Annotated in this window: 106 protein-coding genes and 5 tRNA genes (1 of these 111 cut by a window edge); 47 read left to right on the forward strand and 64 right to left on the reverse strand. The window is 54.9% G+C overall.

Going from position 1 to position 115343, the window contains the following annotated elements; translation table 11 throughout:
* On the forward strand, nt 1-903 hold the 3' portion of the coding sequence (locus CSC3H3_RS13690; RefSeq protein WP_101285186.1) for a DUF2254 domain-containing protein. It extends 486 nt beyond the left edge of the window; 903 of the gene's 1389 nt are visible here — the last part of the coding sequence; its start codon lies off the left edge, out of view; its stop codon occupies nt 901-903.
* Here the strand turns inward: CSC3H3_RS13690 and CSC3H3_RS13695 are convergent.
* Nucleotides 891-1331: an Lrp/AsnC family transcriptional regulator gene (locus CSC3H3_RS13695; protein WP_101268353.1), complete on the reverse strand. Its 441-nt coding sequence runs from the start codon at nt 1329-1331 to the stop codon at nt 891-893. The two genes, CSC3H3_RS13690 and CSC3H3_RS13695, sit on opposite strands and share 13 nt — an antisense overlap.
* A 145-nt stretch (nt 1332-1476) precedes the next feature.
* On the opposite strand from CSC3H3_RS13695, the gene CSC3H3_RS13700 reads away from it, so the two are divergent.
* Nucleotides 1477-2391: a DMT family transporter gene (locus tag CSC3H3_RS13700; RefSeq protein ID WP_101285187.1), complete on the forward strand. Its 915-nt coding sequence runs from the start codon at nt 1477-1479 to the stop codon at nt 2389-2391.
* Nucleotides 2392-2490: 99 nt separating this feature from the next.
* On the opposite strand, the gene alaS is transcribed toward CSC3H3_RS13700, so the two are convergent.
* The 4 genes from alaS to CSC3H3_RS13720 all read right to left on the reverse strand — a co-directional run bounded on the left by alaS (nt 2491) and on the right by CSC3H3_RS13720 (nt 7308).
* Nucleotides 2491-5145, reverse strand: coding sequence for an alanine--tRNA ligase (gene alaS / locus CSC3H3_RS13705; protein WP_101268356.1), 2655 nt, complete (start codon nt 5143-5145; stop codon nt 2491-2493).
* A gap of 147 nt (nt 5146-5292) precedes the next feature.
* The gene (locus tag CSC3H3_RS13710; protein ID WP_101285188.1) at nt 5293-5598 is read right to left on the reverse strand and encodes an NIPSNAP family protein; all 306 of its coding nucleotides are present in this window, start codon (nt 5596-5598) and stop codon (nt 5293-5295) included.
* A gap of 126 nt (nt 5599-5724) precedes the next feature.
* Nucleotides 5725-5865 (reverse strand): entericidin, encoded by a 141-nt coding sequence (locus CSC3H3_RS13715; protein WP_101268360.1) that lies wholly within the window; start codon nt 5863-5865, stop codon nt 5725-5727.
* 366 nt (nt 5866-6231) lie between these two features.
* A complete protein-coding gene (locus tag CSC3H3_RS13720; protein WP_215907506.1) occupies nt 6232-7308 on the reverse strand; it encodes an alpha/beta hydrolase family protein in 1077 nt (358 codons plus the stop codon).
* 155 nt (nt 7309-7463) lie between these two features.
* On the opposite strand from CSC3H3_RS13720, the gene CSC3H3_RS13725 reads away from it, so the two are divergent.
* Nucleotides 7464-8567 (forward strand): helix-turn-helix domain-containing protein, encoded by a 1104-nt coding sequence (locus CSC3H3_RS13725; RefSeq protein WP_101285189.1) that lies wholly within the window; start codon nt 7464-7466, stop codon nt 8565-8567.
* A 119-nt stretch (nt 8568-8686) separates the two neighbouring features.
* Here CSC3H3_RS13725 and CSC3H3_RS13730 read toward each other — a convergent pair whose 3' ends face one another.
* From CSC3H3_RS13730 to CSC3H3_RS13760, 7 genes are all read right to left on the reverse strand, one after another.
* Complete coding sequence (locus CSC3H3_RS13730) at nt 8687-8863, reverse strand: DUF1328 domain-containing protein (protein ID WP_101268364.1); 177 nt, start codon at nt 8861-8863, stop codon at nt 8687-8689.
* Nucleotides 8864-8985: 122 nt separating this feature from the next.
* Complete coding sequence (locus CSC3H3_RS13735) at nt 8986-9126, reverse strand: entericidin (protein WP_101268366.1); 141 nt, start codon at nt 9124-9126, stop codon at nt 8986-8988.
* Between the two features lie 226 nt (nt 9127-9352).
* The gene (locus CSC3H3_RS13740; RefSeq protein ID WP_157831899.1) at nt 9353-9874 is read right to left on the reverse strand and encodes a GNAT family N-acetyltransferase; all 522 of its coding nucleotides are present in this window, start codon (nt 9872-9874) and stop codon (nt 9353-9355) included.
* Nucleotides 9875-10097: 223 nt separating this feature from the next.
* Nucleotides 10098-10925, reverse strand: a complete 828-nt coding sequence (queE, locus tag CSC3H3_RS13745; protein WP_101285190.1) for a 7-carboxy-7-deazaguanine synthase QueE — start codon at nt 10923-10925, stop codon at nt 10098-10100.
* Nucleotides 10922-11278, reverse strand: a complete 357-nt coding sequence (queD, locus tag CSC3H3_RS13750) for a 6-carboxytetrahydropterin synthase QueD (RefSeq protein WP_101268372.1) — start codon at nt 11276-11278, stop codon at nt 10922-10924. Before queD ends, queE begins: the two co-directional genes overlap by 4 nt.
* A 299-nt stretch (nt 11279-11577) precedes the next feature.
* Entirely contained in the window at nt 11578-12309 is a 732-nt protein-coding gene (gene queC, locus CSC3H3_RS13755; RefSeq protein ID WP_101268374.1) for a 7-cyano-7-deazaguanine synthase QueC, read from the reverse strand.
* Between the two features lie 137 nt (nt 12310-12446).
* The gene (locus CSC3H3_RS13760) at nt 12447-13358 is read right to left on the reverse strand and encodes a class I SAM-dependent methyltransferase (RefSeq protein ID WP_101285191.1); all 912 of its coding nucleotides are present in this window, start codon (nt 13356-13358) and stop codon (nt 12447-12449) included.
* Between the two features lie 774 nt (nt 13359-14132).
* On the opposite strand from CSC3H3_RS13760, the gene CSC3H3_RS13770 reads away from it, so the two are divergent.
* The 5 genes from CSC3H3_RS13770 to CSC3H3_RS13790 all read left to right on the forward strand — a co-directional run bounded on the left by CSC3H3_RS13770 (nt 14133) and on the right by CSC3H3_RS13790 (nt 19705).
* Nucleotides 14133-15791 carry a peptide ABC transporter substrate-binding protein gene (locus CSC3H3_RS13770; RefSeq protein WP_101268377.1) on the forward strand — a complete coding sequence of 553 codons (1659 nt, stop codon included), beginning with the start codon at nt 14133-14135 and terminating at the stop codon, nt 15789-15791.
* 74 nt (nt 15792-15865) lie between these two features.
* Nucleotides 15866-16786 carry an oligopeptide ABC transporter permease OppB gene (gene oppB, locus CSC3H3_RS13775; RefSeq protein WP_101268379.1) on the forward strand — a complete coding sequence of 307 codons (921 nt, stop codon included), beginning with the start codon at nt 15866-15868 and terminating at the stop codon, nt 16784-16786.
* Nucleotides 16786-17703: an ABC transporter permease subunit gene (locus CSC3H3_RS13780; protein ID WP_101268381.1), complete on the forward strand. Its 918-nt coding sequence runs from the start codon at nt 16786-16788 to the stop codon at nt 17701-17703. The genes oppB and CSC3H3_RS13780 overlap by 1 nt, the downstream gene beginning before the upstream one ends.
* 14 nt (nt 17704-17717) lie before the next feature.
* Entirely contained in the window at nt 17718-18716 is a 999-nt protein-coding gene (locus CSC3H3_RS13785) for an ABC transporter ATP-binding protein (RefSeq protein ID WP_101268382.1), read from the forward strand.
* The gene (locus CSC3H3_RS13790; RefSeq protein ID WP_101285193.1) at nt 18713-19705 is read left to right on the forward strand and encodes an ABC transporter ATP-binding protein; all 993 of its coding nucleotides are present in this window, start codon (nt 18713-18715) and stop codon (nt 19703-19705) included. Before CSC3H3_RS13785 ends, CSC3H3_RS13790 begins: the two co-directional genes overlap by 4 nt.
* Before the next feature lie 124 nt (nt 19706-19829).
* Here the strand turns inward: CSC3H3_RS13790 and CSC3H3_RS13795 are convergent, their stop codons facing one another.
* The 3 genes from CSC3H3_RS13795 to CSC3H3_RS13805 form a co-directional block, all read right to left on the reverse strand.
* Nucleotides 19830-21584 carry an HD family phosphohydrolase gene (locus tag CSC3H3_RS13795; protein WP_101285194.1) on the reverse strand — a complete coding sequence of 585 codons (1755 nt, stop codon included), beginning with the start codon at nt 21582-21584 and terminating at the stop codon, nt 19830-19832.
* A 248-nt stretch (nt 21585-21832) separates the two neighbouring features.
* Entirely contained in the window at nt 21833-22795 is a 963-nt protein-coding gene (locus tag CSC3H3_RS13800; RefSeq protein WP_101285195.1) for a MipA/OmpV family protein, read from the reverse strand.
* A 125-nt stretch (nt 22796-22920) separates the two neighbouring features.
* Nucleotides 22921-24171: an AraC family transcriptional regulator gene (locus tag CSC3H3_RS13805; RefSeq protein ID WP_101285196.1), complete on the reverse strand. Its 1251-nt coding sequence runs from the start codon at nt 24169-24171 to the stop codon at nt 22921-22923.
* 344 nt (nt 24172-24515) lie between these two features.
* Between CSC3H3_RS13805 and purB the strand changes: the two genes are divergently transcribed.
* Nucleotides 24516-25826: an adenylosuccinate lyase gene (gene purB / locus CSC3H3_RS13810; RefSeq protein WP_101268393.1), complete on the forward strand. Its 1311-nt coding sequence runs from the start codon at nt 24516-24518 to the stop codon at nt 25824-25826.
* Nucleotides 25827-25913: 87 nt separating this feature from the next.
* Here purB and CSC3H3_RS13815 read toward each other — a convergent pair whose 3' ends face one another.
* A complete protein-coding gene (locus CSC3H3_RS13815; protein WP_101285197.1) occupies nt 25914-26810 on the reverse strand; it encodes a LysR substrate-binding domain-containing protein in 897 nt (298 codons plus the stop codon).
* A gap of 104 nt (nt 26811-26914) precedes the next feature.
* Between CSC3H3_RS13815 and CSC3H3_RS13820 the strand changes: the two genes are divergently transcribed.
* Nucleotides 26915-27889, forward strand: a complete 975-nt coding sequence (locus CSC3H3_RS13820; protein ID WP_101285198.1) for a DMT family transporter — start codon at nt 26915-26917, stop codon at nt 27887-27889.
* 178 nt (nt 27890-28067) lie between these two features.
* Here the strand turns inward: CSC3H3_RS13820 and CSC3H3_RS13825 are convergent, their stop codons facing one another.
* From CSC3H3_RS13825 to CSC3H3_RS13835, 3 genes are all read right to left on the reverse strand, one after another.
* Complete coding sequence (locus CSC3H3_RS13825; RefSeq protein ID WP_101285199.1) at nt 28068-28799, reverse strand: CTP synthase C-terminal region-related (seleno)protein; 732 nt, start codon at nt 28797-28799, stop codon at nt 28068-28070.
* A gap of 130 nt (nt 28800-28929) precedes the next feature.
* On the reverse strand, nt 28930-29610 hold the full coding sequence (locus CSC3H3_RS13830; protein ID WP_101285200.1) for a response regulator: 681 nt from the start codon (nt 29608-29610) through the stop codon (nt 28930-28932).
* 217 nt (nt 29611-29827) lie between these two features.
* Nucleotides 29828-30142 carry a DUF1476 domain-containing protein gene (locus CSC3H3_RS13835; protein ID WP_101268402.1) on the reverse strand — a complete coding sequence of 105 codons (315 nt, stop codon included), beginning with the start codon at nt 30140-30142 and terminating at the stop codon, nt 29828-29830.
* Nucleotides 30143-30285: 143 nt separating this feature from the next.
* On the opposite strand from CSC3H3_RS13835, the gene CSC3H3_RS13840 reads away from it, so the two are divergent.
* The 5 genes from CSC3H3_RS13840 to purL all read left to right on the forward strand — a co-directional run bounded on the left by CSC3H3_RS13840 (nt 30286) and on the right by purL (nt 35495).
* The gene (locus CSC3H3_RS13840) at nt 30286-31065 is read left to right on the forward strand and encodes an NRDE family protein (protein ID WP_101268404.1); all 780 of its coding nucleotides are present in this window, start codon (nt 30286-30288) and stop codon (nt 31063-31065) included.
* A 358-nt stretch (nt 31066-31423) separates the two neighbouring features.
* Nucleotides 31424-32188, forward strand: a complete 765-nt coding sequence (purC, locus tag CSC3H3_RS13845) for a phosphoribosylaminoimidazolesuccinocarboxamide synthase (protein ID WP_101268406.1) — start codon at nt 31424-31426, stop codon at nt 32186-32188.
* A 123-nt stretch (nt 32189-32311) separates the two neighbouring features.
* The gene (gene purS, locus CSC3H3_RS13850) at nt 32312-32554 is read left to right on the forward strand and encodes a phosphoribosylformylglycinamidine synthase subunit PurS (protein ID WP_101285201.1); all 243 of its coding nucleotides are present in this window, start codon (nt 32312-32314) and stop codon (nt 32552-32554) included.
* Between the two features lie 62 nt (nt 32555-32616).
* Nucleotides 32617-33306 carry a phosphoribosylformylglycinamidine synthase subunit PurQ gene (purQ, locus tag CSC3H3_RS13855; RefSeq protein WP_101268409.1) on the forward strand — a complete coding sequence of 230 codons (690 nt, stop codon included), beginning with the start codon at nt 32617-32619 and terminating at the stop codon, nt 33304-33306.
* A complete protein-coding gene (gene purL / locus CSC3H3_RS13860; protein WP_101285202.1) occupies nt 33303-35495 on the forward strand; it encodes a phosphoribosylformylglycinamidine synthase subunit PurL in 2193 nt (730 codons plus the stop codon). Before purQ ends, purL begins: the two co-directional genes overlap by 4 nt.
* Nucleotides 35496-35586: 91 nt before the next feature.
* Here the strand turns inward: purL and CSC3H3_RS13865 are convergent, their stop codons facing one another.
* Nucleotides 35587-36501, reverse strand: a complete 915-nt coding sequence (locus tag CSC3H3_RS13865) for a LysR family transcriptional regulator (protein ID WP_101285203.1) — start codon at nt 36499-36501, stop codon at nt 35587-35589.
* A gap of 192 nt (nt 36502-36693) precedes the next feature.
* Between CSC3H3_RS13865 and CSC3H3_RS13870 the strand changes: the two genes are divergently transcribed.
* The gene (locus tag CSC3H3_RS13870) at nt 36694-37443 is read left to right on the forward strand and encodes an SDR family NAD(P)-dependent oxidoreductase (protein WP_101286244.1); all 750 of its coding nucleotides are present in this window, start codon (nt 36694-36696) and stop codon (nt 37441-37443) included.
* Nucleotides 37444-37622: 179 nt separating this feature from the next.
* On the opposite strand, the gene CSC3H3_RS13875 is transcribed toward CSC3H3_RS13870, so the two are convergent.
* A complete protein-coding gene (locus tag CSC3H3_RS13875; protein ID WP_101285204.1) occupies nt 37623-38897 on the reverse strand; it encodes an Mrp/NBP35 family ATP-binding protein in 1275 nt (424 codons plus the stop codon).
* A 148-nt stretch (nt 38898-39045) separates the two neighbouring features.
* On the opposite strand from CSC3H3_RS13875, the gene hflK reads away from it, so the two are divergent.
* The 4 genes from hflK to CSC3H3_RS13895 all read left to right on the forward strand — a co-directional run bounded on the left by hflK (nt 39046) and on the right by CSC3H3_RS13895 (nt 43040).
* Nucleotides 39046-40179, forward strand: coding sequence for an FtsH protease activity modulator HflK (gene hflK, locus CSC3H3_RS13880; RefSeq protein ID WP_101285205.1), 1134 nt, complete (start codon nt 39046-39048; stop codon nt 40177-40179).
* Entirely contained in the window at nt 40179-41051 is an 873-nt protein-coding gene (hflC, locus tag CSC3H3_RS13885) for a protease modulator HflC (protein ID WP_101285206.1), read from the forward strand. The genes hflK and hflC overlap by 1 nt, the downstream gene beginning before the upstream one ends.
* Before the next feature lie 77 nt (nt 41052-41128).
* On the forward strand, nt 41129-41323 hold the full coding sequence (locus CSC3H3_RS13890; RefSeq protein ID WP_101268420.1) for a DUF2065 domain-containing protein: 195 nt from the start codon (nt 41129-41131) through the stop codon (nt 41321-41323).
* Between the two features lie 214 nt (nt 41324-41537).
* Entirely contained in the window at nt 41538-43040 is a 1503-nt protein-coding gene (locus CSC3H3_RS13895; RefSeq protein ID WP_101268422.1) for a DegQ family serine endoprotease, read from the forward strand.
* A gap of 86 nt (nt 43041-43126) precedes the next feature.
* Here CSC3H3_RS13895 and serB read toward each other — a convergent pair whose 3' ends face one another.
* Nucleotides 43127-44023 carry a phosphoserine phosphatase SerB gene (gene serB / locus CSC3H3_RS13900; protein ID WP_101285207.1) on the reverse strand — a complete coding sequence of 299 codons (897 nt, stop codon included), beginning with the start codon at nt 44021-44023 and terminating at the stop codon, nt 43127-43129.
* Between the two features lie 188 nt (nt 44024-44211).
* On the opposite strand from serB, the gene CSC3H3_RS13905 reads away from it, so the two are divergent.
* The 6 genes from CSC3H3_RS13905 to ilvC all read left to right on the forward strand — a co-directional run bounded on the left by CSC3H3_RS13905 (nt 44212) and on the right by ilvC (nt 49951).
* On the forward strand, nt 44212-44466 hold the full coding sequence (locus CSC3H3_RS13905) for a type II toxin-antitoxin system Phd/YefM family antitoxin (RefSeq protein WP_101268425.1): 255 nt from the start codon (nt 44212-44214) through the stop codon (nt 44464-44466).
* Nucleotides 44466-44915: a type II toxin-antitoxin system VapC family toxin gene (locus CSC3H3_RS13910; RefSeq protein ID WP_101268427.1), complete on the forward strand. Its 450-nt coding sequence runs from the start codon at nt 44466-44468 to the stop codon at nt 44913-44915. Before CSC3H3_RS13905 ends, CSC3H3_RS13910 begins: the two co-directional genes overlap by 1 nt.
* Nucleotides 44916-45251: 336 nt before the next feature.
* Entirely contained in the window at nt 45252-46277 is a 1026-nt protein-coding gene (gene miaA, locus CSC3H3_RS13915) for a tRNA (adenosine(37)-N6)-dimethylallyltransferase MiaA (protein WP_101285208.1), read from the forward strand.
* Nucleotides 46278-46429: 152 nt separating this feature from the next.
* Nucleotides 46430-48193, forward strand: coding sequence for an acetolactate synthase 3 large subunit (locus CSC3H3_RS13920; RefSeq protein ID WP_101268431.1), 1764 nt, complete (start codon nt 46430-46432; stop codon nt 48191-48193).
* A 113-nt stretch (nt 48194-48306) separates the two neighbouring features.
* Nucleotides 48307-48816 carry an acetolactate synthase small subunit gene (gene ilvN / locus CSC3H3_RS13925; protein ID WP_101268434.1) on the forward strand — a complete coding sequence of 170 codons (510 nt, stop codon included), beginning with the start codon at nt 48307-48309 and terminating at the stop codon, nt 48814-48816.
* A 73-nt stretch (nt 48817-48889) separates the two neighbouring features.
* On the forward strand, nt 48890-49951 hold the full coding sequence (gene ilvC, locus CSC3H3_RS13930) for a ketol-acid reductoisomerase (protein ID WP_281262544.1): 1062 nt from the start codon (nt 48890-48892) through the stop codon (nt 49949-49951).
* Nucleotides 49952-50136: 185 nt separating this feature from the next.
* Here ilvC and CSC3H3_RS13935 read toward each other — a convergent pair whose 3' ends face one another.
* Entirely contained in the window at nt 50137-51339 is a 1203-nt protein-coding gene (locus CSC3H3_RS13935) for an MFS transporter (RefSeq protein WP_101268438.1), read from the reverse strand.
* A 126-nt stretch (nt 51340-51465) separates the two neighbouring features.
* Between CSC3H3_RS13935 and CSC3H3_RS13940 the strand changes: the two genes are divergently transcribed.
* Entirely contained in the window at nt 51466-52368 is a 903-nt protein-coding gene (locus tag CSC3H3_RS13940) for a LysR family transcriptional regulator (RefSeq protein ID WP_101285210.1), read from the forward strand.
* A gap of 296 nt (nt 52369-52664) precedes the next feature.
* The gene (locus tag CSC3H3_RS13945) at nt 52665-53573 is read left to right on the forward strand and encodes a pseudouridine-5'-phosphate glycosidase (protein WP_101268442.1); all 909 of its coding nucleotides are present in this window, start codon (nt 52665-52667) and stop codon (nt 53571-53573) included.
* Nucleotides 53574-53712: 139 nt separating this feature from the next.
* Here the strand turns inward: CSC3H3_RS13945 and CSC3H3_RS13950 are convergent, their stop codons facing one another.
* Nucleotides 53713-54357, reverse strand: coding sequence for a pyridoxamine 5'-phosphate oxidase family protein (locus tag CSC3H3_RS13950; protein ID WP_101285211.1), 645 nt, complete (start codon nt 54355-54357; stop codon nt 53713-53715).
* A 120-nt stretch (nt 54358-54477) separates the two neighbouring features.
* Here CSC3H3_RS13950 and CSC3H3_RS13955 point away from each other — a divergent pair, with 120 nt between their 5' ends.
* Complete coding sequence (locus CSC3H3_RS13955) at nt 54478-56169, forward strand: aminotransferase-like domain-containing protein (RefSeq protein ID WP_101285212.1); 1692 nt, start codon at nt 54478-54480, stop codon at nt 56167-56169.
* Nucleotides 56170-56274: 105 nt separating this feature from the next.
* Nucleotides 56275-57777 (forward strand): cryptochrome/photolyase family protein, encoded by a 1503-nt coding sequence (locus CSC3H3_RS13960; RefSeq protein ID WP_101285213.1) that lies wholly within the window; start codon nt 56275-56277, stop codon nt 57775-57777.
* An 88-nt stretch (nt 57778-57865) separates the two neighbouring features.
* Here CSC3H3_RS13960 and CSC3H3_RS13965 read toward each other — a convergent pair whose 3' ends face one another.
* The 6 genes from CSC3H3_RS13965 to infA form a co-directional block, all read right to left on the reverse strand.
* Nucleotides 57866-59422 carry a CYTH and CHAD domain-containing protein gene (locus CSC3H3_RS13965; protein WP_101285214.1) on the reverse strand — a complete coding sequence of 519 codons (1557 nt, stop codon included), beginning with the start codon at nt 59420-59422 and terminating at the stop codon, nt 57866-57868.
* A 458-nt stretch (nt 59423-59880) separates the two neighbouring features.
* A tRNA-Phe gene (locus tag CSC3H3_RS13970) sits at nt 59881-59956 on the reverse strand.
* A 104-nt stretch (nt 59957-60060) separates the two neighbouring features.
* Nucleotides 60061-60279, reverse strand: coding sequence for a DNA gyrase inhibitor YacG (locus CSC3H3_RS13975; RefSeq protein WP_101285215.1), 219 nt, complete (start codon nt 60277-60279; stop codon nt 60061-60063).
* Nucleotides 60280-60282: 3 nt separating this feature from the next.
* A complete protein-coding gene (locus CSC3H3_RS13980) occupies nt 60283-61704 on the reverse strand; it encodes a ribonuclease E/G (RefSeq protein WP_101285216.1) in 1422 nt (473 codons plus the stop codon).
* Nucleotides 61705-61706: 2 nt separating this feature from the next.
* Nucleotides 61707-62303 (reverse strand): Maf family protein, encoded by a 597-nt coding sequence (locus CSC3H3_RS13985; protein ID WP_245881124.1) that lies wholly within the window; start codon nt 62301-62303, stop codon nt 61707-61709.
* A 258-nt stretch (nt 62304-62561) separates the two neighbouring features.
* Complete coding sequence (gene infA, locus CSC3H3_RS13995) at nt 62562-62780, reverse strand: translation initiation factor IF-1 (protein ID WP_073955974.1); 219 nt, start codon at nt 62778-62780, stop codon at nt 62562-62564.
* A 200-nt stretch (nt 62781-62980) separates the two neighbouring features.
* Between infA and CSC3H3_RS14000 the strand changes: the two genes are divergently transcribed.
* The gene (locus tag CSC3H3_RS14000; protein WP_101285219.1) at nt 62981-63511 is read left to right on the forward strand and encodes a GNAT family N-acetyltransferase; all 531 of its coding nucleotides are present in this window, start codon (nt 62981-62983) and stop codon (nt 63509-63511) included.
* 81 nt (nt 63512-63592) lie between these two features.
* Here CSC3H3_RS14000 and CSC3H3_RS14005 read toward each other — a convergent pair whose 3' ends face one another.
* The 7 genes from CSC3H3_RS14005 to CSC3H3_RS24780 form a co-directional block, all read right to left on the reverse strand.
* Nucleotides 63593-64039: an arsenate reductase/protein-tyrosine-phosphatase family protein gene (locus tag CSC3H3_RS14005; RefSeq protein ID WP_101268457.1), complete on the reverse strand. Its 447-nt coding sequence runs from the start codon at nt 64037-64039 to the stop codon at nt 63593-63595.
* Nucleotides 64040-64045: 6 nt separating this feature from the next.
* Nucleotides 64046-64531: a UPF0262 family protein gene (locus CSC3H3_RS14010; RefSeq protein ID WP_101268497.1), complete on the reverse strand. Its 486-nt coding sequence runs from the start codon at nt 64529-64531 to the stop codon at nt 64046-64048.
* 52 nt (nt 64532-64583) lie between these two features.
* Entirely contained in the window at nt 64584-65879 is a 1296-nt protein-coding gene (hisD, locus tag CSC3H3_RS14015) for a histidinol dehydrogenase (RefSeq protein ID WP_101285220.1), read from the reverse strand.
* Complete coding sequence (hisG, locus tag CSC3H3_RS14020; protein ID WP_101268461.1) at nt 65869-66531, reverse strand: ATP phosphoribosyltransferase; 663 nt, start codon at nt 66529-66531, stop codon at nt 65869-65871. The genes hisD and hisG overlap by 11 nt, the downstream gene beginning before the upstream one ends.
* Nucleotides 66532-66664: 133 nt before the next feature.
* The gene (gene murA / locus CSC3H3_RS14025; RefSeq protein WP_101268462.1) at nt 66665-67951 is read right to left on the reverse strand and encodes a UDP-N-acetylglucosamine 1-carboxyvinyltransferase; all 1287 of its coding nucleotides are present in this window, start codon (nt 67949-67951) and stop codon (nt 66665-66667) included.
* Between the two features lie 59 nt (nt 67952-68010).
* On the reverse strand, nt 68011-68565 hold the full coding sequence (gene dcd, locus CSC3H3_RS14030; protein WP_101268464.1) for a dCTP deaminase: 555 nt from the start codon (nt 68563-68565) through the stop codon (nt 68011-68013).
* 177 nt (nt 68566-68742) lie between these two features.
* Nucleotides 68743-68913, reverse strand: coding sequence for a hypothetical protein (locus CSC3H3_RS24780; RefSeq protein ID WP_172963427.1), 171 nt, complete (start codon nt 68911-68913; stop codon nt 68743-68745).
* A 173-nt stretch (nt 68914-69086) separates the two neighbouring features.
* Here CSC3H3_RS24780 and CSC3H3_RS14035 point away from each other — a divergent pair.
* The 3 genes from CSC3H3_RS14035 to CSC3H3_RS14045 all read left to right on the forward strand — a co-directional run bounded on the left by CSC3H3_RS14035 (nt 69087) and on the right by CSC3H3_RS14045 (nt 70553).
* A tRNA-Thr gene (locus CSC3H3_RS14035) sits at nt 69087-69161 on the forward strand.
* 25 nt (nt 69162-69186) lie between these two features.
* A tRNA-Thr gene (locus tag CSC3H3_RS14040) sits at nt 69187-69261 on the forward strand.
* A 449-nt stretch (nt 69262-69710) separates the two neighbouring features.
* Nucleotides 69711-70553: a hypothetical protein gene (locus CSC3H3_RS14045; protein ID WP_101285221.1), complete on the forward strand. Its 843-nt coding sequence runs from the start codon at nt 69711-69713 to the stop codon at nt 70551-70553.
* Between the two features lie 91 nt (nt 70554-70644).
* Here CSC3H3_RS14045 and CSC3H3_RS14050 read toward each other — a convergent pair whose 3' ends face one another.
* A complete protein-coding gene (locus CSC3H3_RS14050) occupies nt 70645-71676 on the reverse strand; it encodes an NAD-dependent epimerase (protein ID WP_101285222.1) in 1032 nt (343 codons plus the stop codon).
* Nucleotides 71677-71911: 235 nt separating this feature from the next.
* On the opposite strand from CSC3H3_RS14050, the gene CSC3H3_RS14055 reads away from it, so the two are divergent.
* A complete protein-coding gene (locus tag CSC3H3_RS14055; RefSeq protein WP_157831900.1) occupies nt 71912-72925 on the forward strand; it encodes a putative metalloprotease CJM1_0395 family protein in 1014 nt (337 codons plus the stop codon).
* 309 nt (nt 72926-73234) lie between these two features.
* Nucleotides 73235-73888 carry a response regulator gene (locus tag CSC3H3_RS14065; RefSeq protein ID WP_101264700.1) on the forward strand — a complete coding sequence of 218 codons (654 nt, stop codon included), beginning with the start codon at nt 73235-73237 and terminating at the stop codon, nt 73886-73888.
* 122 nt (nt 73889-74010) lie between these two features.
* On the opposite strand, the gene CSC3H3_RS14070 is transcribed toward CSC3H3_RS14065, so the two are convergent.
* From CSC3H3_RS14070 to CSC3H3_RS14100, 7 genes are all read right to left on the reverse strand, one after another.
* Nucleotides 74011-75981: a response regulator gene (locus CSC3H3_RS14070; protein ID WP_101285224.1), complete on the reverse strand. Its 1971-nt coding sequence runs from the start codon at nt 75979-75981 to the stop codon at nt 74011-74013.
* Nucleotides 75982-76287: 306 nt separating this feature from the next.
* Nucleotides 76288-77295, reverse strand: coding sequence for an acrylyl-CoA reductase (NADPH) (gene acuI / locus CSC3H3_RS14075; protein WP_101285225.1), 1008 nt, complete (start codon nt 77293-77295; stop codon nt 76288-76290).
* A gap of 205 nt (nt 77296-77500) precedes the next feature.
* Nucleotides 77501-77746 (reverse strand): YkvA family protein, encoded by a 246-nt coding sequence (locus CSC3H3_RS14080; RefSeq protein ID WP_101285226.1) that lies wholly within the window; start codon nt 77744-77746, stop codon nt 77501-77503.
* Between the two features lie 34 nt (nt 77747-77780).
* The gene (locus CSC3H3_RS14085) at nt 77781-78056 is read right to left on the reverse strand and encodes a hypothetical protein (RefSeq protein WP_101264704.1); all 276 of its coding nucleotides are present in this window, start codon (nt 78054-78056) and stop codon (nt 77781-77783) included.
* A 232-nt stretch (nt 78057-78288) separates the two neighbouring features.
* Complete coding sequence (locus CSC3H3_RS14090; RefSeq protein ID WP_245881125.1) at nt 78289-79050, reverse strand: glycosyltransferase family 2 protein; 762 nt, start codon at nt 79048-79050, stop codon at nt 78289-78291.
* A 6-nt stretch (nt 79051-79056) separates the two neighbouring features.
* Nucleotides 79057-80010, reverse strand: coding sequence for a glycosyltransferase family 9 protein (locus CSC3H3_RS14095; protein WP_101285227.1), 954 nt, complete (start codon nt 80008-80010; stop codon nt 79057-79059).
* A gap of 2 nt (nt 80011-80012) precedes the next feature.
* Complete coding sequence (locus tag CSC3H3_RS14100; protein ID WP_245881126.1) at nt 80013-81047, reverse strand: glycosyltransferase; 1035 nt, start codon at nt 81045-81047, stop codon at nt 80013-80015.
* A 260-nt stretch (nt 81048-81307) separates the two neighbouring features.
* Here CSC3H3_RS14100 and ygfZ point away from each other — a divergent pair, with 260 nt between their 5' ends.
* A complete protein-coding gene (gene ygfZ / locus CSC3H3_RS14110) occupies nt 81308-82210 on the forward strand; it encodes a CAF17-like 4Fe-4S cluster assembly/insertion protein YgfZ (protein ID WP_101285230.1) in 903 nt (300 codons plus the stop codon).
* A 70-nt stretch (nt 82211-82280) separates the two neighbouring features.
* On the opposite strand, the gene ppdK is transcribed toward ygfZ, so the two are convergent.
* From ppdK to CSC3H3_RS14145, 7 genes are all read right to left on the reverse strand, one after another.
* Nucleotides 82281-84968 (reverse strand): pyruvate, phosphate dikinase, encoded by a 2688-nt coding sequence (ppdK, locus tag CSC3H3_RS14115; RefSeq protein WP_101285231.1) that lies wholly within the window; start codon nt 84966-84968, stop codon nt 82281-82283.
* 47 nt (nt 84969-85015) lie between these two features.
* Complete coding sequence (gene glyS / locus CSC3H3_RS14120; protein ID WP_101285232.1) at nt 85016-87079, reverse strand: glycine--tRNA ligase subunit beta; 2064 nt, start codon at nt 87077-87079, stop codon at nt 85016-85018.
* A 3-nt stretch (nt 87080-87082) separates the two neighbouring features.
* The gene (locus tag CSC3H3_RS14125; protein ID WP_101264713.1) at nt 87083-87973 is read right to left on the reverse strand and encodes a glycine--tRNA ligase subunit alpha; all 891 of its coding nucleotides are present in this window, start codon (nt 87971-87973) and stop codon (nt 87083-87085) included.
* 356 nt (nt 87974-88329) lie between these two features.
* Nucleotides 88330-90018 carry a methyl-accepting chemotaxis protein gene (locus tag CSC3H3_RS14130; RefSeq protein WP_101285233.1) on the reverse strand — a complete coding sequence of 563 codons (1689 nt, stop codon included), beginning with the start codon at nt 90016-90018 and terminating at the stop codon, nt 88330-88332.
* Between the two features lie 434 nt (nt 90019-90452).
* Entirely contained in the window at nt 90453-90692 is a 240-nt protein-coding gene (locus CSC3H3_RS14135; RefSeq protein ID WP_101264716.1) for a hypothetical protein, read from the reverse strand.
* 81 nt (nt 90693-90773) lie between these two features.
* Nucleotides 90774-91586 (reverse strand): tRNA1(Val) (adenine(37)-N6)-methyltransferase, encoded by an 813-nt coding sequence (locus CSC3H3_RS14140; RefSeq protein ID WP_101285234.1) that lies wholly within the window; start codon nt 91584-91586, stop codon nt 90774-90776.
* A 108-nt stretch (nt 91587-91694) separates the two neighbouring features.
* Nucleotides 91695-91970: a putative signal transducing protein gene (locus CSC3H3_RS14145; protein ID WP_101264718.1), complete on the reverse strand. Its 276-nt coding sequence runs from the start codon at nt 91968-91970 to the stop codon at nt 91695-91697.
* Nucleotides 91971-92208: 238 nt separating this feature from the next.
* Here CSC3H3_RS14145 and CSC3H3_RS14150 point away from each other — a divergent pair, with 238 nt between their 5' ends.
* The 3 genes from CSC3H3_RS14150 (at nt 92209) to CSC3H3_RS14165 (ending at nt 93720) form a co-directional block, all read left to right on the forward strand.
* Entirely contained in the window at nt 92209-93219 is a 1011-nt protein-coding gene (locus CSC3H3_RS14150; RefSeq protein WP_245881127.1) for a polyprenyl synthetase family protein, read from the forward strand.
* Nucleotides 93220-93308: 89 nt separating this feature from the next.
* Nucleotides 93309-93385, forward strand: a tRNA-Pro gene (locus CSC3H3_RS14155).
* Nucleotides 93386-93643: 258 nt separating this feature from the next.
* A tRNA-Pro gene (locus CSC3H3_RS14165) sits at nt 93644-93720 on the forward strand.
* Nucleotides 93721-93984: 264 nt separating this feature from the next.
* Here CSC3H3_RS14165 and spbR read toward each other — a convergent pair.
* Complete coding sequence (spbR, locus tag CSC3H3_RS14170) at nt 93985-95118, reverse strand: SpbR family protein (RefSeq protein ID WP_101264720.1); 1134 nt, start codon at nt 95116-95118, stop codon at nt 93985-93987.
* Nucleotides 95119-95377: 259 nt separating this feature from the next.
* Here spbR and CSC3H3_RS14175 point away from each other — a divergent pair, with 259 nt between their 5' ends.
* Complete coding sequence (locus tag CSC3H3_RS14175; protein ID WP_101264721.1) at nt 95378-95776, forward strand: c-type cytochrome; 399 nt, start codon at nt 95378-95380, stop codon at nt 95774-95776.
* Nucleotides 95777-95889: 113 nt separating this feature from the next.
* Here the strand turns inward: CSC3H3_RS14175 and CSC3H3_RS14180 are convergent, their stop codons facing one another.
* The 3 genes from CSC3H3_RS14180 to CSC3H3_RS14190 form a co-directional block, all read right to left on the reverse strand.
* Nucleotides 95890-96621: a DUF6969 family protein gene (locus CSC3H3_RS14180; RefSeq protein ID WP_101285236.1), complete on the reverse strand. Its 732-nt coding sequence runs from the start codon at nt 96619-96621 to the stop codon at nt 95890-95892.
* Nucleotides 96622-96745: 124 nt separating this feature from the next.
* The gene (locus tag CSC3H3_RS14185; RefSeq protein ID WP_245881128.1) at nt 96746-97633 is read right to left on the reverse strand and encodes a formylglycine-generating enzyme family protein; all 888 of its coding nucleotides are present in this window, start codon (nt 97631-97633) and stop codon (nt 96746-96748) included.
* 472 nt (nt 97634-98105) lie between these two features.
* Nucleotides 98106-99107 (reverse strand): TAXI family TRAP transporter solute-binding subunit, encoded by a 1002-nt coding sequence (locus CSC3H3_RS14190; RefSeq protein ID WP_245881129.1) that lies wholly within the window; start codon nt 99105-99107, stop codon nt 98106-98108.
* 440 nt (nt 99108-99547) lie between these two features.
* Between CSC3H3_RS14190 and CSC3H3_RS14195 the strand changes: the two genes are divergently transcribed.
* Nucleotides 99548-100633: an Hpt domain-containing response regulator gene (locus tag CSC3H3_RS14195; protein ID WP_101264724.1), complete on the forward strand. Its 1086-nt coding sequence runs from the start codon at nt 99548-99550 to the stop codon at nt 100631-100633.
* Nucleotides 100634-100695: 62 nt separating this feature from the next.
* Here CSC3H3_RS14195 and CSC3H3_RS14200 read toward each other — a convergent pair whose 3' ends face one another.
* Genes CSC3H3_RS14200 through CSC3H3_RS14210 form a run of 3 tightly spaced genes read right to left on the reverse strand, consistent with a single transcriptional unit; the run spans nt 100696 to nt 104176 of the window.
* A complete protein-coding gene (locus CSC3H3_RS14200; RefSeq protein ID WP_101285239.1) occupies nt 100696-102906 on the reverse strand; it encodes an asparagine synthetase B family protein in 2211 nt (736 codons plus the stop codon).
* 13 nt (nt 102907-102919) lie between these two features.
* The gene (locus CSC3H3_RS14205; protein ID WP_101285240.1) at nt 102920-103903 is read right to left on the reverse strand and encodes a UDP-glucose 4-epimerase family protein; all 984 of its coding nucleotides are present in this window, start codon (nt 103901-103903) and stop codon (nt 102920-102922) included.
* The gene (locus CSC3H3_RS14210) at nt 103904-104176 is read right to left on the reverse strand and encodes a ribbon-helix-helix domain-containing protein (RefSeq protein WP_101264999.1); all 273 of its coding nucleotides are present in this window, start codon (nt 104174-104176) and stop codon (nt 103904-103906) included.
* Nucleotides 104177-104277: 101 nt separating this feature from the next.
* On the opposite strand from CSC3H3_RS14210, the gene CSC3H3_RS14215 reads away from it, so the two are divergent.
* Nucleotides 104278-105069: a phosphodiesterase gene (locus tag CSC3H3_RS14215; protein WP_101285241.1), complete on the forward strand. Its 792-nt coding sequence runs from the start codon at nt 104278-104280 to the stop codon at nt 105067-105069.
* 33 nt (nt 105070-105102) lie between these two features.
* Here CSC3H3_RS14215 and queG read toward each other — a convergent pair whose 3' ends face one another.
* Entirely contained in the window at nt 105103-106254 is a 1152-nt protein-coding gene (queG, locus tag CSC3H3_RS14220) for a tRNA epoxyqueuosine(34) reductase QueG (RefSeq protein WP_101286246.1), read from the reverse strand.
* 169 nt (nt 106255-106423) lie between these two features.
* The gene (budC, locus tag CSC3H3_RS14225) at nt 106424-107194 is read right to left on the reverse strand and encodes a meso-2,3-butanediol dehydrogenase (protein WP_101285242.1); all 771 of its coding nucleotides are present in this window, start codon (nt 107192-107194) and stop codon (nt 106424-106426) included.
* Between the two features lie 291 nt (nt 107195-107485).
* On the opposite strand from budC, the gene CSC3H3_RS25100 reads away from it, so the two are divergent.
* The 4 genes from CSC3H3_RS25100 (at nt 107486) to CSC3H3_RS14240 (ending at nt 110435) form a co-directional block, all read left to right on the forward strand.
* Nucleotides 107486-107611 (forward strand): hypothetical protein, encoded by a 126-nt coding sequence (locus CSC3H3_RS25100; protein ID WP_281262530.1) that lies wholly within the window; start codon nt 107486-107488, stop codon nt 107609-107611.
* The gene (locus CSC3H3_RS14230; protein WP_215907507.1) at nt 107608-108507 is read left to right on the forward strand and encodes a metal ABC transporter ATP-binding protein; all 900 of its coding nucleotides are present in this window, start codon (nt 107608-107610) and stop codon (nt 108505-108507) included. The genes CSC3H3_RS25100 and CSC3H3_RS14230 overlap by 4 nt, the downstream gene beginning before the upstream one ends.
* Nucleotides 108504-109385 (forward strand): metal ABC transporter permease, encoded by an 882-nt coding sequence (locus tag CSC3H3_RS14235; RefSeq protein ID WP_101285243.1) that lies wholly within the window; start codon nt 108504-108506, stop codon nt 109383-109385. The genes CSC3H3_RS14230 and CSC3H3_RS14235 overlap by 4 nt, the downstream gene beginning before the upstream one ends.
* A gap of 147 nt (nt 109386-109532) precedes the next feature.
* A complete protein-coding gene (locus CSC3H3_RS14240; RefSeq protein ID WP_101285244.1) occupies nt 109533-110435 on the forward strand; it encodes a metal ABC transporter solute-binding protein, Zn/Mn family in 903 nt (300 codons plus the stop codon).
* A gap of 85 nt (nt 110436-110520) precedes the next feature.
* On the opposite strand, the gene CSC3H3_RS14245 is transcribed toward CSC3H3_RS14240, so the two are convergent.
* The 3 genes from CSC3H3_RS14245 to CSC3H3_RS14255 form a co-directional block, all read right to left on the reverse strand.
* Nucleotides 110521-113058: a TonB-dependent siderophore receptor gene (locus CSC3H3_RS14245; protein WP_245881130.1), complete on the reverse strand. Its 2538-nt coding sequence runs from the start codon at nt 113056-113058 to the stop codon at nt 110521-110523.
* A gap of 159 nt (nt 113059-113217) precedes the next feature.
* Entirely contained in the window at nt 113218-114576 is a 1359-nt protein-coding gene (locus CSC3H3_RS14250) for a FecR family protein (protein ID WP_157831901.1), read from the reverse strand.
* A gap of 96 nt (nt 114577-114672) precedes the next feature.
* Nucleotides 114673-115206, reverse strand: coding sequence for an RNA polymerase sigma factor (locus tag CSC3H3_RS14255; RefSeq protein WP_101285246.1), 534 nt, complete (start codon nt 115204-115206; stop codon nt 114673-114675).
* Nucleotides 115207-115343: the final 137 nt, after the last annotated feature.

Here is a 115343-nt window from a genome sequence, read left to right on the forward strand (position 1 = left end):
GGGCGATCCATTGTATCCGACCAGGTGATTATCGAGGTGGGCGACCGGCTGGAAAAAATCATCTCCGAAACCCATGACCGGGTTGGGCATGCCGTGATCGAAGCACGCAATGCCGGCACCATCCTGCCCGAAGCGCTGGCAATTGACCCTAAAACCGCCATCCAGGCAACGCAGTCCGGTTACATTCAGGGGATCGATTATGATGGCCTGTGCAAACGCATTACCGAACACCACGCCTATGTCGAACTGATCCGCCAGCCCGGCGAACATGTGATCAAGGGCGAGGTGATTGGCCGTATCCTGTGTGATGAAAGCCAGCTTGAAACGTTGCGCGTCCAAATTAACCGCGACGTTGCCAAAACCGTTATGATTGGCAATTACCGCACCGCGGCCCTCGATGTGGAATTTTCCCTGCGCCAGATTGTCGAAATCGCCGTGCGTGCCCTTTCCCCCGGGATTAATGACCCGTTCACAGCCATTGCATCGGTTTACCGGCTGGGCCGTGCGCTGCGCCATACGCTAGCCTTTGTTTACCCTGTCGGGCTTTGGATGGATGACAACAGCATTGCACGCCTAAGCGGCCCGGTATCGGATTTCAGTGGTATGCTGGGGGCCGCGATTGACCAGATCCGGCAGGCAGCTGCCCAAAAACCCGACGTTTTGATCCCCATTGCTCAAACGCTTGAGGGATTGATCCCCTTTATCAGCACCGATCGCCAGCGGGATGAAATTCGCCGGCAGGCAAAAATCATCATCAATACTGCCCGCCGCGAAATTGGCGAGCCGGACGATTGCCGTGATGTTGAAAAGGCCGCAAGGCGCGTTTTGCGATATAGTGCTGAGTGGCACGAAACCATGCTTGGGGAAAATCCGTTAAAGGAAAACCAGCCTCAGGATAGTTGAAAAGGCGGCATACGCCGTTCAACCGACTTTGCCTTGACGATGGATGTGTTGGTTTCGGCCTTATCAACGATGCGTTCAAGCAGATTATCCAGGTCCGAAACGCTGCGCACATAAAGGCGTGCGACAAAGCAGTCATCCCCGGTGACCTTATCGCATTCGCCAAATTCGGGAATTTCCTGAATGATCTGCTCGACGATATGCAATTTGCCCGGCAGCGGGCGAATGCGCACAATCGCCTGAAGCGGATACCCCAGGGCTTCGGGGTTGATATCGATGGTAAAGCCGCGAATGATTCCGCGTTCTTCAAGGCGGCGTACCCGTTCGGCCACTGCCGGGGCCGACAGACCCACACGCGCAGCAAGTTCTTTTTGCGAAATGCGGGAATCTGCAATCAACGCATTCAGAATTTTCTGGTCCGTTACATCCATGACTTTACTTTCATCGATTTTTTCCTGCTCCTGCCTTTATTAAAAAGGTGAAACGGGAAAAACATCAACTTCAAACCATATTCCACAGCTGCTTTTTTCGCGAAAATGGTGCCATACAATCTATTCAGACAAACGGAGCATTCCGATGAATGAAAAAACACGTGGCACCCTGGAAATGGCAGCGGCCATGTCCATTCTGGGCACCATTGGCTGGTTCGTGATCGTATCCGAACAGCCCGCAATCAATGTTGTTTTCTGGCGATGCGTTTTCGGGGCAGCCGCCCTGTTTGCCATATGCGCGGGTCTTGGCCTGTTACGCGGGCTTTTAAACCTGCGCACAGTGTTATGGTCGGCCCTGGGCGGTGCCGCCATTGTCATTAACTGGTTCCTGTTATTTGCATCCTTCAAGGAAGCATCCATTTCCATCTCGACAGCACTTTACAATACGCAGCCTTTCATGCTGCTGGGCTTTGGCGCGATTTTCGCGGGCGAGAAAATAACGCTAAACAAGCTGTTCTGGCTGACACTGGCGTTTATTGGCCTGTTATTCATTGTAACGGGCAATGATGGCGGACATGGCGCACAAGGTGGCGTTGGCACCAGCCTGCTGGGTATTGTAATGGCGCTGGGTGCGGCCTTTTTCTGGGCAATTGCGGTTATCATCACCAAAAAGCTGAAAGGCACACCGCCGCATCTGATCGCCCTTGTGCAGGTAACAGTCGGGATTCTGATGCTGGCCCCCTTTGCCGATTTCACGAACCTGCCCGCCACCGGTTTTTCGTGGCTGTCGCTGGTAATTATCGGGGCGGTGCATACCGGGCTGATTTACGTGCTGATGTATGGTGCGGTCCAAAAACTGCCGACCCATTTGCAAGGATCGCTGACATTTCTGTACCCGGTTGTTGCCATTGTGATTGACGTCATCGCCTTTCACCATCGCCTGGGCACAGGGCAAATTCTGGGCGCGGCGGCGATCCTGGTTGGTGCGGCAGGCATGAATTTGGGCTGGCGCGTATTTGGCCGGAAAACCCAACAGGCCCGCAACATCAAAACAGCCTGACAACAAACCAAAACAAAACCCCGTTGCCAGGCGGGCAACGGGGTTTGTGATGTTTCGCGGATGGCTAAAAATTCAGTCATCCTGAATGATTTTGGCTTATCAGCCTGCCAGTGCGGCCTCGATCGCGGCCAGGGCCTGTGCGGCCTTGTCGCCATCGGGTCCGCCACCCTGGGCCATATCCGGGCGGCCACCGCCCCCCTTGCCGCCCAGTTCGGCAACGCCAATACGCAGCAGATCAACCGCATTATGGCTGGCAACCAGATCTTCGGTCATGCCCACAACGATGGAAGCCTTGCCACCATCAATGGCGATCAGGGCAGCAATGCCCGAGCCCATCTGGCTGCGCAATTCATCAACCATGCCCTTCAGTTCCTTGGCCGGGATGCCTTCGAGAACCTTGAACGCCGTTTTAACGCCGTTAATTTCCTTAAAGCCTGCATCACCACCAGCGCCACCGGCACCGCCAGTTGCCAGCTTTTTGCGAAGGTCGGAAACTTCGCGTTCAAGACGGCGGCGTTCTTCCTGCAGGGCCTGCACACGAGCAGGTACATCTTCGGGAACAGCCTTCAGATCACCGGCAACAGACTGCAACAGGCGATCGCGGTTTGCCATATAGCTTGCAGCGTCCGCACCGCTTAGTGCTTCGATACGGCGCACACCGCTGGAAACGGCACCTTCGGAAACGATTTTGAACAGGCCGATATCACCGGTGCGTTTGACATGGGTGCCACCGCACAGTTCCAGCGAATAGGCGAATTCTTTTTCTTCCGGCAGGCCCATGGAAACAACACGGACTTCATCACCGTATTTTTCACCAAACAGCGCCATCGCGCCCAGTTCGATAGCCTCATCAGGCGTCATCAAACGGGTGACGACTTCGGTGTTTTCACGAACCAGACGGTTCACATCGGCTTCGATGATGGCAATTTCTTCGGCCGTTACCGGTTTCGGATGCGATACGTCAAAACGCAGGCGTTCGGGTGCGACAAGCGAGCCCTTCTGCGTGACGTGACCGCCCAGATGTTTGCGCATCACGGCATGCAACAGGTGCGTTGCCGAATGGTTGGCACGCAGTTTTGAACGGCGGGTGTTATCGACGCGGAATTCGGCAGCATTGCCGGTTTTAATCTCGCCCGAAACAACCTTGCCCAGATGCACATGCAGCGCACCCAGTTTTTTCTGGGTATCGGCAATTTCAATGACGGCACCATTTTCGGTGCGGATCACGCCGGCATCGCCCTGCTGACCACCGGATTCACCAAAAAACGGCGTCTGGTTTGCAAGAATGGCAACCTGGTCACCTGCCTTGGCCGTTTCAACTTCTTTGCCATCAACGATGATGGCGGTCAAAACGCCTTCGGCATTTTCGGTTTCATAACCCAGGAATTCGGTAGCACCGAAACGGTCATTCAGATCGAACCAGACTTCTTCGGTTGCGGCTTCGCCTGAACCGGACCAGGCCGCACGAGCCTTGGCTTTCTGTTCGGCCATGGCCGAGGAAAAGCCTTCTTCGTCGATCTCGATTTTGCGGGTTTTAAGCGCATCAGCCGTCAGATCAAGCGGGAAGCCATAGGTATCATAGAGCTTGAACGCGACATCGCCCGGCAGAACCGCACCTTCGCCCATGTCAATGGTTGCATCGTCAAGCATCTTGAGGCCGCGATCGAGCATGGTTTTAAAGCCATGTTCTTCCAGCTTCAGGGTTTCTTCGATCAATGCCTGGGCACGGACCAGTTCCGGGTAGGCAGCGCCCATTTTGCGCACCAGTGCCGGGACCAGTTTATACATCAGCGGGTCTTTGGTACCGACCATGTGCAGATGGCGCATCGCGCGGCGCATGATACGGCGCAGAACGTTACCGCGACCGGCATTGGACGGCAAAACACCATCGGCAATCAGGAAGCTGGTGGAACGCAAATGGTCCGCCACCACACGGTGGGACACGTTATGCGGCCCATCCGGGTCGGTATTGGTAACATCAGCCGATGCCTCGATCAGGGCGCGCATCAGGTCGATATCATAGTTGTCGTGTTTGCCCTGTAAAACAGCAGCAACACGTTCCAGGCCCATACCGGTATCGATAGAGGGTTTGGGCAGGTCAACGCGCTCGCCATTGGCCATCTGCTCGTACTGCATGAAGACGAGGTTCCAGATTTCAATGAAACGGTCGCCGTCTTCTTCTGCGCTGCCCGGAGGGCCACCCCAGATATGATCGCCATGATCAAAGAAGATTTCCGAGCACGGACCACACGGGCCGGTATCGCCCATCGACCAGAAGTTATCAGAGGTCGGAATGCGAATGATGCGGTCATCGGTCAGACCGGCAATCTTTTTCCACAGGCCATGGGCTTCGTCATCGGTGTGGTAAACCGTCACCAGAAGCTTGTCTTTGGGAAGACCATATTCCTTGGTGATCAGGTTCCAGGCGAATTCGATCGCGTTTTCCTTGAAATAGTCGCCAAACGAAAAGTTGCCGAGCATTTCAAAAAAGGTGTGATGGCGCGCGGTATGACCGACATTTTCCAGGTCATTATGCTTGCCACCGGCACGCACGCATTTCTGCGAGGTGGTCGCGCGTGAATAGTCACGCTGTTCCTGGCCGGTGAAAACGTTTTTAAACTGAACCATCCCGGCATTGGTAAACATCAGGGTGGGGTCATTGCGCGGCACCAGCGGGCTGGATGAAACGACCTCATGGCCGTTCTTGCGGAAAAATTCCAAAAACGTGGTGCGGATATCGTTAACGGTCTGCATCTCTCTCCAACCCGGAAAACGCGGAACAAAACACCCACCTTGACTGCGGGTTGACTGCACTGTTTAGCGGCTCGTCTTTGCCCTGTCCAGTCGGGGAAAAGGGCTAAACGCTTAAAAGGTACGTTTCAAGTATTATCGCGAACGGGCTTATTCCAAAACCGGGCGCATGAAACTGCGTTCATAGCTGATAATGGAACGGTTTTTCTGTTCAAGTTCCAGGGTTGCCATGCATTCGGCATCGCCTGCCATCTGGCTGCGATAGGTTTCATAAGCCGCCAGACTTGGAAAACTGAACAGGGCATAGGCAATGTTACTTGCGCCTTCATGGGGCAGGAAATAGCCATGATGTGTGCCGCCCATACGGTTGACGATGGGAATCCAGCGCCGGGCGTAATCCTCGAATTCGGGGATTTTGTGCATATCGACGACATATTTCAGATAACAGGTAATCATAAATATTCCCCGGAAAAGCAAATGCCAGAAGGTGTTTATCCTGCCAGTGACGGCTAATGTGCAAAGGGTACCGGGGCAATTGCCAGACAGCCCCAAATCCACGAACCGCGCAGGATTACACCGGCATCAATTGGCTTTTTTCTGAATATTCTGGCCAAGCTTTTCCAGATCCTTGCCAAAACCATCGGCGGTTTCACACCCCGCCAGCGCCGCACCAAAAGCAACCATCAACAGAACAGCCAAAACATTGCGGATCCGCTTTTCCATCTTCCATATTCTCCAACATGGGCCAAATGCCCGTCAGTCTTCACCATTGCACGTGCCCGCCCGGCCCCGGTATGGGGCCAATTAGGGTACGGCTGCAAAATAATGCGCAAAATATAACGAAATCATGGCTCACCCTACTAAAATCGTTGGCATATGCCTGTGGCAAATATCACGGACAACAACAGATTTTTATCAATGCCAGGCCATGCCACTAGCCATAACACAGGGCAGGTCAGCACCCGATAGTATAATAACCCTGCCAAATGTTACCTAACCTGGCATTCCCGGCCTGATTTTCGAGATAGAAGCAACAGCCAGCAGGGTTAACCCGGCTGGCTGCTTTCGCGTCAAGGCAGCAAAGACCGATCAAAGTTTCAGAAATGTCCCGATCGCATTAACCATGCCATCATGAACGGCCTTGCGATCCGTTCCAGCCGGGTCGGAACACAGGGGATCATCTTCCATCTTTTTAAGCGTTTCGGCCGCACCGGGTTTGCATTCCGGCAGGAAGGTCAGATGATAGGCCGGGGCAAAAACAGCAAGGCTGGCATGACTGAGTTTTGACAGCAGGTTGCTGCCCGTCGGGCCAAAATCAGTTGCCCGCCAGCCATTTTCGCGGCCAAGACGAATGAACAGCACATCGTCTTTCACATCTGTCAGGCTGGCATCATTCACCGCGTCGGTCAGGCCCGGTTCAATGGCGACAAAACGTTTAATCCGATGATCGCGGCTTTTGGCGACAAAATCATCGGGGAGATGGTCAAAATCCACGCCGCCTTTGCGAAAGAAAGCGCAATCCTGTGTTTTATCCCCGAACCGCCCGCAATAATCGCGCATTTTTTGCCGGTCAAACTGCATGCCAGCCAAATTCAAAACCGTTGTCCCTCCCAGCGAAAAGCCAACCACGGAAATATTGTCAGGATCAATAAACGGGGCAAATTCGGGATTGGCCAAAACCTGATCAAGCGTTGCCGAAATATCGGCAGCCCGCTGCCCCAGATAAACTGTGCGGCGCGGCGATGAATCCCCCGATGTTGTGCCGGGATGATTAACGCCCAGCACAATCGCCCCCTTCAGGGCCAGTTGCGATGCCAGCCAGCTCATGGTGACCATATTGCCGCCCGACCCGTGCGAGATCAGAACCAGCGGATGCTTGCCCGGTTTGACAGCCGCACCGATATAGGCAGTGACCGGTTCCCACAGCATGCTTCTGCCCGCCGGGGCAAAATAGATATGCGTGCCCGCCGGATACCAGATGGATGCTTCCATCGGTCGGGACCGATGCGCGGCATAAACATCAAACCGGTCAAACCCGGCATAGTCATGTTTTTCTGGCGTTGTATCGGCGGCAGGTTTTGGTGCCGGTGTTTGTGCTTGTGCGGGTAAAACACCCGCAGCCCACAGCGACATGGCAATCAGAAAGGCAGACGTTACATGTTTCATGATTTCAATCCGTGCTTTAAATTTCAACGGTCTGAAATTGCCTGTGCCTGATGATAACCGCGTCCTCGAACCGGTTTTAGGACGTGCAAAACCGGATTTAGAACCTGCCACCGCCCCTTAAAGACCCTTGCGGCACCAGATTGAGAACATTTTCGATGCTTGTTTTACCTGTTCCAATGATCGTCGCCCTGCTGCTGGGTTTTCTGTTTTTCCGCAGCCTGCTTGTCGATCAGCGCCAGCCGTTTTTATCGGTGCTGCTTTTGGCCTGTGCCGGGCAAAGCGTGCTGACATCGCTGGTGCTGTATTACGGGATTGGCACCCTACAGCCATTGCAGCCAGTTACTGCATCAATCATTCCCGCGATTGTCTGGGTGGCCTTTGTTGAAAGCTGCCTGCGGCAAAAGCCGCTCCCACGCGATTACATGCATTTATGCGTGCCAATCCTGGTGATCCCCTGCGTCCTTTTTGTGCCTGCCGTGATCGACACATTGCTGGTTGTGCTGTTTGTCGGCTATGGCGGGGCCATTCTTTTTATGCTGCATGTGATGAAGGATGACCTGGCGCATATGCGCTTAAGTGCCGGGCACCTGCCTGCTTTGATCTGGCGTATTATTGCCATTGCCCTGATCATTTCCGCTATCAGCGACACATTGATCAGCCTGTCTCTGGCCTATGGCTTTGCGGCCCTGCCCGGCTGGATTTTAAGCATTTCATCGTCGCTGGGCTTGCTGGTGATCGGCTATCTGTGTGTTTCACGCGATATCGAGGCGAAATTTGATACCGCCGAAAACGATATCGCCCCTCGCCAGCCCATTGATGCGGGCAACGACCCCGCCCGCAACACGCAAAAAAACAGCAACGCCAGTAATACCAGCAGCAGCCACATCAGCACACAGCCCGAACCGGACGCGCAAAACAGCCGTATCCTCCAGGACCTTTCGACGTTGCTGGAGGGGGAAAAGCTGTATCTGGACCCTGACCTGACACTGGCGCGTTTGTCGCGCAAAATGGGGGTTCCGTTAAAGCAACTTTCAACCGCGATCAATGCAGTGACGGGCGAAAATGTTTCGCGCTTGATCAATGGTTATCGCATTGGCCATGCCTGCACATTGCTGGCACAGGGGCAAAGTGTGACCACTGCGATGCTTGATAGTGGCTTTAATACCAAATCAAATTTCAATCGCGAATTTTCACGCATTACCGGGCAAACACCCAGCGCCTGGATCACGGCACGGCCAGCACAAACCACCAAAGCGTGATCACGCGCCGCCGCAATCGACGGGCAGCTTTGTTGCAAACACAAAAAAACGGACCCGATGGCAGGTCCGTTTTTTTCATTGTCGGCAATCAGGTAATTGCCATGTCTTCGTTCACCATTTTAAATCGGCGGGCGGCGCCCACGCAGGGCATTGACCAGCAACGACACCAGAAACAGAACGATAAATACGAAGAACAGAATCTTTGCGATCCCGACAAAAGTTCCGGCAAGCCCGCCAAAACCAAGAACGGCTGCCAGCAATGCCAAGACAAGACAGAATATCGCCCAACCAAGCATTTTTATTCTCCTGTTGTTTTTGTATTTTCAGGCGACCGGTACCGTTTGCCCGTGTTTTCTGTTTAAATTGATACCAGTCGTCAGCCAGACCTGATCGAATGCGGGCTTTCGCCCGGAATTAATCAGTTAGCGCCTTCCTGAATGTTGTCGCCGAGTTTTTCGACGTCCTTGCCAAACCCGTCAGCGGTTTCACAAGCGGCCAGCCCCATGCCAAAACCGGCAATGATGGCCAAAGCAAAAAAGCGTTTCATGAAAGTAGACATCTTCTTCTCCTGAGCCTTGATCCAGAGATTACTTTGAATTCTTTTCACACCATCTTGAACGCCACTTGCTGTTTCTTGTTCCGGTCAAAAAACCATTCAAGCAAAACGGCGCGTTTTTTAACGGCAAAACACCGTTAAAAGCCGCAGATTTCCGCGATTAAGACAAATCGTGATCTTTTTGGGGCAAATGCCATTTGCCGCGCGATGGGGCAAAAAGAACGCCCGCCTACCGTAAAAAGGCAGGAATTTTAACCATGAAAACGCTGTTCACATCCCCCTGATAAGGACCAAACGGCGCAGCGCGCACATAACCCAGTGACGCATAAAGCCCGATGGCGGCATCGGACTGAATACCGGTTTCAAGGCAAATACCACCAAAACCCTGTGCAAGTGCATGCTGTTCCATATGGCGCATCAACAGGCGCGCCAGCCCCTGTCGGCGCAGGGTGCCATCCACAAACAGGCGTTTGATTTCACCCCAAGCAGCAGGTGTACCCTGCCCGGCAGCCAAATCGGGCAAAGCAGGCGCAGCACCCGCCGCCAGCGGCACATAACCGCCGCAGGCAACGGCCAGATTGTCATCCTGTCGCCGGATAACAAAAAAGCGCGCATCCTGCGCCATAAGCTGTGCCGCACTTAACCCTGCCCGGTCCTGCCCCGGATAAAGGGCTGCCGTTCGAGCATCGGCCTGCGCAAACAAGGTTGCGACGGCCGGTTGATTGGGCGTTTCAGGCTGAATGACAAACATGGAATATCCCGGATAAAGGAAATTGGGGGCGCAGAGCCACCTGCCTTGCCCGACACAAGGCTGGCATTGGCATTCAGGAATGGATATCGGACACGCACGTTCCAGCCCGTACGGCAAGCCCCGTGCAGATGCGCAATGTTAAGGGATTAAACCCGGCAGTAATCGCATGTGCATGGCAGTCAGCATTGAAGACGCCGGGCTTAGCCCAACGCAGAATGAACGATCAAACGCCGCGCAGATTGCCCCAGACATGCACATGCCATTGCGGCATCACGCGCACATCAAACCAGCCATTTTGCGCCACGCGGTCCACCAACCAGCGATAGCGTTCGGTCAGGGCATCAATATCAACCCCGTCGGCCCCATCAGGATGGGGGGCGGCCGGGGTGGCATTTACCGGCTGCAGATAGCAGGGAATATCAGGGTGCATCGCACGTACCTGATTGGCAAAATTCAAATCGGCCTCGTCCGCCACCGGGAATTTCAGGGTAATAACAGGACCCATGCCCGAGCCACTGCGTGCCGCGGTGATGCAGGCTGCCAGATCATCAGCGTTAAAAACCGTCCCGCTTGAAGGTGGCTTGGGGCTTAGGGTCAGATGGTCCAGCCTGGCAAACCAGCGCCGGGCAATGCTGCCCTGCGTTTCAATGGCAAAGGTAAAACCCTGCCGCTGGCCCTTATCAATAAGGGATTCAAGCGGCTGAATGGCGGGATTCCCGCCCGAAAGCGTAACCAGAACCGGGCGCCCGCCTGAGAGTTTTTTGACCTGGTCAAGAATAGCTTCCGCATCCATCGGCAGCCAGTCACCGCGAAAGGCCGGGTCAACGGCATAAAGGGTATCGCACCAGGAACAGCGAAAATCACAACCACCTGTCCGCACAAAAACCGTCGGCATGCCCAGAAGAGCACCTTCGCCCTGCACGGTTGGTCCGAAAATTTCCGAAATGCGGATTTTACCCTGCCGGCGCACAAGCTGGCTGTCATCCCCCGACAGATCGGTTGATTGCAGGCCTTGTTCGGCGCAGGTGGGGGTGGTGATGTCCTGGGTCATGGGCGATATTCGGCCCAGGTTTTTGGCGTTTCGGAAACGCGCACAGCCGAAACTTCCGGCCAGCGGTCTTTGGCCCAGTCATAAAAAAACTTCGCCAGATTTTCTGCCGTGGCGTGATCATGGCCGAACACATCGTTCAAATGACGATGGTCAAATTCATCATCGATCAGGTGCTTTAGCGGTGAAAGTTCGCGGTAATCGCGCACGAAGCCCCGGCTATCAAGCGTTTCGGCCTGCAATTCCACCTCGACCACATAATTATGGCCATGCAGGCGGCTGCACGGATGGTCCGGGGATAACCCGCCAAGAACATGCGAAGCTGAAAAGGCAAACTGTTTGGTAATTCTGAACATCTGTTAACTCTGTTTACTCGGCGCGGTCCTGTTAACCCGAACAGGTGGCACCTGGCCGGGGCGAAGGTCGCGCGAAAATGCGTTTATCCCTATTGCCAGCAACTGGTGGGCCAGATTTGACCCGGCACCGACAGCAAATGGATGATCAGGCCGAATGATCAGGGAAGGGCATTCTGCCCGATCCCCAAAACCGGCAATATCCACATATGCGGACTGGCAAAAATTACGGGCCGGGCACGAAAAGCACCATTTTGCGGCAGGCTGGCTGCGCGTTAAACGCGCCACTGCTGCAAATACAGTCAGTCCTGTGCTGTTTTTTCGGCCATTTTGCGCATCGCATGTTCTGCGCGCGCCTGTTTCCAATATTCGCGATCGATATAGACCGTCGGGTCGGGCACACGGGCCAGCTCCAGCGCCTCGCGCCGTTCCACACAGGTTCCGCAACGCCCGCAATGCACGTCTTCGCCCTTGTAACAGGACCATGTCCGTTCAATCGGCACGCCAAGCCGGCCGGCTTCAGCCGCGATATCCGCCTTGGTCGAATTGATGAACGGCGTATAAAGCCGAATATTGGCAACACCTTCCAGGGCGTGGTTTTGCATTTTCTGGAAGGCATTTACAAAATCGGGCCGGCAATCGGGATAGATGAAATGATCTCCGCCATGCATGGCAGCTGCCACCGCATCGGCCCCGGCACTGGCCGCCGCCCCGAATGCCACCGACATCATGATGGCATTGCGATTGGGAACCACGGTAATGCGCATGGTTTCTTCAGCATAATGCCCGTCGGGCACATCAACATCATCACTGGTCAGCGATGATCCCGTCAGCAATTTGCCAACCGGTGTCAGATCGACGATATGGTGCCGCACGCCCAAATCACGGGCGGCGTCGGCAGCAAAATCCAGTTCCTTCTTATGGCGCTGGCCATAATCAAAGGAAATCAGCCCATGCAAGCTGTATTCGCGCGCAACCTTGTGCGCCAGCGTTACAGAATCCAGCCCGCCCGAACAGACGACGATGGTTTTCATTGTCCCCAACCTTTGCGTGTTTTTTACCTGGTGCTACGACAGGGGGACCCGCAAGGCCGGTTTTTGGCCGAAACTGGCGGATCACCAAACTTTTCGTCTCGCATGGGCGAATAAAAAAGGCAAGGGTTTTTGACCTATTAAAGTTTAATTCCCCTACTACCGGATAGGATATGAAAGCACATCGGCACCCGAAAATGCGCATCTTCAATATGTTGCGACAGATTGGCGTGCATGCGTTCATCAATGGCTTTTTGCGCTGCGGCATCCGCCTTGCGCATATGGGGGCCGAAAAGCATTTCCATTTGCGGCCGCCAGAACCGCGCTGCCTGGGGAATCCGGCCGCGTGGCACATGGGTCACCAGTGAAACATCCTCAAACCCGGCATTGATCAGCCGTGCGACCGAGGTTTCAGGCGATGCAAACCCGAACGGATCAAGCCCGGCAGCGGTAAACCCGATACCCAGCACATCGCGCAGGGCCTGGTCCATTGCCATAAAAAGCGGATTTTCGGCCATTGGCCCCCATAACATAAAGGCCGCCCGCCCCCCTAGCGCCAATACCCGCAAACATTCCCGCAATGCCAGGTCCGCATCATCGCAAAACATAATGCCAAACCGGCAGGAAACCGCATCAAATGCGCCATTGGCAAAAGGCAGCTTTTGCATATCCGCCGCCACAACATCAAGATTGGCAAGGCTGGCCTGGGCTGCACGCACAGCAAGGCCATGACACATGCCCGGCGCAATGTCGGTAGCCGTAACCCGCCCTTTCAGGACTGGCCTGCTTTCGCCATCCGGGCTGGAAGGGGGCATTTCCCCATTTAACAGCCGGGCAATGCCAAAGGCAGGCTCCCCCACCCCGGATGCCAAATCCAGCACTCGCAGCCCGGCATCATCATGATGGATGGGCTGGCGCACCAGCTTGGGCAATTCAAGGGCATCGATAAGGTGCCGGTTGATTTTATCGGCTTGCGGTGCCAGCCGATCCGCCCAGTTCAGCCAGTCCGACGACAGGTCCTGCCAGACCGGATTACCCGTAACTTGATTCATTTTCCACCTGCCCTGATATGCCCGCCTGCCCGGCCGGATTTATCCCGGCCTGTTACAGTCGCCCTGTTTGTTATTGGCGAACCACAATGAAGGGTGTTCGCACTTTCATTTCTACCAGCAGTAAAGCCTGTGTGCAGGATGGCGGCAAATTTTATTTCGCACGCTGCCAACAAATTCAACAGCATGCCCAATTTTCAGGCACGTTTTCGGGGTGATGTGAACAAAATCACTGCATTGAAAAAGCTGTTTAGAATCACCGAGTCGCATCATGCCACGCACACCGCGCGACGCGGGAATTGCGAATTTTGAACCATTGAACCAATAGTTTAAATTCACTATCAAAATCAAAAAGTTAGACTTTAATGCAGCGCCAGTTTCGCGCGAATTTTCCAACGGCACACCAGAAGGGTGAATTACGCCGCCCCTATGCGCGCAACCCAGCCAACCGGAAAATACATAGCTTGATCAAGCATCTGCGCGGTTTAGGGCAGCCTCGCTGCCATAGCCAGCGAAGCCTTGCGGGGCAACAGATTGCGCAGGTTTGGGATGCATCGCCGGTCACGCCTTTTGCGCAATAATCTTAATTATAAATCACATATTTGGAAACAAACACGAAACACAGGTCATTTCAGGGCAAAAATTTTTCAATTGTTTCCGTTTTATGGATTTGTCGCTTGCAGGGAACAATCTTTGTTATCAGTATTTCCGCGTACGCATTAGTGGGGATGCTTCCCGCTCCAGGGCGAACAAACAAAAACAAGGGAGACATATTGAATGTCATTTATCACGAAGACCAAAGAAGGTCTCGTGCACGGCTTCTTTAATTCGTCACGAGCACTTCTTATTGGCACTGGCCTTCTTGCAAGCAGCGTGGCTGCACTGGCGCCGGTTGCAGCACAGGCCGAAATGGTGCTGAACCGTGGCAATGGCTCCGAGCCGGGCAGTCTTGATCCGCAAATTTCCGAAGACGTTCCTTCCTCGCACGTTCTGCGCGACCTTTATGAAGGTCTTGTCGGCGAAGAGCCGAGCGGCAAAATCGTTCCGGGTGAAGCTGAAAGCTGGAAAATCAGCGAAGATGGCCTGACCTACACCTTCAAAATTCGCGATGACGCAAAGTGGACCAACGGCGAACCCGTTACCGCTGGCGATTTCGTGTTTGCCTGGCAGCGCGCTGTCGATCCGAAAACCGGGTCGGAATATTCGTTCCTGCTGGCACCGATCAAAAATGCCGACGACATTACGTCGGGCAAAATGGCCCCGTCCGAACTGGGCGTGAAAGCCATTGACGACAAAACCCTGGAAGTCGACCTTGCCGGTCCGACCCCCTATTTCCTTGGCCTGCTGACCCATTCGATCAGCTATCCGGTTTACAAGCCGGCAGTCGACGAGTTTGGCGACCAGTGGACCCGCCCGGAACATGCCGTTACCAACGGTGCCTTCAAACTTGACGAATGGAACCCGCAGTCCCGTATCGTTCTGTCGAAAAACGACAGCTACTGGAATGCTGGCAATGTCAAACTTGACAAGGTCATCTATTACCCGACCGAAAGCACCACGGCCGAACTGAAGCGTTACCGCGCTGGCGAACTGGACTGGACCTATGAAGTCCCGAACGACCAGATCAAGTGGATCCGTGACAATATGAACGACGAGTTCGTGGTTTCGAACTATCTCGGCGTTTATTACTACGGCTTCAACATGACCAAAGCGCCGTTTGACAATGCCAAGCTGCGTGAAGCTTTCTCGCTGGCGATCAACCGCGACATCCTGATGGACAAGATCGTTACCGCTGGTGAAGTTCCGGCCTATGCCTATGTCGTGCCGGGCATGACCGGCTATGACCCGGTCTATGTCAACTTCAAGGACATGACCCAGAAGGAACGTAACGAAAAAGCCTACAAGCTTTATCAGGAAGCCGGTTATTCCAAGGATAACCCCGTTACCGTCGAAATCCGTTACAACACCAACGACAACCACAAGAAAATCGCCATCGCGATTGCCTCGATGTGGAAAAGCGTCTTTGGTGCCAAGGTCAATCTGGTCAACGAAGAATTCAAGGTCTTCCTTGAAACCCGTAAAGCCAAAGAAAAGACCCAGGTTTTCCGCGCTGGCTGGATCGGCGACTATAACGACCCGAACACCTTCCTTGAACTTTGGAAATCTGATTCCGGCCTGAACGACACCGGCTTTGCCGATCCGGAATTTGACAAGCTGATGAAGGAAGCCTCCACCGAGCAGGATTCCGAAAAGCGTATGAAACTGCTGCAGAGCGCCGAGCGCATCTTCCTCGACGCAAACGCTGTTGCCCCGATCTATCACTATGTGACCAAGCACATGATCAAACCGTATGTCAAAGGCTGGGATGCCGATGGCAAGGGTCATGTCAACGTGATGGACCACGTTCGTTCGCAGTATCTGTATATCGAAAAATAATCCTTCGATTGACAGTCTGAACATGCTGTCCGCCGCGCGAATTTGCGCGGCGGACAGGCTTTGGGGATAACCATATGCTTGGCTTTACGCTGAAACGATTGCTCGGGGCGATCCCGACGCTTTTTATCATTGTCACCCTGTCATTCTTCCTGATCCGGACCGCACCGGGCGGGCCGTTTGACAAGGAACGTTCCGTCCCGCCAGAAGTCGCAGCCAACCTGAACGCCGTTTATCACCTTGATGAACCGCTTTGGATGCAATATGGCCGCTATCTGGGCGATGTCGTGCAGGGCGATTTCGGCCCGTCTTTCCAGTATCGCGATTTCACCGTGACCGAGCTTATTTTCCGCGGATTTCCGGTTTCGCTGACATTGGGTGGATCGGCCATTTTCCTGGCCCTGATCATCGGGACCACTCTTGGCACCCTTGCCGCCTTAAAGCAAAATTCAAAACTTGATTACGCTGTCATGGCAACGGCCATGACCGGCATTACCATTCCAAACTTCGTGATGGCACCGTTGCTGACCCTTATTTTCGGGGTATATCTGCGCTGGCTGCCTGTCGGGGGCTGGGAACAGGGGCTGGACCAGGTTGTTCTGCCCATCATCGCCCTTGCCCTGCCCCAGATCGCCTATATCGCACGCCTAACCCGTGGCTCCATGATCGAGGTTCTGCGCTCCAACTTTGTGCGTACTGCACGGGCAAAGGGCATTCCCGAACGGGTCATGATCACCCGCCACGCCCTTAAGGCGGCCATCCTGCCGGTTGTTTCCTATCTTGGCCCGGCAAGTGCTGCCGTCATCACCGGTTCGGTGGTGATTGAACAGATTTTTTCCATTCCCGGCATCGGGCGCTATTTCGTCCAAGGTGCGCTTAACCGCGACTATACGCTGGTGATGGGTGTCGTCATTTTCTACGGCACGCTGATCATTCTGTTCAATCTGTTGGTCGACCTTGTGTATGGCCTCCTCGATCCGAAGGTGAGGATGCAGTAATGTTTGCAAAAACCAATCCGGGTTCCGCGACCGAGGCCGTTGATCTGGCCATGACCGGCGAGGCCGTAAAAGGCCGTTCTCTGTGGCAGGATGCCTTCCGCCGCCTGCGTGCCAACAAGGCCGCCGTTATCAGTGCGACCCTTCTTGTTTTAATGACCCTGGCCGCCATTATCGTGCCCATGGTTCACCCCCACCCGTTTGATGAAATCTACTGGGATTACATCCAGGCGCCACCCGATGTGGAAGCGGGCTTCCTGTTTGGTACGGACACCAATGGCCGCGACCTTTTTGTACGTTCCATGTATGGTGTGCGCGTATCCCTGATGGTGGGCATTGTCGCCACATCGGTTTCGCTTTTGATTGGCGTCACCTATGGCGCGATTTCGGGCTATATGGGCGGGCGCACCGACAGCGTCATGATGCGCATTGTCGACATCATGTATTCCATGCCCTTCATGTTCTTCGTGATCATGCTGATGGTGGTGTTTGGCCGCCATATTTACCTGATTTTTGCCGCCCTTGGCGCGGTTGAATGGCTGACGATGGCACGTATCGTGCGGGGCCAGGCACTGTCGATCAAGAACCGGGAATTTGTCGAAGCAGCACGGGCATCGGGTGTATCGAACTTCAACATCATCCGCCGCCATATTGTGCCCAATGCACTTGGCCCGGTGATTGTTTATGTCACGCTGACCATCCCGCAGGTGATCCTGATTGAAAGCTTCCTGTCCTTCCTCGGGCTGGGTGTGCAGGAACCGATGACCAGCCTTGGTGTGCTGATTTCCGAAGGTGCCCAGCAAATGGAAAGTGCCCCCTGGACGCTGCTGTTCCCGGCAACGATCCTCGCGGCTATTCTGTTCTGCTTTAACTTCATCGGCGACGGGCTGCGTGACGCCCTTGACCCGCGTGACCGCTAAAGGAGCATGACGCCATGAGCAATATTCTTGACGTCCAGGGCCTGACCACGGTCTTTAAAACCCCCGATGGCGATGTCAAAGCCGTCAATGATGTCAGCTTTGCGATCAAAGCTGGCGAAGCCCTTGGGGTTGTGGGTGAATCCGGGTCGGGTAAAAGCCAGACATTTCTGTCCATCATGGGGCTTCTGGCATCGAACGGTCGTACGACCGGATCGGCCAAGCTTAAAGGGCAGGAACTGGTTGGCCTTTCCACCCGCGAGCTTAACAAGGTGCGCGGTTTGAAAATGTCGATGATCTTTCAGGATCCGATGACATCGCTAAACCCCTATATGCGCATTTCAAAACAGCTTTCCGAAGTGCTGGTCCAGCACAAGGACATGAGCGAAAAGGAAGCCCGCGCCAAGGCCCTTGATATGCTCGATCTGGTGCGCATTCCCGAAGCGCGCAAACGGTTTGATATGTATCCGCATGAATTTTCCGGCGGGATGCGCCAGCGCGTGATGATCGCAATGGCGCTCCTGTGTGAACCGGAACTGCTGATTGCCGATGAACCGACCACCGCCCTTGACGTGACCGTGCAGGCACAGATCCTTGATCTTCTGGGGGATCTGAAGCGTGAAATGAATACCGCCATTGTCATGATTACCCATGATCTGGGTGTGGTGGCCGGTATTTGTGACCATGTGCAGGTGATGTATGCCGGGCGCATTATTGAAAGCGCCCCGGTCAATAACCTGTTTGCCAACCCGCAGCACCCCTATACCGCGGGGCTTCTGGCATCGTCACCGCGCCTTGATGTCGTTAACAGCGACGAAAAACTGACCACCATTGCCGGCCAGCCGCCCAACCTGCAGCGTCTGCCTGCCGGGTGCAGCTTTGCCCCGCGCTGCCCGCATGCCTTTGATCGCTGCCGTGCCGAACTGCCGCTGCTTCGCCCGACCGAAGATGGCACCCCGGCTGACAGCCATATCAAGGCCTGCCATTTGGAAGACAATAAGGGACTTGCCGCATGACCGTTGAACCCGTTCTTCTTGATGTCAAAAACCTGAAGGTGCATTTTGATGTGCCTGCTGGCGGCTTCCTGTTTAAAAAGACCGTGCCGCTTAAGGCTGTTGATGATGTCAGCTTTCAGATCAAGGCTGGTGAAACACTGGGTGTTGTGGGTGAATCAGGCTGTGGCAAATCCACACTTGGCCGCGCCATTTTGCGCCTGATCGAACCGACAGCAGGTGAAGCCGTATGGCTTGGCCGTGATCTGGCATCAATCAACCATAAGCAGATGCAAGCCCTGCGATCTGATTTGCAGATCATTTTTCAGGACCCGCTGGCATCGCTTGACCCGCGAATGACCATCGGCCAGATCATTGCCGAACCGTTGATCACGCACCGTCCTGAACTTTCCCGCGCACAGGTGCGTGATGAAGTGCGCGACATCATGTCGCGCGTTGGCCTGCTGCCGGAAATGATCAACCGTTATGCCCATGAATTTTCGGGGGGCCAGTGCCAGCGTATCGGCATTGCCCGTGCCATGGTTTTGCGCCCGAAACTGATTGTCTGTGACGAGGCGGTATCGGCACTCGACGTTTCCATTCAGGCGCAAATTGTTAATCTGTTGCAGGAATTGCAGCGCGAATTTGGCCTGGCTTTGCTGTTTATCAGCCATGACCTATCAGTTGTCCGCCATATCAGCCACCGCATTCTGGTGCTGTATCTTGGCAATGTGATGGAGGTTGCAGATCGCGACACCATTTATAACGCGCCCAAGCATCCCTATACCAAGGCCCTGATTTCGGCCGTACCCATCCCGGACCCGGTGCTGGAACGCAACAAGGAACGTATTGTTCTGACCGGCGAACTTCCCAGCCCGATCAACCCGCCCAGTGGTTGCGTGTTTCGCACGCGCTGCCCCTTTGCGCAGGAAAAATGCGCACAGGACGTACCGGAAATTCAAAGCCTGGGTGCCAAACACCAGGTTGCCTGCCATTTCCACAATGAAATGTAAGGCCAACCAGGCACGTTAACTTAAAACAAAAGGGCAGCCCCGCATGTCATGGGCTGCCCTTTTGTGTTTATCGGTTTGTTCTGCAAGGCAACCCGCACCAATCAGTAGCGGATTGACCCAGCCATTATGCGTTGCGCAGATAATGGCGGATATCAACATCATCGCGCTGATCGGGGCGAAGATAGGTATCGCCATACTCCCGGTAGGCCCCGCTGGTTAAGAACAGCTCGAACAGGTCACTGTCGATTTTGTTGTCATCGCGCATTCTGCCCAGAATATCGATGCATTCCGACAGCATCTTGGGCTTTTTATAGGGGCGATCAACCGCGGTCAGGGCTTCAAAGATATCGGCGATGACCATGATTTTCTCAAGCGCGCCCATGTCTTCGCCACGCAAGCCACGTGGATAACCCGACCCGTCCATTTTTTCATGATGGTTCCCGGCAATCCCCGGCACATTGCGCAGGCCCGGCGGGAACGGCAATTGTTCCAGCATATCCTGGGTCAGCACCACATGGTCATTGATGATGGTGCGTTCTTCCGGCGTCAGAGTGCCACGTGGGATCGACAGGTTATAAATCTCGCCGTTATTGACGTGGTTGTAAACCTGGTCCTGGCGGTCCGATAACAGGGGTTCGGCACCGGGCTGCGACAGAATGGCGGCTTCTTCGCTGGTCATGCGGCTGCTTTCGGCCCAGGACAGGCCCGCCGTGCGGTCAAAATTGCGCTGCCAAGTCTGGGTGGCAATGTCGCGAATGGCCACAATCGTTGAAAGATCAAGGTTTTCGCTGCCAATATTGCTTTGTGCCACCAGTTCAAACTGGGCACGCAATTCATCGCGGCGGGCGGCGAAATCGGCCTCGCAGATTGCCTGGTCTTCGCCTGCAAGCTGGCGGCGCAGCATGTCTATTTCGGCATCACGCAGCAAAACCTCAAACCGGGTGCGCACCTCGTGAATGCGGTTATGGATGGTTTCAAGCTTGGTTGCCTTTTCCACCACATGTTCGGGGGTAACGATTTTGCCAATGTCATGCAGCCACGCTGCCAGGTCCAGTTCATACCATTCCTGTTCCGACAGGCTGAAATCGGCAAAGGGACCATTTTTCTGGTCAACAGCGGCCTGCGCCAGCATTTTTGCCAGTACCGGCACCCGTTCGCAATGCGCCCCGGTATGGGGGGATTTGGCATCGATGCCCTGGGCCAGAATGCGCACGAAACTGTCAATCAGGTCACGCTGGGATTGCAGCAAACGGCGATTTTCAAGGGCAACGGCGGACTGGCTGGTAAGTGCCGTAATCAACGGCTCGATCATGGGATCAAAGGGGATGACGGTGCCATCCTCGCGCCGGGCATTGATAAGCTGCAAAACACCCAGGACACGCCCGCGCGCGCTTTTTAACGGTACGGTTAAAAATGACTGCGACCGATAGCCCGTTGCTGCATCAAACCGGCGCGTGCCGGAAAAATCAAACCCGTCGGCGGCATAGGCATCCACGATATTGATGGTTTCACCCGTCAGGGCGACATGGCTGGCAATGTTTTCGTGGTTCGGGCTGCCATCAGCCAGATAAAGCGGCACCGGGGGAAACGGGTATTCCTGCTGGTTTCCATCAACGACGTAACGCTGCAGGGTGTCATTTTCCATGATGCGGAAATGAAGTTCGCTTTCATCCCCGTTTAACAGGTAAAGCGACCCGCCATCGGCATTGGTAAATTCACGCGCCGCCTTCAGGATTCGCTGATGCAGTGCGCTTCTGTCATGTTCGGCGGACAGGGCAATCCCCAGATCGACAAGCTTTGCCAACTGGCTTGCTGCGATGCTTTTTGGGGGCCGGGCGGTTCCGGCCTGAGGGGGGATCGTAGTTTCCGCAAATTTCATATCAAATTTGTTCCTGTGCCGATGGGGCATGCAGTGCATGACCTTACCGGTTTTACGTAGTTCTGCCTAAAAGGTTTACCTCCCATTCTTAAGTATATGCAACCACATCCGTCACAGTGACGCTACGAGAATTCAAAATATTCCATCACATTTGCGTAAGCCCCGCGTGCGCACACACAGGAAATGGGCCGGACGACAAAGTCGCCCGGCCCATTGACCGGCGGGGACATTGGGGGAGGGAGCGCCGGTCAGAAGGTATAAACAACACCCAGCGAAAAGTTGACGAGGTAGTCCTTATCAACAATCGGGCTGTCGGTATAAACATCGGGCAGGAACTGCACACCGGTTTGACCAATCAGCGCCAGGCCATCATAAACGGGGTAACTTACCGTCAGATCCAGATGCGGGATGAAGGCATCATCGGGGTTATAATAGGCACGGTTGGCGCGTGCTTCGCGGCGATTAACGCCAACCATATACTGGGTCAGCTTTTCGCTTTGCCAGGTTACACCACCGCCCCATACCAGGGTCACCGCCGAAAGCTGGGTTGGCTGGCTGTAGCTGATGTCAATTTCCTGGCCGTTATGGGCATCGCTAACATCAAACAGGTGCGATGCCGTAATTTCACCGGGACCAACCTGTGCCGAAAAGGATGCACCGGCTTCAAAGGCAAGATCGCGGTCTTCCATACCGGCAAGATAGGGGCCATCACCCGAATCAAACGGTGAAAACCGCACCGATCCGATGGCCGAAACGCTGAAACGGTCATTTTGCCAGACGGTGGCGCGCAGGCCATCGACGCCAACATGCAGGCGTTCGGCGTCATAGGCGACCATGGGCAGACCACCCAATTCCCAGTCATCGCCATCGCGATATATGCTGGTTGAAACGGTGCCTAGCGCGCCGATCTGCCATTTACCACCCAGCCATGGATCGGCGGTGTCATCATCATCATTATCGTCACCGGCTTCACCACCGGCATTTGTGTTTGCTTCGGCCGTTTCCGGCACAAGGCTTACGGGCTGGTTACTTCCCGATTGTACCGGTGCAGGGCTGCCTTCCCCTGCCATTGCTGTGCCTGATACCAGTGTCTGTGCTGTCTGTGCGTGTGCGCTTTCCGAAAAGGTCAGCACAACAGCCATCGCACACACACCCGCCCCAAAGGCAATTGCCAGATAGGCCATGCCCTGTATTTTGTTATTTAACTGCATTTATCGTCACACCCGAAATTGGTTGATGTGCCGATAGTGCGGTGTCTTGCGGATGCTGGCGTCCGTTTCTACAAGTTCGCACCGGCCGGTTGGCCAACCGGCGTACGAATGATTATCCGGACAGATCAAGCCTTTGAAATGGCAGGTTTCATTTGCCGATAGGACGATGGCGTATGACCGGTAATTTTTTTGAAAGCCAGGTTGAATGTCGACTTTGAATTAAAGCCAACCTCGACTGCGATATCAAGAATGGTGCGATCGGGTTCTTTCATCAAAAGACGGGTAGCTTCCTCGATGCGGTATTCATTGACGTAATCAAAAAAGCTTTTGCCGATATGGCGGTTTAACACCATCGAAAGCTGGTTGGGTTTTGTGCCAACAGCAGCAGCCATTTTCGGCATGGTCAATAACGGATCAAACAGCATGTCGGTTTGCGCGACCAGTTTCTCAAGCGCGCGGCAAATGCGTTCGACCTCGTCAGGGTCAATCGTAGCACGCGGCGGATCCTTGGCATCATCGCCCTGTTGGGCAGGGGACGGGGTGCCAGTGCGGTTTGCCGCAATTACCGCCTGCATGGTCCCGGTATCTGCCCCCTGCCCGTCTTCCAGGTAATCATCGGCCACAAACAGCGACGGGTTCACCGCGATCAGGTGGCTTAACCGGAAAAACACCAGCACAAAGCAGCAATCCATCGCGGCATATAGCCAGTCGCTTTCAATTTGCAGCAGGGCAAGAATGGTGATGATGGTGTAAAGAACAAAGATCGCCGAAATCGCCAGCACGAATTCCGTCAGCCAGCGCCGCAAACCGGGCTGTTCGCCATCCAACTGTTCGCTGATTTTGCGCATATAACGCAGCGTGATGCGCCATATCCAGATCAGATAGGTCACAAGCTGGATATGCAAACCAGCAATGATCGACAATGTCAGAACGCCCTGTAACGGGCTTTCAAACACATCGGCATCAATATCGGGGCGCACGTCATCCAGTAGCGGGCCGAAATCGCGCAACTGCACGGCCACAACCAGGCCCAGCACAAACACCGCCACCACCGGCAGCAGGTAATGCAAAACCGGCCGGCGCACGGGGCGGCCGCTTAATTCCCGGAAATACATGTAAATCGAGGGCAGATAGGTAAATGGCAGCGCGCCAAAAAACGGCACCAGATACAAATTCCAGCGCAGATCAAGCAGGATATAGGCCATGCTGTTAAAAAAGCTGAAGCCAACCGCCAGAACAAACGCGCCCAGCCACCGGTTGGCACGAAAGGCCCGTTTGCCCTCGCCGCGAAACAGCAGCAAGACAAAAACGGCCTGCGCCAACCCGATGGCACAAATCATCAGCCAGCCGACATCGGCGATATCAAACGGTTCCACGTCTGACCTCACGCTGCATGGTCGCGCCCATCCATTTTCTCGAAAAACCCGTTATCAATACAACAGGCGGTTTTACACCACCCCGTGCATTGTCCTAGCCAGTTCGACAATAATTGAAAAGCCCCAAAAGCAGCCGAAACGCGTAAGGCCCCTTTCCACCCCCACAGACGACCATATCGCTGTTAAAAAGATCGTCTACATTGAAGGCCGTTACGGCTTTATCATACGAAAACGGCATCGTCAGGCTTGATAAAAGTCGCGAAATCCTCTATCCGACGCACAAAGCGTGCGGATCACGTGCCGCGAGGGCCCCGCACCAGAACCCCCTTGCCCGGAGACCCTGCATGATCCCCCGTTATTCCCGCAAACAGATGACTGCCATCTGGGAACCGGCGAACAAGTTTCGCATCTGGTTTGAAATCGAGGCCCACGCTGCCGACAAACTGGCCGAACTCGGTGTGATCCCGGCAGAATCCGCCAAGCTGGTTTGGGAAAAAGGCAACAAGCCCTACACCCAGGACCGTATCGACCGCATTGACGGCATCGAAGCCGAAGTCAAACATGACGTTATCGCCTTTTTGACCGAACTTGCCGAACAGGTTGGCGAAGAAGCCCGCTTTGTCCATCAGGGCATGACCAGCTCGGACGTTCTCGACACCTGCTTTAACGTGCAGTTGGTTCAGGCAACCGACATCCTGCTTGAAGACATGGACAAGCTTCTGGCTGCCCTTAAGAAGCGCGCCTATGAAACCAAAGACGTGCCCTGCATGGGCCGTTCGCACGGCATCCATGCCGAGCCGGTGACCTTTGGTCTGAAACTGGCAACCTTCTATGCCGAATTTGACCGCAACAAAAAGCGCCTGCTGGCCGCACGTGAAGAAATTGCCACCTGCGCCATTTCGGGTGCTGTTGGCACCTTTGCCAATATCGACCCCAGCGTTGAAGAACATGTTGCTGCCAAACTTGGCCTTGCACCGGAACCGGTTTCAACCCAGGTGATCCCGCGTGACCGCCATGCGGCCTATTTCGCAGCCCTTGGCGTGATTGCATCTTCGATCGAACATCTGGCAACCGAAATCCGCCATTTGCAGCGCACCGAAGTTCGCGAAGTTGAAGAATTCTTCTCGAAGGGTCAGAAGGGTTCGTCGGCCATGCCGCACAAACGTAACCCGGTCCTGACCGAAAACCTGACCGGCCTTGCCCGTCTGGTTCGTTCGATGGCGATCCCGGCAATGGAAAACGTTGCCCTGTGGCATGAACGTGATATTTCGCATTCGTCGGTTGAACGCAATATCGGCCCCGATGCGACCGTGACCCTTGATTTCGCCCTGATGCGCCTGACCAACGTTGTTGAAAACCTGGTGATCTATCCCGAACGGATGGACGAAATCCTTAATCAGATGGGTGGCCTGGTCTTCTCGCAGCGCGTGCTGCTGACCCTGACCCAGTATGGCGTTTCGCGCGAAGATTCTTACCGGATCGTTCAGCGCAACGCGATGAAGGTCTGGAACCGCGAAGGCGACCTGCTGTCGCTGCTCAAAACCGACGAAGACGTTACCGCACGCATCCCCAATGACAAGCTCGAAGCCCTGTTTGATCTGGGCTACCACACCAAGCATGTCGACACGATTTTTGCCCGCGTCTTTGCAAACTAAGCAATAGACCAGCCGCAATCAAAACACCCCTGCAGGAAAATCCTGCAGGGGTGTTTTTTTGCCTGAAACCGCGTCTTAAACAGCCGCCTAAATCGCGATATCGCGGGCCTCGTTCATCAGCCAGTCGCGGAACATTTTAACATGGCCTCGCAGCTCCACATTTTTCGGATGCACCAGAAAATAACCCGACGATAACATCAGGACCGATTCCGGGAAAAGCGGCACCAGTTTGCCTTCCAGCACGTCTTCCTCGGCCAGCATCGGCACAGCCAGAACAACGCCCTGCCCGTGAATGGCCGATTCAATTGCCACCGATGTCAGATCAACATCGATCTTGCGCATGGCACTGATGGCGGCCTTGTCCATATTGGCAAATTTTGCCAGCCATTGCGGCCACCAGGCATGCAACGTGTCATTCAAAAGGGTTGCCCGTGTCAGATCGGCCGGGCTTTGAAGGCCAATTTCATCGCGATATTGTGGTGAACAGAAAAGTGCAGCCTGCCCACGGTGCAAAAGGGTGCATTCAAGACTGTCATCATCACCGAAAAAATAGCGCACGGCGATATCCACCGGGTCACGGCCAAAATCCGCCACCTCGGAGGATGACCCCACCTGAAGTTCCGTCCCCGGATGGGCAATTAAAAAGCGCGACATGCGCCGCGAAAACCATTTGGCCGCAAAACTTGGCGGCATCACCACCCGTACAGAATGGGCATGCTGATGACGAAGTGCGCGGCTGGCATCGGTAATTTGCGCCAATGCCGGGGCGATACGCGCCGCATAGGCCAGGCCATCGGCGGTTGGTTCAATCTTGCGGACATGGCGGGTAAACAGGGTAATGCCCAGCCAGTCTTCCAGTTTGCGTATTTGCTGCCCAACGGCACCTGGGGTGACGTTCAATTCCTCTGCTGCAAGAGAAAAACTATTCAATCGCATAGCAGCATCGAAGGAATGCAGTGCTTTGAGTGGGGGAATATCCGACATGATACAGTTTTTCTATTCCATTGGACAGATAACATGATTTGTACCCGATCCCCAGCGAACCTACAATCCCCGGCAAATCCTGTTTCTGGCGCATTGGAAATGCCATGAAGAATTCAGCCTATATTCCCTTTGCCATTCTGGGCCTGATCTGGGGCACCCCCTTTATCTTTACCCATTGGGCAGCGGCCTATATCACCCCGGCGCAAATCGTTTTGATCCGGGTTGTTTCCGGCTTTTTGCCGGTCCTGTTATTTGCGCTGGCAACCCGCGCCCTGAAAAGGTGGCACCTGCGACATGCCCATCATTTTCTGGCGATGGCCGCCCTTGCCACCGCACTTTATTATCTTGCCTTTGCCAAAGGCACGATCCTGCTGCTTTCCAGTGTGGCAGGCATGCTAAGCGGGGCTATCCCCCTGTTTTCCTGCCTGTGCGCCCTGCTATTTTTGCGCGATGAACCGCTGAACCGCCGTTCTCTTGGTGGCATGTTGCTGGGGTTTGCCGGCATTCTGGTTATTGCCCGCCCCTGGCAAACCGGCCTTGGCATGGTCGACCCGATGGGTGTGCTTTATATCGTTCTGGGGTCGCTTAGCATCGGCTGTTCCTTTGTCTATGCCCGCAAATTCATCAGCCCGCTTGGCATCGCCCCGGCTGCATTATGCACCTATCAAATGGGGCTGGGTGCCGTTGCCCTGATTGTTAGTGTTGATATGACCGGTGTCGGTGCGATCCTGCAGGATACAAAGGCAACTCTTGGTCTGGTTTTAGGCCTTGGCACGGTCGGCACCGGCATTGCCTATATTCTGTATTATCTGCTGGTCCAGAAACTGGGCGCCATTCGCACCGCAAGCGTCACCTATGTGCCGCCGGTCGTCGCCCTGTTCATTGGTTGCGTCTTAAATGGCGAACCACTTGAAATGCTTGATCTGGCAGCAACCGGGGCCATTTTGATCGGTGTTTTCACCATGCAGACCGGGCGGCAATTGCCAGCCCCCACCGCGACACCCCGCAATGGATCAAACGTGACGGATCAGCCAACAGCAGGATCAGCCCCCGCAACAACACCTTCGACCTGCAATTAAAGCCCTTTGCCTTGAATATCCCCGATATTCCGCCCGTCTCTCAACCAGTCGGGCGGGTTCTGGCTTGCCCCTGGCTGGCACCAGAACATCAAAGCCCCCTGCATCACATACAGGGGGCTTCTTTTTTTGGCATTGTGGAAACAGCCGGTTATAGCTGAAATCCCGTTACGTGGCGGGTTTACTTTGCAGCCTTTACCTGATGGTCCCGGGCTGCGCGCACAAAGGCCGAAATCAGGTTATGTTTTTCACCCTTCAGGGCTGAACGCTCTGGCTGAAAGGCCGTACCAATGAAAAACGGATGGCTTTGCAATTCAATGGCGCGTGGGTCGCCTTCGTCATCCCATGCACTTACGCGAAGGTCACTGCCGTCAAACAACGGCACATACTGGCGCGAAAAACCATAACTGCAGCGATAGGTTTCATTGGCACGGTCCGCACCGTAATGCCTTGCAATCAGGCTGTCGGGGGCAAGTGTAATATCCCCGGCCTGATCGATCAGCGCACAGGTCAAAGGGGCGACCAGCGGCAGGGTGGCATCGGGGTTTACCTCGGCATTATCGGCGTCGTGCAGGCCCAAAACATTGCGGGCGAATTCCAGCACCGCATGCTGATAGCCCCCACAGGTGCCCAAAAATGGAATTTCTGCCTGGCGCGCATAGCAAATGGCATCAATCGCGCCATCCATGCTGGCATACGGGCTGGCTGGCACACACCAGATGCCATCAAACCCGGCAAGGATGCCTTTTGCCGCACCATTGGCTAGATCGGATGTATGAACCCATTCGATGCGGGCTTCAAAACTGCCGTCATCCAGGGCATCGGTTGCAATTTTCAGTGCCGGGGGAATGGCCTGATGGGCGGTAACGGCTTCGTTATAATCACCAACCAGGGCAAATCGGATTTCTGTCATTTTTAACCTCGTTATGCGGGAAATAATCCCGTGATGAATCGAGGAGAGCAACAGCAACCAACAAAAAACCGGCCCGCATCAACGGACCGGTTCGCAACGTGTTTGTGCACCGCTGCCTTTTTCAGGAATACTACAAAGACCCCGATCGCGCCATATCTTCCAGCGCAATTTTCACCGCCTGCGCACGATTTGATACATGCAACTTCCGGTAAACGTTTTTCAGGTGATATTTCACCGTGATTTCGCGCAGGTCGAGATGACGGGCAATATCCTTGTTCGGGCGCCCTTCCGACAACAAAGCCAGCACTTCGCGTTCGCGCGGGGTCAGACGGGCAAAATCACCATCGCTGCCAAACTGGCCAGCATGGCGGCCGCTGCCTGAATCGGAGTTATTGCCAAAACCTTCGGCAAAATTGCTAAGGATGCTTGATGGCAGGTATTTTTCACCGGCCAGCACCAGACGAATGGCATTTGCCAGTGCTTCGCCACGCAAGGTTTTGGGAATAAAGCCCTGGGCACCGTTTTCAATGGCGTGGCGAACATCTTCGCCGTTATATGCGCCAGAAAGCAGCACAACCGGAACACCCGGCCCGACCTTTTCAATCGTGACTTTAAGACCTTCAAGGCCATTCATGCCCGGCATCCGCAAATCAAGCAGGATCAGATCAAACGGGTTATCCGGATCGATATGCTCAAGCGCGGGTTCAAGTGCCCCGGCCTCAATGACTTCGCAATTTTCAAAATACTGCTGAAATAAAAGAGATAACGCCTCACGGACCAGATCGTGATCATCTGCAAGAAGGATACGCAAAACTCTCGCCTTTCTCTAGCGGATGCAAGGCATTTTGCCCCAAACCGTATACTGTTTAAATATTGTCAGTTATTCGAAGACAATTCCAATCAAAACTGACCGGATAGACAGAATAGGCGAGGCCCAAAAAGTTTGCAAATAGCAACTGGTTAGTTTGATCCGTTTTATTCAATTTTATGAATAAAACGGATCGGGCTACACAATCTGGCCTGTCTTTTTACAGAACTTCTGCACGTGCCTGCGGACGCAGTTCCTCAAGCTTGGCACTGACCTGTGAAATCGTCATATCGATGTTATGCCGGGCAAAATCGGCCAGGATGGTTACCGCAACGCCGTTTTCACGGGGATTTGCCACCACGGCCCCGACAATTTCATTGGCATATTGCGCTGAGCGGGCATCATCCATCCCCATTTCAGCCGCAGCCCATTTTGCCAGAAGTTTATATAAATGGGCTTCCACCCGAAAGTTCTGCTCCAGATCAAAGCTGTATTTGGCTTCAAATCCGCGTTCGCGATCCGTCATTCCGCTCATGGTCGCTTCCCTTTCTTTTGTGCCTGGCGATACATAGCGCACCGGCTATATATCTGTGTGCGGTTACAGTCATTTTCATGCACTGCACGGCTTTTTTCTTTTCAATTTGACAAATACCACCTTCAACGGCTTTGATCTGGAACATGTGCACAGTCATTATTTTACGCCGCCCCGACCATGAATGGCCTGTCCTGATTGGCGCCAATCGCGACGAAATGAAAACCCGCCCCTGGCAGCCCCCTGCCCGCCACTGGGAAGACCGGCCCGACGTTATTGCCGGGATCGATGAACTTGGTGGTGGCACCTGGCTTGGCATGAACGAAGACGGGGTTGTTGCAGCCGTGCTAAACCGCTATGGCACGCTTGGCCCGGCCGATGACAAACGGTCCCGCGGGGAACTTCCGCTTGAAGCCCTTGATCATGCCGATGCCATTGATGCCGCCCAGGCCCTGGCCGCCCTTGATGGTGATGCCTACCGCCCGTTTAACATGGTTATTGCCGATAACCGCGATGCCTACTGGCTGGCAAACCGGGGCGATGGCAAAATTGAAATTCATGAAATTCCCGATGGCTTTTCCATCCTGACGGCGCATGACATCAATGACACCAAAAAAAGCGAACGGACCGCGCGCAACCTGCCGCGTTTTATCAGCGCGCCCATTCCCAACCCCGAAGCCGACGACTGGTTTGCCTGGCAGGCCCTGATGGCCGATACCGGCATTCTGCCGCCCGACCTTGAACATCATGATATTCGCGCCGATGCCATGCTGGTTCGCAGCAATATCGGCTTTGAAACGGTCTGTTCATCGCTGATCGGTCTGCCTGGCATTCCCACCAGCGAAAACGAACTGCCCCGTCGCCCGATCTGGCTGTTTGCCAATGGCCAGCCCGACAGGGTGCCCTTCCAGCCAGTAGAACTGTAATAACCAGCAAGCCAGGCTATTATGGCCCTGTAACAATCGCGTAATTGACTGTTTCAAAACCGGCTTTCCCGCCAAGGGGAATTTGACGGGTTTTACATCCGAAAAGCATTTATCAGCCTATAGGCTTTTGGTGGCAATTCGCTATTATGGGGAACATCGCCAGACGACTATTTGGTGATGTCGCCCACAGGATTTCCGGGATGGTTGCAAAAGGGCAATCATTGCAGAATTTGATTATCAAACCTGCGTAAATAGTCTTTACGCGACAATTGAGTTTCCGCGCCAGCACTGCTATAGGAAGGGCGTTTCCGGGTGCCAGGTGCTGGCCTAACTGCCAAAATGTGAAAGATCCCGCCAGATGTCGAGAAAACGGCCGATTTACGAGGGCAAAGCCAAGGTTCTGTACGAAGGTACCGAGCCGGGCACGATCATCCAGTATTTCAAGGATGACGCCACCGCGTTCAACGCCCAGAAGCGCGGCACGATCGCCGGCAAGGGTGTTCTCAACAACATGATCACGGAATTCGTGATGTCTCGCCTGGCCGAGATCGGTATTCCCACCCACTTCATTCGCCGTCTCAACATGCGCGAACAGCTTGTTCGCAAAGTTGAAATCGTGCCGATCGAAGTTGTGGTCCGCAATATTTGCGCCGGTTCCATGGCAAAGCGCCTTGGCCTTGAAGAAGGCATGAAGCTGCCGCGCCCGATCGTTGAATTCTATTACAAGGATGACGATCTTGGGGACCCGCTGGTTTCTGACGAACATGTTCTCGCTCTTGGCTGGGCTTCGCCCGAAGAGCTTGAGGAAATCGTCGGTTATTCGCTGCGAATCAACGATTACCTGTGCGGCCTGATGCGTGGCATCGGCCTGAAACTGGTTGATTTCAAGCTGGAATTTGGCCGCCTGTTCGACAACGAATTTTCGCAGCTTGTTCTGGCTGACGAATTCAGCCCCGATAACTGCCGCCTGTGGGACGCCATCACCAACGAAAAAATGGACAAGGATCGCTTCCGCCGCGATCTTGGTGGTGTCGAAGAGGCATATCAGGAAGTGGCACGCCGTCTTGGTGTCCTGCCTGAATCCGCCGACATAGAGTCGCTCAACAAAGACGCGACGACGTGATTACCCAGGGCCGCGCTTGCGCGGCCCTGATCTTATTTGCGCCGGCTCGGTGGTACGACCGGCAGAGTCTAATATCAATTGACGATCGCCTCTGGCGAAAGCGAACCAAGCAAGGAGCTTCTCGTGAAAGCACGTGTTCATGTCACCCTGAAGAACGGTGTCCTCGATCCGCAGGGCAAGGCAGTTCATCACGCCCTTCAGGGCCTCGGATTTGCCGGCGTCGGAGATGTCCGCCAGGGCAAGTTCATCGAACTTGAACTTGAAGGAACCGACGTGGAAAAAGCCCGCAGCGACGTTAAAGAAATGTGCGAAAAGCTGCTCGCCAACACGGTGATCGAAAACTACGACATCGACATCGTCGCTTGAACCGGATGCGGGCCTGAGGCTGACCCCAGCCCTACCCGCCCGAATAAAAGGGAGATTGGCCAGTGAAAGCTGCCGTAATCGTATTCCCCGGTTCGAATTGCGACCGGGACGTCCAGGTGGCCCTGCAGAAACGCATGGGTACTGCGCCGCACATGGTGTGGCACCGGGAAACCGCCCTGCCGAAAACCGACCTGATCGTGCTTCCGGGTGGTTTTTCCTATGGTGACTATCTGCGTTGTGGTGCCATGGCCGCCAACAGCCCGATCATGCGCGCCGTTGTGGCCGCCGCACGGGCTGGCACGCCGGTTCTTGGCATTTGCAATGGCTTCCAGATCCTGATCGAGGCAGGCCTTCTGCCCGGCGCGCTGATGCGTAACCGCGATCTGAAATTCATCTGCAAAGATGTCACGATGCGGGTCGAAACCACCGACACCATCTTTACCAGCCATTACAACAATGGCGAAATCGTCAAGATCCCGGTCGCCCATCATGATGGCAATTATTTTGCCGATGCGGAAACCGTGAAGCGCCTTGAAGGTGAAGGCCAGGTTGTTCTGCGTTACACCGACGCCGAAGGCAATGCCACCGATGCCGCCAATATCAATGGTTCGGTCAATAACATTGCCGGGATCGTTGATGAAGAACGCCGTATTTTCGGCCTGATGCCGCACCCCGAACGCGTTATTGAACCGCTGCATCGCGGCACCCAGGGCGCATTGATATTTGATTCGCTTTTGGAGGCGCTGGCATGAGCGAGATCACCCCGGACGTTATCAAAAGCCACGGCCTGACCGCGGACGAATACAAACTGGTTCTGGAAATCATGGGTCGCGAGCCGAACCTGACCGAACTGGGTATTTTCTCTGTCATGTGGTCCGAGCATTGCTCGTACAAGTCATCGAAAAAATGGCTGAAAACCCTGCCGACCAAAGCCCCCTGGGTTATCCAGGGCCCGGGCGAAAATGCCGGTGTCATTGACATTGGCGATGGTCAGGCTGCCGTTTTCAAAATGGAAAGCCACAACCACCCGTCCTTTATCGAACCCTATCAGGGTGCGGCGACCGGTGTTGGCGGTATCATGCGTGACGTGTTCACCATGGGCGCACGCCCGATTGCCAATATGAACGCCCTGCGTTTTGGTGCGCCGGAACATCCCAAAACCCGTCACCTGCTTTCGGGCGTGGTCGAAGGTATTGGCGGTTATGGCAACTGCATGGGTGTGCCGACAATCGGTGGTGAAACCAACTTCCACCCGTCTTACAATGGCAACATCCTTGTCAATGCGATGACGGTTGGTCTGGCCGATACCGACAATATTTTCTATTCGGCAGCAGCAGGTGTCGGCAACCCGGTTGTCTATGTCGGTTCCAAAACCGGCCGTGACGGCATCCACGGTGCCACCATGGCATCGGCTGAATTTGACGATGCATCCGAAGAAAAGCGGCCGACCGTCCAGGTTGGTGACCCGTTCACCGAAAAGCTTCTGCTTGAAGCCTGCCTGGAGCTGATGGCAACTGACATGATCGTCGCCATCCAGGATATGGGCGCTGCGGGCCTGACCTCGTCGTCATTTGAAATGGCATCGAAGGGTGGTGTTGGCGTCGAGCTGTGGCTTGATAAAGTCCCGATGCGCGAAGAAGGCATGACCCCTTACGAGCTGATGCTTTCAGAATCGCAGGAACGCATGCTGATGGTTCTGCGTCCCGGTAGCGAAGAAGCCGCCAAGGCGATCTTCGATAAATGGGAACTGGACTTTGCCGTTATCGGTAAACTGACCGATAGCAAACGCATGACCCTGATGTGGCATGGCGACGTCGCTGGCGACCTGCCGATTGACCCGCTGGCTGAAGCATCACCGGAATATGACCGTCCGTGGGAAGAAACCCCGAAGCAGGACCGCATTGATCCGAACAGCATCGAACCGAAAATGCCGCACAGCGAAGCCCTGAAAACCCTGATGGGTTCGGCTGACCTGGCATCGCGCCGCTGGATCTGGGAACAGTATGACCACATGGTCATGGCTGATACCATTGTCCGCCCGGGTGGTGATGCGGGTGTGGTGCGTGTTCACAACACCAACAAGGGCCTTGCCGTTACCACCGACTGTACCCCGCGTTACGTTAAGGCGGACCCGGTTGAAGGTGGCAAACAGGCCGTTGCCGAAGCTTACCGCAACCTGACGGCCGTTGGCGCAAAACCGCTGGCAATTACCGACAATATGAATTTCGGTAACCCGGAACGTCCGCGCATCATGGGGCAGTTTGTCGGTGCCTGTAAGGGTATTGGCGAAGCCTGCATCGCGCTGGATTTCCCGGTCGTTTCAGGCAACGTATCGCTTTACAACGAAACCAATGGCGAAGGCATCCTGCCGACGCCGGCAATTGGTGGCGTTGGTTTGCTGGCCGATGTCGGCCGTATGGCGACCGTCAATGTCAAAGCCAAAGACGCCGTTCTGATCATGCTGGGTACTGCAACCGGTGAACTTGGCCAGTCGGTTTATCTGAAAAACATCGAAAATCGCGAAGCAGGCAGCCCGCCGCCGGTCGATCTTGATGCAGAAAAACGCGTTGGCAACCTGGTTCGCGGCCTGATCGAAAGCAACCTGGTTCGTACCTGCCATGACGTTTCCGATGGTGGCCTGCTGGTCGCCATTGCTGAAATGTGCCTGGCTGGCAATATCGGTGCCGATGTGTACCTGCCGGAAAAAGGCAGCGAAATCGCATGGCTGTTTGGTGAAGACCAGGCCCGTTACGTGGTTGCCACCCGCGACCCCGATAGCGTGCTGAACGCTGCGGCCAGCGCCAATGTCAATGCCGTTATCGTTGGGAATGCCGGTGGCACTGCCATCACCATCGAAGGTGACGACGCCGTTGAACTTGCCGATCTGCGCGACGTTCACGAAGGCTGGATGCCCAACTACATGGCTGCAACCATCAACTGATCAATCGGTCAGACGGTTCTGCTGTCCTATCAAACCCCGCCGCGCTATCGCCCGGCGGGGTTTTTATTTGCCCTGCCCGACAGCCTTGCCGTTAAATCATTGGACCAGCGACCTTTTCGGGAAAAGCATCCGCCAGCCAGTCGATAAACACGCGCAGGCGCGGTGTGACATATCGGTTCTGCGGATAAACCACATGGAACGGATAGGATGAAGGCCGCCAGTCCTGCAAAATCTCCACCAGATTGCCGTTTTGCAAATCTGCACCGGCGGCATAGGAAAATGTCTGGATAATGCCCAACCCTGCCACCACGGCGGCAAGATGGGCGTTGCTTTCATTCACACTGAAACGGCTTTCAACCTTGATCTCGATCTTTTCGCCATTCTGCAAAAAGCGAAAGGGAAACGGCCGGCCATCGCGCGTTGAATTATAACTGATCAGCCTGTGCCCGTTTTTCAGTTCATTCGGATAGGCTGGAACGCCGTATTTTTTCAAATATGCCGGTGCGGCACAGGTGATCATGGATGCCTTGCCGATATGGCGTGCAATCAGCGACGAATTTTCCAGCGGCCCACCGCGAATTACGCAGTCAACATTATCGCTGATCATATCAACCGCCCGGTCGGAAACGCCCAGTTCAATTTTGATATCGGGGTAAAGGTCAAAAAACGCAGGCAACAGCGGTATTAAAACATCGCTTGCCGTTGATCCGCCCACATCAATACGCAACTTGCCGCCGGGATTACGGTGCGCGGTGTTAAAGGACGAATCAATCGCCTCCAGATCCCGCAAAATGCACAGGGCCTTGGCATAATATTCCTCACCCTCGGGTGTTACGGTTACGCGGCGCGTGGTTCGTTGCAACAGCCGTACACCCAAATGCGCCTCCAGTTCCTGAACCAGCTTGCTCATGGTGGCGTTGGGCATATTCAGCGAATCTGCCGCGCGGGTGAAGCTGCCTGCCTCGACCACGCGCGAAAAGGCCCGCATCGCCAGTAACTGGTCCATTCCCGCATTCCTGTTTGTTATGATGCTTTATTATACACTCACATGAATAGTCATTTCAATTTTAGTGGATTTATCAACAAACAGGTAGCGTCTACCTTTTGGTCATTCACCAAATAACGGGCTGCGGGCCATGGGAAAATCATCCGACTGATGCGGTTTTCCGCCCCGCCCAAACCTGAAAAGGATATGACCATGACCAAACAGCTAGACGGAAAAGTCGCACTTGTAACGGGTGGCAGCACCGGCATCGGCCTTGCTGCGGCACAGGAACTGGCCCAACAGGGCGCACGGGTTTTCATCACCGGGCGTCGCGAAGAAGAACTTAATGCCGCCGTCCAGGCCATTGGGGGCAATGCCACCGGCATCCGTGCCGATGCCGCCAACAACCAGGACCTTGATGCCCTATATGCCCAAATCGCCAAATCGGCCGGTAAACTTGATATCCTGTTTGCCAATGCCGGGGGCGGCGACATGCTGCCATTGGGTGCCATTACCGAAGAACAGTTTGACCGCATTTTTGGCACCAATGTTCGCGGCGTTCTGTTTACCGTGCAAAAGGCACTGCCTTTGCTGACAAAGGGCGCATCGGTGATTTTGACATCCTCGACAACCTCGATCAAAGGCACTGAAAATTTCAGCGTCTATAGCGCCAGCAAAGCCGCCGTTCGCAACTTTGCCCGTTCCTGGGCGCTGGACCTGAAAGATCGCCAAATTCGCGTCAATGCCATCAGCCCCGGCCCGGTCCGCACACCCGGCCTTGGTGGTTTGGTCCCCGATGATGCCCGCCAGGGTCTTTATGACTTCCTGGCTGCCCAGGTGCCGCTGGGCCGTTTGGGCGAACCCGAAGAAATCGGCAAGGCTGTCGCCTTTCTGGCGTCCGATGCGGCCAGTTTTGTGAACGGGATCGAACTGTTTGTCGATGGCGGCATGGCGCAGGTCTAACGCCTCACCTTTTGCCTATCTATCACTTCACGTTAAACCCCGCCGCGCCATCGCCCGGCGGGGTTTTCTTTGGTTGGCAATCACGCTTAAAGCCATAAAAAAGGCCGGTCAGCGAAACTGACCGGCCTTATTCTGATTTCGGGGCAGTAAGGCGCATGCCTTACGCATTGCAGGTGCGATTAACGAAAGCTGATTTTCGGAAACAGGCTTTTCTTTGGTTTGGTTTTCGGGCCAACCTGTTCGTCAATCGAAGCTGCGATTTGACGGGCAATATTGGCATAGGCCTGTGAATGGGCGCCATCCGGGTCGGTTTCAATGATCGGCTTGCCTTCATCGGCTCCCAGGCGGATTTTAAGGTCCAGCGGGATCTCGCCCAGGAACGGCACACCCAGTTCATCGGCCGCCTTATGTGCGCCACCATGGTCAAACACATGGTCAACATGCCCGCAATTGGGGCACTGATAATAGCTCATATTTTCGATCAGGCCGAAAATCGGCACATTGACCTTGCGGAACATGTTCAGGCCCTTGCGGGCATCAAGCAACGCCACATCCTGCGGGGTTGAAACAATAACCGCACCGGTTACCGGCACACGCTGCGCCATTGAAAGCTGAATGTCGCCCGTGCCCGGGGGCATATCCACCACCAGCACGTCCAACTCGCCCCAGTCGGTATCACGCAGCAACTGTTCAAGCGCGCCCATTGCCATCGGCCCACGCCAGATAACCGGCTGTTCCTCGTCGATCATGAAGCCAATCGACATGATCTTGATGCCAAAGGCACTGGGCGGGGTGATTTTGCCTTCCTTGGATGAATGGGTCGGCTTTGCAGTCCGCAGGCCCATCATGCGCGGCAGGGACGGCCCGTAAATATCGGCATCCAGCAGACCAACCTTGAGCCCCTGACGGGCCAGCGACAGGGCAAGATTGACCGATGTGGTCGATTTGCCAACACCACCCTTGCCCGATGCTACCGTTACGACGGATCGAATGGCACCAAGATCAAGCGGGCGTTGCCCACCACCTGCACCAGGTCCGCCAGCGGCACCGGCACCACCAGCCGGGCGTGCGCCCTGCCCACCCGCAGCGGAATGACCATGAGAATGGCCATGCGAATGACTGTGTGAATGGCCATGATCGTGCGCGTGCGAATGCCCCGCCGGCGCACTGCCCCCCTGCGAGGCCCCCGCGCCAGCATTGCTGCGGCGTTCGGCGGTCAGGGCGACGCGGGCTGTTGTGACCCCGTTCACACCATTTACCGCGCGCTCCGCCGATTGGCGCAAATCCTCAAGTGCCGGTCCCCGTTCGGGATCAACACCAATCATGACAGTTACATTTTCACCATTAATATCAACACCTTGTACCATTCCCTTTTCAACGATGCTTTTACCATCGGCGGGATCGGTAACACCTTTAAGGGCATCAAGGATTGTTTCGCGTGTGAGCGAGTTCATGTTGCGGTCTCCGATTTTCGGCTTATGTCCTTGATCAGTTGGGACATATGGGTGCCTATCGTTGTTTTGCGCGGCTAGCTGTCATATAAGGCGGAAGAGCCGGGTAATCAAAGAGAAACACCGAACGGCAAGGAGGGGAAGACACTCGATGCCATGGAATTCGCAAGGGGGCGGTGGCCCCTGGGGTAATGGTGGCGGCAATAATGGCGGCCAGAACCCGTGGGGAAAACGTCCTTCAGGCGGGAACGGAGGTGGCAGCACGCCGCCCGATCTGGATGAAATGATTCGCAAAGGCCAGGACCGTCTGAAAAAGATGTTTCCGGGTGGTGGTGGCGGTGCCAAGGGCATCGTCCTGATTGGCCTTGCCATAATTGGCATCTGGCTTCTGACCGGGTTTTACCGGGTGCAGCCGGGTGAACAGGGCGTGACGCTTCTGTTTGGCAAATGGGTTGGCACCACCGGACCGGGTCTGAATTACTTTCTGCCCGCCCCGATTGGTGAAGTCATCACGCCGAACGTCGAACGCACCAACCAGATCGAAGTTGGCTATCGCGGTTCAGGAATGGGCAATAGCGGCACGCGTGACGTGCCCGAAGAAAGCCTGATGCTGACCGGCGACCAGAACATCATCGATATTGATTACGTGGTTCAGTGGCGTATCCGCGATGCAGGTGCCTACCTGTTTAACATTCGCGACCCTGAAACCACCATCAAGCTGGCATCGGAAAGTGCTATTCGCGAAGTAGTGGGTAAAACCGACCTTGAAGAAGCCCTGACCGTTGGTCGTGTGCAGGTCGAAGAACAGACCCGCACCCTTCTGCAGAGCATTCTGGATGGTTACCAGTCGGGTATCTTTGTTTCTGAAGTCAAAATGCAGAAAGTGGACCCGCCGCGTGAAGTTATTGATGCCTTCAACGACGTGCAGCGTGCCCGCCAGGACCGCGATCGTTCGCGCAACGAAGCCCTTGCCTATCGTAACGACATCATCCCGCGCGCCAAGGGTGACGCGGAACGTATGATCCTTGAGGCACGCGCCTATAAGGACCAGGTCGTTAAGGACGCACAGGGTGAAGCATCACGCTTTGACTCGGTTTACAATTCGTATCTGACTGCCAAAGACGTGACCAAGCGCCGCCTGTATCTTGAGACCCTGCAACAGGTTCTTAAAGATTCGAACAAAATCATTCTGGACCAGAAAGACGGCAATGGCGTCGTGCCCTATCTGCCGCTGCCTGAAATCCAGAAACAGTCTGCCACCCAGAATTCAGGAGGCAATAACTGATGGGTAGCCCGAAACTTATTGCCGCTGCCGTTGTTCTGGTGATTGCCGCGATTGTCGGCTCCATGTGCATCTTCACGGTCCGTCAGGACCAGCAGGCACTGGTGCTGCAGTTTGGTAATCCGGTCCATGCGATTTCCGAACCGGGTTTGCATTTCAAACTGCCGATCCAGAATGTGGAATATTATGAACGCCGCATCCTGGACCTGGACCCGCCGGTACAGCAGGTTCTTCTTTCCGACCAGAAGCGCGTCAATATTGACAGCTTCGCGCGCTGGAAAATTGTTGATCCCCTGCAGTTCCGCAAACGCGCGCTCAATTCGGCACAGTTCGTGCAGATTTTTGGCCAGCGTCTGAACTCGGTCATCCGTGGCGAACTGGCACAGTCCCCGCTGATTGCCCTTCTGTCTGACAACCGCGCCCGCATCATGGAGAAAATCCAGGCGGCCCTGGTTGAACCGGCGAAGGATTTTGGCGTTCAGCTGATCGATGTTCGTATCGGCCGGACCGACCTGCCGCAAGAAACCTCGCAGGCGGTGTATAACCGTATGCGTTCGGCCCGTATTGCCGAAGCATCGCAACTGCGCGCCGAAGGTGAGGAAATCAAGGCAAAAACCCAGGCTGATGCCGACCGTGAAAAAGTCGTGATCCTTGCTGAAGCCCGCCGACAGGCCGAAACCCTGCGCGGTGAAGGTGATGCGGAACGCAACAAGATCCTTGGGTCGGCCTATGGCAAAGACGCGGAATTCTTTGAATTCTACCGTTCACTGCAGGCCTATCGCGAGGCGCTTGATAACGGCACTACCATGGTCCTGTCGCCGGATTCTGAATTCTTCAAGTACTTTAATCAGTCAGCCCCCCGCGCAAGCCGCTAGACAAATTGACAGGGCGACCGGCATACTCTGCCGGTCGCCTTTTTGATTCATAAATAAAAAACGGAACGTCCGCCCCCATGAAAGAACTCGCCACAGCCATTCTTCTGGCAATCGCGCTGGAGGGAATGTTTTATTCGCTGTTTCCGCGCGGGGCGAAACGGGTCATGGAACTTATGCAGGAAATTTCCGAAACCCAATTGCGGATCGGCGGACTGGCCGCTGCCATTTTATGTGTCGGTGCCATCTGGGCAATGCGCCAGTTCTGGCAATAATGGCCCCTTAAACTGTGACGATTACCCATTGATACGTCACAGAAAGCACCCCTGACACAAATTCCCCTACAGAAAACAGACTTCTACCTTAGACTTGCCCTTTTTTCGCCAAACTCGCCCCTAATTTGGGAAAGGTGCGGTGCAGTCCCTTGCATCGCCTGCTGCACAAATCATAAAAATCTCCGTGAACGCGGCAACAAACAGGATCAATACCATGCGAAAAGCGTTTTACAATCCGGCCCGCAAGCTGTCTGCGGCGCTCGTGATTGTGTTATTCGGTGTGACGAGCATCGCGCAAAGCGCGTATGCCCGCAGCGCACCTGACAGTTTTGCCGACATGGCTGAACGGCTGCTTCCCGCCGTTGTCAATATCTCGACCAGCCAGCTTGTCGCCGACCGCCAGGGTCCTGACTTCCAGTTCCCTCCCGGTTCCCCGTTTGAAGACCTGTTCCGTGACTTTATGGAACGCAATGGCCAGGGCAAAGGCGGCGACCAGAACGCGCCTAAAAAGCACCGTGCAACGGCCCTGGGTTCGGGCTTCATCATTTCGGCTGACGGCTATATCGTTACCAACAACCACGTCATTGATGGCGCCGACGAAATTTCGGTTACCCTGCATGATAACGAAACCCTGCCAGCCAAGCTGATCGGCCGTGATGCAAAAACCGACGTCGCGCTTCTGAAGGTTGAACCGAAAAAAGACCTGCCCTTCGTTAAATGGGGCGATTCGGACAAAGCCCGCGTTGGCGAATGGGCCATGGCGATTGGCAACCCGTTTGGTCTGGGCGGCACCGTGACCGCCGGTATCATTTCGGCACGTAACCGCGATATCAACCAGGGTCCGTATGATGACTTCATACAGACCGATGCCTCGATCAACCGTGGCAACTCTGGTGGTCCGCTGTTCAATATGGATGGCGACGTGATCGGCATTAACAGCGCCATCTATTCGCCTTCTGGCGGGTCGGTCGGCATTGGTTTTGCCATTCCTTCGGCAATTGCGGAATCCGTTGTCGAACAGATCAAGGAATATGGCCGTCCGCGTCGTGGCTGGCTGGGTGTCCACATCCAGACCGTGACCGATGACATCGCCGATTCTGTTGGCCTGGACGAAGCCTATGGCGCAATGGTTGCTGGTGTCACCAAAGACGGCCCGGCTGAAAAAGCCGGCATCCAGCAGGGCGACGTTATCCTGCGCTTTGATGGCAAAAAGGTTGAAAGCATGCGTCGCCTGCCGCGCATCGTTGCAGAAACCAAGATCGGCAAATCCGTCGATGTTGAACTGTGGCGCGACGGCAAGAAAAAAGACGTCACTGTTGACCTTGGCGAGCTGAAAGAAGACCAGGTTGCAGAAAATGATTCTGGCGACCAGCAGGAACAGGCAACCCCGGAAGCTTCCAGCGAAGCCACCATTGATGCCCTTGGCCTCAAGGTTGCCAACATTGATGACGAACTGCGCCAGCGCTTCAACCTGACCGCCGATACCGAAGGTGTCGTGGTGACCGATGTTGATACCGCCAGCTTCTCGGCTGAAAAGGGTGTTCGCCCGGGCGATATCATCCTTGAAGCCTCGCACCAGTCAGTCACCAATATCGATGAAGTGCAGAAAGCCGTTAAATCGGCACAGGATGACGGCAAACGCACCATTCTGATGCTGATCGAAACGTCTGCCGGTCCGCGTTATTTCGGCCTGACGCTCGATAAAAAAGACAAATAAGACCTGAAGGCATTCAGTCTTGAAAAGAAAGGGGCGGTCCTGCAAATGGACCGCCCCTTTTGTATTTCAAACGCCCAACCGGTTAATCAGGCTTCAACAAACTGATCGCGGGCATAGCCCTGCAAATACAGAAGTGCGGTTAAATCACCATGATTGATGCGAATGCGCGCCTGCGCCTGGACAGACGGCTTGGCATGAAAGGCAACGCCCGTTCCCGCGAGCGAGATCATCTGCAAATCATTGGCTCCATCGCCCACGGCAATGGCATCGGCAACGGTGATGCCGTTCTGTGCTGCCAGCGTTTCCAGGGCATCAACCTTTGCCTGGCGGTCAAGCACGGGTTTCTGCACCTTGCCAGTCAGGGTTTTGCCATCATCGGTCAACAGGACATTGGCCTGGTCAAAATCAAAGCCCAGTTCGCGACGTACCGCCGATGTAAAGAAATCAAACCCGCCTGAAACCAGGGCCGCAAAGGCCCCATTGGTGCGCATGGTCGCAACAAGGGTGCGCGCACCACCGGTATATTCCACCCGCTTCCAGGCTTCATCAAGCATCGCAACCGACATGCCCGCCAGCAAACCGACCCGTTCATCAAGGGCGGCTTCAAAATCCAGCTCGCCATTCATGGCGCGCGCGGTAATGGCAGCGACACGGTCCTTGACGCCGGCGAAATCGGCAAGTTCATCAAGGGTTTCGCCTGTCACCATGGTGCTGTCCATATCGGCAATCAGCAGCTTTTTGGCGCGCCCTTCTGTGATCTGGACCACTTTATCAGCGGCAATATCGCAGTTTTCCAATGCCTTTTCGGCGGCTTCGCACGTTACACCTGTAAAGAAAAGGTCACAGGCCTCGCCTGTTGCCAGCCAGCGCATCTCGCCTGTTTCCGCGCCATTGGCACGAAGGGCGGCTGTTGCCGTTTCAATCATGCCCTCGCTTAGGGCACCGGAATTGGGCGCTGTGATCAGGGTCAGGACCAGATCCATTTATTGCAGGCTCCTTGCTGGCTGTAAGGATGAAAAACGTGCTGTCTTTATCCTGATTGCACAGGTCAAAGACAAGAAAAGTTTCGGAAAAAGCGGAACATCAACGGCGTAGAAACATTGATACAATAAGAAGCCCTGTTACTTTGAACATTCATGGATGAAATTTCCGTCCGTTATGAAAGCCAGTTATGGACATCAGCACATTCACCGCCCGCGAGTTTAACCAGGACACCAGCAAGGCCAAAAAAGCCAGCCTGCGGGGTCCGGTTTTCATCACCGACCGGGGCAAACCGGCCCATGTCCTGCTGTCGATAGAGCAGTATCAGAAGATTTTGGGCCTTGCGCCTTCCATCGTGGATCTGCTGGCAAAGCCCGAAACGGCCGATATCGACCTGAAACCCCAGCGCATCGAGAACATGTCCGACATTGCGGATTTTGAATAATGTATTTGCTAGACAGTGACGTCATCGTCGAACTCAGAAAAGCTGGCACCGGAAAAGCCAACGAAAATGTCGTGAACTGGGCGAACTCCGTCCCCACGGCAGGGACTTTTCTGTCAGCAATCACCATCCTTGAACTGGAAATCGCCATTCTGGAATTTGAATGGCAGGACGAAGAACGTGGCCCGATGATGCGCCAATGGCTTGATGACCAGGTCGTTCCCGCCTTTGATGGCCGGGTATTGCCGATCAACGAAAAAGTGGCGCGCAAATTTGCACAGTTCCACAGCCATACCCCGCATTCCGAGGGGGCAACCCTGCTTGCCGCGACCGCCCTTGTGCATGGCTTGACGGTTGTGACCCGCAATACCGATGAATTCAAACAAACCGGTGTCACCATCTGTAACCCGTGGGATGCCCCCGAAGACGCGCCGTGTAACCCTGACGGCTAGTCAAACAGGACCATATCATCTGTGCCCACCGCATTTTAGGGGCCACCGGCGATGGTGCCGATTTCATGCGGTGGTAATCCCCCCATCCCTTCCTGCCCTGAAACATCCCAAGAATTTGGCCTGCCGGGAAACCATTCCCACCCTTTGCCGGGTTTCGCCATAAATGCCCGGCCCCTTTGCGGCCTTTCTTACATTTCCAATGCAAACAGTTTATGGATAAGGGTGCCTTGCACCTGTTATATCCGCCGCCAGACGGCGATGGCTTTGGGCATTTCGGCAATATGCCGGAAAACAGGCCCCCATCGTCCATCCGACCGGCAAAACGGAACTGCATTGATGAGTGATACCAACATCCCCGCTGCCCCTGCATCGCCAAACGCTGCACCAGCCGATGCCGCCGCCCCTGGCGAAGGCGGCCGGTTTTTGCCCGTCATTATTGTGGCCGGGCCAACGGCCAGTGGTAAATCAGCGCTGGCACTGGATCTGGCCAAGGAATTTAACGGCGTCATCATCAATGCCGATAGCATGCAGGTCTATCGCGAATTGCGCGTCCTGAGCGCGCGGCCCGATGACAGCGAAACAGCACGGGCCCCGCATCGCCTTTATGGTGTGCTGTCCGGCGCCGAGGCGTGCTCGGCCGGGAAATGGCGGGAAATGGCCCTGACCGAAATCGCCGCCTGCCATCAAAACGGGCAACTGCCCATCGTAACAGGCGGCACAGGCATGTATTTAAATGCCCTGACCAATGGCATCGCCCCGATTCCCGATATCGACAAATCCGTGCGTGACCAGGTCACCGCCGAGCTTGAGGCCATGGGCCATGCGGCCTTTTTTGCCAGATTGCAGCAACAGGACGCAGCAACGGCCGCAACACTTGACCCCGCCAACAGCCAGCGGCTGATTCGCGCCGCCGAGGTTTTACGGGCGACCGGGCATGGTTTGGCGTATTGGCACGGCGCTGCAATGCTGCCTCCCCCTCCGGGCATGGCTTTTCTGAAATTCTGTTACATGCCGCCGCGCGACATTCTTTATGACCGCTGCAATCGCCGGTTTGATCTGATGATCGAACAGGGCGCGATCGAAGAAGTGCGCCTGCTGCTTGAACAGAACCTTCCACCCGAATCCCCGGTAATGAAGGCGGTAGGTGTGCGCGAACTGGGTGCCTACCTATCTGGCGCCCTGTCACTGGCCGATGCAAAAACCCTCGCACAGCGTGAAACGCGCCGATATGCCAAGCGCCAATTGACCTGGTTTCGCCACCAGATGACGGACCGCGAAACCATCGACGCGCAATATTCGGAAAGTCTGGCAAGCAAATTGCGTAATCTTGTTCACCAATTTCTGTTGACCGCGCCAAAGTGAGGCGATAGTTTGGCCTCTCCGCCGGTGAAATGGCGGAAAACCGCCGTTTCGGCGGCTTTTTCAACCCCAATTACAGGGTAGATCGATCATGTTGCAATCTCGCGGTTATCACGCGACACGTTGTTGTCGCTAAGTAAGAGGCTCGAAGAATCATGGCAGAACGTATTATGAATGGTGCAGAAGTAGTGTTGCAGGCCCTGGCAGATCAGGGTGTGGAAGTCGTATTCGGCTATCCCGGCGGCGCTGTGCTTCCGCTATATGACGAGATATTCAAACAGAATCACATTCGTCACGTTCTAGTGCGCCATGAACAGGCTGCCGTGCATGCCGCCGAAGGCTATGCGCGTTCCACCGGCAAGGTTGGCTGCGTTCTGGTTACCAGCGGCCCCGGTGCGACAAATGCCGTTACGGGCCTGACCGATGCATTGCTCGATTCTATTCCCATTGTCTGCCTGACCGGCCAGGTGCCGACACACCTGATTGGCAATGATGCCTTTCAGGAAGCAGACACCACCGGCATTACCCGCCCCTGCACCAAACACAATTATCTGGTGAAGGAAAGTGACCGTCTGGCGCGCACGATGCACGAGGCCTTCCATGTTGCGACCACTGGTCGCCCTGGCCCTGTCGTGATCGACCTGCCGAAAGACATTCTGGTTAGCCCGGCACCCTATATTGAACCCTCACAGGTTCAGCACCGCACCTATAATCCGCAGGTTAAGGGCGATCGTTCGCAGATCGAAAAGGCGGTTGAAATTCTGGCTTCGGCCAAAAAGCCGATCCTGTATTGCGGGGGTGGTGTTATCAATTCCGGGCCGCAGGCCTGTAAACTGCTGACCGAATTTACCCGCCTGACCGGCGCACCGATCACCCTGACCCTGATGGGCCTGGGTGCTTACCCGGCATCGGATAAACAGTATCTTGGCATGCTGGGCATGCACGGCACCTACGAAGCAAACCTGTCCATGCATGATTGCGACGTCATGATTGCCATTGGTGCCCGTTTTGATGACCGCGTCACCGGCAATATCGATTTCTTCTCGCCCGGTTCGACCAAAATCCAGATCGATATCGACCCCAGCTCGATCAACAAAAACGTTGCTGTTGATATTGGCATTGTTGGCGATGTTGGCCATGTCCTTGAAGACATGATGAAAATCTGGAAGGCCAAGCAATACAGCATCAATCAGGCTGCCCTTGATTCCTGGTGGGGCGAGATTGAAGGCTGGCGTGAAAAACGCTGCCTGTCCTATATCCAGCCCAATGACGTGATCAAGCCGCAGCATGTTATTCGCCGCATGCATGCCCTGACCCGTGATCGTAAAACCTTCATCACCACCGATGTTGGCCAGCACCAGATGTGGGCGGCACAGCATTTCGGGTTTGAACATCCCAATGAATGGATGACGTCCGGTGGTCTTGGCACCATGGGTTATGGCCTTCCGGCTGCCATGGGCGTTCAGGTTGCCCATCCCGATGCCACCGTTATCTGCTTTAGCGGTGATGCATCGATCATGATGAACATCCAGGAATGCGCAACGCTGACCCAGTATCGCCTGCCGGTCAAAACCGTCATCCTCAATAACCGCTATATGGGCATGGTGCGTCAGTGGCAGCAGTTGCTGCACGGGTCGCGCTATTCCGAAAGCTATAGCGAAACCCTGCCGGACTTCGTCAAGCTGGCCGATGCCTTTGGCTTTACCGGCCTGACCTGCACCAACCCGGCTGATCTTGATGATGCCCTTCAGAAAATGCTCGATATTGACGGGCCGGTGATTCTGGATGTGGCGGTGGATGACAAGGAAAACTGCTTCCCGATGATTCCGTCTGGCAAACCGCACAATGAAATGTTGCTGGGCCATGAAACAAGTGATGCCCAGGCCATCGATTCCGACGAAGGGATGGTCCTGGTCTAACTGGCCTTTTTGCTGCGCGAAAGCGCACCCGAAGAACCGATATTTTCATGATGACAGGCGGGGCCGGCGCGATCACAGACAATCGCCCGCCCCGACCCCAGCGGAGCAAGACCGTGAAAGAAACCGAAATCTCAAAACACACCATTTCCGTTCTGGTGGACAACGAAGCGGGCGTTCTCGCCCGTGTCATCGGCCTGTTTTCCGGCCGTGGCTATAACATCGAAAGCCTGACCGTTGCCGAAGTTGATGCCAATTCGCGCCAGTCGCGTATTACGGTTGTGACCTCGGGTACGCCCATGGTGATCGAACAGATCAAAGCCCAGCTTGGGCGCCTGGTACCGGTTCACAAGGTCAGCGACCTGACCCTGGCTGGCCCCAGCGTTGAACGCGAACTGGCATTGGTAAAGGTCATTGCGACCGGCGAAAAACGTGTCGAATCCCTGCGTATTGCCGATATTTTCAAGGCACGCGCCGTGGATGCGACCAACACTTCCTTTATTTTCGAAATCATCGGCAGCCCTGAAAAGATTGATGCCTTCAATAAATTGATGGAGCCGCTTGGCCTTTCGGAAATTTCCCGTACCGGTGTTGCCGCGATTTCGCGCGGCACCCTGATGATGTGAATTTGCCCTGCCCCGGCACGGGTCGGGGCGGACGCCAAATACATTTCACCCTTTTAATCCAGCGACCACGCAAATCAGAAAACAAGCGTGGCCCAACGTCCAGAGGTATCGAAAGATGCGTGTTTATTACGACCGCGATGCAGATGTTAACCTGATCAAGACCAAAAAAGTTGCCATCATCGGTTACGGCTCCCAGGGCCATGCCCATGCCCTTAACCTGCATGATTCCGGCGTTGCCGAAGTTGCTGTTGGCCTTCGTGAAGGTTCCTCGTCGCGCAAGAAAGCCGAAGCTGCCGGCCTGAAGACCATGACCCCGGCCGAAGCCGCTGCATGGGCTGACGTTGTCATGATCCTGACCCCGGACGAACACCAGGCTGCGATCTATGCAAACGAACTGGGTGCCAACCTGAAAGAAGGCGCGGCCCTGATGTTTGCTCATGGTCTGAACGTTCATTTCGGCCTGATCGAGCCGCGTGCTGACCTTGACGTCATGATGGTCGCACCGAAGGGCCCGGGCCACACCGTTCGTTCCGAATATGTCCGTGGCGGCGGCGTTCCTTGCCTGGTCGCAGTTGAACAGAATGCTTCGGGCAATGCCCTTGAACTGGCTCTGTCCTATGCTTCGGCTATTGGCGGCGGTCGTTCCGGCGTTATCGAAACCAGCTTCCGTGAAGAATGCGAAACCGACCTGTTCGGCGAACAGGCTGTTCTTTGCGGCGGCCTGACCCAGCTGATCAAATACGGCTTTGAAACCCTGACCGAAGCTGGCTATGCACCGGAAATGGCATATTTCGAATGCCTGCACGAAGTGAAGCTGATCGTTGACCTGATGTATGAAGGCGGTATGGCAAACATGCGTTACTCGATCTCGAACACCGCTGAATATGGCGACTACGTCACCGGCCCGCGCGTGATCGATCCGTCTGTCAAAGAACGCATGAAAGGCGTTCTGGCTGACATTCAGGAAGGCAAATTCGTTCGTGACTTCGTTCAGGAAATGCATTGCGGCCAGCCGATGTTCAAGGCAACCCGCCGTCTGAACGCTGAACACCAGATCGAAGAAGTTGGTGAAAAACTCCGCGCGATGATGCCGTGGATTGCCGCCAACAAACTGGTCGACAAAGAAAAGAACTAATCTTTTCAGGTTGAATTAAAGACGGCCGCCCTTTGCAAAATGGGCGGCCGTTTTTTTTATGGTTATATCGGTCAGTCACCCCATTCAGTGATCAAGGCCGCCGCCATCCACCCCATAAAAAATGGCCGCCCGATACCGGACGACCATTAACGTTGGGCACAAAGCCCGTTGCAAATGCGCTGCTATTAATGGGGGCTTGGTGCGTGGCGCATGCGTTGCAGCGGCATGCGAAATTCGGTCACGGCCCAGAACAGGAACGAAACCAGCGATACGGCAGCGCCGATCATGCAAACGCCGCTCCAGCCTGCGATACCATAAAATGTTGCCGACAAAGCCGACCCGGCCGCCCCGCCCAGAAAATAGCAGGACATATAACCGGTGGTCAGGCGGCTTCGGGCATCGGGGTTCAGGCGGTAAATTTCGCTTTGATTGGAAATATGCGCACCCTGCACACCCAGATCGAGAAACACGACCCCCAGGCCAAAGGCAATGATCGACCATTGCCCGGAATATAACAGCCACCAGCTTAGCGTCGTCATCAGAATAAAGCCGCCAGTCCCCAACCGGGCCCAGCCCCAGTCAGCCAGCCTTCCGGCAAATTTTGCGGTCAGTGCGCCAACGGCCCCTAACAGGCCAAACATGCCGATCACGCCTTCGCTGTAATGAAAGTTTTTGGCCAGCATAAAAGCCATCGACGTCCATAAAATGCCAAAGACAGCATATTGCATTCCGCCCAGAAAACCACGCCGTCGCAATACCGGTTCATCACGAAACAGATGCAGGATCGAGACATAAAGCTGGCGATAGGTGGTGTGGGACGTTGGCGCGATATGGGGCAAAAAGCGATAACAGGCGAGGGAAAACATCGCCATCAAAATGGCTGCTGCCATATAAACCGCGCGCCAGCCGCCCCATTCGGCCACCAGCCCGGCAAATGTGCGCGCCAGCAAAATACCAATCAAAAGGCCGCTCATAACCGTGCTGACGGTGGCCCCCCGTTTGGCCGGGGTGGCGAGGTGGGCGGCCAGCGGCACCAGAATTTGCGCCGTAACACTGGTCAGCCCCACCACAACCGCAACAGCCAGCAGGATGCCAAAGCTTTTGGCAAAGGCCATTCCCATCAACCCGGCGGCGGTAAGGGCGGTGGTCAGGGTTAACAATTTGCGCCGTTCGTGATGGTCGCCCAGGGGCACAACACAGATCAGCCCGGCAAGATAACCCAGTTGCGATACCGTCACGATCAAGCCAGCCTGGGTGGATGTCAGGGCGAATTCCTGCGACAGCAGCTCAAGAAGCGGTTGGACATAATAGTTACTGGCAACAGAAAGGCCGCTACCAACGGCCATCAGTGCGATCAGCCCCGGGGTGAGTTCGGGTTTAGTCGTCATGTTTGGATGCCTGAAAAATGCGTTCAATTCGCATCACGATAGGGCCTTGGCCCTTGCGGAACAATCAGGCAGGATGCACAGTATCTTTGCAATACCTGCAAAGAAAACAGTGAAAACACCCCTGCCATGAATGATGAAATCAGCGACCTTCGACTTTTTTGCAAAATTGTCGATGCCGGTAACCTGTCCGAGGCTGCCCGCCAATGCGACAGTTCCCCCGCCACCATGAGCCGCCGCCTTTCAGCCATGGAAAACCGGCTTTCGGTAAGGCTGTTTCAACGGTCATCGCGGCGGTTTTCGCTAACCGATGAAGGCATTTTATATTACGAACGCGCCCAGACCATATTGGCACAGCTTGATGCCGCCGAGGCGGAAATCACTGCCAAAACTGCAAAGCCCAGTGGCCTGTTGCGGGTCAGCGCGCCAATGCAGATTGGCCGCACCCTGATCACACCGATCATTGCAAAATTCAGCGCGCTTTACCCCGATATCGATATTCGCTTTACCCTGTCAGACGACCAACCCGATGTGAATGATGCCAATATTGATGTTTCCATTCGCATCGGCCTGCCCGAAGCCCCCGACATTGTTGTGCGCCAGTTGATCACCAGTCGCCGTGCCGTATGCGCCACACCGGAATATCTGGCAAAAAATGGCACGCCCCAACGCCCGGAAGATTTGCTCTATCACAACTGTATTTGCCTGATGCGCAAAAACCGCAAATTCGACCGCTGGGTATTTCGGGAAAACGGTAAAAAGCGCCACGTGCAGGTAAAGGGCCAATTGGCAACCAGCAGCGGCGAGGTTTTACACGCCCTGATCCGTGCCGGGCGCGGCATAGGCCTGAAAGCCATGTGGGACATTGCCGAGGATATCCAAAGTGGGGCCCTGGTTGAATGCCTGGGCGATTACGCCTGCGATGACATTGCCCTTTACGCAACCTTTGAAAAACACCCGTTTTTACCCCCACGCATTCGTCACTTTCTGGACGTTTTGAGCAGCGAATTACAGCATAAACCCGCGATGTAAATCACACCTGCACAGCCCAAAGCAGGCACCGGCCGTACGGTACCCACAATGGAAAGCGGGGCTAAATTCCGCAGGAAATCGCGGGATTCGGGGCAAATTAGTTGCGGCACCCTCAGGGCTGGCATGCAAATGCGCAAGGGTGCATATCCCGGTTTGGGCTGGATAAATAAGGATATTGTGGTTAATGCTGATGCCGGTGTGTTGACCCATTTGCAGGATCAACGGGCAAACCAGCCCCCGCCTGATGCTGCAAATGGGCCTGCACACTGAATTGCCACCACATAAAGAGCAGACGGATGTCCGAATTTATTGATCTTGCCCCCGAAGTTGCCGAAGCCTTTGCCAGCGGCGCGCCGGTCGTTGCCCTTGAATCCACGATTATTTCCCATGGCATGCCCTATCCGCAAAATCTGGAAACGGCACAGGCAGTTGAACAGGATGTGCGCGATAATGGTGCCATTCCGGCAACCATCGCTGTTATTGGCGGGCGCTGCAAAATCGGACTTTCGCCAGACGAGCTGGAATATTTCGCCAAAGGCACCGATATCCTGAAGCTGTCGCGCCGCGATATCCCCTATGCCATTGCCAAAAAATGCGACGGGGCAACCACCGTTTCGGCAACCATGATTTTGGCGGAAAAGGCCGGTATTTCGATATTTGCCACGGGCGGCATTGGCGGCGTTCACCGCGAACTTGCCACCAGCTTTGACATTTCAGCTGACCTGACGGAACTGGGCAAAACCAGTGTTGCGGTTGTTTGCGCCGGGGCAAAGGCCATTCTTGATATTCCGATGACGCTGGAACATCTCGAAACGCTGGGCGTGCCGGTTATTGCCTATGGCACCGACGAATTCCCTGCTTTCTATACTGTCAAAAGCGGCCAGAAGGCCCCGCTGCGCCTTGATAGCCCCGAACAGATTGCCGATTTCCTGTCAGCCAAATGGGATTTCGGCCTGGAAGGTGGCGTTGTGATTGGCAACCCGCCGCCCGCAGACAAGGCACTTGCCCTGGAAGCCATCGAACATGCCATTGATTCAGCCCTGGTCGAAGCCAAAGGCCTGAATATTCATGGCCGCGAGGTTACGCCCTTCCTGCTGCAACGTGTTACCCAGCACACCAAGGGCAAAAGCCTGGAAGCCAACATCGCACTGGTGCGCAACAATGCCCGCCTTGCTGCCCAAATCGCGGTTGCCCGCGCAAAATAGGCAGCCCACAGGGCAATTACACCACCCGATACCAAAACCGCAAAATGCGGGCCACACACGGCCCGCATTTTTATTTGCCCATTAAAAAGGGGCGTGGGACCAACCGGTTGAGAAGCCGCCCCACGCCCCCTTCGCTGCCTTATGCCGGGGTGGCATTCGGCAAAAGGCTGCGATCAAGCCGGCTGTCATCAATGGGCGCATCCCAAACCGTGCGGCAGGGCAAAACACCAGCCCATACTGGCAGGGTGTAATCTTCCTCGTCATCAACCGGGTCACCCGAACGGATTTTGGCCGAAACCTCCTCCATATCGAATTCAAGGAACATGGTTGCCTTCAATTCCTGCTTGCTGGGCTGACGGATCTGATCCCAGCGGCCCTGTGCCAGCTTTTCGACAAACAGTCTGGATTGTTCCATTTTTGCATTCGGGTCATCCATAACCCGGCCTTTGCCGTAAATCACCACGGACCGGTAATTGGCAGAGTGGTGAAAGGCAGAACGCGCCATTACCAGCCCGTCCAGATGCGTCACGCAAATGCAGGCATCGGCCCCATTGGCGATTGCCGCCAGCACCCGGTTTTTCGATGCACCATGAATATAAAACTGTTCACCCATTCGCCAATGCGCCGTCGGGATCATAACCGGGCGGCCATCCAGCACGGTGCTGACATGGCAGATAAGGGCTTCATCAATAATGCGATGTACCGTTTCACGGTCATAACTGGCGCGGTTATGCCCACGCACCAGTTTTGTCCGCGGGTGAATATCATAATCGGTGGTGCTCATCAGGCGTCTCTCAGTCAGCTTGGTTGGCTCTCTCTCCTCGCATCATCACCAAAATTGGACTTTTCATAAGAACCGATATAATAAAATTGATGGAACCAATTTGAAAATGACGGACGGGGCATGAGCACGATTTTCTCCTGGATTTTTGCCAGCCAGCCAGACGATGCCCGCCAGCCTGCCTATCGCAGGCTTTACCTGGGTATTCGTGCGGCCATTCTTGATGGGCGGTTAAAACCAGGTGAAAAACTGCCTGCCACGCGCGATCTGGCAAAACAGTTGCGCATTTCGCGCAATACCATCGTCAATGCCTTTGACCTGCTGATGTCCGAAGGTTACCTGGAAGGGCGTATCGGCGCCGGAAGCTTCGTTGCCGCCAGCCTGCCTGATCACCTGTTTCACACTGCTACCAGCAACAATGTTGGTAAAACACCACCTGCCAGCCCAAAGGCCTGTTCCCCGTCCGCACCAGCCACCACGCAGCGCCCGACGCCGGCGACACCAACGGGCAGTAGTGCCAATAAAAGCATGGCAGAGGGCCGAAAACGCCCGCTCCGCATTAGCAAAAGTGCACAACGCAGCCTCGCCTTCACCCGCCAGCACCCGCATTTTCCGGTATCACGGCCCTTTAACCCGGCGGCACCAGACCTGTCGGCTTTTCCCTTTGATATCTGGGCGCGGCTGTTACGCCGGGCCTGGCGCGCGCCCAAACCGGCCATAGTCACCCCCGATGACAGCATGGGCCTTGCCGATTTACGCGAGGAAATTGCAGGCTGGCTGCGGCAAACCCGCGGCGTGAATTGCAGTGCCGCGCAAATCATGATCGTTTCAGGCGCACAGCAGGCACTGGATTTTATTGGCCGCGCCCTGATTGACCCCGGCGACATCGTCGCCCTTGAAGACCCCGGCTATGAAGGTATTCGCGGCGTTCTGGCCGCCAATGGCGCGGTTATTCAACCCATCCCCGTTGACGAAGAAGGATTGCAGGTTAGTGCCCTGAACCACCCGCAAAGCCAGGATAACACCGGTCATCAAGGGCAGCAGGCGGGTGCGGGTGCGGATGCTAATGCGGGTATGGATGCGAAAGCAGGCGCAAACATCTCGCCGCGTATGGTTGTGACCACGCCATCGCGCAATTATCCCATGGGCACCACGCTGTCGCTGGCGCGAAGGCTGGCTTTGCTGCAATGGGCGCATGACAATGACGGCTGGATCATTGAAGACGATTACGACAGCGAATATCGCTATGACGGGCCGCCTTTATCCTCGCTTCAGGGGTTGGACCGCGAAGACAGGGTACTTTATGTCGGCACATTTTCCCGTGTGCTGTTTCCCGGCATCCGGCTGGGCTATCTGGTTTTACCACATGACCTGGTGCCGGTTTTTCGTGGTTTGCGCAGCTTTGCCGATGGTGTGCCTGCCCCAACGGCGCAGGCCGCCCTTGCCGCCTTTTTCGCCGACGGGCATTTTGGCAGCCATGTACGCCGCATGCGCCTGCTTTATGGGGACCGGCGCCAGCACCTGCTGAACCTTATCAATGATCGCGCCAGCGACCTTCTGGACATTGTCGTCAATGATGGCGGGCTTCACGTATGCGCCCGCCTGATCAACGGGCAACCCGACCAAAAATATCAGCCAGCCCTGCTGGCCAAACAGATCGACTGCCGGTTTTTGTCATCCTATTTCCATGACAAAACGCACAGCGAAAACATCGCTGATCGGCAGGGCCTGATCATGGGGTTTGCCGGCTGGGAAAAATCGCAGCTTGAACAAAGTTTTGGTGATCTGGTCCGTATTTTGCGACGTAACAATTAAAGTACCCCGAGCCAGAGAAAGAGCGCGCCTTCATGCTATCCCCTGGCAAGTCACGTTTCGGCGCGCTCTTTTCTTGATTTGACAATAGCATAGCAAGAGGCCCGGATGCCCCGTCCCCCCATTGCCATCATGTGGTTTCGCAATGATTTGCGCCTGACCGATAACCCCGCCCTTGCCGCCGCAATTGCCTGGGCACGCGACCATGACGGCACCATCCTGCCGGTTTATATCCTTGATGATGTAATGGAACGGCAACTGGGCGGTGCCACCCGCTGGTGGCTGGAACACAGCCTGGGGGTGCTTGAAAAATCCATTTCGGAAAAAGCCAGCACCCATGCCGGCGATACGGCCGAAAACAGCCTGCGCCTGTTCAAAGGCAAGGCAAAGGACGTGTTATCGCATCTGTGTGATGATCACGATATCGGCGCGGTATTCTGGAACCGCTGTTATGACCCGCAATCGGTAGAACGCGACAAGGCCTTAAAACAGCATTGCCGGGATGACCTGAAACTTGAATGCGAAAGTTTCAACAGCCACCTTCTTTACGAACCCTGGGAAGTCAAAACCGGGGCTGGTACATCCTTTAAGGTCTTTTCGCCCTTCTGGCGGGCCTGTCTTAAAATGCCACCGCCTGCCCGCCCCAAACCGGCACCAAAGGACATTCCCCTTTCCGGCATCAGCCCGGCACAGGCTGTATCGATCACGGCCTTGGACCTGTCACCCAAACCGGTTAACTGGGCAACCGGCTTTGCCGAGCGGTTTACCCCGGGCGAGGGCGCCGCACGCGAACAGCTTCACGATTTTATCGATGACCGCCTGGCGGATTACGCCGAAATGCGCGACCGCCCGGACCGGCTGGTGACGTCGGAACTATCACCGCATTTACGTTTTGGCGAAATCAGCCCGCGCGAAATTTGGCATGCCATCAGCCACCATGCCGAGGCCGAACCGGGCCAGGGCAAAGCCGCATCGAAATTTCTGTCCGAACTGGGCTGGCGGGAATTTGCCCACCATGTGCTGTTTTACGCCGATGACCTTCGTACCGAACCGCTACAGGGCCAGTTCCGCCATTTCCCCTGGCGCGATAACGACGACGCACTTAAAGCCTGGCAGCGCGGCAAAACCGGCTATCCCATTGTCGATGCCGGGATGCGCGAACTTTGGCATACCGGCTATATGCACAACCGGGTGCGCATGATTGTGGGGTCATTGCTGGTCAAACATCTGTTGTTGCACTGGCAGCACGGGCTGGACTGGTTTGATGATACCCTGGTCGATGCCTGCCCGGCGGCCGACCCGTTTTCCTGGCAATGGATTGGCGGCAGCGGTGCCGATGCTGCCCCCTATTTCCGCATTTTCAACCCGGTCCTTCAGGGCGAAAAATTTGATGCCAAAGGCGATTATGTACGTCAATGGGTGCCGGAACTTCGCGACCTGCCGAATTCCCACATCCATAAACCGTGGGAGGCCCCGGCCCTTGTCCTTAAAGGGGCTGGCGTCACACTGGGCCAAACCTATCCCGAACCGATTGTGGACCTTAAAGCCGGCCGCGACCGGGCCATGGAAGCCTATCAGCAAATGAAAGCCGATAGCGACGCTGCCGGTTAAGCCAGACAAGACAAGACAAGCAAACACATAAAACGGGCGGATCTGCATCTGCACATCAGCCCGTTTTTTCATCCATCAGGATCGCTGCTTAGCGCCAGAATGGTTTTTGCTTGTCGAACGCCTTCCAGGCATCGGCAATGCCCTGCAGGCGGTAATCGGCACGCGCACCATACCAGCCAGCAATGCGGCCCACACCAACCATGCCCTGTTTGCCCAGGGTGGATTGCAAAACAGCCAGCCTGCTTTCAGCAACGGCGGCGTCATTCAACTGACCCAGAATATCCTGCAATTCGGCAAGGCTGCTGCGGAATTTGCGAACCGATTTACCACCGTAAATTTCATAGAAGAAATCGCAGGCATAACGCATCTGTTTTACATCCAGCCGCCAGGCATGCAGCCCGGCAATGCTAAGCTCGGTAACCTTGCTGCCGCGTTTGGCCATGCGTTTGCGTGCTTTTTCCAGCAGCGGTTCGGCCAGTTCACCAATCGGGGCGGACATGGCCCGCATTTGTGCCGCACTTGCCCCCGATGCCCAGCGCGAATAGCTTGCCCATGCGCCCAACAACAGGCAAAGCTGCTGGTAATCGGATGATTCCAGCATCGCAAATGCCGCCTTCAGGGCGTGCGCACGCTGGCCCGATGCCGCCTTGCGCAATTCGGCATTGGGGCCGTTTTCGCCTTTGTCGGGAAAACGCTGTTCAATGGCTGGCAGGGTTTCCCCCAAAAACACATCCCAATCCCGCAGGGCATCAAGGCCCTTGGTGCAGGATTTCAGCAGGCGGCGAATCAGCACTGACTCGCCCGCTGGCAGGTTATGACGAAACAGGTTAAAGGCCACACGCAGGCGGCGCATGCCAATGCGCATCTGATGGCAGCCTTCCGGGTGCAAATCGCGGCGCACACAAATTTCGTTGCCCAAAATCATCGTCAGACCCTGGGCGATCACGGCACGAAAGGCTTCTTCCGCGCTCATCCCCTCATGCAGGCCCACCGGGTCTGCCTTGTAAAATGTTGGCTGTTCATCAAAATAAAGGGCGCGCCCGCGCGATGCCTTGGACCGCAGGCTCAGGTAAAGGGGCACCGTTCGCTGTAATTCAAGCGCCAGGTCAAACAGGGTTGCCGGGTGGCCTTCTTTTAGTTCCAGTTCGACCTCGGAAATGGGGGCTTCGCGGTCGCCCGCACGCACCACGCCCTGATCAATGGCAAGTTCCATCACCGCATCGCGATAGCCAAGGTCAACGCTGGCGCGCGACAGGTCGGTTTCAAAAATGCGGTCGATCTTTTTGTTCTTTGCCAGCTTGTCGAGCAACGCCAGCACATCGGCATCGGTGAATTTGGCCAGATCAAGTTCACCATTTTCCAGCTCGACCGTCCATTCCTGGCGTTCTGGCAGGGCTGCGCGCAATCCGTTCGATGCCTTAACCGTCTGTTCCCAGCCCGTAGCACCCTTTTTGCGCACACGAATGGCCAGCCCCTTGCGTGACAGGGCCAGTTTCGGCGTATCGTAATAGATGGAAACAAGCTGCGTGGTGGTCAGGCGGCGGCCTTCTTTCACTTCACGCAGAACAGGAGCCTGTTTAAGACGATTCACATGTTTCGGATCGATCCGCATTTTGAGTTCGATCTCGATCTGTTTCTCCGCCATGCCGGTTCCTTCTGTATCATTCTGTCTCATCAGGTGCCAAAAATACACCACCTGAAGGTAGTTCTATCGTGAAACATATTTCAGCAATTTGAAATGATGTCGCTCAAGCGCATGTCATTTACTGGTAATATTCCTGTAAAAATCAGGCTAGACGCCGGAAATGCAAGTATTTTTACCGATACCATCATCGGTCGCAATTCCCATGTTCATTTGAATGCACATAGGCGCAAAGCCATGTTCAAACCGACACGACTCTAAAAGGTTTCGCGCATTTGGCTGGGACTTGCCGAAATTCCGGCTATCACAAATCGGATAATGCGCCGTCAGGGTCTGACGGATTCTTGCAAGACCGGGAAAGCGGGCGGTGCGACGGACATAAAAGCAAATGGCGTTTGCCAGCGCCCTGAAAAAAGGCACAAAAAAACCTGGCCGAAGCCAGGTTCTTTTTGAAGTTCAAGTGGTGCCCGGAGGCGGATTCGAACCACCGACACGCGGATTTTCAGTCCACTGCTCTACCAACTGAGCTATCCGGGCAACCTTGAAGCATTTCCGTTTCCGGAAGCGTTCCCTGCGGAACGAGCGGGGTTATACAAGCTGGCTTTCACCTTGTCCAGCCTGTTTTCGCATTTTTTTTGAACTTAAAATTCGTCTTCATCTTCAAGGTCTTCAAGATACTCTGGCGGCTCGGTCGCGGGCACGGCATAGCTGGCGTTCAACCACTTGCCCAAATCCAGATCAGCACAGCGTTTCGAGCAGAAAGGCTTGTATTTCTCGACCACTGGCGCACCGCACATCGCGCATTCCGTGGTGCTGCCATGTGCCGTTCCCTTGGCCGATGCGCTGGGTTTACTGGCCATTATTCAGTCCCTTTCAATCACATATTCATGGCGCGCCAATGCCATATCGGCCACGCATTGCGGTGCACGGCCAAAAATTTCGCCCAGAATTCGGCGAAAATTTTCGCGATTACCACATAATTCCAAAATATCGGGATGCAATCTTACCCGCGTTGCCCCCACTGGCCTTTGGCGCATTTCCGTGGCAATCCCGCGCAAAACGGCGTTTCCTGCCGCTTCACGGCCCCACCGGCGCATATTTTCAGACGAATCGCCTTTCGCATCGTCAAATATCAACGATGCCAAATCGGCCCCGCTGCGCTGGCGGCTAAATTCATACAGGCCCAGCCGGGTAAAACCGCCAACTTGCACAGCCCCATCAATTTCGGCGGCGAATCCCTGTTTGATGGCTGCCTCAAAAGAATCGCGTGCCGCCCGGCCCGGCATACGGATGGGGTCAATCACCACCAGCCCGCCGATATTGCGCAATTTTATCTGATGCACAATTTCCGCGGCTGCCGCCAAATTTACATCCTGGTTTCGCCGCGCGGCATTTTGCCCCGCCTGTGCGCCCCCTGCATTCACATCAATGGCACATAATGCCGTTGTCGCCTCGATCGATATCCATCCACCACCAGGCAGGACAACACGGGTTGCCAGGGCTTCATCAAGTGCGGCCTCAACGCCCTCGGCCTCAAATAACAGCGAATCGCCTTTATGAGGCTTCAGGGCATCATCACGCGCGCCAAGGGCACGCACCAGACCACGCAGGCGAATATATTCCGACATGCCATCGACAATGCAGGCCTCGCCCGCCAGAACGTGGCGTTCAATCACCTGATCAACATCTGACAGGGCCTGAAACACCCGTATCGGCCGCGATGCATTTTTTTGCGCTGCCAGCGCCTTTTGCCAAATGCCGGCAAGCCGGGAAAATTCCCCGCGCAGGGCATCATCATCCCAACCGGCTGCTGATGTACGCAGGGTGATGCTTTCGCCCTGCTGCGTCAGTGCCTTTAATGTATGGGCAAGATGGTCGCGTGTTTCAGGATCGCTGATTTTGCGGGGAATATCGATGATGCCGCCAGAGGGGCGAAAAATCATTCCCACCCCTTCTATGGCGATACGCCCGGTCAGTTTCGGGCCTTTATCATCAAATCCAAGGCGTGATACCTGGACAATCACCCATTGGCCTTCGTGAAGCGGGCCATCGATACGGTCCAGCGGCAACAGGCCATCATCGCAGCCATCAAGCACCACCATGGCCGCAGCCATTTCCGGCATTACCCGCGATATACGGCCAATATGGATGTCAAACCGGCGCGGTCCACCGCGATCAAACCAGATACGGCTGACGCGGTCATTTTCCAGCAGGGCGATCCGGCGTTCATCGGCCACCGCATCAATCAGCAAAAGCCTTTCGCCATCGTCCCCCTGCGCGCGCATTTTTATCCTGCCTCCGGGAAATATCCCAACCCGCGCAACAGCGCATCGGTATCATAAAGCGACAGGCCAACCACATTGCTGTATGACCCTGAAATCTGGCGGATAAACACCGCTGCCAGCCCCTGGATGCCATAGGCGCCTGCTTTGCCCTGCCATTCATCACTGGCAAGGTAACGGCGAATATCACCTTCATTAAGGCTGCGGAAAATAACCTGCGTTTCAACTACACGGGACCGCAGGGTGCCATCGGGCGCAATCACGCAGATACCGCCATAAACACGGTGGCGGCGACCTGACAGCATGCCAAGAAATTTGCGTGCTTCAGCGGCGTCTTCGGGTTTGCCCAATGCACGCTGGCCGCAGGCAACAACCGTATCGGCCGCCAGCACATAGGCACCATCATGACCATCTGCCACGGCCTTGGCTTTTTCCTCGGCAAGGCGAAGGGCCAGGCGGCGCGGGCTTTCGTCTTTTAACGGTGTTTCATCAATATCGGCTGGCGCAATGGCGGCTGGCGTAATGCCAATCTGGGTCAAAAGTTCTACCCGCCGCGGCGAGGCCGACGCCAGAACAAGCTTGGATGAAACATGCGAAGACAAATGACGGCTCCCGATTTGCAAAACAGACGTGACGCGCACCATAGCAGGACATGCCTGGCGACAAAACGCCGATTGCCCTGTTTGGCAATGGCAGCCTTGTCGCAAAATCTGCCCCAAAACAGACAAATGCCGCCAGATCAGGGATCATGCGGCATTGCGTCAGCTCACGCAGGGAAAATATCGCGATTTGCAGGGTATCTCGCACCCAAAACCGCCTTTACATCAAAGGCGGCGACAAACCGGAATATCAACTGCGGATTATTTAAAGCGGAAAGTGATCCGACCTTTGGTCAAATCATACGGCGTCATTTCAACGCTGACGCGGTCACCCGCAAGAACGCGAATACGGTTTTTCCGCATCTTGCCCGAAGTATGGGCGAGAATTTCGTGGTCATTGTCCAGCTTCACGCGGAACATCGCGTTGGGCAGAAGTTCTGTAACTGTGCCCTGAAACTCGATAACGTCTTCTTTAGCCATGTGACTCCTAAACTTTCGTGCTGCAACACCAACGACCGGTTGGCGCAAACTGCGCTGTTCACGCGAAAAGGTCAAGCCCTTTCGCATGTCGCACAGTGCGCCCCGGCAATGCGGTACGTGCATGTTTCACCCAATATAGGTAGCATAAGGTAACACCGCCACCCCTATCGCCCAAATCGCCGCCAGATACAGGATCGTGCATGAAAAAGGTTCTAACCCCTGACCAGTTCCCAAAAATTCGCCCCGCAACCGCCCAGGACGTTGGTCATATGCATGCCATGCTGCGCGAAATTGCACGGGTAACCGACAGCCTTGATAAATTTACCAGCACCAAAGAAGACATTCTGCGCGACGGATTTGGCGATATTCCGGCCTTTCATGCCCTGATTGGCGAAACGAACGAGGGCATGCCCCTTGCCATGTGCCTGTATTTTGACAGCTATTCCACCTTTCGTGGCAAGGCTGGCATTTATATCCAGGATTTATATGTGGATTCGTCGCTGCGCGGCGGCGGGTTTGCCCGTTATCTGTTTTCCCATGTCGCCGCCCACGCCAGACGCACCAACCGGCATTATATCCGCCTGTCTGTTGATGCCGAAAACATGACCGGGCAAAAATTCTATCGCAAAATCGGCATGAAACCCGCTGTCAGCGAACGCATTTTCGTGCTTGATGGCCCGGCCCTTGCCACACTGGCCGCCGAAGTCGACCTGATGGAAGAACAGGGCTGATCAAAAGACGGGGCCAATGGCGCAAAGAAATGCTTCATCAGCCCTGCCCGGGCAAACCGGTGATCAGGAAAATTCCGGAATTTAAAATGTAGGTGCCGGGGCCAGCGGAAAGCGTTCAAGAATGCGTTTTTTAAGCTGGTCACGCACCTGGCGATAGGCCTCGAGCCGGGTTTCGCGCGTGCCTTCAATCAGGGTGGCGTCAAAGGTATTCCAGAATTCAACGTCACAGGCCATGGTGCGCGTCATTTCAACGGCACGGTGCTGGGCCTCGGGCGACAGCGTGACGATCAAATCAAAAAAACCGTCTTCCAGTTCATCAAAGGTTTTGGGTTTATAGCCGGAAATATCAAGGCCTATCTCGTCCATTACGGCAACGGCAAACCCGTCAAGGTCGCCGGCACGCAGGCCACAGCATTCAACATAAACCCGGTTACCGTGAAAATGCCGCATCAATGTGGCCGCCATAATCGAACGGACAGCATTGTAACTGCAGGCAAACAGTACGGCACCGGGAATATCCTGCGCCACTTGCCGTTACCCTCGAATATGAAGAACGCAAATCAGGGTAAAAAGCCGCCGCGCAGTGTTTTCATCAATCACCACCTTTTCTGACAGCAGATCGCGCAATTGTTCAGACCCTTCATTATGCAAACCACGGCGCGCCATATCGATAGTTTCGATCTGGGCGGCGGATGCCTTTTTGATCGCGTCATAATAGCTTTCGCAGATCATGAAGTAATCTTTCACGATGCGGCGAAACGGTGTTAGCGGCAAAACAATGGTGGTCAGGTTTTCGTCATCATTGTCGCCGCGCACATCCATATAGATGCGGTTGTCTTCAATGCGCATATGCACCGAATAGGGGCCGACAAAATCACCAACCGGGGCAAAATGGTTTTCTTCCAGAAGATCATAAATCGCCACCGCCTGTTCGTGCTCCACTTCCGGGCGGCGACGGATTTTGTATTTCTGGTCAAGATATATGCCGGCAATACACTGGTTGTTTACGGCGTCTGCCATCATCTTTTCCCCTATCCCCGGTTGGGTGATGCCATGCTGTGATGCAACAACCTTACATGCGGTTGGACCGGATCGCTACAGAAAGTCCATGCGCCTGCAAACCTTCGCTTTGCGCAAGGGCAATTGCAGCCGGGCCAATTTTCGCCAGACTTTCGGGCGTGCATTTGATCAGCGATGACCGCTTGATGAAATCAAGCACGCCAAGGCCCGATGAAAACCGCGCCGAACGCGCCGTTGGCAACACATGGTTTGGCCCGGCAACATAATCGCCAATGGCTTCGGGCGTATAACGGCCCAGGAAAATCGCCCCGGCATGGTGGATTTTTTCCGCCAGTGCATCGGGGTCATCGACGGCCAGTTCAAGATGTTCGGGTGCCAGTCGGTCCACAAGGGCCGGTGCCTGATCGAGATTTTCCACCAGCACAACCGCGCCAAAATCCCGCCAGCTTGCCCCGGCAATTTCAGCACGCGGCAAGGTTTCCAGGTGGGTATCAATCGCCTTTTGCACGGCATCGGCAAAAGTGGCGTCATCCGTAATCAGGATGGATTGCGCAACCGGGTCATGTTCAGCCTGCGACAGCAAATCGGCCGCCACCCAGGACGGGTCATTGCTGCCATCTGCCACCACCAGAATTTCCGACGGACCGGCAATCATATCGATGCCGACCTGGCCGAAAACCCGGCGTTTTGCCGCTGCGACAAAGGCATTGCCAGGACCGACAATTTTATCGACCGGACGAATGGTTTCCGTGCCATAGGCAAGGGCGGCAACGGCCTGCGCCCCACCAATGCGGTAAATTTCATCCACCCCGGCAATGCGGGCTGCGGCCAGCACCAGCGGATTCATTTTATTATCCGGTGTTGGCACCACCATCACCAGGCGTTCCACCCCGGCAACCTTAGCCGGGATCGCATTCATCAGCACCGATGACGGATAGGATGCCAGCCCGCCCGGCACATAAAGCCCGGCTGCCGTTACCGGCCGCCAGCGCCAGCCAAGCTCGACACCTGTTTCGTCGGTATAACGTTCATCGGCAGGCATCTGCTTTTCGTGATAGGCACGAATACGCGTTGCCGCCGTTTTCAGCGACTCCAGCAGCGACGGTTCGATATCGGAAATCGCCAGATCAATTTCTTCACGCGTTACAGCCATGCCCTGCGCATCAATCGACAGGCGGTCAAAGCGGTTGGTATATTCGACAACGGCCTCGTCCCCGCGTGCACGCACATCGGCAATGATGTCGGCAACGGCGGCGTCAACATCGGCATCCGATTCCCGCTTCATGCCCAAAAGTTTGACGAAATCTTCCTCAAAGGATGCTTCGGTAATCGACAATTTAATCGGCATTGCGCACCTCGGAGAAACGGTCAATCAAAGGCTGGATTTCGGTCGGGCGGGTTTTAAGGGCCGCACGGTTCACAATCAGGCGCGATGTAATATCGGCAATATGCTCGATCTCGCGCAGGCCATTGGCAACAAGGGTATTGCCCGTTGATACAAGGTCAACAATACGGCGGCACAGGCCCAGCGTCGGGGCCAGTTCCATCGCGCCATTCAGCTTGATGCATTCGGCCTGGACCCCACGTGCGGCAAAATGGTTGCGCGTGACGTTGGGGTATTTGGTGGCAACCCGCACATGCGACCAGCGCGACGGATCATCGCCTTCGATCATGTCTTCGGGCTCGGCCACTGCCAGGCGGCAATAACCAATACCCAGATCCAGCGGCGCATAAATTTCGGAATAATCAAATTCCATCAGCACATCATTGCCGCACACCCCGATATGGGCTGCGCCAAAGGCAACAAAGGTCGCAACGTCAAAGCTGCGCACACGAATGATATCGATATTCGGATGGTTGGTGGCAAAGCGTAACGCACGGGATTTCGAATCATCAAATGCGGCTTCAGGCTCGATGCCTGCGGCCCGCACCAGGGGCATTACCTCGTCAAGAATGCGTCCCTTTGGCAGGGCCAGCACCAGCTTTGCGTCGTCAGTCATCAATCAGTCGCCTTGCGCTTTGTTGTCTTTCTGCGGCCTGCCATCCCAATCAGGCAGGCGCAATCAATATTCGCATCCAAAGGTGCCCGCCCATTATGCAGGACGGGCATTTATCAGTGGTGGCCGCGCAAAATTACTCGCGCACGCGTTCAATTTTGGCACCGCAGGCCGCCAGTTTTTCTTCCAGGCGTTCATAACCGCGATCAAGGTGGTAAACACGGTTGATCACCGTTTCCCCCTCGCCCGCCAGCCCGGCCAGAACCATTGACACCGATGCACGCAGGTCGGTTGCCATAACTTCGGCACCCGAAAGCTTTGCACTGCCGCGTACGATGGCCGAACGGCCATGTACGTTAATGTCGGCCCCCATACGGCTCAGTTCCGGGACATGCATGAAACGGTTTTCAAAAATGGTTTCCGTAATCATCGATGCGCCATTGGCAACCGTCATCAGGGCCATGAACTGCGCCTGCATATCGGTCGGAAAACCGGGGTATGGTTCGGTCATAACATCCACCCCTTTCAGGGTGGCGCGGTTGCCGCGCACGATCATGCCGTCTTCGGTTTCGGTAATTTCAATACCGGCTTCCTTCAGCGCATCAATCAACGAGCTGATCAGCGCAACACGCGTACCAACCAGTTCGATTTCGCCGCCGGTAATGGCCGCAGCAATGGCATAGGTGCCGGTTTCAATACGGTCCGGCACAACGGAATATTCTGCGCCATGCAGGCGCGGCTTGCCGGTAATTTTCAGGGTATCGGTGCCAATGCCTTCAATTTCGGCCCCCATCGCCACCAGGCAATGCGCCAGATCGGCAACTTCGGGTTCGCGTGCGGCATTGGCAATGGTGGTGACACCATCGGCCAGGGACGCTGCCATAATGGCATTTTCCGTCGCACCAACAGAGACCTGTGGGAACAGGATATGCCCACCCTTAAGGCCTTCGGGCGCCCGTGCCTCGATATAACCTTCGGTCAAATGGATTTCAGCACCCATCGCTTCAAGCGCCTTAAGGTGCAGGTCAACCGGCCGGTTGCCAATGGCGCAACCACCGGGCAGCGATACGCGCGCAATACCACAGCGCGCCACCAGCGGCCCCAGCACCAGGACCGATGCCCGCATTTTACGAACCAGATCATAAGGTGCGGTTGTCGATGCGATTTCCTTTGCCTGCATGTCCAGCACGCGGCCGGTATGCCCGCCATTGGGGGCATTGCCATCCATATGCAATGCCACGCCGTGCTGGCTTAACAATTTTGCCATCGACGTAATGTCATCAAGATGGGGCAGATTGCTTAATGTCAGGGTTTCTTCGGTCAGAAGGGCGGCAGCCATCAGCGGAAGGGCGGCATTCTTGGCCCCGCCAATTGCGATTTTGCCCTGCAAGCGGCGGCCACCGGAAATCTTGATCTTGTCCATTCAATCCTCGTTAAACCGTGCGATGCACGGCGTGCTTATCTGGGTGCTTTGCTACGCGATTACAGGCGCGGCAGGGTCACACCTTTTTGTCCCATATATTTTCCGGCGCGATCGGCATATGACGTGTCACATTCCGCTTCGGCCTTCAGAAAAATAAACTGGCACGCCCCTTCATTGGCATAAATGCGGGCCGGAAGCGGCGTGGTATTTGAAAATTCCAGCGTCACATGCCCTTCCCATTCCGGTTCAAGCGGCGTGACATTGACGATGATGCCGCAACGGGCATAGGTCGATTTCCCAAGGCAAATAACCAGCGTGTCGCGCGGAATACGGAAATATTCAACCGTGCGCGCCAGGGCAAAACTGTTGGGCGGAATAACGCAAACATCGGTTTTACGGTTCACAAATCCCTGGTCGGAAAATTCCTTGGGATCAACCACCGCCGAATCGACATTGGTGAAAATCTTGAACTCGTCTGCCACCCGGGCATCATAGCCATAGGAACTGACACCATAGGAAATGACGCCATCACGTTTGAAACCATCAACAAATGGCTCAATCATGCCTTTTTCCTGCGCCATCTGGCGTATCCAGTGATCCGGCCTTACCGACATGTTCCCACCTCCGCCAAAACGAATTTCGATACCAACAAGGTTTTACCCGCCCCAGCCCTGCAAGATCAACCAGACGATGCTTTTATCCGCCGCAAAGCCTGCTTTTTTCTGCATTCCGGCCCTTTTGCCCCGGCTTCTGCGCAAAATCACGGGCATCAGCGGGTTTTAGGGCAGCGTTTATTTTGCGTCTTCGTCGCCAATTTGGGCAGCGTCATCATTTGTCGGTTCTTCCTTGCGCCCGCGTTGCTGCTGTTTGCGGCGGGCCAGATTGGCGCGCAATGCCTCGGCTTCGCGTTTCAAACGTTCAGGGGAAGGGATGGGTTTGGCCTGTTTTTTCTTTTCAGTCATGGTCATTTCTGGTCGTTGAACGGGTCGGAAACAAGCAGGTCAATCCGCGCGAAACATACACCGGAAGGTGGCAAAATAACGACGATCGGACGCCAGTTAAAAAAGGTGCATATTTCGGGCTTGACCAGACGCTAGGCAGTAGCCTATAACCCGCCCGCACCGCAAGGGTTCTTGCTGCCGTAGCTCAGGGGTAGAGCACTCCCTTGGTAAGGGAGAGGTCGAGAGTTCAAATCTCTCCGGCAGCACCATTTGCCCGAAACCGGCCTGTTACAGGCTGCCGTAGCTCAGGGGTAGAGCACTCCCTTGGTAAGGGAGAGGTCGAGAGTTCAAATCTCTCCGGCAGCACCATTTTCCAGACATTCCCGTTTTTTCGTTCGCACTGATGGCTTTGCCATTGGTGAGAAATCTGCGTTCACAGGGCTGCATTACGCAGCACGAATTTGGTCAGAAATGCCCCTGCATATCCTGCTTGCCAATAACGGCCATCACCTCGACCGTCTCACACATCACACGATAATAGACGCTGTGAACACCACAAACGCATCACCAGCTAATCACAATCAGCGCTGACTGGCTTCACACCGCGCAACTGAACGGATGCAAATCCGACCAAACTGAATAATAATAAAATCGCTGCGGCATCTTTTTCCTACACTTTGGGCCGGGTCGGTAATTTTGCCTCCTCCATTCGCAGTATTGCCCATGAATCCCCCTCTAAAATCAGATGCTCACCCAGCCTGAACGGGCATGATATTTGCTGATTTCTGCCAGCTTCACTGTTTGGGAAAGGCGGGATCATGTCTGTCATCGAATCTGCGACCAGTGCCTATTTTGCTGCGACACAATCGGGGAACGGCGCAACGGCGGGTAACGACGCCAGCTTTACTGCAAATTTTGATTTCAGCGAAGACATGTATTCAGACCCGGCGATGCGGCCCTATCTGGAACAGTATTACGAAAAGGCCTATGCCCCGATGCGCGAGCGCATTGCCGCCATGCGCGAAACCGCGCAGGACCCAATAACCGTCACCGGGCCGGATGGAACGGTTGCGACAGAGCTTTCAGCAGACCAATATGAAAGAATGATCCCCAGCTATGATAAATGGCTGGAAATGCAGCAGCAGTTTTCACCCTTTGATTTTGAACAGCAGCAGGCTGCCATGCTGGAACATGCAAAGCAGTCAGCGGCAACGCTGGAAGCCAACAACCCGGATTCGCAATCCGATGTCCGGGTTGTCTTTTCCAATGGCGATCAGATTTTGGGCTATATGGATAAAGCTGGCGGGGTTGCCATGCATAGTGGCGGTTATGCCCTGCAAAGCATTGTTCAGAAAGCCAATGACATGGGCCTGCGCGGCCAGGCCCGCGAGGATTACATCACACGTGAAGGCACCAAGGCCCTGTCAAAGCAATATCCGCAACTGGCCGTCAGCCACTACAGCGATGAAACCGCCCCGACCCGGCGCGAATTTTCGCAAAAATGGTATCCCAACCACGATATCGACCGAAACTATGCCACCGCGCTAAGCGACGCGCGCGAAAACCTGTCGCAGCAACAGGCCCACTATGACCGTATCCAGGCCAATATGCGCGACATGCAGAACTTCCTGCTTGGTTTGATGGAACAGGATGCGGCCTAAAACCTTTGCTGTCGAAAAACCATCCCCAAAACAAAAAAGGCACGGTTGCAGTCCCTGCAACCGTGCCTTGGCACATTAAAGGCAGATAAAGTTATCCGTAAAACTCGCGATACCAGTCAACAAAATTGCCAATGCCGGTTTCGATAGATGTTTCGGGCTTGAAGCCCACCGCATCAATCAGCGCATCAACATCGGCATAGGTTGCCGGGACGTCACCGGGCTGCATTGGCAGCAGGTTTTTCTGCGCTTTTTGGCCCAGTTTTTCTTCCAGCGTTTCGATCATATGCATCAGTTCGACCGGGCTGTTATTGCCGATATTAAACACCCGATACGGGGCAGAGCTGCTGGCCGGGTCCGGTTTTGCCGGGTTCCAATTCGGGTTGGGCTGGGCAATGGTGGAAATGCAGCGATAAACGCCTTCAACAATATCGTCGATATAGGTGAAATCGCGACGCATTTTGCCTTCGTTAAACACATCAATCGGCCGACCTTCAAGGATAGCCTTGGTAAACAGAAACAGCGCCATGTCTGGGCGGCCCCACGGACCATAAACGGTGAAAAAGCGCAGGCCCGTTGTCGGCAGGCGGTAAAGATGGCTGTAGGTATGCGCCATCAATTCATTGGCCTTTTTCGATGCCGCATACAGGCTGATCGGGTGATCGACATTGTGATGCACGGAAAAGGGCATTTCCGTATTCATGCCATAGACCGAACTGCTCGACGCATAAACCAGATGCTTCACGCCGTTATGGCGGCAGCCTTCAAGAATATTGGTAAAACCCTGCAGGTTGGAATCGATATAGGCATGCGGATTGGTCAGCGAATAACGCACACCCGCCTGTGCAGCAAGGTTCACGACATAAACCGGTTTCTCGGTGGCAAACAGATCGGCAATGCCTTCGCGGTTTTCCAGATCCATACGGACCAGGCGAAAACCCTCGCGCGCTTCAAGGCGCTTTACCCGCGCTTCCTTGAGCGTGACATCATAATAGTCATTAACATTATCAAGGCCGAGCACCGTGTTACCCTGATCGAGCAACTTGTGGCTGAGATGCGATCCGATAAAACCTGCCGCCCCGGTGACAAGCACGGTTTCATTGGCAGGAATAACAAACGAATTCATATGAAATACCCTGTTTTTCGGTCTCGCCACGGCTGATCCGGCCAAAATCCGGCGCTGGTGCCAACGGCAATATGGTCGGGCAATACCTGCCCATCTGGAAAATTGCATTCTGATCTAACAGCGCCCCATGGAAGGTGCAAGCTTTTGGCGCGATCAATGCCAATATGCCCCGCCAAAAGGACGGGCGCGGCATGTGTTCACCGTCACAAGACTTTCGGGCAAAAATGCGCTATGGTTGTATAAGTTCGATTTTACCCTGATAGCAGACAAAGGTTTCCTGGCGATCATGATGGGCGCAGGTGGTGTCGTTACCAACGCACGTGGCGGGCAGTTGGGCATTGTGCTCAATGTTCGTGAAATCGCGCGCACGGCCAACGGCGATATACTGAGCGAATATGAAGCCGTTGAAGTTGGGTCATCGGGCCAGAATGGTGGTTCGGGTGCCTATGGCGGCATCAATGCCGGGCACACCCGCCCTGTTCACGCCAGCACCCTGACAGCCGCACAGGCCCGCGAAGGCGGCATTTCCAACGCCGAATACCAAAAGGCACGCGAAGCGGCCAATCATAATGGTGCAGGCGGCACCAATGATGCCGCCAAAACACTTTCGGAAATGAGCGACGGCGAAAGGGCCGAAGTCGCCCGCCTGCAGGCACGCGATTCCGCGGTCAAACAGGAAGAAAAAGGCCATGCCGCCGCTGCCGGGCAATATGCATCCGCCCCGCAATATCAATATACCATCGGCCCGGATGGCAAGGCCTATGCCATTGGCGGGCATGTCGATGTCAGCATCAATTCACAGGGCGGTTCAGCAGACAATAACCGCTCAGCCCTGGCAGCGTTGCAAAATGCGGCACTGTCGCCCAATGCGCCATCGGGTGCGGACCTGGCGGCCTTCCGCCAGGCGACAATGGCCCTAGGTGCCAGCGCCCAGCAACAAACAGAATCCGGCAGTTCAACCAGCAATACGGCCGATGCGGTGCCGGGTGAAATTTCGCCAACCGGTGAAACCAGCGATGCAGTTGCCAGCACAGTGGAAAGTTCCGGCGGGGCAAATGCCATTTATGATGCCAATGACGCCTTGAATGCCAATCGCCGCCAGCAGGCACTTGATGCCTATGATCAGGCAGCTGGTTCACCTGATCGTGCGCGCGAAGCATTTGAAAACGAATCCCTTTTTGCTGCTATCGCAACAACAAATGCAAATTCGCGCTATGAACGCGGATCATTTTTCAACTCCAACGCGTAACCCCTAAGGGTAAGGGTCGATTCTGGCCCTCAATCTGCGACTTCCCTATACCATTACATTATGCTGATGTTGAAGAAGCTGATTTTCTTTAGGTTTGCGCGCCGCCGTAAGTATACTCTAGCCCATCTCGTACTCTGCATCCGTTTGACAGCGGTCCGGTTTTATTTAATTCTGCGGTCGCACTTGATGAAAGTGCGGCTTGGGAAAATGAACAATATCGCACTGCAAGGCACATTTCCCGGTGTTGCAGTGCCAGATATGTGGATGTAATGAATATCCGCGTATCAAAGAAAGAATATGGCAAATAACATGAACATCCTGCTTGCGGACGACCACGATCTAGTCAGGGATGGCATCACGTCATTTCTGCAAACTGCGGCACCAGATGTCACAGTTGCCCAGGCAAAAGACTTTGCCGAAGCACTGGCAATTGTGAACGGTGAGCAACCTATCGACCTGACCATCCTTGATCTGAACATGCCGGGCATGAACGGCCTTTCCGGGCTGACTGTCATGCGGCAGAAATTCCCCGATGTTCCGGTCGTTATCCTGTCAGGGTCGGTTAAACGCAGCGATGTCTTGAATGCTCTGGAACATGGCGCATCGGGCTATCTGCCCAAAACATTGTCAGGCAAATCCCTGATCAATGCACTGCGACTGGTTCTTTCGGGTGAAAAATACATTCCCTCGGCACTGCTTGAAGATGATGGCGGCACCATTCGCCCCGGCGAAATCGACCTAGAAGGTCTGGAACCCGACAACCCCCTGCGTCAGTTGACCAACCGCGAACGCGAAGTTTTGGCCCTGCTGACCAAAGGTCTGTCGAACAAGGAAATCGCCAAACAGCTTAGCGTGCGTGAAATCACCGTAAAGGTGCATTTGACCGGCATTTTCAAAAAGCTGGGTGCAGCCAACCGTACCCAGGCGGTTAAAATCGCCATGCAGCTTGGCTGGGAAGCCTGATCAGGATTTTCCTGATGCAATAATCCCGATGCAAAAAAGCAGGCCCCAAAACGGCGCCTGCTTTTTTATTGCCCGCAATCAGATCAAACATCTGTCGACCAAACAATTACGCGACAGCAGGTTTAACCGCCGATATCAAGCGCCTGTACCAATTCATCGACAATGGCGTGAAGTTCCTTAAGGTCGAGCGGCTTTGCCATAACCATAACGGGCGCATCGTCACCAGTATCATGGGGCATTTCCGCATCTCCGGGATGGCCCGTCATCACAATAACCGGGATCATCGGGTTGCGTTCGCGCATCTGCCGGATAAGCTGGTTGCCATCCATTTGTGGCATGCGGATATCAGTAATCAGGATGTCGGGTGTGATCACCCCGGCAATGGCAAGGGCATCGGCCCCGTCATTGGCCGCACTGACGGCATAGCCCTGCCCTTCAAGATAGGCCGAAATAATGTCCATGGCGTCGACTTCGTCGTCCACCACCATGATGCGGATGTTGCCCCGCCGCGCGACCTTATCTGGGTCGCTGTGATATCGCTGGCAATAGGCGCCATCAACATCATCAAGCAAAGGTGCTTCGATGGTTTTGCCAATATTGACGGCAGGCAGAATTATTTCAAAACAGGCGCCATCACCTTCGTTGCGGGCTTCAATTTCGCCGCCCATCCCCTCGACAATGCCATAGCTGACAGAAAGGCCGAGCCCGGTGCCCTTCCCCACATCCTTGGTGGTGAAAAAGGGATGAAAAATCAGATCAATCGCATCCTGCGGAATACCACCGCCATTGTCATTTACAGCGATACGCAGCAATTCATTTTCCGCATCCACCGTGGCGGTAACACGAATAAGCCCACCTGTGCTGCCAAAATCTTCGTGGCTCTCCACAATGGCATCGCGCGAATTGGTCAGCATATTGACCAACACCTGTTCAAGCTGCACCAAACGCCCGGAAACCTGGCAAGGGATGGAAGATATCACCACATCCATGGCAATGCCCGCCAGGTGGCAATCGTGTTCCACCATGTTAACAGCGCGTTCCACCGCCTGCATTGGCTCAAACAGTTCAAAATCATCTTCGTCAGGGCGGCTATAAACCCGCAAATGCCGGATGATTTCGGCCATGCGTTCTGTCTGCCCGCTGATCAGTTCCAGTTTTTCGCGCTGAAAGGCCGGCGAAACCATATCCATTTCATATTGCAGCGCGCAGGTATCTGCCGCCATGCGAATAACATTTAACGGCTGGTTCATTTCATGGGCCACCGATGCCGCCATTTCACCCAGGGTCGCCAGCTTGGATGTTTGCACAAGCTGACGTTCGATTTTGCGCTTTTCGGTAACGTCCTCCGCCACAATCAGCATGGCCGGTGCGCCTTCATGGGTAAAGGCCATGGCGGAAACTTCCAGTTCCACCGAAACACCATCGGTACGGCGGCACAAAACCACAAAATCCGCCCGCCCGTTATAGCCCCTTGCATAACGGTCAATATGCTCTTCGGCAATTTCGCGGCTGTCGGGCAATAACAGGTCAAAAATGCTCATACCCGTGACGGTATCGGCATCATCAAAACCCAAAATGCTCAACCCCTGCCGGTTGACATAGGAAATCGTCTCGCCGCTTAAAACGGCAATCAGTTCGGGGGCAAGCTCAACCAGCTTGCGATAGCGTTCCTCGCTTTCCTTCAATGCCTGTTCGGACCGTGACCGTTCAATGGCATAGCGGATCGAGCGGCGGATCATGCGCCCGTCGGGAAATTCCTTGGTCAGGTAATCTTCTGCACCATGTTGAAGGGCATCAAAGGCCAGTTCTTCGTCCTTATGCCCGGTCAGCACCACAATGGGCACCCTGCCATCGGCATCGCGGATGCGGCTGATGGTCTGCACACCGGATGAATCCGGCAATGTCAGGTCCAGCAGCACCACATCAAACCGCTTTTCCGGTGTGGGTGCCGATAACAGCTCCAGCGCACCGGCAAGATTGATGCGGTGTTCGATATCAAAGGTCTCGCCGGCTTCTTCCAGCAAGGTCTGCACCAGAAAGGCATCACCCGGGTTATCTTCGACCAGCAAAATGCGAAAACGGTTTTCGTTCATCTGTCCGACATCCCAAAGCAGCTATGCCATACCGGTAAATCTGCCGGTCAGCCCGTTTTATAAATCTGGCCCAAACCCGAAGGCAGGTCGCCCTATATTGCGAATTTACGAAGCCATCAGCAACCCATACAGGTGGCGAGGTGCCATGAACAACCTGCCATCGCACGGCAAATTGTATCACGGCACATCATTACCTGCGGCAATATTATCGACCCAAGTCATTGAAACCAGACTTTAAATGGGAACGCAATCTTATCCGTCCGACGCGGGTTAAGCCTTATATGCGCCCAAATTCCCGTTTGGTGATTATCCGGCGGCTACATCAATCACCAAGCGGCCACGCACCCCGCCTTTGAGGATTTTTTCGCCATAAGGCAAAACAGCCGATAATGGCACTGTTTCAGTTGCCTCACCCAGACGCTTGGCCGGTAAATCGGTTACCAAACGCTGCCAGGCGCGAACCCGCCTTTCATAGGGGCACAGGACTGAATCTATGCCAATCAACCTTACACCGCGCAGCAGGAACGGAATAACCGTTGCTGGCAAATCTGGCCCGCCAGCAAGGCCACATGCCGCAACCACGCCATGATATTTCATTTCTGCAAGCATATGGGCCAACGTTGTGCTGCCAACACTGTCAATTGCGCCTAACCAGCGTTCACTTAACAACGGGCGATTGGGAGCCTCGGCAAGGGCTGCGCGATCAACAATATCACTGGCCCCCAGATGCTTGAGGTAATCGGCATTTTCGGGCCGCCCGGTCGAGGCGACAACCCGATAACCCAGATGCGACAAAATGGAAATTGCCACCGACCCCACACCACCTGCGGCACCGGTTACCAGTATTTCACCATCTTGATCGGGTGAAACACCCTGTTCTTCCAGCGCCATAACGGCCAGCATCGATGTAAAACCGGCTGTGCCAATTGCCATTGCCTGTTCGGTGCTTAAACCGTCCGGCAGGGGTACCAGCCAATCGGCCTTGACGCGCGCCATTTGGGCATATCCGCCCCAATGGCTTTCACCAACACGCCACCCGGTCAGGATCACCTTGTCCCCAGCCTTGTAGCGCGCATCTGATGAATCAACCACTTCACCGGCAAAATCGACGCCGGGCACATGCGGATATTGCCGCACCAAACGCCCCAGCCCGTTCAGGATCATGCCGTCCTTGTAATTCAGCGTGCTATGGGCCACACGCACCAGCACATCGCCTTCCGGCAGGTCATTGATGGAAAGGTCTTTGAATTCCGGCAAAACTTCCTTGCCGTCTTCCGCCGTATTGAGAACCAGGGCTCGAAACTTCTCGCTCATCCTTACCTCCCGGAAAAACTGTTATCGGCAAAAGGTAGGAAGCAGGGGCGAAGTTTGTCAAATGCCAAGGCCGTCAATTCGACTTCTTGCCTAGGCAGACAGGTCGATAACCTCCGGGTGCGAAATCGGTTCGCTTATATGAACGGGAAGGAAAGATAAAACAGGACGCGAACATGACACTGTGTGCCTGTTTAAAATTGGCACCTCAGTCTTTTTTCATGTCGTCCTGCACGGCTGGCGGCAAGACCCGCCAGGAAAACCAGCCTAATAGGGGCACAATCACCAGATCATCGATCCAGCCCGCGCCAAGCATGAAATCGGGTATCAAATCCACCGGGCTTACCAGATAAACCAGCCCGGCCAGCAACAGGGCTTTGCTTTTTATCGGCACGTCGCGCCGAACAAGCCCCTTGATCAGATTGGGAATAATCGCAAGTCCACGTCGCGCCACGTTCAACCCCGGTTGGTGATGGATCGGTTACCCATCATTTAACCTGAAAATCGGCGGCCACCAGATCTGCCGATGCATTATGCCCGATCGGTGCCTGCGCACGACGCACCACCATCATCTCGCAACCCGAAAGGCAGGCCTGCGTTGAGGTCCGGTGCAGCTTGTCAAAATTATACATCGGCGTCCCGCTGGAATGGGCCATTACCGGGCTGTTCTGCGGATCATGCAAAATGTTGCTTGCGGCAAGCAGTGACAGGGTCGCTGCAAAAACCAAAATGCCGCCCAAGGCGAAATGCTCTACCCACGACATTGTTGTATCCTCCGGACACGTTCTTTAACAAAACATTACCAACTGAACATTTGGGATCGCAAAAGGTTCCCAAACAGATGCGACATATGTTTTATTTTAAAAACAACATGTTGGATCACGATACCGACGCCTAGGGAATCACCCCTTTTTGGATAATTCCAAACTGGAAAACACGAAATACTATACCTGCACCGGCGTTTTTCACGGGATGCGGTCTACAAACACCCCAGTCTCAAATATCGTCGTATTTCGCCTTGATATAGGAGATCAGCGGAAACAGACCTGCAAAGATCGCAATGAGAAGCCCCAACGCTCCCTCCCGATAACCTTTGCGACCGATAAAACACTTAATAAACCGCGAAAAGAACCTGCGAATGTTATTGGCCAGTGTGCCAATATTACCGCTGGCTTTCAGGTCTTTGGCGCGCGCTGTGCTGTAGCTGTCCAGTCGCCGCACCATATCGGAAATATTCCGATCGAGATAATGTGCAACACTGCCTTTCAAAACAGGTCCTTCACGGCCGGACCACGTAATCGAGGGGTGCACACGTTGCATGCCCCACTGTTTTGTCCCCGGTTTCAACAACCTGCAAACAATCGAGGTTCCAAACGAAGCCCCCCAACCATATTTCACCAGCCGCTTACCAATGTAATTATCAATGTAAACTGGGTAACGGTCAAATTCCGGATTGGCAATTATAGCACGAATGGAATGCGCCAGTTCTGCACTCACATGCTCATCGGCATCAATCTCCAAAAGCCAGTCTCCAGATGCTTCCCGTTGTGCCTGATTTCGACGTTCACCTTCAATATCCCAGCGCCCAACAACAACCTTGGCCCCAAAATCACGGGCAATCTGCTCGCTGCTATCGGTACATTTATCACAAAGAATGACAAGCTCGTCAGCAAAACGCAGATGTTCAAGACAAGCAGCAAGCCGTTCTTCTTCGTTATGAACGCACATCACCACTGAAAGTTTTGGTGTCTTGGTCACGTTGTCTTACCCCGTAATCTTCTGCATATGCTGCCCAATGGCCGCTTCAACTTTGCCGACCGACAAACTTGTCATCAAAGTTTTACCGTCAAAGCGGTCTTCACGCGCGTCAATAATCTGACGATAACTCAAATCGGTTCTGACAGGACATCCCAATGGCCCATATGGACCATAATTTTCTTCTTTGGATGGCCCAAAAAGCCCGACAGTAGGCACACCGGCAGCAGCCGCCATATGCATCAGCCCTGAATCATTACCAACATACAAATCAACATGTTTCAGGCACGCAGCAACCGTTAGCAAATGCTCATCGCCAAAAATAGCAGACCGTCTATTCTCAGAAACACGATCGATCACTGGACGGGAAAGATCGTATTCATCTGGCGCGCCCAAAAATAGCACATGCGCACCTTCAAAAGCCCCACCAGCGCAAGTCAAATGGTCAACAAGCTCGGCAAATCGCTCAGCGGGCCATATCTTTCCAAACCAGTTTGCACCTGCACCAATACCCAATATCTTTTTCTCACCAATTGGCAAAATCTCTCTGGCGCGGGCATCGTCCTGTGGTCGCGTCCACAAAATGGGACGCGGCGGCGGGTTTACGCCAATCAACCGGCCAAGCTGTTCAACGCGGTGCATGCTGTCATCATTACCCGAAAGCACAATGCGTTTGCGACCGGGCAGGACATAGGCCGTGGCGCTGCCGCGCAGATCAATAATCACGTCCCACCAGTGCGTTACCACCGATTTCCACAAATTCCACCAATGCCCGCCGCGTTTTTGTTTGGGCATGCGAATGATGCGTTCAAGGTTGGGAACGGCTTCAAAAATTGGCGCGGCAACCGGGCCGCAGGCCACCGTAATGCGCAATTCGGGGCGGGTTTCAACAAAATGGCGCAAAACCGATGTCGATAAAACCGCATCCCCCAGCCGGTTAGACGTAATAAAAAGCAGGCGCACGCTTAAAGTTTCTCCAGATCGGCGGCAACATTAAGCCATTCGCGCCGCCCGTTGCGGGCCGCTTCGGACTGGCCTGCAAAAAAGGCATCATCACCCAGCATTTGCGCCACCAGATTACCATATGCCGCATCATCGGGCACGATATAGCCATTCCGCCCGTTTTCAATGCGGGCTTCGGCAATACCACCAAACGATACCACCGGCGTTCCTGCCGCCAGCGCATCACACAGCCAGGTCCCGGCGTGGTCACCGTTAAAACGGTTGCCGCCATGATGTAAAAACACCCTTGCCTTAGCCATGCGCGCAGCCATGTCCTGCTCGCTTAACGGCATGCAAACGCGCACACCATCTCCTAACGCATCGCGTACCAGGTTAACCAGCACATCGGGCACATTGCTTTCCTGCCCGGCCAGCGCATTGGCAAGGGCAGCCGAATAAATTTCCAAACGGGCATGCGCCGGTTTAACGGCAATTTCCTCGCACCAGATGCGCACAATGTCGGCCAGACCATCATTCCAGCCTGCAACCGTTATTGCCACCGGTTCGCGGTCCGCGACTGCAATATGGTCATTCCCCGCCGCAACAAAGGCCGGGCTGGCCCCCGGTGCGATCAGACGCGGTATAAAACCAAGATCATTATGATACCCGTCACGCTGGCGCGGATCGGTAAAAATGATGCGGGCAAGGCTGGTTAACAGGGCCATGCGGCATTCGTTTTCATCCAGCCGGGCAAGACCGCCATCATACCAAAGCCAGCGTTGCCCATCCTCGGCAACTGGGCGGGCATCAAGCAAAAGCGGATCACGCCATGCCAGAATGCGATCCGGCAACGCATCACCAAAGGCAGGTGCCTCGTCGGCAAGCTGGCCCCAGCGCACGCCATTTCGCGTGATATAGGCGCCATCAAGGCGGCGTGCCAATACCTCGTGCCCGCGCGCGGCAAAGGCTTCGGCCAGCGCGATAAAACCCCGCTGGCGCGCACCAAGCGGCCGGGTGACGATATCTTCAGGTTCAAACCGGATCGAACGGTCTAGCATCAATATTTTCATAGCTGGGTTTTATCGCGTTGTTGGGGGTTAATGAAGGTTTTTCTATCTGCCATAATCATGCCTTGGCATCCCCGGCGCGCCGTACCCGCATCCAGCTTGGAAACACCGTTGCAACCCGCTGCCATGCAATTATCAAAACGCAGTTGCAGATAATGACCATGGCAATCATGGCCTTCGGACCTTGCCAAACCGGGCCGTTTGCCCCACATTTCGCCAACGAATTCCGACATTACGGAGCCACCCTGGAAATGAGCGAAACTTTGTACACCCCCCTGCCCGACCGCGCTGTCATCCGCGTCAGTGGCCCTGATCGCGTCGATTTTCTGCAAGGGCTTGTGTCGAACAATGTCGAAAAAATCAGCCCGGAGCAATCGGGTTATGGTGCCCTGTTAACCCCGCAGGGCAAATTTCTGTATGATTTTTTCATGTATTATCAGGATGAAGACAGCCTGCTGATCGAATGTGAAGGTGGTGATCGGGCCGAAAGCCTGTTTAAAAAGCTGCGCATGTATAAATTGCGCGCCAAGGTCGAGCTGGCAGATGTCAGCAATGACTATGATGTCATTGCTGTTTTTGGTGATCATGCCACATCGGCCCTGTCCCTGCCCGATCAGGCTGGCAGCACGGCCCGCCTTGCAGATGGCATCAAGGCCGTGGACCCGCGCCTGGCAGCCATGGGTTGCCGTGTTTTATTGCCCAAGGGTGAAGAAAGCGCCCTTGCTGGCACAGGTGCCAGCAAAAGTACGATTGACGCCTATCATACCCGGCGTGTGCGCCTTGGCCTGCCCAATGGCAGCGAGGAACTGGAAGTCGACAAAGCTATCCTGCTTGAAAACGGCTTCGAAGAACTGGGCGGCGTTGACTTCAAAAAGGGCTGCTATATGGGCCAGGAACTGACCGCGCGAACCAAATATCGCGGCCTTGTGCGCAAACGCCTGCTGCCCATCGAAATTGATGGACCAGCACCGGAAATCGGCAGCTTCATCATGAATGAAGACCAGGAAGCAGGCACCATCAAAAGCATCCACGGCACAGCCGGTCTTGCCATGATCCGGCTGGAACGGATTGGTGAGGATGCCAAATTACAGGCCGGCGATGCCAGCATCACCGTCCATATCCCGGAATGGGTGCAACTGCCTGCCCGCGATTAAGCCCGGATCATAAACTGGTACTCAAACAAAGAACGGCGGCCATTTCCGGCCGCCGTTCTTATTATATCGGTTATTTACCGCAAAAGGATAAATCCGCCTTGGCAAGGGCCGCCTGTGCTGCCGCCAAACGGGCGATCGGCACGCGATAGGGCGAGCACGATACGTAATCCAGCCCCTGCTGCTCACAGAAAGCAATGGATGCCGGATCACCACCATGTTCACCACAGATACCAAGTTTGATATCGCTGCGCGTTGCACGGCCACGTTCGGCAGCAAGGCCGATCAGCTCGCCAACACCTTCCTGATCAAGCGATACAAACGGGTCGCCAGCAAAAATATCCTTGGCGATGTAGGTATCAAGGAAGCGTGATGCATCGTCACGCGACAGGCCAAAGGTGGTCTGCGTCAGGTCGTTGGTGCCAAAGCTGAAAAACTCGGCTTCCTCGGCAATGTCACCCGCACGCAAGGCCGCACGCGGCAGTTCGATCATGGTGCCGACCAGATAGGTCAGTTTCGCCGATTGTTCGGTTTCCACTTCACCCGCCACCTTGATGATCGCGGCTTTCAGGATTTCGAGTTCCTTTTTACCGACCACCAGCGGGATCATGATTTCCGGAATGACAGGATCGCCTCCATCCTTTGAAACCTCGATGGCGGCTTCAAAAATGGCGCGGGCCTGCATTTCATAAATTTCCGGATAGCTGATCCCCAGACGGCACCCACGATGCCCCAGCATCGGGTTTGCTTCGGCCAGATCCAGCAGACGGCGGCGAACAATGCTTTCCGAAACATCGGCAGCCTTGGCAACTTCGGCAATTTCGTTGTCGCCATGCGGCAGAAATTCGTGAAGCGGCGGATCAAGCAGACGGATCGTAACGGGCAGCCCGTTCATGATGCGGAACAGGTCAATAAAGTCCTGACGCTGATAGGGCAGCAGTTTGGCAAGCGCACTGCGGCGGCCTGCTTCGGTTTCAGCCAAAATCATTTCACGCATGGAAATGATACGTGCCGGATCAAAGAACATATGTTCCGTACGGCACAGGCCAATCCCTTCGGCCCCGAAACCACGGGCGGTTTCTGCATCTTCCGGGGTTTCGGCATTGGTGCGGACTTTCAGGCGGCGCACATCATCGGCCCATTCCATCAACTGCGAAAAATCGCCCGACAGATCAGGTTTCAAGGTCGCAACTTCGCCCAGCATCACTTCGCCCGTGCCACCATCAATGGTGATCACGTCGCCTTCTTTCAGCATCACGCCGCCAGCATTCATCGTGCCGCCGCGATAATCGATCTTGATGGCACCGGCACCACACACACAGGGCTTGCCCATGCCACGCGCCACAACGGCGGCGTGGCTGGTCATGCCACCACGCGCGGTCAAAATGCCTTCGGCGGCATGCATACCGGCAATATCTTCGGGGCTGGTTTCAATACGCACCAGCACCACCTTGCGGCCCTTGTTATGGGCCCAGTCTTCAGCCGTTTCCGCCGAAAACACCAGCTGGCCCGATGCAGCACCGGGTGATGCGGGCAGGCCCATACCAATCACCTGTTTTTCGGCATCGGGGTCCAGGGTCGGGTGCAAAAGCTGGTCAAGCTGGGCAGGATCAACACGTTTCAGTGCATCTTCGCGGTTGATCACACCATCCTGGCACATCTCAACGGCAATGCGCAGGGCCGCCTTGGCGGTACGTTTGCCCGAACGGGTTTGCAGCATGTAAAGGTGGTTGGCCTCCACGGTGAATTCCATGTCCTGCATGTCGCGATAATGGGATTCAAGCTTGTCGCGCACGGCAACCAGTTCGGCAAACACCGCAGGCATGGCTTCTTCCATCGACAGCAGGTCCGAACCACTTTCTTCGCGTTCAATTTTCGTCAACGGCGCCGGGGTGCGGATACCCGCAACCACGTCTTCGCCCTGGGCATTGATCAGATATTCGCCGTAAAAACGGTTTTCCCCGGTCGAGGGATTACGCGAGAAGCAAACGCCCGTTGCGCAATCATCGCCCATATTGCCAAATACCATGGCCTGAACGTTAACCGCCGTGCCCCAGCTTGCCGGAATGTTGTGAAGGCGGCGATAGGTATTCGCCCGTGCATTCATCCAGCTGCCAAATACCGCACCAATCGCGCCCCAAAGCTGTTCGCGCGGGTCCTGCGGGAAGGGACGGCCCAGTTCTTCGGCGACCTTGGCTTTGAAACCTTCGACAATGGCCTGCCAATCATCGGCGGACATTTCGGTATCAAGGACATAGCCCTTGTCTTCCTTATGGATTTCAAGGATTTCCTCGAAATTGTAATGGTCAACGCCCAGAACAACGTCACCATACATCTGAATGAAACGACGGTAGCTGTCATACGCAAAACGGCGATCCCCAGAGACCGCCGCCAAACCTTCAACCGTATCGTCATTCAGGCCCAAATTCAGAACCGTGTCCATCATGCCCGGCATCGAGGCACGCGCGCCAGAGCGCACGGAAACCAGCAAAGGATTGGCGGCATCACCAAATTGGCGCCCGACCAGATTTTCCACTGCCTTGAGAGCCGCTTCGACGTCATCATTCAGATCGGCCGGATAGTTACGGTCGTTTTCATAAAACGCCGTGCAGACCTCGGTCGTGATGGTAAAACCTGGTGGAACCGGAAGCCCGAGATTGGACATTTCGGCAAGGTTTGCCCCCTTGCCACCCAACAGTTCGCGCATATCGGAACGTCCTTCGGCGCTACCGCCGCCGAAGCCGTACACCCATTTGGTCATCTTGCCTTTTCCTCATCTGGCGTTGGTGTTTCTATCCGCAGCCTTATTCACGATTCGATCTTTGAAAAATCGGCAATATCATGCATTGCCGTACGGATCTGGGCGAGAAGCTTCAAACGGTTGGCCCGTTCATCGGCATTGTCGCTATTGACCGTTACTTTTTCAAAGAATGCGTCGACCGGTCCGCGCAATTCTGCAAAACCAGCCATCGCCGCGGCATAATCCTCGGCCCGAAGCAGGGGCAAAGCCTTATGCCGGACGTCGATGAGCGCCTCGTACAAACGGCGTTCCTCGTCCTGGGACAGAAGCGCGACATCCACTGTCGCGTCATAGGACGTGTCGTCCTTTTTCTCTTCGATCCGCAAAATGTTGGAAGCCCGTTTGTAGCCAGCCATAAGATTGACGCCGCTTTCGCCCGATACAAAATCGGCAAGCGCATCAACCCGGGCCAGCAGGCGTACAAGATCGTCCTCGCCATCCAGTGCAAACACAGCAGACACCAGATCATGGCGGACGCCCTGTTCACGCAGATGAACTTTCAAACGGTCAGCAAAGAAGGCAAGAAGTTCTTCGACTGCCGCATCCCGGCGGATGGACGCCGGGTATTGGGACACCGCATAGGCAAACAGACGCCGCAGCGGCAAACGCAGGCCGTTTTCCAGCACCAGGCGAATAACGCCCAATGCTGCACGACGCAGCGCAAACGGGTCTTTCGACCCGGTGGGTTTTTCATCAATGGCAAAGAAACCCGCAAGGGTATCAAGTTTCTCGGCCAGGGCCACAGCGACCGAAACCGGGGCTGTCGGGCAGGTGTCCGACGGGCCAGCCGGGGCATAATGCTCGGCAATGGCCTGGGCGACTTCGGGTTTTTCGCCGTCATTTTCGGCGTAATATTTGCCCATCAGGCCCTGAAGTTCGGTGAATTCAAACACCATGTTTGAAACCAGGTCCGCCTTGGCAATTTCTGCCGCGCGGTCTGCCAGTTTCACATCACAGCCCGGAATGGCCGATGAAACTTCGCGAGCCAGGCCGCGCATGCGCAATACGCGTTCGGCAACCGTGCCCAGTTTCGCATGGAACACAATGGTTTCAAGCTTCGGCAGGCGCGTTTCAAGGGTAACCTTGCGGTCCTGATCCCAGAAGAATTTGGCATCATGCAGGCGGGCGCGCAAAACACGTTCATTCCCGGCAATGATCTGGGCGTTACCGTCCATCGTGATCATGTTGGAAATGGTAATGAAGCGTGCCGCCAGCTTGCCGCTGGCATCTTCAAGAACGAAATATTTCTGGTGTTCGCGCATCGAGGTTTCCAGAACTTCGCGCGGCACATCCATAAAATGGTCGTCAATTTTGCCCATCACCGGGACCGGCCATTCAACCAGCCCGCAAACTTCATCAAGCAGGCCCTGGTCATCAACCAGTTTCAAACCGGCATCATCGGCAATTTTGCGGCAACCATCGGCGATAACGCGTTTGCGTTCTTCGCGATCCAGCATCACCTTGGCAAAATTCAGCTTTGCCTTGTATTCCGACGCGTTTTTAACGCTAAACGGGGCCGGTGCCAGGAAACGGTGGCCACTGGTAATGTTACCTGCCGTAACAACACCATAGCTGACCGGCACCACATTGCCATCAAACAGGCACAGGATACGGTCAAGCTGGCGCACCCAGCGCACCTTATGATCAGCCCAGCGCATGGATTTCGGCCAGGGCAGCTTGTTCATCGCATCTTCAATGATGTCTTTAAGCACGACCGAGGCCGCACGCCCCTTCTGTTCGACAATCGCAAACAGGAACACGCCTTTGGGCGTTTCACGCTTTTCGCACTGTTCCAGCGTCACGCCATTGCCGGTCAAAAAGCCGTTAATCGCCTTTTCCGGGGCATCGGCACGCGGGCCGCGGCGTTCTTCGCGCAGGTCCGGCTGCTTTTCGGGCAGGTCTTCAATAATCAGGGTCAGGCGGCGCGGGGTTACCAGGCTTTCAACCTTGCCAAATGAAAGGTCGGCAGCCTTCAGGCCATCCGTTACCAGCTTTTCAAGGTCGGCACTGGCACGCGCCTGCATACGGGCCGGGATTTCTTCGGAAAAAAGTTCAAGCAGCAGTTCGGCCATGTCTTATGCCTCCTCTTTCAGATGTCCACGCGAACGAAGCCACGCTTCGCAGCAGGATTTGGACATCTCGCGCACACGACCGATATAAGCGGCACGTTCGGTAACGGAAATAACACCGCGCGCATCGAGAAGATTAAAGATATGGCTGGCCTTCATGGCCTGCTCATAAGCCGGAAGGGCAAGACCGCGTTCAATATTCACCGCACATTCTGCCTGCGCATCCTTGAAATGGCGGAACAGCATTTCGGTGTTGGCGACCTCGAAATTATAGGTCGACTGTTCCTTTTCGTTTTGCAGGAACACATCGCCATAGGAAACGCCATTGCCGTTATAATCCAGGTCGTAAACGTTTTCGACACCCTGAATATACATCGCCAGGCGTTCCAGGCCGTAGGTCAGCTCGACCGGGACCGGGTCACATTCAAAACCACCAACCTGCTGGAAATAGGTAAACTGGGTGACTTCCATGCCATCCAGCCACACTTCCCAGCCCAGGCCCCAGGCGCCCAAAGTCGGGCTTTCCCAGTCATCCTCGACAAAGCGGATATCATGCGCCATCGGGTCAATGCCCAGATGCGCAAGCGACCCCAGATACAGGTCCTGCGCATTGGCAGGCGACGGCTTCATCAATACCTGGAACTGGTAATAATGCTGCAGACGGTTGGGGTTTTCACCATAACGGCCATCGGTTGGGCGGCGCGAAGGCTGCACATAGGCGGCATTCCAGCTTTCCGGGCCCAGCGCGCGCAGGGTGGTTGCGGTATGAAACGTACCGGCGCCAACTTCAAGGTCATAAGGCTGAAGGATGACACATCCCTGATCAGCCCAATAGCTTTGCAGTCGAAGAATGATTTCCTGAAACGAAGGAGGACGTTGCGACCCGTCGAGCGCCATTGCGCGTACTCTCTGATCAAATGGTGAAACAAATTTTAAAACTGCGGCAAGCTAACGTCACACCCCATTGCGGTCAAGAAGGCAAAACCGCTTAGACCGGCCAATTCGCGACATCAAACCCTGATGTTTTTACTCTAGCCGATGGACATAACGCCCAGGTGCCCGATTTTTGCGACGATTGCATGCATTTCACGCAACCTTTCGCCCTGCTTTTTCCCCTCCGTTCCAATCATCGGGAATGTCCATGCTGACCAAGCAAAAAGGCAAAATTATTGCAATCGCGAATTCGCACTGCAAAAAATCAGGGCCGGACCACAAATCATCATGGTCCGGCCCGGCGGATTCCTGGCCAGGAATCAGGCTGCTTTCACATTTTCCAGAAACGCCCGCACGATAGCGCGCATTTTTTCGGCTTCGCGTGACAGTTCCGAAGAGGCATCCAACACATCGCGTGCCACCCCGCCCGTACCCTGCACGGCCGTTGTCACGTCAAAGATGTTGGCATTCACATTTTGCGTGCCGCGCGATGCCTGCTCGACATTGCGGGCAATCTCGCCGGTTGCCGCCTGCTGTTCTTCTATGGCAGCGGCAATATTGCTGGCGATCGAGTTTACCCGCTCGATTGTTTCGACAATATCGGCAATTGCGGTAACGGCCTCGTCGGTGGCACTACGCGTTGCGGCAATCTGCTCGCCAATATCGGCAGTTGCCCGTGCTGTCTGGTTGGCAAGGTTTTTAACCTCGCTTGCCACCACGGCAAAGCCCTTGCCCGCCTCGCCTGCGCGGGCGGCTTCAATGGTTGCGTTCAGTGCCAGAAGGTTGGTCTGGCTGGCAATATCATTGATCAGGCTGACAACTTCACCAATCTTGACGGCCGATTGCTGCAAATTACCCACAACACGCCCGGTGCGCCCGGCCTGGTCCACTGCTTCTTTGGAAACAGCAGCAGCCTGCGATACGTCATTGGCAATCTGACTAATGGAAGCCGAAAGTTCCTCGGCTGCCGATGCCACGGTTTGTACGTTACCGGTTGCCTGGGTTGCCGCCGATGCCACTGTCGATGCCTGGTGCGATGCCTTTTCCGACTGGGTCGTAAGGGCCTGGGCATTTGCCTGCAATTCGGTTGCGGCCGATGCCACTGCGTTGATGGTCAAGCCGGCATTGCGGTCGAAATCAGCGGTCAGGGCATCAATCCGCGCGGTACGGGCAACACGTTCCTTGTTACGCTGTTCTTCGGTATGGGCAAGGCGGGCAGCTTCGACCATGTTATCGCGAAACACAACAACGGCAGCGGCCATTTCGCCAATTTCATCTTCGCGCTGGGCACCGGGGATCTCGACGGATTTTTCACCGCCTGCCAGCCGCGACATCGTTTTGGTCATGGCAATGATCGGGGCGGCAATGCTGCGCGACAAAATCATCGAAAAACCAATCGTCAGCAACGATACCAGCACCGCAACGCCAATCATCAGCAGGCGCGACCAGGTATAATCCTCGTCCCCGCGCTCGGATGCGGCATTACCGCCATCCTGGTTCATCTTCACCAGTTGCTGAAGAATGCCGCGCACTTCGACCACAAGCTGCTCACCCTTACCCAGCATCATGTCGCGCGCGCAGTCATCCTGGTTGCTTTTTGAAAGCACGGCAATCTGCTGCCAGACCGTTTCATATTGCGAAATCAGGTCATTTGCCTTCTGCCACAGGGCCAGTTCTTCTTTTGATGAAATCAGCTTTTCGTAGATATCGGCCTGAACGCGCGCCGCCTCGTTCTGACGTGCGATCTTGGCTTCATATTCCGCCATTTTTTCGGGAACGTTGGACAGAACATGTGCCAACTGGAAAATCCGCACACGGTTGATGCTGTCGTTGATATCATTAATTGCCTTGATGCTGGGCAACCAGTTCTCGGCAATTTCCGTCGATGAACTGTTAATAGCCTGCATCTTCATAACTGCAAAAACACTGGTGAAAATGTTCAGCAGCAGCATCACCCCGAAAGCCACCATCAGCTTGCGGGAAATCTTCAAGCGGGTCAGAAATTCCATTTAGATTACCTTAAAAGACACGATGCCAGCGCCATTGGACGCGGCGCAGCCCCTATCAAAGGCAATCGATACAAATCACATATGTTTTCGAGTGATTTCGGGCACAAACGGCCAAATTTCCCGCGAGCCAGTACGTTGATCGGTTATCGATGTCCTCGCTAAATTCACATCATCAGGCTTTGCCCATGCAGTGGACAAAACCTTCAGGTGGCGACATTGGAACATCGAAAATCGTATTCAAGACCACACCGCCACATTTTTGCTGCGATGCGTAATAATGCCGATAATGTCAGGTAAACTGCGCATCTTGGCGTGGTCGCGGCAAAATCTGGGCCGGAGCACAGGTCAGCACGACAGGATCACCGCGCAGAAAATAACGCAGGGCATCCATCGGCATCACCTCGACAAAAATGGTTCAGGCAAACAGCGCCAGATCAGCTTTCGCAGCGATGCGAAAGTCCTTCGGCATGGTAAACGCCGCAATGGGGGCATTTTTCCATATCCTGGGTTGCGGGCTGACGGGCATTTTCCGGGTTGCGCGATTTATTGCGAGCATTGCCACGCACCGTATCACGACCATTCTGGTTGGCACCTTTGCGCCCCATAAACCGCGATGCCTGCCATACCACCACAATAACAAGGGCTGTAAACAGGATTTGTGACAGACTGAGCATGGACGTCCCCGGAATGCATTTTCGCACAAACGGGTCATGCCGCCTGGCGTTCTGGCAGTGTTATAATCAATTAATTCCGGTTTAGAAACCGGGCAGTTGGGCTGGCTTGCGCAGCAGGCTATCAATTTCGGGCAAATACTGCCCGGCTTCATCATGAAGAACCAGCCCGCGACGCATTTTAAGCGGCGATGAAACCCCTTTACGCGCCGATACAATCACACGCAAGGGTGCATCCGCGCTGGCCTTGCTCCAGATCGGATAAACCGTCATATCCCCGGCCCGGCCATATAAAAGGCCAATAATCCGGTCCAGATGATCCGCCCGGTGCACAAGGGTTACACGCCCCTTTTGACGCACCATTTTCAAACAGAAACCAATCCACGCGGCAAGGTCGGCGCTGCCTTCCTGGTGCGCGGTTGCGCGGCTTTCATTGCTTGATCGCGTCCCGCCCGCATAATAGGGCGGATTGGAAATAACCTGGTCAAAGCTTTCGGCCACCAACGGCAATTGCCGGTCATTGATATCGCCATGAAGGGCGCGCACCCGGCCAACAAAACCGTTTTCAACGATATTGCGGCAAAACAGGGCATACAGGTCATCCTGCAATTCAACACCCGTGACGATGGCATCATCGATCCGGCGCGCCACACATAACCCGGCAGACCCAACTGCCGCGCCCACATCCAGAATTTTCTGGTCCCGCCGCCCGCCGACCTGAACGGACGCCGCCAGTAACACCGCATCCACCGCCGCACGATAACCATCGACCGGCTGTTTTAGCGTTACCGCACCGCCCTGCAAAAAATCGTGGCTGATCCGCGCCTCGGGAAAGGGCGGCACAACAAAGGCATCGGTCTGATTGGCAGACAGGATTTCGGCATCACTTTGGGTCATAACTGGGGCATCGGACTGTCAGAAAAGATTTCACCGGACAACAAAGACAACAAACACGCAACGCAGAATGACATCCATGTTAAAAAATTTCCGCGCATAACCCGCCTGTTACCCCGGCAGGTCGTCATTGCCAATCCCTTCATCGTCAAAACCCGATGTGGCAACAGCATCACGCCCGAGATCCCGCCGGGCAATTTCCAAAACATAACGCGCCCGGCTTTCATCATCCGGTGTGACCATCAAACGTCGCGGTAATGCGCCAATTGAACCATCCAGAATGGATGCATGATAGTCAAAAATCAGGCTTTCAATTCCCTCGTCAGCCAGAATGGACTGCACCCAGCTCAGCTCAACCGGATCATTGCTGCGGATCAGTTCGATCATATCAGACGGGTTCTCCCTGAAAGTTCATGCATCTGGGACCAAAGTCATACCATAGCATATTATTGTTCAATGCGGCAGAAAGCGGTATTGATTTGTCCACTTGACCGTCAACACCCGGCGTCATTATGTTGGGCAACGGTTGGGGGCCATCTTTTTGGCGGCCCCTGGCCACATTATGAAACCAGCGTTGCCTGCCCCGGTTTGCGGGTGTGACGCACGAATTGTTTCGGAAAAGAGCGTGAATAACACTGCAACGCAGCACACCATACAGCCCAGTCTGGATTCCCTGATCAGCCTTGTTGACGCCGATATGAAACGGGTCAACCAGGTTATTATCGACAACATGCACAGCGATGTTGCGCTTATCCCGCAATTGGCAAGCCACCTGGTTGCTGCGGGTGGCAAGCGCATGCGCCCGATGCTGACCCTCGCCTCCGCGCGCCTGTGCGGATACGAAGAAGGTGACTCAGCTGTCAATATGGCTGCCTGTGTCGAATTCATCCATACCGCGACGCTGCTTCACGACGATGTCGTTGATGAAAGCATGCTTCGGCGCGGACAGGAATCCGCCAATGCGCTGTTTGGCAACGAAGCCAGCGTTCTGGTCGGCGATTTCCTTTTTGCCCGGTCCTTCGTGCTGATGGTCAAAAACGGCTCGCTGAAGGTTCTTGATATTCTGGCACGAGCATCGGCCGTTATTGCCGAAGGCGAAGTCATGCAGCTTTCAACAGCAAATGACATGGCAACGACCGAACAGGCCTATCTTGATGTCATCATGGCGAAAACCGCAGCCCTGTTTGGCGCGGCATCGCATATTGGTGCCGTGATTGCCGCCCGCCCCGAAGACGAAGAAATCGCCCTGCGCGATTATGGCCTGCATCTGGGCACCGCGTTTCAGCTTATCGACGATGTGCTGGATTATTCGGCCCATCAGGCCACCCTTGGCAAAACCGTTGGCGACGACTTCCGCGATGGCAAGGTTACCCTGCCCGTTATCATCGCCTATGCCCAGGGTGACGAGGACGAAAAGGCCTTCTGGCGCCGCTGCATGGAAGACCAGGATTTCCAGGATGGCGATCTTGAACATGCCCAGGGCCTGATCCGCAAGCATAACACCCTGGAAGCCACCATGAATCGCGCCCGCGAATATGGCCAGCTTGCCATTGATGACCTGGCCGGTTTTGCCGATGGCCCGATCAAGGATGCCATGATCGAAGCCGTCGAATTCTGCATTTCCCGGCCCTATTAAGGGTTGCACAACATCCTGCCACGGGATGTTGTTAAAAAAATTCCTTGCGCGCCGGTTCAATACCGATTAATACCCGGCTCGCAGAATGACGGAGCGTAGCTCAGCCTGGTAGAGCACTGTCTTCGGGAGGCAGGGGTCGGAGGTTCGAATCCTCTCGCTCCGACCATCATTCAAAGGCCCTGAAATGCTTTGGCGTTTCAGGGCCTTTTGCATTTCATTCCCTCCTGGTCACTTCCCCGCTTGTCCTTTCCCGGATCGGGTTATCACGGGCTTCCTGCCTGCACCGGCAGCCATCATAAAACCGCAAACATCCTCAAATGGCGGCCCGTTCAACCGTTTGAACAAATCGATAAAAAATGCCCGAACCAACCGCAATTATACTTGAACTGACAGACCAGACAGGATAGACAATCGCCGACACTGACGGAGCGTAGCTCAGCCTGGTAGAGCACTGTCTTCGGGAGGCAGGGGTCGGAGGTTCGAATCCTCTCGCTCCGACCATCAGTTCGAAACCCCGGCGCCTGAAACATGGCGACGGGGTTTCTTTTTGTCTGCGGCATATACAGCAACAGGATCATCGGGCTGCATTACAGCCCTCCCCCTTCTTTCACCACATTACCGCGCCCAGCCCGCCATGCTCCGCGCAGCAACGGGCAACCGGCCAAAACAACCGCCGGGCCAAGCCCCACAGCCCAAAAGAAAACGCACCAGACGGCAGAAACCGGCTGGTGCGCATCAATCATGGCGCCCTAAAGGGCAGAAGGCTTAGTGCAGGCTGCTTTCGCTTGGCAATTGCAACATACGCCCCATCAGGTAATCGACATCATCGGAATCAAATTCAACGCCTAGGTCACCATATTGCGTCAGGATGCGTTCAATCATGCGGCGCGAATACCGTTCACGGTCCTTTTCGCGGCCATCAAGGTCGGTTTCATGGGCGACTTCAAGGGCGGCACGCACACCGGGAAAGAAGCTGGCGGGCATATCGGCCTTGTTATAAATCGCCTGCAACCCATAAAGCCCGGAGTCGTGAATAAGAATGCGACTGTTAAGCAGCGATACCGATGCCCGCCGTGCGATCCCGGCCTCGAAGAAAGAAATATCCCCCATGCACAGCGCCCGCAGGATCAGCCCGCCGGTCAAACGGTTATTGGCATAAAGATGTTCGACCAGAATTTCGACATCGCGACCGCCACTGTCATCGCCCAAAAGGCCGATGGTGGCGCTTTCCTGCGACTGGGTCATCACGGCATTTACAATGCCTTCGGGCAGATGTCCGCGCGACACCAGTTCGCTGCGCAACCGGTCGGAAACCAGGGTCACCATGCGTTCGGCAATGGTAATGGGAAGATGGTTGCGCGAAATGATCGGCTTTTGAATACGTTCATTATCGCCAAAATCATCAACAACCTTTTGCAGGGACTGTTCGGAAATTTCCGCCCCTTCATTGCCCATCAGGTCAACCAGCACATCCTCGTTACCGGCCTGTACCAATGCGCTTGATACCGCCTCGGAAACGGTGCTGCGCGTGGCAATGGCGCGCTGCTTTTCAACACTGTCGGGGCCATCGCCGATAATATCGACAAGGTCGCTGTCATTAAGGATTTCGGAAAATTGCAAAATCGGCAGGGCAACCGCATCAACGTCGCGCGCCAGGGTTACCGCCACATCATGGGGCAATAACGGCGTCTGCTTCAGGTTTCGCGCCAGCGCCTTTCGTACCCGGACTTCCGCATCCTTGATCATGATGCGAAAGATATCTTCCGCCAGCAAACGCTCGTTCTCGGATAATTCGTCGTCGCTGAACTGCTTGCTGATTTTATCAGCGGCTTCTGCCCGGTTGCTACCCGACGGATCGTTAATCAGTTTGGCGACATCGTTTTTCGTAATCGGGGCCACGTAACCTCTCCTGCTACGGCTGGAAATTCCACCTGCCGTTACACTTGTTACTATACACCCAAGAGCCCATTGATTGAACGCAATTTATTCACTTGTAAATTTGGTTAGGATAACCTGTTCGTGATTGCAGCACGCGACTTATAATGATTCCACCATCTGTCGTGCTTTGATTGCGTTACCCGCCGGGGGCTGTCAGAACGTTCCCCGCGTTGCGTTCGGCGTGGGCTCCACGCCACATGCCAAGAGAGAGGCCTTTTAAATGAATTCTATCAAAATGCTCGCTATTGCCGTTTCCGCCACCGCAATGTTCAGCACCGCTGCATTTGCTGCTGGCGACGCTGCAAAAGGCGAGAAAGTCTTTAAGAAATGTGCCGCCTGCCATTCGATCGAAGAAGGCAAAAACAAGGTCGGCCCGTCGCTGCATGGTGTTGTCGGCCGCGAATGCGGTGCGATTTCCGACTACAAATACAGCAAGGGCTATCAGGACGCTTGCGAAAAGGGCTTCACCATTGATGAAGCATTCCTTGACGAATACCTGAAAGATCCGTCAGCCAAGATCAGCGCCATTGCCCAGACCAAAGAACGTTCCAAAATGACCTTCAAGCTCAAAGACGAGCAGGACATTCAGGACGTTACCGAATATCTGAAGCAGAACTGATCCATTCTGCGGCACGTTCCTGTGCCAGCATGACATCCCAAAAGCAAAAGGCCGCCCCGGCCATCGGAGCGGCCTTTTGCATGGCCGTAATCTGCGCAAGCTGGCAAAGAGCTTTAGCGGCGGTTATTCAACTCGCCAGCAATGGCACGCATCTGTTCTTCCACCCGAATCGAACATTCCGACGTCACTTCCAGATCGCGATCTTCGTAAACATCGCTATTGGCATGCGACTCCGCCCAGGCAGCAATGGTTGCATCGCGCTGGCGCACCAGAATTTCGATTTGTGGGCGATAGAAAACAATCATGCCCGACACCCACCGGTTTACCGGCCAGGATGGCTGCGCATGATCCACGATAAAATTGTCCAACATTGAAATGACGCTTTGCGCATCATACCAGACCTCGCCTGTCACCCAGCGATTGGTGGTAAACAGGCGCTGGGCAAACCCGTACTGGTCCATGGAAATGGCCACCAGATGCGACAGGGCCTCGTTAGGCCCCTTGGGCATTTCAAAACCTTCTATCGCCAGCGGCCGGACCGAGTCGGGCATACCGCGCGGGCGCATGAAGGTATGGAAATGGCCATGTTCGTTCCATTCGCGCTGCTGGTCTTTGGGATGGGCATGATAATAGAACTGCGCGTGGCTGGTCCGATCATAAACATCACCCTGCGGGTAATGCGTCCATTCATAAAACGCCCCGGCAGTGCGGATCAGCTCACCAACAATATTATCACCAGTGGCCGAAAGGACCCGGTGGCATTCCATGACATCGCGCCCGGCTGCCATCATGTTTTTTAACTGGCCGGTGGACAGTGCCGACCAGTCAATTTCAAGTTCCGTCATGGTTTTATCACCACTTGATAAGTCGACCGTCCACTCCTGACCTGGTCGAATGGAATTGTCGAGCTGACCGAAAGCCAGCCCCAACACAGTCACGCTTGTGACCAAAAACTACAAGTAAAAATACTTACTTGTCCTGTGATGATACGCGCAATACGCGGAAACCGATCAAAATATGACGCAAATGCTCGGGTCGGCTGTGCCGGGCGGCGGGGCGGCACACACCGCAACCACGATCATCCCATGATCCACCCTTTACGATCCGGGCGCCGGGCTGCTGCTGCGTCATTGTCCATTCAAAAACCTGCCCTGCCCCGTCAAACAGGCCATAGGGCCCGGCGGGGAAGGATTTGACGGGCATCGTATCAAACGGGCCGCGGTCGGCACTGTTTAAAAGCGTGGGGTCATAAATATTTCCCCACGGGTAAAAGGTGCCATCAGGCCCGCGTACGGCCTTTTCCCATTCGGCTTCATTGGGCAGGCGCCAGCTATCGCCGGTTTTTTCGCTCAGCCAGTGGGTATAGGCCACAGCATCCTGCCAGGATACCAGAACAACCGGGTGGTTTTCCCGGCCCGATGGCGGCAAACCCTTTTTCCAGGTGAAAGGTCGGGTGGCTTCAAACCCGTGTACCAGGCCATATGTATCCCATATTTCCTTGGTCACGCCGGGAGCTGGATACCCCGCATCTTTGACAAAGGCAGCATATTGGGCATTGGTGACCGGGGTGGTCGAAATTTCAAATTGGGGCAGGTAAATGCGCCATTTGGTAATTTCGGAATCATACCAGCGATTACGATGCGCAACGTCCTGCCCGTAAATCTGCTCGTCAATACGATAGGCATAATCACGCTCGATGGCGTCGGACCCCTGCCAGAACCAGCCAGCAGGCACCACAGTCATTTCCGGGGTCTGGATGCTATCTGCCAATGCCGCAGGTGTCTGCAACGAGATTATGATCATCGTTGCCAGTCCCATCGCGGTTCGGCACAGGCTGCGTCCGGTCGACAACATCATCGTGATACAGGTTCCCCAAACTCCGGAAGTCACATTTCAGTACCGGCCCGATCCCCTGCCGCATGACTTCTGGTGACATATTTGTAAAACAGGCCCCCGCATGTCAAGCAAACGGGCGGCAGGACTGTGATCTGCACCCCACCGTCACAATCTTTATCGGGGTTCATCGGCAATTGCGGATTCCAGCAGGCCGTAACGGCCAATGTTACAGTTTCACGAAAGCGTGAAGATACGTGACCCCACAGGCCCCGTCATTTTTGTCATTATAATCGGTGTTGGCAGACAACACACAACCGGTGCCAGGTTGTGGAGACGGCAAATGTTTACCTCCCCCCGTACATTTGCCGGTGTCGCAAACACCCGGACGAACGAACGTCTTCTTCCGCGGGTTTTCTCCCCCCGCAAACGCAAAACGGCGTCACTCTTTCCCCAGGGTGACGCCGGTTTTGTTTTTAGCCCGCATCAAAGGACTTTAATGCATCAACCCCGCTTCGCGGTAATAGCGGATGGCACCGGCATGAATGGGCGACGGCGCCTCGCCATTCACCATCGCATCCTTTGAAAGTTCGGCCAGCGCTGGATGCTGCCCTTTGAACTTGCCAAAATTTTCAAAAACCGTTTTCACCAGTTCGTAAACAATGCCGGGGTCAGTATGCGATGAAACCATCAAGGCCGCCCCGGCACGGATGGTATCAACCGGTTCGGGATTGCCATAATAAAGCCCGCCGGGAATGCGTGCGGCATGGAAATACGGGTTATCAGCCAAAAGCCGGTCAATTGCCGGTCCATCCACATCGACCAACACGGTATCACAGGCCTTCATGGCATCGGCAATCGCACGCGATGGGTGGGCCACGGTATAAACCGTCGCGTCAATGCGGTTCTGACACAAAGCCTTGATCTGGTCGGTCGGGTTCAGTTCGGATGCCATGGCAAAATCATCCAGTGTCCAGCCCTTGGCGGCCATCACACGCTCCATCGTGTCACGCTGCCCGGAACCGGGATTGCCAATATTCACCCGTTTTCCTTTCAAATCATCAAAATCGATAATTCCGGCATCCGCCCGGGCCAGCACGGTAAATGTCTCGACATATAGGGAAAAAACCGCCTGCATATCGTCAATGCGGCCGGTGGGGGCAAATGTCCCGGTGCCATTATTGGCATCGCTTTGAATATCGGACTGCACAATGCCAAAATCAAATGCGCCCGAATGCACCGAATTGATGTTGTAAACCGACCCGCGCGTGGACTCGACCGTGCAGCGAATGCCATGCAATTTGCGCGACTGGTTGATCAAACGGCAAATGGCACTGCCAACCGGGTAAAACACCCCCGTTGGTCCCCCGGTGCCAATCGATACAAACCGGCTTTTCTGCTTGATCGTCTCGGAATGGGCCAATGCCTGCTTTGACATTCCCCCTGCCATGGCAACCAGCAGCATCAGGCTCCACAAAATAGTCCTTGCCGGTTTCATCTTCTCTCTCCCCAGCCGGGGCTGTCCCGTCAGCCCCGGTTCATACCTTCTGGCATTTTTATTCAGCAATCGCATCTATCCACCGAAATCCGGATGCCCTTATCGCGGCACCCTTGGCCCGACTGTTCCGGCACCTGTTCCCGGCCCAATAACCTTTATCCTGCCCCACCAGCCCCACAAGGCGCTGCCCGGTCCAGGCAGGTGGCGGACGTTAATTTTGCACGATAACAGGCGCGCATCATCATGCGCAGGTTGAATATGCGTTGCTGACTGTCCCCGAAAATAACGATGCCCGCGAAAATGCTGCAAGACAACAAAATCATGGACTTATTATACGAAAATAGGGAAAATGGCGGTTAAAGTGGTGTGAAAATACAACACCCTGAAAACAAAAATCCTACATTACTCGGGACAAGGGCGCCGGTTAAACAAGGTGGCCTATGGAAAAGCAGATCCTGGATGCACTCTCGCAGTCAAATGCGGGGATCGCGTTATTTGATGCCAATGAACGTCTTATTTTTGCAAATCCGGCCTGGAATCAACTGATTACCGGCATTGCAGAAGACGATCTGGTATTTGACGAAACCAGTCTCGATAATGGCGGCATGCTTTCGGTTTGCCTTGTGCGCCCTCATATTCACGCCAGCGAATTGCGCCCTTCCATTGCCGATGTGGAAAACCACAAACGCGGCACGGTTCTCGTCGCTGATGACAGCGCCTCTAACCGCATGGTCGCGCGCCGCATGCTCCAGGCTGAGGGTTTTACCGTGATGGAGGCAGGCGATGGTCAATCCGTGCTTGATATTCTGCGGCGCGGTATTCCCGTTGATGTCATCCTGATGGATGTGGAAATGCCCGACATGGATGGGCTGCACACCACGCGCCGCATCCGCCATATGGATGGCCCGTCTTCGCGCATTCCCATCATCGCCTTTTCCGCGCACCGCACACGCGACTGGAACATGATTGCCCGGCAATCAGGTGTAAACGATTTCATCAGCAAACCCATCCAGCGGGCCAGCCTGCTGCGCGTGATTGGCGAAAATCTGCTGCGCAACGGCGCTGCCGGGCAAAAGGGCGATATTCCCGCCCCGGCCCCGGTCGCGCGCATGAAACAAACCAACCGCACCTTTACATCAAACCAGAACGAGCTTCCGGCCAGCCCGGTGCTGGATGTTAAAATCCTGGAAAAGCTTTATCACGATGCCGGAATTGACGGTGCGGCAACAGGGATCGAACTTTTCATCAGCGAAACCGAATCCCGGCTGGTGCAAATTGACGATGCCCTGTCACGTTACGACTTCCACGCCGTTCGTGATGAAGTCCATGCGCTGAAAAGCACGTCCGATACTTTTGGCCTGCGCCAATTGGCCGATTTGTGCAATGCCGCCCACGACCTGTTTGATCGTGACGATATTGACGAACATCACCTGATCAAACTTTCCCGCAAGGTTGTGCAGCTTGCCCCCACCGCCCTGACTGCCCTGAACCTGTATCGCCGCAGCCGTTCCTGGGCCATGACCTGACCCGCCATAACCACCATTCAAGTTACACGGCTAAAGCACTTTGCCCCAGCAACGACCACCAATCAGTTGATTTGATCCGCCACCATTTCGCATGACCACACATACCAGACCAAAAGGTTCCAAACCGTCAGAGCGGCATCAAATTCATTTGCCATGGCACGCGCCCAAATGGTTTGTTGCTGGCGTTTTGTAACAGCCAACGGGGAAAACAGCCTGTCTTGCGCCTGCTGCTGCGTCGCCCACAATAGCGGCCATACATCGCGCAACCATATGCCAATCGGCGGGTTAAAACCCGCTTTCGGCGCACGCAAATATCCTTCGGGTACAAAGGGTTCAACCACCGCCCGCAAAATCGCCTTGCCGCCATCTTGCAAATGCTCACGCGCCGGTATTTTTACTGCCAGCGCGCGCACTGCCTGATCCAATAATGGCGGGCGATATTCCACACCCGCCGCCATCCCCATCCGATCGCTGATCGCCAGTTGGTTACCGGGCAGTGTTACCATCTGATCAAGCTGCATCATTCTTTCGCCAAGGGCGAAGGAACGTCCCGCACTGTTTGTGGCCTCATCCGCAAATTGCGGTGAAACCGCTTTCAGTTGCCCGACACCCGGCACCACGCAACGATTGTTCCAGGTGGTGAAAACATCATCTTCCTGCCCTGCCGTGGCCTGCAGGAATTTGGCAACGGCGTGAAGGCCTGCTTTGCCAGCTGCGAACGGCCAACCTTGCGCAAACCCACCTGCCCCGCCTGCTGCCAACTGGCGAATTGGACGTGGGAATCTCAGATATTGTTGGGCATAAGCCGCCATCCGATAACGCCGATATCCACCAAATATCTCATCCCCGCCATCCCCTGTCAGGCACACCGAGGCTGTTTCGGCCACGGCCTCGGCCAGGCGGTGGGCCAGAATAACCGCCGGGTTGGAAAACGGCCCGCCAAAGGCGCGAATGGCAGCTTTCAGGCGCTGCAAAACCTCCTCCCCACCGCTGGGGGCTGCGACAATTTTTAACGGCATGTCCAAATGCCGCGCCATTTGCCGGGCACGCGCCGTTTCATCCATGGGCAGGCCGGGAAACCCCATCACAATCGCTGTGGGCATGTCACCCTTTTGCATCCGTCGCCGGGCCACCCGCGCTGCCAGTGCGGCAATCCCGGCACTATCCATACCGCCAGAAAGCAGGCACGCAACCGGCCGATCACATGCCATGGCATCGGCCACCGCACGATAAATGCCCGCACGTAGTGCAGAAACAGTATTCGTATTGTTATGGGCGGCAATGCGTTGGTTATCCGCAACCGGTAACGGCGCAGGGGCTTTGCTGGCCTTTTGCGGTAATGCGGCCAACGCGGAAAACCGCGCAACCTTCCCCGAATGCCAACACATAATTTCGCCCGGTTCCAACTGACGGACGGTGCGATAGGCTGTTTTTGGGGCTGGAATAAACAGATGGGCGAGCGCCTGATCAAAGGCATCATCATCGCGCTGGTGGACTATGCCCGGTGCGGACAATAACGGCGTTAATTCGGAAGCAAAAAAGATGTGCCCGTCTTCACGTTCCGCCACATAAAGCGGCTTTTGCCCGCCCCCATCCACCATCAGCCACATAGCCTGCGCGTGGCGGTCCCAAAGTACTATGGCATAGGCACCCCGAACCTTCGCCAAGGTCCGGGCAAGACTGGCAGCCTTGTCCGTCATTGATGCGCCACCATTGCCTGCGCCATCATCGCAACAGGTTAAGGCTTGCCCCAACAATGCAAGTAGAACGGCTGTATCGGCGGTCGATATTTCGCCATCATCCCCAGCGCCCAGCACCTGTGTCGCAGTGTGCCAGAGTGCTCCAGCCAGATTTCCCGTATCGGCCAATGCTGGCTCGGCAGTTGGCATATGCCGTGCGGCAAGGCTGTTGCCTGCCTGCTGCTGATACCGGTTCAAGCGTGCCCGTAATCGACGATGCCCGGCGATATAGCCATTAAAAATCAGGACAAAGCGCTGATCACGGCTTGGCATTGGTTGTGCTGCCACCGCCCGCAGATCGGTTGTTGCCAGGCGACGATGGGCAAGAATGGGACCATAACTTACAGCAGCCTTGCCAGCGGCACGATCCGTGGCAGCAACTGCGTCACCAGACGATGCAACTGGGGCAAATGGCCCACCAGCCCTGTCCTGCCACAAACCATCGCCGTCGGGTCCACGATGGGCCAGGCTGGCGGATGCCGAAATCACCCATTCCTTTGCATTGGGGTCTGTGGTTCCGGCAAGCCCGCACATTTATGCTGCCCCGCTAGCGCGATTTGCGATCAAGGGCAAACCAGGCCCCAACCCGGCGCAAACCTTCGCGGGCATCAACGGGTGGCAACCAGCGCAAATCACGGCGAATGGCGCGGCTGTCAACCTGCAGGGACCCGGTTAAACGCGCCACTTGCGCCGATTTACCGGTTATTTTGCCCAAAAGGGTTAGAAAACCTGTTGGCACCGGAATCAGAAACGGCTTTTTGCCCATGCCTTCGGCCAAAAAGGTGATCATTTCGCCCAGCGAAAAATCCTCGCCATCGGATACCAGATAGGTCTGATAGCTGGCTGTTGGGTGGCTTGCGACCACCACGCAGGCATCAGCTAGATTATCAACATGGATCAGGCTGCGATGGTTGCGAATAGCACCAAATGGCAGGGGAACGCCCTTCATTGTCAGCTTTGCCAATGCAGCAAAATTCGCCTTTACCCCTGGTCCATAAACCAGCGGCGGGCGCAAAACCGTCAACCCCAGCCCCGATTTGCGCGAAAAGGCCCGAAGGGCTTCTTCCGCCTCGGCCTTGGATTGCCCGTAAGGGTCCTGCGGGTTAACGGGGCTGTTTTCGTTAAAGGCGGAAAACCGCGTTTCTTCGCCATTCACCTTGATCGAACTGACAAAAACCATCCTGCGTACATTCTGCGCAACAAGGGCACGGGCCAAATTCAGGCTGCCATCCACGTTTACCGCGCGAAAGGCAGCAAGCGGGTTGGTGGAAGTCTCGCTCATGACATGTACACGCGCGGCCAGATGCACCAAACAATCCACCCCGTCAAAATGCCCGGTCCAATCTGTTTTTCCGTCAATGTCGCCCACAACCCGCGCATCGGCCTTTAATTCATCGGGCAATTGCGCCAGGGCGGCATCATTGCGCACCAGGGCACGCACGGCAAAACCATCGGCAAGGGCTGCTTTGCAAACGGCCTGTCCGACAAAGCCATTCGCGCCGGTCACTGCCATTTTAAGGGGTGTGTTCATTTATTCCTGTTCGCCTTCTTCGGATATGGAAATGGCATTTTCCGCCTGCCCTGCGTCACTTAAACGGCGTTGCAAATCGCCCAGAACATACAATCGCAAGGCACTTGATAAATTGCCTTCCCGCCCTTCGTCAATCAGCGCCACCATTTCCGCGATGCTGTGGCCTTCGCGTTCTGCAATCTGCTGCAATTCCTGCCAGAAGGCATCTTCAAGCGAAAAGCTGGTACGATGCCCGGCAATCGTGATTGATCGTTTGCGAACAAGGTTATTCATCAAATATTCCATTGAACAAACTGATAAAACAGCACGATATAGTCCCAGGTTGCAGACCCTAGCAGCAAGCACGCCCACAGTCAGGGACAAACGGGAACGTCATGAAAATAATTCACCTAAGCGACTGCCATTTCATCGACCCTGCCCCAAAAGATGCCGCCGCAGCCGGCAAAGCACACCCGCAACACACCTTGCAAAACGTGATTGCCGATATCAATAAATGGCAAAGCGATGCCGAGCTGTGCATCATTTCCGGCGACCTGACCCATGATGGTACCGCCCTGCAATATGGCCTGTTTGCCAGCACCATTAATGCCCTGCCCATGCCGGTCCATGTCATTCCCGGCAACCATGATGCCCGCGCGGCCCTTTTGGCAGGCCTGCCCGCAACCGGGCGCGATGAAAACGGTTTCATCAATTATGCCTTTACACACAAAGGCATACGGCTTGTATTTCTTGATACATTGATCGAGGGCGAGGATGCCGGCATTTTATGCGAAAAGCGGCTGGCATGGTTGACGCGCGAACTGGCCACATCGCAAAACCTGCCGGTGCTGATTTTCATGCATCATCCGCCGGTTGCCGTGGGTCTGCCGTTTATGGATTCCATCAATCTGCAAAATGCCGACGAATTTGGCGATGTCATTTCAATGCATGGCAATGTGAAACACATCTTTTTCGGGCATTTGCACCGCCCCTGCCATGGCATCTGGCGCAACATCCCCTGGACTTGCGGACCCAGCAGCTATACCGGGCAGCCCCTTGCCATGCAGCCCGGCACCGGCCTGCCTGACAAAGCCTGGCTGGAACCGGGTTATGGCATTGCCCTGATCAATGAAAATGATGCGTCGGTCTGTTATCACGTCGAAACAGTGCCCAACCCGAAAATCTAGATACCACAGACATCGGACCTCACACTTCAAGCCTCAGGCGGCGGCATTCCATTCGGTGAGAACGGTTTCATCGCGTTCATCGGCAAGGTGGCTTTGGCGGACTTCGGCAAATTCATCGCGCCCCATCAGGCGCGATAATGCCCAAACCGCACTTGCGCGGATCAGGGCGGATGGGTCCGCCAACAGGCTGCGTAACTGCGGGATCACTTGCCTGTCCCCGGCATTGCCAATTGCAGTTAAAACATTGCGGAAAAACTTTTCCCGGCCAATCCGCTTGATCGGCGATCCGGTAAAAAAGGCCCGAAACGCGGTATCATCCATATCAAGAAAATCGGCCAGTCGCGGTGCTGTCAGCTCGGCGCGCGGGATAAAGGCCAGTTCTTCGGTACGGCTGGCAAATTTGTTCCACGGGCAGACCGACAGGCAATCATCACAGCCATAAATGCGATTACCCATGGCAACGCGAAATTCGCGCGGGATCATGCCATCATGCTCGATCGTCAGATACGAAATACATTTGCGCGCATCAAGTTTATAGGGCGCAGGAAAGGCCGCTGTCGGGCAGGCATCCAGACAATTGCGACATGACCCGCAATGATCAATCTCTGCCCGATTGGGTGCATCGGCAAGTTCAAGAGTGGTAAAAACCTCGCCCAGAAACAGCCAGGAACCATAGGTTCGCGAGACCACATTGGTATGTTTGCCCTGCCAGCCAATGGCGGCAGATTGCGCCAGCGGTTTTTCCAGAACGGGTGCAGTATCAACAAACACCTTTACCTGTTCGCCCGCCTCGCTTTGTTCGATCAGCCAGCGCGCCAGCTGTTTCAGGCGTTTTTTGATCAGGTCGTGATAATCGCGGTTTTGCGCATAAACCGAAATCATCGCCCGGTCCGGGTAATCCAGCAAAGTTAACGGGTCCTGTGCCGGGCCATAATTGGTGCCCAGCACAATAACGCTTTTGACATCTTCCCATAAAACGCGTGGGTCGCGGCGGCGCGGCAGGCGTTCGGGGTCAGCCATCCAGGCCATACTGCCAAATTCCTGCCCGGCCACAAATTCATCAAGCCGTTGCTGGTTGCGCGCAGCAATTTCCGGGCGCGCCACACCACATACATCAAAGCCGATTTCACGGGCTTTGGTCCGTAGCATGTCAAAACTGATCAGTTTGGCCGGTTGGGCTTTCATGGCGCAGGTCAGGCTTTTATCTGTCGGGCATTTTTCATGCCGCTTTATATCGTTTCTGCGACAAAAAACAAAAGGCCGCAGCACGGAACTGCGACCTTTTCCATATGTTTGACCAAACACGTCAATTGAAACGAAGTGTCTGCCTGGCCCAGGGCGTTTGAAAACGCCGTTAAATCCGAAAATCCGGCTGGCCGCTGGACGCGGTAACACCGCCATCAACAGGCAGGTTAACACCCGTGATAAAACGTGCGGCATCGCTTGCCAGGAACAAAATCGCCTCGGCAACTTCTTCGGGTTCGCCACCACGCTGAAGCGGAATGCGTTCACAGAATTTATCAAGAAGTTCCTGGTTATTGGTCACCAGACCAGCCAGTTCGGTGCGGATATAGGTCGGGCAAACTGCGTTAAAGCGAATTCCGGCACTGCCGTAATCAAGTGCCAGGCAGCGCGTCAGGTTTGAAACGGCTGCTTTCGATGCATTGTAAATGCTAAGGCCCCAGTCACCACGCAAGCCGGTAACAGAAGACACATTCACCACATTGCCCTTGCTTTGTTTCAGAAATGGCAGTGCCGCCTTGATCCCGTAGAACGTGCCGTTAACATTGGTGTCAAAAACCCGTTCCAGTTCGGCATTGCTGTTGTCATCGGCAATGTCGCCCAGCCAGCCGGTGCCAGCGTTATTCACCAGCACATCAATTTTCCCGAACTTTTCGGCAGCCGCAGCGGCAAGTGCCTGTGCATCTTCCCATTTGCCGATATCGCCAACCGCAATCAGGGAACGGTCTTTGGCAAACGGTTCGCTGGTGCGCAGCAGTTTTTCTTCAGTACGGCCCGACAAAACAACACTGGCCCCTTCGTCATAAAACATCTTTGCCGTCGCCGCACCAATGCCCGAACCAGCGCCGGTAATCACAACAACCTTTGATTCAAAACGATTCATCGATCGCCCTTTCAGAATGACAGATTAAACACAAATGCCGCCTAAAACCCCTGGGTTTCAGCTTTTCCCGGCACTTATGGAACGATCATTCCCATTTACAGTTTGATCGATAGTGCGTCAATCTTTTTTCGTAATGATTGTTATTTTATTTTGACGCCTTCGCAAACACAAGTGATTTGATAAAATTTCCTCTGGACAATTCCTCAAATTTGTTATGTTATAACATAACAAATCACAAAGACCCCAAATCCTGCCTTCACGCCCTGCGCTGCTTTTCAGTTAGAGCATTCAATGCCCAAACATCCCATCTTCATCACGTCATTTCTGGCGCGATCTGCCTTGTATCGCCTTGGTTTAACCCTGCTTTTGATCGCAGCCATTTGGGGTGCGATTTACTGGTCGGTGTCCCTGCCATGATGCCTGCCCCCATTCACTTGCAAAATGTCGCCATTGATTATGGCGGTGATCCCGTTATTCGGGGCCTTTCGGGCTGTTTTGCACCGGGCAGCCTAACGGCAATTGCCGGGGAAAACGGCCGGGGCAAGTCCACATTGATAAAAGGCATTATTGGCGAATTACCGCTCTCTGGTGGCCAGATATCAAAGGGCGGCATGGCTGGCACCGATATTGCCTATCTGGCACAGACATCAACGCTGGAACGGTCCTTCCCCTTTACGGTTGCCGACACAGTTATTTTGGGGGCTTGGGCACAAACCGGTGCCTTTCGCGCTGTCACCCGCACCATTGCCAAACGGGCCTATCAGGCGCTGTGTCAGGTCGGGTTGGAAAAGCTTGAAAACCGGCCGATCAGCACGCTTTCAGCCGGGCAGTTACAGCGCGTTTTATTTGCCCGCCTGATCCTGCAGGACGCCCCGGTCATTTTACTGGATGAACCCTTTACCGCCATTGATGCCCAAACAACCCAGGATCTGATCGGGGTGATTCGGGGCTGGCACAGGGATGGCCGCACGGTGATTGCCGTGCTGCATGATTTTGACCATATCCGCAGCCATTTTCCCCAAACCCTGTTTTTGCATGCCTATGGCAATGCCTGGGGCGATACCCAAACCATCCTGCCTGCGGCCCCGCAGTGGCCCGGCACACAACACATGCAGGTGCCGGATCATCTGGCACCACAAAACACGGGCAACCTGCACACCACAACAATGCCTGCGCCCGCTACAGCATCAGCATCAGCATCGGCATCGGCATCGGCATCGGCATCGGCATCGGTGCTATCACCGAGCCACGCGCCCGCAACGCCATCTTCGCCAACGGCTGCTTCGCCATCCAAAATCAGGTTAATGTCATGACAACGGCAATGGGGTTGATCGACCCGTTTATTCATTACGGCTTTATGCGCCGCGCGCTGGTGGCAACCTTTGTTCTGGGATGCAGCGCCGGGCCCGTGGGGGTTTTATTGCTGCTGCGCCGGATGACACTGGTTGGCGATGCCATGAGCCACGCTGTCTTGCCCGGTGCCGCGATTGGTTTTTTAATTGCAGGCGGGTTATCCCTGCCAGCCATGGGGCTGGGTGGATTGATCGCCGGGCTTGGCGTATCGGTGCTGTCAGGGCTGGTCAGCCGCAAAACGGTTTTGCGCGAAGACGCCAGTTTCGCCAGTTTCTATCTGACATCGCTTGCCTTTGGCGTGCTGATTGTGTCGCTGAAGGGATCGAATATCGACCTTTTGCATGTGCTGTTTGGCACCATCCTGTCGGTTGATCAAAGTGCGATCACGCTGGTTGGGCTGATTTCATCGGTTTCGCTTATCATTCTGGCGCTGATCTATCGTCCGCTGGTGACCGAATGTTTTGATCCCGGCTTTTTGCGCGCGGTGTCGGGAACCGGACCCATTTACCATCTATTGTTTTTGTTTCTGGTTGTTATCAACCTTGTTGCCGGGTTTCAAACCCTGGGCACCCTGATGGCCGTTGGCATGATGACCCTGCCCGCCATTGTCGCCCGCCTTTGGACACGCACCCTGCCCCGCATGATGATGGTCGCCGCCTTTAGCGCCGCGCTTTCCGGGCTTTCGGGCCTGCTGGTTTCCTATTATTTCGCGCTGGCATCGGGGCCTGCCATCATTTTATCGGCCAGCATGCTTTATGGCTTTTCCCTGCTTTTTGCACCCCAGGGCATTCTGGCTGGCCGCGGATTATTCAAACGCGCGGCATCGCTTCCGACCTGACCATCGTCTCTTCTGTTCCCCATCGCACCCTTCCTTTCTTCATGTTCTGGCATCTCTTCGCGCATACCGCTCGCCACTTCATTGGGCCGGTTTCACCGATGCCAATCCAGATCCCATTCCCATCCTCAAACCCAAAAGGACAATCTGATGAAACATCCCCATCTGCTGCGAACAGCGCTGGTATCTTCGCTGATGTTATTTACCGCCGGTGCCGCATCGGCCAAGACGCTTAATGTCGTGACCAGTTTTTCCATTCTGGCAGACGTGGTTGAAAATGTTGGCGGCGACCATGTGAAAGTCACCAATCTGGTTGGCGCGGATGGCGACCCGCACGATTACGAACCTGCCCCGCAGGATGCCATCGCCATTCATAATGCCGATGTCACGTTTTTAAGTGGTGAGGGCCTTGAAGGCTGGTTTGCGCGCATCACCAAGGCCGCCAATGGGGCAAAGGCACCTGTTGTGGTTTCCGATGGCATCAAAACCCACGAATTTGAAGAAGACGGCGAAAAAACCACCGATCCCCATGTCTGGAACAGTGTCGCCAATGTCATGATCTGGGTTGATAACATCAAAAAGGCGCTGATCGCCGCCGACCCCGAAGATGCCGCCTATTTCAACAAAAATGCGGCTGATTACAGCACCGTCCTGCAGGCGCTGGATGACAATATTCGCCACCAGATTGCCCAAACGCCAAAATCGGCGCGTAAAATCCTGACCAGCCATGATGCCTTTGGCTATTACGGGCAGGCTTATGGCGTAAGCTTTCTTTCGCCCTTGGGCGTTTCAACGGAATCCGAGGCATCGGCCAAGGATGTGGCGGATCTGATTTCGCAGATCAAATCGGAAAACGTGCATATCTATTTTCTGGAAAATTCCAATGATTCCCGTCTGGTCCGCCAAATCGCCAAGGCAACCGGTGCAAATCCGGGGGGTGAGCTTTATCCTGAATCGCTGTCAGACAGCTCCGGCCCAGCCCCAACCTATGTCGAGCTGATGAAATACAACACTGCCCTGATGGTTCAGGCAATGAATGGCAGCACCCAGTAAGCTGAGCCCGCCAATAAAGGCATAAGAAAGGGACGAGGCCTGAACTGGCCCCGTCCCTTTGTCTGTTTCGCGCCAGCTTTGCCGGTTAGAAACGATATCGCAGGGTCGCCAGCATGGTGCGTTCTTCACCGAAATAGCAATTCGCCAGCGTATTGCATGAAGCGATGTAATCCTTGTCGAACAGGTTATTGATGTTAAAGCGCATATCGGCATTTTCCACGCCCAGGCGCGATAAATCATAATCAAAGGACAGATCGACAATGGTGTAATCGGGCACGCGCTGCGTATTGGTTGCCGTCGCCCAAGTTTCGCCGACATAACGCGCACCCGCTGCAACATCAAGGCCCGCCAGCATACCGGCATCAAAGCTGTATTTGCCCCAAAGGGACGCGCTATGTTCGGGCACCTGCATGGGTGTTTTGCCATCCTTGGCATCGCCCGGTGCATCGTAACTTGCATCAGTATAGGCATAACCCGCGATCATGCTGAAATGATCGGTCAGTTTTGCCCGTGCTTCAAGTTCGATGCCCTGGGATTTGATCGTCCCTGCCGGGGAATAGATAAAGGTGACCGGGTCGGCAATCGCGACATTTTTCTGTTCGATATGGAAAACGGATGCGGTGAGCAACAAGTCACGCCCGGTGGGCTGATATTTGATCCCGGCTTCATACTGGGTGCCTTCGGTGGGGGCCAGCGGGTCCCCGTTGGCATCGGCATACAGGTTGGGATTAAATGATTCCGAATAGCTGACATAAGGTGCCACGCCATTATCAAACAGATAAAGCAATCCGGCACGGGTGGTCAGTTTGCTGCGGTCTTCGCCGGTGCGTTTTTCGCTCTGCCGGTTCAGGCTATCGGTTTCAACCCAGTCTTCCCGCGCACCCAATGACAGGCGCCAGTTTTCATAGGAAAGCTGGTCTTCAATATAAAGGCCGGTTTGTTCCAGCGTCTTTGTTGCCAACGCATAGGGCGTGCCAAACGTAACGCCGGGATTACCATATGACGGGTCCCACGGATTGATCGTGGATGCCGGCACATACCAGTAATTGGTCCGTGACCGGCGATGCTGGTAATCCAGCCCGCCAACAACCGTATGGTCAACATCGCCAGTGGTAAAATTACCCGTTAGCTGGTTATCCACCGTAAAGGCGCGCAGGCTTTCATAACCGCCATAATAGGAACGGTTCAGGTTGTTGCTCGTCCCGTTCCAGCCGGTCTGATAGATCTGGTCGATATCGACATCAGAATCGAGAAAACGGAAATTCTGCCTGAAGCTGAGATCGTCGTCAAAATCATGTTCGAACTGATAACCGATCATGTTTTGCGTGCGATCAAACTTTTCCAGCGACGGGTCGCCATCAAAAAAATTGCGCGAAATATACTGCCCGTTATGCGGATAAAGTGTGCCTTCCGCCGGTGCGCCGTTATGGGTACCGCCTTCCGGGTCACGCTGGAAATATCCCATCAGGGTCAGACGGGTATCGTCCGTGAAATTTGCCGTTAGGGACGGCGCAATCACATAGCGTTCTTCCTTGGCATAGTTAAACTGGGTGCCGGATGCATCGGCCTTCCCCACCAGTCGATAGGCCAGTTTGTCACCTTCGGTCAGCGGGCCGGTAACATCAAAGGCAACGCCGCGCTGTTCGCGCGTACCATAGGAAAGTTCAACTTCACCCTTTTGTTCAAATTCCGGTTTTTTGCTGCTTAACGCCACCAGACCACCAGGTGAAGAGCGGCCATATAAAACCGATGCCGGGCCTTTGACCGTATCGATCCGTTCGACAAAATAGGGATCGATCTGCATCGAGCTATAGGTCGAATCATCGCTCATGGTTTTCATGCCATCGAGATAGATATTATCGATGCTGCGATCGACCAGCCCGCGCAAAATGACATAATCATAGCGGTTGGATGCCCCAACCTGCCCGGTAAAGGCACCAGGGGTATATCGCATCGCCTGCATAACGGTTTGCGATCCCTGGTCTTCAATTTCATCAGCCGTTACCACCGAAATGCTTTGGGCGGTTTCCAAAATCGGCGTGTCGGTTTTAGTGGCCGAAAGCGACCGTTTGGCGACATATCCCTGTACGGGGCCATCGGCGCGTTCAATTTCGCGGTCTGCCTCGACCCGGACCGGGTCCAGAACAATGCCATTGCTGGCATCGGTCGTGGCTGAACGGCCAATAATCGTGATGGTGTCATCCGCTGTCACGCGCCAGCTATAACCCGACCCGGTCAGCAACATCTGCAGGGCCTGTTCGCGGGTAAAACGGCCCGAAACCGCCACGGCCTGCACATTGGCAATGCCCTCGCTGGGGAAAAACAGTTTTACATCGGCCTGATCGGCAAATGCGGTTAACGCCCGATCCAGATTTTGCGCCGGTATATCAAACTGAACCAGGGCATCATTTGCCAATGCCCCACTTTGCGCCTGTGCCGGGGCAGATACCACCGCCATACCGGCCATAACACCACCTGACAGCACCGTGCCCAGCAAAAGCCTGCCTGCGAACCGGCAAATGGCCATGCCGGATTTTTTGTGAGGCGCGCCAAGCGTGCAAACAGGCCGCAAAACAGACAAAGGCACATTGTGCCCACTGGTGCGGTTTGAACCGAACGTCATAGTGATCAACCCTTATAAAATCTCACCCCAATGCAAATGACTATGATAACTGTTATCATTTGCTGTTGATCATATGACGAAACCCGCCCAACGAACTTGCAGCAGATTTTTCAAAAAAATTGCATAAAAGTTTTTTGGGGTGAGGTTTAAGGCGTTAAATCAATAGATTAAGGTTATGACCGGCGTTGAAATAACGCTGGCCGGTGTTGTTTTATCAATCGATTTCAACAGATCATCAAGGTCATGGAAATCGAACACACCACTAACCTTTAGCGACGCCAAATCCTGATTGACCAATACAATGCGCCCTTTGCGATAACGCTGTATTTCGGCAATAACGGTATTTAGCGGTTGCTGGTTGAAAATCAGTTTGCCGCGCAGCCAGGCACTTTGCCCGGCATCATCAAATGCCCGAACGGTGCCCAATCGCCCGCTGGCATCATAGGAAACCTGCTGCCCGGCCAATACATGCACGCCATCATCGCCCAAACCTTTGGCAACGACATTCGTGCTGACGGCAGATGTGTTGGCATCCGGCATATCGGCCTTTGATGTGCCCCCATCGCCATTGGCCGCAGATACCGCAACAATCCCCTCACTCACCCGGACATAAACGGCGTCATCGCCCAATGCCACGTCATAGGATGTACCAACGGCACGCGCCTGCCCGTTTCCGGCAATAACAACAAAGGGCCGGTCGGGGTTTTTATGCACATCAAACCGCGCCTCGCCAGCCTGCAAATGCACCTCGCGCCGGGTCGGTGTATAATTCACCGACAGGGCCGAAGCGGTGTTCAGATGCACAACCGTGCCATCAGCCAGGGTGATATTTTGCTGTTCGCCAATGCCGGTGGCGTAATCGGCAAACAGACCAGAAACCGGCCCAACCATGCCCGGTACAATCCCGGCTGCGGCCCCACAAACCAGCACCAGAAAAACCACCATCCACAAGGCAGCGCGGCCACCAAAACCAGTGCGGGTGCGGGCACCGGCACCAACACTCGTACCAGCGCGACGGTAACTGGCCACTACCGCGCCGTTAGGGGGCACGGCATATCCGCCCTTCCCATCGTCGTTTGGAGCCTGTGGCACCGCATCCTTGTGGCTTCCACGCACGCTTGCCCCGGCAATAGTTGCATTCGGGGATGACACGGGTCTGTTTTCAGACCGGCGCTTTGACATTGACGTACTGGCAGAACCATCCACCCCGGCAACGCCTGCAAAGTTAGGCGTGTTAACAGCATTCTCGGGCGCCGCGTCGCCAGCCCCCTGCCATTGCCTTGCGGTGGCCGTGCGGCCAATACCATCAAACAGGGTGCGGGCATCGGCCATGGCCTGCATATGGTCGGGCGATTGCGCCAGCCAGTGCTGATATTGCTGCTGCATATCGGGCGTGACCTGACCGGAAGACAGTTTTACCAGCCAGTCAATCGCGGCATCGCTAATGTCCTGCCGGGTTTCTTCCTGGTCCGCCGACCGGGTTTTAAGCGGGTCCTGCCCGTCTGAATTTCTAGTCACCGGCTTGTTCCTGTTTTCTGGCCTGCGATCCAACACAGAAAAATCGGCCCCTTGAAATATAGACGTTCGGGCGCATCAAAATCGGCAATTGAAATTTCATTTATTTTGATCCGCCCGCCAAAGTTCATCGCGGCATTGTTGCAATGCGCGGGCAATATATTTGGCAACCATGCTTTCCGAAACCCCCAATTCCTGTGCAATGCGGGCATGGGAAAAGCCATCAACCCGAAACATCAGCAATGCACGGCGCGGATTTTCCGGCAGGCGGTCCAATGCGCGGTCAATCAATGCCAGTTGCTGGCGGCCCATTACCGTGACTTCGGGCGATGGTTTTGGGTCTTCGACCTGTTCGGGCACCAGCCCGGCATCGGGGTGGCTGCTGGCAAGGTGGCGTTTTTCACGGCGCATCCAGTCAATGGCAAGGTTCCCCGCAACGCGATAGACATAGGCACGCGGATTATCAATTTTGCCATCACTCACCGGGGCGGATGCCAGGCGCAAATAGGTATCCTGGGCGATATCGGCAGCACGTTGCGCATCCCCGCCCATACGGCGGGTCAGAAACCGGACCAGATGGTCATAGTTTTCCTGAAAAATGCTGATCAAAACCGACGCTGTATCGCGACGCATCTAACGGGCCTATCCTGCGCAACCAAACAACCCCTTATGCTTTCGGAGGGGAATGACCTTCTGCATAACAAGAACACCCCGCCCTCGCAATGAGAATAATTATCAATCCTAAAATCAACGCAAAATAAAAGCAGGAA

The organism is Thalassospira marina (assembly GCF_002844375.1).
Taxonomy (GTDB): Bacteria; Pseudomonadota; Alphaproteobacteria; order Rhodospirillales; family Thalassospiraceae; genus Thalassospira; species Thalassospira marina.

What these genes read in the sequence shown, in the direction of transcription:
- CSC3H3_RS13695 (WP_101268353.1), bottom strand. Translation starts at nt 1,331, where the DNA reads ATGGATGTAACGGACCAGAAAATTCTGAATGCGTTGATTGCAGATTCC.
- CSC3H3_RS13700 (WP_101285187.1), top strand. Translation starts at nt 1,477, where the DNA reads ATGAATGAAAAAACACGTGGCACCCTGGAAATGGCAGCGGCCATGTCC.
- alaS (WP_101268356.1), bottom strand. Translation starts at nt 5,145, where the DNA reads ATGCAGACCGTTAACGATATCCGCACCACGTTTTTGGAATTTTTCCGC.
- CSC3H3_RS13710 (WP_101285188.1), bottom strand. Translation starts at nt 5,598, where the DNA reads ATGATTACCTGTTATCTGAAATATGTCGTCGATATGCACAAAATCCCC.
- CSC3H3_RS13715 (WP_101268360.1), bottom strand. Translation starts at nt 5,865, where the DNA reads ATGGAAAAGCGGATCCGCAATGTTTTGGCTGTTCTGTTGATGGTTGCT.
- CSC3H3_RS13720 (WP_215907506.1), bottom strand. Translation starts at nt 7,308, where the DNA reads ATGAAACATGTAACGTCTGCCTTTCTGATTGCCATGTCGCTGTGGGCT.
- CSC3H3_RS13725 (WP_101285189.1), top strand. Translation starts at nt 7,464, where the DNA reads ATGCTTGTTTTACCTGTTCCAATGATCGTCGCCCTGCTGCTGGGTTTT.
- CSC3H3_RS13730 (WP_101268364.1), bottom strand. Translation starts at nt 8,863, where the DNA reads ATGCTTGGTTGGGCGATATTCTGTCTTGTCTTGGCATTGCTGGCAGCC.
- CSC3H3_RS13735 (WP_101268366.1), bottom strand. Translation starts at nt 9,126, where the DNA reads ATGTCTACTTTCATGAAACGCTTTTTTGCTTTGGCCATCATTGCCGGT.
- CSC3H3_RS13740 (WP_157831899.1), bottom strand. Translation starts at nt 9,874, where the DNA reads ATGTTTGTCATTCAGCCTGAAACGCCCAATCAACCGGCCGTCGCAACC.
- queE (WP_101285190.1), bottom strand. Translation starts at nt 10,925, where the DNA reads ATGACCCAGGACATCACCACCCCCACCTGCGCCGAACAAGGCCTGCAA.
- queD (WP_101268372.1), bottom strand. Translation starts at nt 11,278, where the DNA reads ATGTTCAGAATTACCAAACAGTTTGCCTTTTCAGCTTCGCATGTTCTT.
- queC (WP_101268374.1), bottom strand. Translation starts at nt 12,309, where the DNA reads ATGAAAACCATCGTCGTCTGTTCGGGCGGGCTGGATTCTGTAACGCTG.
- CSC3H3_RS13760 (WP_101285191.1), bottom strand. Translation starts at nt 13,358, where the DNA reads ATGAATCAAGTTACGGGTAATCCGGTCTGGCAGGACCTGTCGTCGGAC.
- CSC3H3_RS13770 (WP_101268377.1), top strand. Translation starts at nt 14,133, where the DNA reads ATGTCATTTATCACGAAGACCAAAGAAGGTCTCGTGCACGGCTTCTTT.
- oppB (WP_101268379.1), top strand. Translation starts at nt 15,866, where the DNA reads ATGCTTGGCTTTACGCTGAAACGATTGCTCGGGGCGATCCCGACGCTT.
- CSC3H3_RS13780 (WP_101268381.1), top strand. Translation starts at nt 16,786, where the DNA reads ATGTTTGCAAAAACCAATCCGGGTTCCGCGACCGAGGCCGTTGATCTG.
- CSC3H3_RS13785 (WP_101268382.1), top strand. Translation starts at nt 17,718, where the DNA reads ATGAGCAATATTCTTGACGTCCAGGGCCTGACCACGGTCTTTAAAACC.
- CSC3H3_RS13790 (WP_101285193.1), top strand. Translation starts at nt 18,713, where the DNA reads ATGACCGTTGAACCCGTTCTTCTTGATGTCAAAAACCTGAAGGTGCAT.
- CSC3H3_RS13795 (WP_101285194.1), bottom strand. Translation starts at nt 21,584, where the DNA reads ATGAAATTTGCGGAAACTACGATCCCCCCTCAGGCCGGAACCGCCCGG.
- CSC3H3_RS13800 (WP_101285195.1), bottom strand. Translation starts at nt 22,795, where the DNA reads ATGCAGTTAAATAACAAAATACAGGGCATGGCCTATCTGGCAATTGCC.
- purB (WP_101268393.1), top strand. Translation starts at nt 24,516, where the DNA reads ATGATCCCCCGTTATTCCCGCAAACAGATGACTGCCATCTGGGAACCG.
- CSC3H3_RS13815 (WP_101285197.1), bottom strand. Translation starts at nt 26,810, where the DNA reads ATGTCGGATATTCCCCCACTCAAAGCACTGCATTCCTTCGATGCTGCT.
- CSC3H3_RS13820 (WP_101285198.1), top strand. Translation starts at nt 26,915, where the DNA reads ATGAAGAATTCAGCCTATATTCCCTTTGCCATTCTGGGCCTGATCTGG.
- CSC3H3_RS13825 (WP_101285199.1), bottom strand. Translation starts at nt 28,799, where the DNA reads ATGACAGAAATCCGATTTGCCCTGGTTGGTGATTATAACGAAGCCGTT.
- CSC3H3_RS13835 (WP_101268402.1), bottom strand. Translation starts at nt 30,142, where the DNA reads ATGAGCGGAATGACGGATCGCGAACGCGGATTTGAAGCCAAATACAGC.
- CSC3H3_RS13840 (WP_101268404.1), top strand. Translation starts at nt 30,286, where the DNA reads ATGTGCACAGTCATTATTTTACGCCGCCCCGACCATGAATGGCCTGTC.
- purC (WP_101268406.1), top strand. Translation starts at nt 31,424, where the DNA reads ATGTCGAGAAAACGGCCGATTTACGAGGGCAAAGCCAAGGTTCTGTAC.
- purL (WP_101285202.1), top strand. Translation starts at nt 33,303, where the DNA reads ATGAGCGAGATCACCCCGGACGTTATCAAAAGCCACGGCCTGACCGCG.
- CSC3H3_RS13865 (WP_101285203.1), bottom strand. Translation starts at nt 36,501, where the DNA reads ATGGACCAGTTACTGGCGATGCGGGCCTTTTCGCGCGTGGTCGAGGCA.
- CSC3H3_RS13870 (WP_101286244.1), top strand. Translation starts at nt 36,694, where the DNA reads ATGACCAAACAGCTAGACGGAAAAGTCGCACTTGTAACGGGTGGCAGC.
- CSC3H3_RS13875 (WP_101285204.1), bottom strand. Translation starts at nt 38,897, where the DNA reads ATGAACTCGCTCACACGCGAAACAATCCTTGATGCCCTTAAAGGTGTT.
- hflK (WP_101285205.1), top strand. Translation starts at nt 39,046, where the DNA reads ATGCCATGGAATTCGCAAGGGGGCGGTGGCCCCTGGGGTAATGGTGGC.
- hflC (WP_101285206.1), top strand. Translation starts at nt 40,179, where the DNA reads ATGGGTAGCCCGAAACTTATTGCCGCTGCCGTTGTTCTGGTGATTGCC.
- CSC3H3_RS13890 (WP_101268420.1), top strand. Translation starts at nt 41,129, where the DNA reads ATGAAAGAACTCGCCACAGCCATTCTTCTGGCAATCGCGCTGGAGGGA.
- CSC3H3_RS13895 (WP_101268422.1), top strand. Translation starts at nt 41,538, where the DNA reads ATGCGAAAAGCGTTTTACAATCCGGCCCGCAAGCTGTCTGCGGCGCTC.
- serB (WP_101285207.1), bottom strand. Translation starts at nt 44,023, where the DNA reads ATGGATCTGGTCCTGACCCTGATCACAGCGCCCAATTCCGGTGCCCTA.
- CSC3H3_RS13905 (WP_101268425.1), top strand. Translation starts at nt 44,212, where the DNA reads ATGGACATCAGCACATTCACCGCCCGCGAGTTTAACCAGGACACCAGC.
- CSC3H3_RS13910 (WP_101268427.1), top strand. Translation starts at nt 44,466, where the DNA reads ATGTATTTGCTAGACAGTGACGTCATCGTCGAACTCAGAAAAGCTGGC.
- miaA (WP_101285208.1), top strand. Translation starts at nt 45,252, where the DNA reads ATGAGTGATACCAACATCCCCGCTGCCCCTGCATCGCCAAACGCTGCA.
- CSC3H3_RS13920 (WP_101268431.1), top strand. Translation starts at nt 46,430, where the DNA reads ATGGCAGAACGTATTATGAATGGTGCAGAAGTAGTGTTGCAGGCCCTG.
- CSC3H3_RS13935 (WP_101268438.1), bottom strand. Translation starts at nt 51,339, where the DNA reads ATGACGACTAAACCCGAACTCACCCCGGGGCTGATCGCACTGATGGCC.
- CSC3H3_RS13940 (WP_101285210.1), top strand. Translation starts at nt 51,466, where the DNA reads ATGAATGATGAAATCAGCGACCTTCGACTTTTTTGCAAAATTGTCGAT.
- CSC3H3_RS13945 (WP_101268442.1), top strand. Translation starts at nt 52,665, where the DNA reads ATGTCCGAATTTATTGATCTTGCCCCCGAAGTTGCCGAAGCCTTTGCC.
- CSC3H3_RS13950 (WP_101285211.1), bottom strand. Translation starts at nt 54,357, where the DNA reads ATGAGCACCACCGATTATGATATTCACCCGCGGACAAAACTGGTGCGT.
- CSC3H3_RS13955 (WP_101285212.1), top strand. Translation starts at nt 54,478, where the DNA reads ATGAGCACGATTTTCTCCTGGATTTTTGCCAGCCAGCCAGACGATGCC.
- CSC3H3_RS13960 (WP_101285213.1), top strand. Translation starts at nt 56,275, where the DNA reads ATGCCCCGTCCCCCCATTGCCATCATGTGGTTTCGCAATGATTTGCGC.
- CSC3H3_RS13965 (WP_101285214.1), bottom strand. Translation starts at nt 59,422, where the DNA reads ATGGCGGAGAAACAGATCGAGATCGAACTCAAAATGCGGATCGATCCG.
- CSC3H3_RS13975 (WP_101285215.1), bottom strand. Translation starts at nt 60,279, where the DNA reads ATGGCCAGTAAACCCAGCGCATCGGCCAAGGGAACGGCACATGGCAGC.
- CSC3H3_RS13980 (WP_101285216.1), bottom strand. Translation starts at nt 61,704, where the DNA reads ATGCGCGCGCAGGGGGACGATGGCGAAAGGCTTTTGCTGATTGATGCG.
- infA (WP_073955974.1), bottom strand. Translation starts at nt 62,780, where the DNA reads ATGGCTAAAGAAGACGTTATCGAGTTTCAGGGCACAGTTACAGAACTT.
- CSC3H3_RS14000 (WP_101285219.1), top strand. Translation starts at nt 62,981, where the DNA reads ATGAAAAAGGTTCTAACCCCTGACCAGTTCCCAAAAATTCGCCCCGCA.
- CSC3H3_RS14010 (WP_101268497.1), bottom strand. Translation starts at nt 64,531, where the DNA reads ATGGCAGACGCCGTAAACAACCAGTGTATTGCCGGCATATATCTTGAC.
- hisD (WP_101285220.1), bottom strand. Translation starts at nt 65,879, where the DNA reads ATGCCGATTAAATTGTCGATTACCGAAGCATCCTTTGAGGAAGATTTC.
- hisG (WP_101268461.1), bottom strand. Translation starts at nt 66,531, where the DNA reads ATGACTGACGACGCAAAGCTGGTGCTGGCCCTGCCAAAGGGACGCATT.
- murA (WP_101268462.1), bottom strand. Translation starts at nt 67,951, where the DNA reads ATGGACAAGATCAAGATTTCCGGTGGCCGCCGCTTGCAGGGCAAAATC.
- dcd (WP_101268464.1), bottom strand. Translation starts at nt 68,565, where the DNA reads ATGTCGGTAAGGCCGGATCACTGGATACGCCAGATGGCGCAGGAAAAA.
- CSC3H3_RS24780 (WP_172963427.1), bottom strand. Translation starts at nt 68,913, where the DNA reads ATGACTGAAAAGAAAAAACAGGCCAAACCCATCCCTTCCCCTGAACGT.
- CSC3H3_RS14045 (WP_101285221.1), top strand. Translation starts at nt 69,711, where the DNA reads ATGTCTGTCATCGAATCTGCGACCAGTGCCTATTTTGCTGCGACACAA.
- CSC3H3_RS14050 (WP_101285222.1), bottom strand. Translation starts at nt 71,676, where the DNA reads ATGAATTCGTTTGTTATTCCTGCCAATGAAACCGTGCTTGTCACCGGG.
- CSC3H3_RS14065 (WP_101264700.1), top strand. Translation starts at nt 73,235, where the DNA reads ATGAACATCCTGCTTGCGGACGACCACGATCTAGTCAGGGATGGCATC.
- CSC3H3_RS14070 (WP_101285224.1), bottom strand. Translation starts at nt 75,981, where the DNA reads ATGAACGAAAACCGTTTTCGCATTTTGCTGGTCGAAGATAACCCGGGT.
- acuI (WP_101285225.1), bottom strand. Translation starts at nt 77,295, where the DNA reads ATGAGCGAGAAGTTTCGAGCCCTGGTTCTCAATACGGCGGAAGACGGC.
- CSC3H3_RS14085 (WP_101264704.1), bottom strand. Translation starts at nt 78,056, where the DNA reads ATGTCGTGGGTAGAGCATTTCGCCTTGGGCGGCATTTTGGTTTTTGCA.
- CSC3H3_RS14100 (WP_245881126.1), bottom strand. Translation starts at nt 81,047, where the DNA reads ATGCTAGACCGTTCGATCCGGTTTGAACCTGAAGATATCGTCACCCGG.
- ygfZ (WP_101285230.1), top strand. Translation starts at nt 81,308, where the DNA reads ATGAGCGAAACTTTGTACACCCCCCTGCCCGACCGCGCTGTCATCCGC.
- ppdK (WP_101285231.1), bottom strand. Translation starts at nt 84,968, where the DNA reads ATGACCAAATGGGTGTACGGCTTCGGCGGCGGTAGCGCCGAAGGACGT.
- glyS (WP_101285232.1), bottom strand. Translation starts at nt 87,079, where the DNA reads ATGGCCGAACTGCTGCTTGAACTTTTTTCCGAAGAAATCCCGGCCCGT.
- CSC3H3_RS14125 (WP_101264713.1), bottom strand. Translation starts at nt 87,973, where the DNA reads ATGGCGCTCGACGGGTCGCAACGTCCTCCTTCGTTTCAGGAAATCATT.
- CSC3H3_RS14130 (WP_101285233.1), bottom strand. Translation starts at nt 90,018, where the DNA reads ATGGAATTTCTGACCCGCTTGAAGATTTCCCGCAAGCTGATGGTGGCT.
- CSC3H3_RS14135 (WP_101264716.1), bottom strand. Translation starts at nt 90,692, where the DNA reads ATGCTCAGTCTGTCACAAATCCTGTTTACAGCCCTTGTTATTGTGGTG.
- CSC3H3_RS14140 (WP_101285234.1), bottom strand. Translation starts at nt 91,586, where the DNA reads ATGACCCAAAGTGATGCCGAAATCCTGTCTGCCAATCAGACCGATGCC.
- CSC3H3_RS14145 (WP_101264718.1), bottom strand. Translation starts at nt 91,970, where the DNA reads ATGATCGAACTGATCCGCAGCAATGATCCGGTTGAGCTGAGCTGGGTG.
- CSC3H3_RS14175 (WP_101264721.1), top strand. Translation starts at nt 95,378, where the DNA reads ATGAATTCTATCAAAATGCTCGCTATTGCCGTTTCCGCCACCGCAATG.
- CSC3H3_RS14180 (WP_101285236.1), bottom strand. Translation starts at nt 96,621, where the DNA reads ATGACGGAACTTGAAATTGACTGGTCGGCACTGTCCACCGGCCAGTTA.
- CSC3H3_RS14185 (WP_245881128.1), bottom strand. Translation starts at nt 97,633, where the DNA reads ATGATGTTGTCGACCGGACGCAGCCTGTGCCGAACCGCGATGGGACTG.
- CSC3H3_RS14190 (WP_245881129.1), bottom strand. Translation starts at nt 99,107, where the DNA reads ATGAAACCGGCAAGGACTATTTTGTGGAGCCTGATGCTGCTGGTTGCC.
- CSC3H3_RS14195 (WP_101264724.1), top strand. Translation starts at nt 99,548, where the DNA reads ATGGAAAAGCAGATCCTGGATGCACTCTCGCAGTCAAATGCGGGGATC.
- CSC3H3_RS14200 (WP_101285239.1), bottom strand. Translation starts at nt 102,906, where the DNA reads ATGTGCGGGCTTGCCGGAACCACAGACCCCAATGCAAAGGAATGGGTG.
- CSC3H3_RS14205 (WP_101285240.1), bottom strand. Translation starts at nt 103,903, where the DNA reads ATGAACACACCCCTTAAAATGGCAGTGACCGGCGCGAATGGCTTTGTC.
- CSC3H3_RS14210 (WP_101264999.1), bottom strand. Translation starts at nt 104,176, where the DNA reads ATGAATAACCTTGTTCGCAAACGATCAATCACGATTGCCGGGCATCGT.
- CSC3H3_RS14215 (WP_101285241.1), top strand. Translation starts at nt 104,278, where the DNA reads ATGAAAATAATTCACCTAAGCGACTGCCATTTCATCGACCCTGCCCCA.
- queG (WP_101286246.1), bottom strand. Translation starts at nt 106,254, where the DNA reads ATGAAAGCCCAACCGGCCAAACTGATCAGTTTTGACATGCTACGGACC.
- budC (WP_101285242.1), bottom strand. Translation starts at nt 107,194, where the DNA reads ATGAATCGTTTTGAATCAAAGGTTGTTGTGATTACCGGCGCTGGTTCG.
- CSC3H3_RS25100 (WP_281262530.1), top strand. Translation starts at nt 107,486, where the DNA reads ATGCCCAAACATCCCATCTTCATCACGTCATTTCTGGCGCGATCTGCC.
- CSC3H3_RS14230 (WP_215907507.1), top strand. Translation starts at nt 107,608, where the DNA reads ATGATGCCTGCCCCCATTCACTTGCAAAATGTCGCCATTGATTATGGC.
- CSC3H3_RS14235 (WP_101285243.1), top strand. Translation starts at nt 108,504, where the DNA reads ATGACAACGGCAATGGGGTTGATCGACCCGTTTATTCATTACGGCTTT.
- CSC3H3_RS14240 (WP_101285244.1), top strand. Translation starts at nt 109,533, where the DNA reads ATGAAACATCCCCATCTGCTGCGAACAGCGCTGGTATCTTCGCTGATG.
- CSC3H3_RS14245 (WP_245881130.1), bottom strand. Translation starts at nt 113,058, where the DNA reads ATGACGTTCGGTTCAAACCGCACCAGTGGGCACAATGTGCCTTTGTCT.
- CSC3H3_RS14255 (WP_101285246.1), bottom strand. Translation starts at nt 115,206, where the DNA reads ATGCGTCGCGATACAGCGTCGGTTTTGATCAGCATTTTTCAGGAAAAC.